This window comes from Vicinamibacterales bacterium, assembly GCA_035699745.1.
In the GTDB taxonomy this organism is placed as follows: Bacteria; Acidobacteriota; Vicinamibacteria; order Vicinamibacterales; family 2-12-FULL-66-21; genus JAICSD01.
The window spans coordinates 1-90,100 of the sequence record DASSPH010000016.1 but is presented as its reverse complement, the minus strand read 5'-3'; the positions used below and the strand labels follow the sequence as shown (position 1 = coordinate 90,100).

The 90,100-nt window shown below is 69.6% G+C and carries 86 protein-coding genes, 2 rRNA genes and 1 pseudogene; 21 read left to right on the top strand and 68 right to left on the bottom strand.

What is annotated here, in order from left to right; genetic code table 11:
* Nucleotides 1-6: 6 nt before the first annotated feature.
* Genes VFK57_02950 through VFK57_02925 form a run of 6 tightly spaced genes read right to left on the bottom strand, consistent with a single transcriptional unit; the run spans nucleotide 7 to nucleotide 4,794 of the window.
* Entirely contained in the window at nucleotides 7-1,038 is a 1,032-nt protein-coding gene (locus VFK57_02950) for a beta-ketoacyl-ACP synthase III (GenBank protein ID HET7694638.1), read from the bottom strand.
* Nucleotides 1,032-2,048 (bottom strand): Holliday junction branch migration DNA helicase RuvB, encoded by a 1,017-nt coding sequence (gene ruvB, locus VFK57_02945; GenBank protein ID HET7694637.1) that lies wholly within the window; start codon nucleotides 2,046-2,048, stop codon nucleotides 1,032-1,034. Before ruvB ends, VFK57_02950 begins: the two co-directional genes overlap by 7 nt.
* A gap of 4 nt (nucleotides 2,049-2,052) precedes the next feature.
* Nucleotides 2,053-2,646, bottom strand: a complete 594-nt coding sequence (gene ruvA, locus VFK57_02940; protein ID HET7694636.1) for a Holliday junction branch migration protein RuvA — start codon at nucleotides 2,644-2,646, stop codon at nucleotides 2,053-2,055.
* The gene (gene ruvC, locus VFK57_02935) at nucleotides 2,643-3,182 is read right to left on the bottom strand and encodes a crossover junction endodeoxyribonuclease RuvC (protein HET7694635.1); all 540 of its coding nucleotides are present in this window, start codon (nucleotides 3,180-3,182) and stop codon (nucleotides 2,643-2,645) included. The genes ruvA and ruvC overlap by 4 nt, the downstream gene beginning before the upstream one ends.
* A gap of 34 nt (nucleotides 3,183-3,216) precedes the next feature.
* Complete coding sequence (locus VFK57_02930) at nucleotides 3,217-3,966, bottom strand: YebC/PmpR family DNA-binding transcriptional regulator (GenBank protein ID HET7694634.1); 750 nt, start codon at nucleotides 3,964-3,966, stop codon at nucleotides 3,217-3,219.
* A gap of 51 nt (nucleotides 3,967-4,017) precedes the next feature.
* Nucleotides 4,018-4,794, bottom strand: a complete 777-nt coding sequence (locus VFK57_02925) for a class I SAM-dependent methyltransferase (GenBank protein ID HET7694633.1) — start codon at nucleotides 4,792-4,794, stop codon at nucleotides 4,018-4,020.
* 104 nt (nucleotides 4,795-4,898) lie between these two features.
* Between VFK57_02925 and VFK57_02920 the strand changes: the two genes are divergently transcribed.
* The 5 genes from VFK57_02920 (at nucleotide 4,899) to VFK57_02900 (ending at nucleotide 9,892) form a co-directional block, all read left to right on the top strand.
* Entirely contained in the window at nucleotides 4,899-5,369 is a 471-nt protein-coding gene (locus tag VFK57_02920; protein HET7694632.1) for a carboxypeptidase-like regulatory domain-containing protein, read from the top strand.
* A gap of 15 nt (nucleotides 5,370-5,384) precedes the next feature.
* Nucleotides 5,385-7,658, top strand: a complete 2,274-nt coding sequence (locus tag VFK57_02915) for a polysaccharide biosynthesis tyrosine autokinase (GenBank protein ID HET7694631.1) — start codon at nucleotides 5,385-5,387, stop codon at nucleotides 7,656-7,658.
* A 73-nt stretch (nucleotides 7,659-7,731) separates the two neighbouring features.
* Complete coding sequence (locus VFK57_02910) at nucleotides 7,732-9,024, top strand: O-antigen ligase family protein (GenBank protein ID HET7694630.1); 1,293 nt, start codon at nucleotides 7,732-7,734, stop codon at nucleotides 9,022-9,024.
* Nucleotides 9,021-9,740, top strand: a complete 720-nt coding sequence (locus VFK57_02905; GenBank protein ID HET7694629.1) for a hypothetical protein — start codon at nucleotides 9,021-9,023, stop codon at nucleotides 9,738-9,740. The genes VFK57_02910 and VFK57_02905 overlap by 4 nt, the downstream gene beginning before the upstream one ends.
* A 20-nt stretch (nucleotides 9,741-9,760) precedes the next feature.
* Nucleotides 9,761-9,892: a hypothetical protein gene (locus VFK57_02900; GenBank protein HET7694628.1), complete on the top strand. Its 132-nt coding sequence runs from the start codon at nucleotides 9,761-9,763 to the stop codon at nucleotides 9,890-9,892.
* Nucleotides 9,893-9,939: 47 nt separating this feature from the next.
* Here the strand turns inward: VFK57_02900 and VFK57_02895 are convergent, their stop codons facing one another.
* The 30 genes and pseudogenes from VFK57_02895 to VFK57_02750 all read right to left on the bottom strand — a co-directional run bounded on the left by VFK57_02895 (nucleotide 9,940) and on the right by VFK57_02750 (nucleotide 41,440).
* Nucleotides 9,940-10,719, bottom strand: a complete 780-nt coding sequence (locus VFK57_02895; GenBank protein HET7694627.1) for a class I SAM-dependent methyltransferase — start codon at nucleotides 10,717-10,719, stop codon at nucleotides 9,940-9,942.
* 302 nt (nucleotides 10,720-11,021) lie between these two features.
* A pseudogene (locus VFK57_02890) lies at nucleotides 11,022-11,888 on the bottom strand (geranylgeranyl reductase family protein).
* 12 nt (nucleotides 11,889-11,900) lie between these two features.
* On the bottom strand, nucleotides 11,901-12,503 hold the full coding sequence (locus VFK57_02885) for a sugar transferase (protein HET7694626.1): 603 nt from the start codon (nucleotides 12,501-12,503) through the stop codon (nucleotides 11,901-11,903).
* A complete protein-coding gene (locus VFK57_02880) occupies nucleotides 12,500-13,582 on the bottom strand; it encodes a glycosyltransferase (protein HET7694625.1) in 1,083 nt (360 codons plus the stop codon). Before VFK57_02880 ends, VFK57_02885 begins: the two co-directional genes overlap by 4 nt.
* The gene (locus VFK57_02875) at nucleotides 13,579-14,796 is read right to left on the bottom strand and encodes a glycosyltransferase family 1 protein (protein ID HET7694624.1); all 1,218 of its coding nucleotides are present in this window, start codon (nucleotides 14,794-14,796) and stop codon (nucleotides 13,579-13,581) included. The genes VFK57_02880 and VFK57_02875 overlap by 4 nt, the downstream gene beginning before the upstream one ends.
* On the bottom strand, nucleotides 14,793-15,641 hold the full coding sequence (locus VFK57_02870; protein ID HET7694623.1) for an FkbM family methyltransferase: 849 nt from the start codon (nucleotides 15,639-15,641) through the stop codon (nucleotides 14,793-14,795). The genes VFK57_02875 and VFK57_02870 overlap by 4 nt, the downstream gene beginning before the upstream one ends.
* On the bottom strand, nucleotides 15,638-16,771 hold the full coding sequence (locus tag VFK57_02865) for a glycosyltransferase family 4 protein (protein HET7694622.1): 1,134 nt from the start codon (nucleotides 16,769-16,771) through the stop codon (nucleotides 15,638-15,640). Before VFK57_02865 ends, VFK57_02870 begins: the two co-directional genes overlap by 4 nt.
* Entirely contained in the window at nucleotides 16,768-17,721 is a 954-nt protein-coding gene (locus VFK57_02860; GenBank protein HET7694621.1) for a glycosyltransferase, read from the bottom strand. Before VFK57_02860 ends, VFK57_02865 begins: the two co-directional genes overlap by 4 nt.
* Nucleotides 17,718-18,866 carry a glycosyltransferase family 4 protein gene (locus VFK57_02855; protein ID HET7694620.1) on the bottom strand — a complete coding sequence of 383 codons (1,149 nt, stop codon included), beginning with the start codon at nucleotides 18,864-18,866 and terminating at the stop codon, nucleotides 17,718-17,720. The genes VFK57_02860 and VFK57_02855 overlap by 4 nt, the downstream gene beginning before the upstream one ends.
* Nucleotides 18,863-20,008, bottom strand: a complete 1,146-nt coding sequence (locus VFK57_02850) for a glycosyltransferase family 4 protein (protein HET7694619.1) — start codon at nucleotides 20,006-20,008, stop codon at nucleotides 18,863-18,865. Before VFK57_02850 ends, VFK57_02855 begins: the two co-directional genes overlap by 4 nt.
* On the bottom strand, nucleotides 20,005-21,171 hold the full coding sequence (locus tag VFK57_02845) for a glycosyltransferase family 4 protein (protein ID HET7694618.1): 1,167 nt from the start codon (nucleotides 21,169-21,171) through the stop codon (nucleotides 20,005-20,007). Before VFK57_02845 ends, VFK57_02850 begins: the two co-directional genes overlap by 4 nt.
* Nucleotides 21,171-22,001, bottom strand: coding sequence for an FkbM family methyltransferase (locus tag VFK57_02840; GenBank protein HET7694617.1), 831 nt, complete (start codon nucleotides 21,999-22,001; stop codon nucleotides 21,171-21,173). The genes VFK57_02845 and VFK57_02840 overlap by 1 nt, the downstream gene beginning before the upstream one ends.
* Nucleotides 21,998-23,533: a hypothetical protein gene (locus tag VFK57_02835; protein HET7694616.1), complete on the bottom strand. Its 1,536-nt coding sequence runs from the start codon at nucleotides 23,531-23,533 to the stop codon at nucleotides 21,998-22,000. Before VFK57_02835 ends, VFK57_02840 begins: the two co-directional genes overlap by 4 nt.
* Entirely contained in the window at nucleotides 23,530-24,438 is a 909-nt protein-coding gene (locus tag VFK57_02830) for a glycosyltransferase (protein ID HET7694615.1), read from the bottom strand. The genes VFK57_02835 and VFK57_02830 overlap by 4 nt, the downstream gene beginning before the upstream one ends.
* The gene (locus VFK57_02825) at nucleotides 24,422-25,357 is read right to left on the bottom strand and encodes a class I SAM-dependent methyltransferase (GenBank protein HET7694614.1); all 936 of its coding nucleotides are present in this window, start codon (nucleotides 25,355-25,357) and stop codon (nucleotides 24,422-24,424) included. The genes VFK57_02830 and VFK57_02825 overlap by 17 nt, the downstream gene beginning before the upstream one ends.
* Entirely contained in the window at nucleotides 25,354-26,490 is a 1,137-nt protein-coding gene (locus VFK57_02820; GenBank protein HET7694613.1) for a glycosyltransferase family 4 protein, read from the bottom strand. Before VFK57_02820 ends, VFK57_02825 begins: the two co-directional genes overlap by 4 nt.
* On the bottom strand, nucleotides 26,487-27,854 hold the full coding sequence (locus tag VFK57_02815) for a hypothetical protein (GenBank protein HET7694612.1): 1,368 nt from the start codon (nucleotides 27,852-27,854) through the stop codon (nucleotides 26,487-26,489). Before VFK57_02815 ends, VFK57_02820 begins: the two co-directional genes overlap by 4 nt.
* A complete protein-coding gene (locus tag VFK57_02810; protein HET7694611.1) occupies nucleotides 27,851-29,071 on the bottom strand; it encodes a glycosyltransferase in 1,221 nt (406 codons plus the stop codon). The genes VFK57_02815 and VFK57_02810 overlap by 4 nt, the downstream gene beginning before the upstream one ends.
* Nucleotides 29,053-29,730 (bottom strand): class I SAM-dependent methyltransferase, encoded by a 678-nt coding sequence (locus tag VFK57_02805; protein ID HET7694610.1) that lies wholly within the window; start codon nucleotides 29,728-29,730, stop codon nucleotides 29,053-29,055. The genes VFK57_02810 and VFK57_02805 overlap by 19 nt, the downstream gene beginning before the upstream one ends.
* The gene (locus tag VFK57_02800) at nucleotides 29,727-30,818 is read right to left on the bottom strand and encodes a glycosyltransferase family 4 protein (protein HET7694609.1); all 1,092 of its coding nucleotides are present in this window, start codon (nucleotides 30,816-30,818) and stop codon (nucleotides 29,727-29,729) included. The genes VFK57_02805 and VFK57_02800 overlap by 4 nt, the downstream gene beginning before the upstream one ends.
* Nucleotides 30,818-31,648 (bottom strand): polysaccharide biosynthesis/export family protein, encoded by an 831-nt coding sequence (locus tag VFK57_02795; protein ID HET7694608.1) that lies wholly within the window; start codon nucleotides 31,646-31,648, stop codon nucleotides 30,818-30,820. Before VFK57_02795 ends, VFK57_02800 begins: the two co-directional genes overlap by 1 nt.
* Nucleotides 31,645-32,859, bottom strand: a complete 1,215-nt coding sequence (locus VFK57_02790) for an outer membrane beta-barrel protein (protein ID HET7694607.1) — start codon at nucleotides 32,857-32,859, stop codon at nucleotides 31,645-31,647. The genes VFK57_02795 and VFK57_02790 overlap by 4 nt, the downstream gene beginning before the upstream one ends.
* A gap of 7 nt (nucleotides 32,860-32,866) precedes the next feature.
* On the bottom strand, nucleotides 32,867-33,850 hold the full coding sequence (locus VFK57_02785) for a sigma 54-interacting transcriptional regulator (GenBank protein HET7694606.1): 984 nt from the start codon (nucleotides 33,848-33,850) through the stop codon (nucleotides 32,867-32,869).
* 510 nt (nucleotides 33,851-34,360) lie between these two features.
* Nucleotides 34,361-35,257: a DNA-formamidopyrimidine glycosylase family protein gene (locus VFK57_02780; GenBank protein HET7694605.1), complete on the bottom strand. Its 897-nt coding sequence runs from the start codon at nucleotides 35,255-35,257 to the stop codon at nucleotides 34,361-34,363.
* Nucleotides 35,258-35,291: 34 nt separating this feature from the next.
* Nucleotides 35,292-37,766 carry a thiamine pyrophosphate-dependent enzyme gene (locus VFK57_02775; protein HET7694604.1) on the bottom strand — a complete coding sequence of 825 codons (2,475 nt, stop codon included), beginning with the start codon at nucleotides 37,764-37,766 and terminating at the stop codon, nucleotides 35,292-35,294.
* A gap of 9 nt (nucleotides 37,767-37,775) precedes the next feature.
* The gene (trxA, locus tag VFK57_02770) at nucleotides 37,776-38,243 is read right to left on the bottom strand and encodes a thioredoxin (protein HET7694603.1); all 468 of its coding nucleotides are present in this window, start codon (nucleotides 38,241-38,243) and stop codon (nucleotides 37,776-37,778) included.
* Entirely contained in the window at nucleotides 38,236-39,399 is a 1,164-nt protein-coding gene (locus tag VFK57_02765) for a glycosyltransferase family 4 protein (GenBank protein HET7694602.1), read from the bottom strand. The genes trxA and VFK57_02765 overlap by 8 nt, the downstream gene beginning before the upstream one ends.
* A 55-nt stretch (nucleotides 39,400-39,454) precedes the next feature.
* Entirely contained in the window at nucleotides 39,455-40,210 is a 756-nt protein-coding gene (locus VFK57_02760; GenBank protein HET7694601.1) for a hypothetical protein, read from the bottom strand.
* Between the two features lie 12 nt (nucleotides 40,211-40,222).
* A complete protein-coding gene (locus tag VFK57_02755) occupies nucleotides 40,223-41,062 on the bottom strand; it encodes an FkbM family methyltransferase (protein ID HET7694600.1) in 840 nt (279 codons plus the stop codon).
* A gap of 57 nt (nucleotides 41,063-41,119) precedes the next feature.
* Entirely contained in the window at nucleotides 41,120-41,440 is a 321-nt protein-coding gene (locus tag VFK57_02750) for a hypothetical protein (protein HET7694599.1), read from the bottom strand.
* Nucleotides 41,441-41,462: 22 nt separating this feature from the next.
* On the opposite strand from VFK57_02750, the gene VFK57_02745 reads away from it, so the two are divergent.
* From VFK57_02745 to VFK57_02730, 4 genes are read left to right on the top strand one after another with little or no spacing between them, the layout of a single operon-like run.
* On the top strand, nucleotides 41,463-42,587 hold the full coding sequence (locus VFK57_02745) for a glycosyltransferase family 87 protein (GenBank protein HET7694598.1): 1,125 nt from the start codon (nucleotides 41,463-41,465) through the stop codon (nucleotides 42,585-42,587).
* Nucleotide 42,588: 1 nt separating this feature from the next.
* Nucleotides 42,589-45,156, top strand: coding sequence for a M1 family aminopeptidase (locus tag VFK57_02740; GenBank protein HET7694597.1), 2,568 nt, complete (start codon nucleotides 42,589-42,591; stop codon nucleotides 45,154-45,156).
* Nucleotides 45,153-45,641: an asparaginase domain-containing protein gene (locus VFK57_02735; GenBank protein HET7694596.1), complete on the top strand. Its 489-nt coding sequence runs from the start codon at nucleotides 45,153-45,155 to the stop codon at nucleotides 45,639-45,641. The genes VFK57_02740 and VFK57_02735 overlap by 4 nt, the downstream gene beginning before the upstream one ends.
* Entirely contained in the window at nucleotides 45,638-46,780 is a 1,143-nt protein-coding gene (locus VFK57_02730; protein HET7694595.1) for a methionine aminotransferase, read from the top strand. The genes VFK57_02735 and VFK57_02730 overlap by 4 nt, the downstream gene beginning before the upstream one ends.
* A gap of 22 nt (nucleotides 46,781-46,802) precedes the next feature.
* Here the strand turns inward: VFK57_02730 and VFK57_02725 are convergent, their stop codons facing one another.
* The 7 genes from VFK57_02725 to VFK57_02695 form a co-directional block, all read right to left on the bottom strand.
* Nucleotides 46,803-47,009, bottom strand: coding sequence for a PspC domain-containing protein (locus VFK57_02725; GenBank protein HET7694594.1), 207 nt, complete (start codon nucleotides 47,007-47,009; stop codon nucleotides 46,803-46,805).
* Nucleotides 47,006-47,929, bottom strand: a complete 924-nt coding sequence (locus tag VFK57_02720; GenBank protein HET7694593.1) for a stomatin-like protein — start codon at nucleotides 47,927-47,929, stop codon at nucleotides 47,006-47,008. Before VFK57_02720 ends, VFK57_02725 begins: the two co-directional genes overlap by 4 nt.
* Entirely contained in the window at nucleotides 47,926-48,375 is a 450-nt protein-coding gene (locus tag VFK57_02715; protein HET7694592.1) for an NfeD family protein, read from the bottom strand. The genes VFK57_02720 and VFK57_02715 overlap by 4 nt, the downstream gene beginning before the upstream one ends.
* An 18-nt stretch (nucleotides 48,376-48,393) precedes the next feature.
* Complete coding sequence (locus VFK57_02710) at nucleotides 48,394-48,837, bottom strand: DUF3592 domain-containing protein (protein HET7694591.1); 444 nt, start codon at nucleotides 48,835-48,837, stop codon at nucleotides 48,394-48,396.
* Nucleotides 48,838-48,844: 7 nt separating this feature from the next.
* Nucleotides 48,845-49,492 (bottom strand): peptide-methionine (S)-S-oxide reductase MsrA, encoded by a 648-nt coding sequence (gene msrA / locus VFK57_02705; protein ID HET7694590.1) that lies wholly within the window; start codon nucleotides 49,490-49,492, stop codon nucleotides 48,845-48,847.
* A gap of 19 nt (nucleotides 49,493-49,511) precedes the next feature.
* On the bottom strand, nucleotides 49,512-50,603 hold the full coding sequence (locus VFK57_02700) for a hypothetical protein (protein ID HET7694589.1): 1,092 nt from the start codon (nucleotides 50,601-50,603) through the stop codon (nucleotides 49,512-49,514).
* Nucleotides 50,604-50,735: 132 nt separating this feature from the next.
* On the bottom strand, nucleotides 50,736-51,776 hold the full coding sequence (locus tag VFK57_02695) for an SPFH and helix-turn-helix domain-containing protein (protein ID HET7694588.1): 1,041 nt from the start codon (nucleotides 51,774-51,776) through the stop codon (nucleotides 50,736-50,738).
* 22 nt (nucleotides 51,777-51,798) lie between these two features.
* Here VFK57_02695 and VFK57_02690 point away from each other — a divergent pair, with 22 nt between their 5' ends.
* Nucleotides 51,799-52,527 (top strand): zinc ribbon domain-containing protein, encoded by a 729-nt coding sequence (locus VFK57_02690; protein HET7694587.1) that lies wholly within the window; start codon nucleotides 51,799-51,801, stop codon nucleotides 52,525-52,527.
* 10 nt (nucleotides 52,528-52,537) lie between these two features.
* Here VFK57_02690 and msrB read toward each other — a convergent pair whose 3' ends face one another.
* The 7 genes from msrB to VFK57_02655 form a co-directional block, all read right to left on the bottom strand.
* Nucleotides 52,538-52,936 carry a peptide-methionine (R)-S-oxide reductase MsrB gene (gene msrB / locus VFK57_02685; GenBank protein HET7694586.1) on the bottom strand — a complete coding sequence of 133 codons (399 nt, stop codon included), beginning with the start codon at nucleotides 52,934-52,936 and terminating at the stop codon, nucleotides 52,538-52,540.
* A 35-nt stretch (nucleotides 52,937-52,971) separates the two neighbouring features.
* Nucleotides 52,972-54,504, bottom strand: a complete 1,533-nt coding sequence (locus VFK57_02680; GenBank protein HET7694585.1) for an AsmA-like C-terminal region-containing protein — start codon at nucleotides 54,502-54,504, stop codon at nucleotides 52,972-52,974.
* A gap of 12 nt (nucleotides 54,505-54,516) precedes the next feature.
* Nucleotides 54,517-55,821 (bottom strand): MATE family efflux transporter, encoded by a 1,305-nt coding sequence (locus VFK57_02675; GenBank protein HET7694584.1) that lies wholly within the window; start codon nucleotides 55,819-55,821, stop codon nucleotides 54,517-54,519.
* Between the two features lie 138 nt (nucleotides 55,822-55,959).
* Entirely contained in the window at nucleotides 55,960-56,838 is an 879-nt protein-coding gene (locus VFK57_02670) for a neutral zinc metallopeptidase (GenBank protein ID HET7694583.1), read from the bottom strand.
* 60 nt (nucleotides 56,839-56,898) lie between these two features.
* Entirely contained in the window at nucleotides 56,899-57,792 is an 894-nt protein-coding gene (locus tag VFK57_02665) for a VOC family protein (protein HET7694582.1), read from the bottom strand.
* A gap of 14 nt (nucleotides 57,793-57,806) precedes the next feature.
* Nucleotides 57,807-58,895: a UDP-N-acetylglucosamine 2-epimerase (non-hydrolyzing) gene (gene wecB / locus VFK57_02660; protein HET7694581.1), complete on the bottom strand. Its 1,089-nt coding sequence runs from the start codon at nucleotides 58,893-58,895 to the stop codon at nucleotides 57,807-57,809.
* Nucleotides 58,896-58,903: 8 nt separating this feature from the next.
* Nucleotides 58,904-59,536, bottom strand: a complete 633-nt coding sequence (locus tag VFK57_02655; GenBank protein HET7694580.1) for a hypothetical protein — start codon at nucleotides 59,534-59,536, stop codon at nucleotides 58,904-58,906.
* Nucleotides 59,537-59,626: 90 nt separating this feature from the next.
* Here VFK57_02655 and VFK57_02650 point away from each other — a divergent pair, with 90 nt between their 5' ends.
* Nucleotides 59,627-60,166: an outer membrane beta-barrel protein gene (locus VFK57_02650; protein ID HET7694579.1), complete on the top strand. Its 540-nt coding sequence runs from the start codon at nucleotides 59,627-59,629 to the stop codon at nucleotides 60,164-60,166.
* Here the strand turns inward: VFK57_02650 and VFK57_02645 are convergent.
* Genes VFK57_02645 through VFK57_02635 form a run of 3 tightly spaced genes read right to left on the bottom strand, consistent with a single transcriptional unit; the run spans nucleotide 60,151 to nucleotide 63,751 of the window.
* Nucleotides 60,151-61,065: a xanthine dehydrogenase family protein subunit M gene (locus VFK57_02645; protein HET7694578.1), complete on the bottom strand. Its 915-nt coding sequence runs from the start codon at nucleotides 61,063-61,065 to the stop codon at nucleotides 60,151-60,153. The two genes, VFK57_02650 and VFK57_02645, sit on opposite strands and share 16 nt — an antisense overlap.
* Entirely contained in the window at nucleotides 61,062-61,523 is a 462-nt protein-coding gene (locus tag VFK57_02640) for a (2Fe-2S)-binding protein (GenBank protein HET7694577.1), read from the bottom strand. Before VFK57_02640 ends, VFK57_02645 begins: the two co-directional genes overlap by 4 nt.
* On the bottom strand, nucleotides 61,520-63,751 hold the full coding sequence (locus tag VFK57_02635; GenBank protein ID HET7694576.1) for a xanthine dehydrogenase family protein molybdopterin-binding subunit: 2,232 nt from the start codon (nucleotides 63,749-63,751) through the stop codon (nucleotides 61,520-61,522). The genes VFK57_02640 and VFK57_02635 overlap by 4 nt, the downstream gene beginning before the upstream one ends.
* Nucleotides 63,752-63,811: 60 nt before the next feature.
* On the opposite strand from VFK57_02635, the gene VFK57_02630 reads away from it, so the two are divergent.
* Nucleotides 63,812-65,026, top strand: coding sequence for a hypothetical protein (locus tag VFK57_02630; protein ID HET7694575.1), 1,215 nt, complete (start codon nucleotides 63,812-63,814; stop codon nucleotides 65,024-65,026).
* Nucleotides 65,027-65,103: 77 nt separating this feature from the next.
* Here VFK57_02630 and VFK57_02625 read toward each other — a convergent pair whose 3' ends face one another.
* The 4 genes from VFK57_02625 to allB are packed head-to-tail and all read right to left on the bottom strand — an operon-like array spanning nucleotide 65,104 to nucleotide 69,058.
* Nucleotides 65,104-65,901: a urate hydroxylase PuuD gene (locus VFK57_02625; protein ID HET7694574.1), complete on the bottom strand. Its 798-nt coding sequence runs from the start codon at nucleotides 65,899-65,901 to the stop codon at nucleotides 65,104-65,106.
* A gap of 33 nt (nucleotides 65,902-65,934) precedes the next feature.
* A complete protein-coding gene (gene uraH, locus VFK57_02620) occupies nucleotides 65,935-66,267 on the bottom strand; it encodes a hydroxyisourate hydrolase (protein HET7694573.1) in 333 nt (110 codons plus the stop codon).
* Nucleotides 66,264-67,796, bottom strand: coding sequence for an allantoicase (gene alc, locus VFK57_02615; GenBank protein ID HET7694572.1), 1,533 nt, complete (start codon nucleotides 67,794-67,796; stop codon nucleotides 66,264-66,266). The genes uraH and alc overlap by 4 nt, the downstream gene beginning before the upstream one ends.
* Nucleotides 67,793-69,058, bottom strand: coding sequence for an allantoinase AllB (allB, locus tag VFK57_02610; GenBank protein HET7694571.1), 1,266 nt, complete (start codon nucleotides 69,056-69,058; stop codon nucleotides 67,793-67,795). Before allB ends, alc begins: the two co-directional genes overlap by 4 nt.
* A 16-nt stretch (nucleotides 69,059-69,074) precedes the next feature.
* On the opposite strand from allB, the gene VFK57_02605 reads away from it, so the two are divergent.
* Genes VFK57_02605 through VFK57_02585 form a run of 5 tightly spaced genes read left to right on the top strand, consistent with a single transcriptional unit; the run spans nucleotide 69,075 to nucleotide 75,638 of the window.
* Nucleotides 69,075-69,920: an N-acyl homoserine lactonase family protein gene (locus VFK57_02605; protein HET7694570.1), complete on the top strand. Its 846-nt coding sequence runs from the start codon at nucleotides 69,075-69,077 to the stop codon at nucleotides 69,918-69,920.
* Nucleotides 69,917-70,891 carry a Gfo/Idh/MocA family oxidoreductase gene (locus VFK57_02600; GenBank protein HET7694569.1) on the top strand — a complete coding sequence of 325 codons (975 nt, stop codon included), beginning with the start codon at nucleotides 69,917-69,919 and terminating at the stop codon, nucleotides 70,889-70,891. Before VFK57_02605 ends, VFK57_02600 begins: the two co-directional genes overlap by 4 nt.
* Before the next feature lie 47 nt (nucleotides 70,892-70,938).
* The gene (locus VFK57_02595) at nucleotides 70,939-71,487 is read left to right on the top strand and encodes a hypothetical protein (GenBank protein ID HET7694568.1); all 549 of its coding nucleotides are present in this window, start codon (nucleotides 70,939-70,941) and stop codon (nucleotides 71,485-71,487) included.
* 14 nt (nucleotides 71,488-71,501) lie between these two features.
* Nucleotides 71,502-73,379, top strand: coding sequence for an oligoendopeptidase F (gene pepF, locus VFK57_02590; protein HET7694567.1), 1,878 nt, complete (start codon nucleotides 71,502-71,504; stop codon nucleotides 73,377-73,379).
* A gap of 30 nt (nucleotides 73,380-73,409) precedes the next feature.
* Nucleotides 73,410-75,638 (top strand): penicillin acylase family protein, encoded by a 2,229-nt coding sequence (locus VFK57_02585; GenBank protein HET7694566.1) that lies wholly within the window; start codon nucleotides 73,410-73,412, stop codon nucleotides 75,636-75,638.
* 18 nt (nucleotides 75,639-75,656) lie between these two features.
* Here VFK57_02585 and VFK57_02580 read toward each other — a convergent pair whose 3' ends face one another.
* Nucleotides 75,657-76,802 carry an alpha/beta fold hydrolase gene (locus VFK57_02580; GenBank protein ID HET7694565.1) on the bottom strand — a complete coding sequence of 382 codons (1,146 nt, stop codon included), beginning with the start codon at nucleotides 76,800-76,802 and terminating at the stop codon, nucleotides 75,657-75,659.
* A gap of 179 nt (nucleotides 76,803-76,981) precedes the next feature.
* Between VFK57_02580 and VFK57_02575 the strand changes: the two genes are divergently transcribed.
* Nucleotides 76,982-77,734, top strand: coding sequence for a hypothetical protein (locus VFK57_02575; protein HET7694564.1), 753 nt, complete (start codon nucleotides 76,982-76,984; stop codon nucleotides 77,732-77,734).
* Here the strand turns inward: VFK57_02575 and VFK57_02570 are convergent.
* Nucleotides 77,712-78,737 carry a hypothetical protein gene (locus tag VFK57_02570; GenBank protein HET7694563.1) on the bottom strand — a complete coding sequence of 342 codons (1,026 nt, stop codon included), beginning with the start codon at nucleotides 78,735-78,737 and terminating at the stop codon, nucleotides 77,712-77,714. The two genes, VFK57_02575 and VFK57_02570, sit on opposite strands and share 23 nt — an antisense overlap.
* On the opposite strand from VFK57_02570, the gene VFK57_02565 reads away from it, so the two are divergent.
* Both VFK57_02565 and VFK57_02560 read left to right on the top strand, forming a co-directional pair.
* Nucleotides 78,688-79,353, top strand: coding sequence for a hypothetical protein (locus VFK57_02565; GenBank protein HET7694562.1), 666 nt, complete (start codon nucleotides 78,688-78,690; stop codon nucleotides 79,351-79,353). The genes VFK57_02570 and VFK57_02565 overlap by 50 nt on opposite strands.
* Nucleotides 79,354-79,443: 90 nt before the next feature.
* Nucleotides 79,444-80,055, top strand: a complete 612-nt coding sequence (locus tag VFK57_02560) for an SLATT domain-containing protein (protein HET7694561.1) — start codon at nucleotides 79,444-79,446, stop codon at nucleotides 80,053-80,055.
* A 329-nt stretch (nucleotides 80,056-80,384) separates the two neighbouring features.
* Here the strand turns inward: VFK57_02560 and VFK57_02555 are convergent, their stop codons facing one another.
* The 5 genes from VFK57_02555 to VFK57_02535 all read right to left on the bottom strand — a co-directional run bounded on the left by VFK57_02555 (nucleotide 80,385) and on the right by VFK57_02535 (nucleotide 84,496).
* Nucleotides 80,385-81,260, bottom strand: coding sequence for a L,D-transpeptidase (locus VFK57_02555; GenBank protein HET7694560.1), 876 nt, complete (start codon nucleotides 81,258-81,260; stop codon nucleotides 80,385-80,387).
* Nucleotides 81,257-81,967 (bottom strand): DUF72 domain-containing protein, encoded by a 711-nt coding sequence (locus VFK57_02550; GenBank protein HET7694559.1) that lies wholly within the window; start codon nucleotides 81,965-81,967, stop codon nucleotides 81,257-81,259. The genes VFK57_02555 and VFK57_02550 overlap by 4 nt, the downstream gene beginning before the upstream one ends.
* Nucleotides 81,964-82,308, bottom strand: a complete 345-nt coding sequence (locus VFK57_02545; protein ID HET7694558.1) for a polymer-forming cytoskeletal protein — start codon at nucleotides 82,306-82,308, stop codon at nucleotides 81,964-81,966. The genes VFK57_02550 and VFK57_02545 overlap by 4 nt, the downstream gene beginning before the upstream one ends.
* Nucleotides 82,309-82,491: 183 nt before the next feature.
* Nucleotides 82,492-83,838 (bottom strand): amidohydrolase family protein, encoded by a 1,347-nt coding sequence (locus VFK57_02540; protein HET7694557.1) that lies wholly within the window; start codon nucleotides 83,836-83,838, stop codon nucleotides 82,492-82,494.
* Between the two features lie 10 nt (nucleotides 83,839-83,848).
* Entirely contained in the window at nucleotides 83,849-84,496 is a 648-nt protein-coding gene (locus tag VFK57_02535) for a hypothetical protein (protein HET7694556.1), read from the bottom strand.
* A 26-nt stretch (nucleotides 84,497-84,522) separates the two neighbouring features.
* Between VFK57_02535 and VFK57_02530 the strand changes: the two genes are divergently transcribed.
* Nucleotides 84,523-86,706 (top strand): glycoside hydrolase family 36 protein, encoded by a 2,184-nt coding sequence (locus VFK57_02530; GenBank protein ID HET7694555.1) that lies wholly within the window; start codon nucleotides 84,523-84,525, stop codon nucleotides 86,704-86,706.
* On the opposite strand, the gene VFK57_02525 is transcribed toward VFK57_02530, so the two are convergent.
* The 4 genes from VFK57_02525 to VFK57_02510 form a co-directional block, all read right to left on the bottom strand.
* Complete coding sequence (locus VFK57_02525) at nucleotides 86,677-88,104, bottom strand: mannosyltransferase family protein (GenBank protein ID HET7694554.1); 1,428 nt, start codon at nucleotides 88,102-88,104, stop codon at nucleotides 86,677-86,679. The two genes, VFK57_02530 and VFK57_02525, sit on opposite strands and share 30 nt — an antisense overlap.
* A gap of 38 nt (nucleotides 88,105-88,142) precedes the next feature.
* On the bottom strand, nucleotides 88,143-88,823 hold the full coding sequence (locus VFK57_02520) for a hypothetical protein (protein HET7694553.1): 681 nt from the start codon (nucleotides 88,821-88,823) through the stop codon (nucleotides 88,143-88,145).
* A gap of 484 nt (nucleotides 88,824-89,307) precedes the next feature.
* Nucleotides 89,308-89,424, bottom strand: a 5S ribosomal RNA gene (gene rrf / locus VFK57_02515).
* Between the two features lie 182 nt (nucleotides 89,425-89,606).
* Nucleotides 89,607-90,100, bottom strand: a 23S ribosomal RNA gene (locus tag VFK57_02510); the annotation flags it as partial.

Below are 90,100 nucleotides of genomic sequence, written 5' to 3'. Positions count from 1 at the left end.
GCGCGACTACAGGCTCCAGCGCAGCAGCACCGCGCCCACGGTGAAACCGGCCCCCACCGAGCAGAGCAGGACGAGATCCCCCTTCTTGAGACGCCCCTCGGCACGCGCGTCGGCGAGCGCGAGCGGGATCGTTCCTGCGGTGGTGTTGCCGTACTTGTCGAGATTGATGATCACCTGCTCCGGGCCGAGCCCGAGACGCTCGGCGGCCGCTTCGATGATCCGCCGGTTCGCCTGGTGCGAGACGAAGAGATCGAGCTCGGTGGTGTCGATGCCGTTCCGCTCGAGGAGGCGCCGGGCGATCTCCTCGGTGTTCTTCACCGCGAACTTGAAGACCGTTCCCCCTTCCTGCTTCACGTAGTGCAGGCGCTTGTCGACGGTCTCGTGCGAGGCCGGCATCCGGCTGCCACCCGCCGGCATGCACAGCGCCGAACCGCCGCTGCCGTCCACCACGTGCGCGAAATCGATGATGTGCGGCTCGCCTTCCTCGGCCGGCGAGAGGATCACCGCGCCGGCGCCGTCCCCGAACAGCACGCAGGTCGTCCGATCGGTGTAGTCGATGATGCTCGACATCACGTCGGCGCCGACCGCCAGCGCGTGATCGCACGCGCCGGTCGCCACCTGCTGCATGGCCGTGGTCAGCGCGTAGGTGAACCCGGAACAGGCGGCGCCGAGGTCGAACCCCCACGCCTGGCTGGCGCCAATCCTGTTCTGCAGCAGGCACGCCGTGCTCGGGAAGATCATGTCCGGCGTCGTGGTGCCGACGACGATGAAGCCGATGTCGGCGGCGGTGAGACCGGCCTCCTCCATCGCCCCCTCGGCGGCGACCGCCGCCAGTTCGGAGGTGCCGACGCCCGGCTCCGCGATGTGCCGCTCGCGGATCCCGGTCCGCTGCTGGATCCACTCGTCGGTCGTCGCGACGAGCTTCTCGAGATCGGCGTTGGTCAGCACGCGAGGCGGAACGTAGGTGGCAAGGCCCGAGATCTTCACCGGGCGCATCTGTCGGGCCGGCGCGATCCGGCCGATGTCCGTCTTTACCAAAGTCTGTCCCTCTGCGGGGCGGTCAGGCCGAAGTACTCGTAGGCGCGCGCCGTCGCCACGCGGCCGCGCGGCGTGCGCTCCAGGAAGCCGGCCTGGATCAGGAACGGCTCGTGAATGTCCTCCAGCGCGTCCCGCTCTTCGCTGAGCGCCGCCGCCAGACTGGCGACGCCGACGGGACCGCCGCCGAACTTGTCGACGATCGCGCGCAGCAGCCGCCGGTCGACTTCGTCGAAGCCGTGCTCGTCGACTTCGAGCATCTGCAGCGCGCGCCGCGCCACCTCCAGCGTGACGCGTCCGTCGGCGCGGACCTGCGCGTAGTCGCGCACCCGGCGCAGCAGGCGGTTGGCGACCCGCGGCGTGCCGCGCGCGCGGCGGGCGATCTCGCGGGCCGCGTCGACCTCGATCTCGACGCCGAGGATCCGCGCCGACCGCACCACGATCTCCAGGATGTCGGCGTCGCCGTAGAAATCCAGGCGGTGGACGATGCCGAACCGGGCGCGCAGCGGCGAGGTCAGCAGCCCGGTCCGCGTCGTCGCGCCAATCAGCGTGAAGCGATGCACCGGCACCTTGACCGATCGGGCGCTCGGCCCCTGCCCGATCATGATGTCCAGCTCGTAGTCCTCCATCGCCGGATACAGGATCTCTTCGATCGCCGGCGCCATCCGGTGGATCTCGTCGATGAACAGGACTTCCTTCGCCTGCAGGTTCGACAGCATCGCCGCCAGATCGCCGGGCTTCTCGATGACCGGTCCGGCGGTCGGCCGGATCGGCACGCCGAGCTCGTGCGCGATCACGCCGGCCAGCGTCGTCTTGCCGAGGCCCGGAGGGCCGTAGAGCAGCACGTGATCGAGCGCTTCGTCGCGCTGCCGCGCCGCGGCGATCGCCACCTGCAGCTGCTCGCGCACGCGATCCTGTCCGATGTACTCGTCCAGCGATCGCGGCCGCAGCCCCGCTTCATACCGGACGTCGTCGTCGAGAGGCGACGTGCTGAGCACGCGATCGTCACTCATACCGCTACTTCATCATCCCACGCAGGACGTCGCGCAGCGCCTGCTCGAACGTCGCGTCGGGCGTCTTCTTCAGCACGGCGTCCACCGCCTTGCCGGCCGCCGCCTGCTGGTAACCGAGGTTGGCCAGGGCGGAGAGCAGATCGTCGCGAAGTCCGGTTCCGGCCTCGGGCGCCTCGGGCTGCGCGCCCGCCGCTGCATGCGGCAGCCGATCCTTCAGCTCGAGGCCGATCCGTTCGGCCGTCTTCTTCCCCACGCCGGGGATGCGCGTCAGCCGCGCGACGTCCTGCGTGCGGATCGCGCGCACCAGCTCGCCCGGATCGATCCCGGACAACACCGCGAGCGCGAGCTTCGGGCCGATGCCGCTGATGGCGATCAACCGCTCGAACAGATCCTGCTCGAGCGGCGAGGCGAATCCGTAGAGGGCGATCGCGTCCTCGCGCACGTGGGTGTGGACGCGCAGCGTCACGCCCGCGCCCGGCTCGCCGAGGCCGTAGAACGTGGACAGCGGCACCTGCACGTCGTAGCCGACGCCGGCCACGTCCACCACGACACGATTGGGATGTTTCTCGAGCACCGTGCCGCTGAGCCGCGCGATCACGGTCGGTAGTGTCTCCAGCTGCGAACGGTCGCCGGCGGCGACTGCAGGCGCGCCTGCGCCGCCGCCCCGTGGCTGCTGTGCACGTGACAGATGGCGATCGCCACGGCGTCGGCGGCGTCGTGCGGCGACGGCGGCGCGTCCAGCCCGAGGAGCAGCTTGACCATCTGCGCGACCTGCGGCTTCTCGGCGCGCCCGAAGCCGACCACCGCGCGCTTGACCTCGGCCGGCGTGTATTCGACGATGGCGATCCCGGCGGCGGACGCGGCGAGCAGCGCGACGCCGCGCGCGTGCCCGAGCTTCAGCGCGCTGCGCACGTTGCGGGCGTGGAAGATGTTCTCGATGGCGACGCAGTCGGGACGATGCGCGGCGAGCAGTTCGACGAGGCCGGAATGGATGGCGTGCAGCCGATCGGCGAAGGGGCTGCCGGCGGGGGCCGACAGCGTACCGCAGGCGACGAGGCGGTGCCGGCGGCCGTCGCTGGCAATACAGCCGTAGCCGGTGCGCTCCGAACCCGGATCGATGCCGAAGATGATCACGGCGCGGTCCGCGTACTCCGCGTCATCCGCGGTCTCACGCCAGCGAGGCCTCGATCTCCTTCTCCTCGATGTCGGCGTTCGTATAGACCTTCTTCGTGTCGTCGTGCTCCTCGAGCACTTCCATCAGCTTGATCATCGCCTGCGCCGCCTTGCCTTCGAGCTTGATGTAGTTCTTCGGCAGCAGCGCGATTTCCGCCGCGGCAGGCTCGATGCCCAGCCCCTTCACCGCGTCGAGGACCGCCTGGTAGCTCTCGGGGGACGACACCACTTCCCAGTTGTCGCCGTCGTCCTGCATGTCGTCGGCGCCGGCGTCGATCGCGGCGGCGAGCAGCTTCTCCTCGTCCGCCTTGCTCTTCTCGACGACGATGTAACCCTTCTTCTCGAACATCCAGGCGACGCTGTTGGCCTCGCCGAGGTTCCCGCCGTGCTTGGTGAGGGTGTGCCGCATTTCACCGACGGTGCGGTTCTTGTTGTCGGTGAGCGTCTCGATCATGATCGCCACGCCGCCGGGGCCGTAGGCCTCGTAGGTGATCTCTTCGTACGAGACGCCCGGCAGCTCGCCGGTGCCGCGCTGGATGGCGCGCTTGATGTTGTCGGCCGGCATGTTGACCGACTTGGCCTCCGCGATGATGGTGCGCAGGCGCGGGTTGCTGTCGGCGTCGCCGCCTCCGTTCTTGGCCGCGACCGTGAGTTCCTTGATGATGCGCGTGAAGAGTTTGCCGCGCTTCGCGTCGGCCGCACCCTTTTTATGCTTGATTGTGTGCCACTTGGAATGGCCGGACATGGCGGAAACCCCCGAAAAGTCTAAAGAAAATGACGGATGATCCTAGCACTTTCAGCGCTTGCTGGCGAGGATGACCCAGACGTCGGCGCGGGCGTCCCACGGGCCTCCCCGATAATCCCCGAGCACCGCGTCGATCGCGAAGCCCGCGCGCTCCAGCCGGCCGGTCATCTGCCGGATGGACAGGGTGCGGAACGTCAGGGTGAACCGGTGCTGCCGCCGCGCGCCGTTCCGCGACGTCAGGTAGCGCTGGTCGAAGATGGTCAGGCCGCGGGCGCGGTCCTGCGTCACCGACTCGACGAGCGACACCGTCGTCTGCCGCCCCATGCGGCCCGACAGGGTGCGGCGCGCCTGGTATTCGGACCAGCGCGGCAGATCGGGAACGAGGTCGATGCCGAAGCGGCCCCCCTTCGGCAGCACGCGCGCGACGGCGTCGAGCGTCGCGGTCAGGTCGCGTTCGCGGGTCAACGACTGGAGAATCCCGTAGGGCGCCATGACCAGCGGAAACCGCCCGCGGCGGAACGGCAGATGGCGGATGTCGGCGCGGACCAGGGCGGCGCGCCCGGCAACGCGCGCACGGCGCAGCTTGCGCGACGCGCGATCCAGCATCGGCAGCGATCGATCAACGCCCACGATCCGGACGCCGGCGCGGGCGACCGGCACGGTGATGCGGCCGGTGCCGCATCCGAGCTCGAGCACCGGGCCATCGGCCGCGGCGGCGAGCCGCTCCCAGAACTGGACGTCCCGCCGCTGCACGGTCTGCGCGTTTTCCCAGTCGTAGAATGCGGCGTAATCGTCCCAGCCGCGCCACCCTTCGCGGGCGCGCTTCACGCGTCACCTCCCTGCTTACGAATCTGTAATTGTCGCCCGCTCCGCAGACTTTCCGCCGGAGGCATACAGAAGTCGGGTATCATACGGTGTCCCAGAGTCTGTTCATGGTAAGACTTAATGCGCTGATCGCGGCGTTTGTGCTGCTGATCGCGGGTTCTGCCGCGGGTGTGGCAGGCGGCGCGCCGGCCGGCGCCCTCGGCGCCATCCAGGGGCACGCCTGGACGGCGAACAACAGCGCGATCCCGCACGCCAGGCTGCGGCTGCGCGACATCACCACCGGGAGGATCGCCGCCGTCACGCAGGCCAACGAGAACGGGCAGTTCGCGTTCGGCAACGTCGCCGCGGGCAGCTACGCGGTGGAGCTGGTGAACGCGTCCGGCTCGGTCCTGGCGATCGGGCACCTGTTCAGCGTCGCCTCCGGCGAGAGCGTCGTCACCTTCGTCCGCCTCGCCGCGCCGGGTTCCTGGTTTTCCGGATTCTTCGCCAACGCGGCGGCCGCCGTCGCCTCCAGCGCTGCCAGTCAAGGGATCACGGCGCTCGCTCCTGCGGGTCGTCCGGCATCGGCCGGTCGCTGAGCCGCACGCAATCAGATGTTCGACGCCCAGGACCTGCCGGCCAACGTCGGAACGGACGTCCCCACGCCGTCGCTGTCCTCCGGGTCGTCACAGCCGGTGCATCTGCTCGATCGCCTGAACGCCGTCTTCAAGCATCGCCGCCTCGCGGGCACCGCGTTCGTGCTCGTGATTGCGTTGATGATGCTGCAGACCTATTCGACGACGCCCGTCTTCCAGGCGCAGGCGCGCGTCCAGATCCAGGACGAGCGGACGATGTCGGTCGCCAACATCACGTCGAACGACCCGGCGTTCTGGCAGGACGCGGAACAGTATTACAAGACGCAGTACAGCATCCTGCAGAGCCGCGGGCTCGCGCGGCGGGTGGTCGAGCGGCTGCGTCTGGCGCAGCATCCCGATTTCAGCGGCAGCGCGCCGCGGCCGCGCGATCCGCTCTCGATCATGCGGCAGGCGCGCGCGTCGGCGGGTTCGTGGGTGCGCTCGCTGGTGGCGAAGCCGCCGGAGGCGGAGCAGGCCAGGCCGGCGCCGGATGAAGACGAGCGGCTCTCCGGTCTGATCAGCGCATTCCTCGGCGGCGTCCACGTCGTCCCGGAGCAGGGCACGCGGCTCGTCACCATCATCTACCGTCATCACAACCCGCGCTTCGCCGCGGAGGCGGCCAACGCGCTGGCGGACGAGTACACCAGACAGAATCTGGATCTGCGGCTGAACACGATTCAGACCAGCCTCAAGTGGATCGATGGCGAGCTCGCGCGGCAGGAAGAGATCCTGACGAAGAGCGAGGCGGCGCTGTCGCAGTATCGCGAGTCGAACAACGCGCAGTCGCTCGACGACAAACAGAACATCGTCACGGCACGGCTGACCAACGTCAACGATCAGCTGACGCGCGCGCGCGGTGCCCGCCTCACCAGGGAAACCCTCTACAACCAGATCCGGAACGCGGATCCGAAGGAGGATGCGAGCGACAACTTTCCCGCCATCGGCAACAACGCCAGCGTGGTGAGCGCGAAGAACGCGCTGCTCAAGGCGGAAGGGGAGCGGGCGGCGCTGGTCGCCCAGGGCTACGGCCCGGAGTGGCCGGCGCTGAAGGCGGCCGAGAGCGAGGTGGCGGCGGCGCGGCGGCAGCTCGTCGCGGCGCGCGGCAGCGTGATCGAGACGGCGCGCAACGAGTTCAACGCGGCGCGGCTGGAGGAGAGCAACTACGCCGGCGCGCTGGAGGAGGCGAAGTCGGCGTCCGTGGATCTCGAGCGCAAGGGCGGAGACTACAAGATTCTCCAGCGCAAGGCCGAGACGGATCGCACGCTGTACAACCAGCTGCTGACGCAGCAGAAGGAGCTCAGCGTCGTCGCCAACAGCCGCGCGAACAACGTGCAGGTGATGGAGCAGGCGGAGGTGCCCAAGGCGCCGATCTCGCCGAATCCGCGCAAGGACTGGCTGACCGCGCTGCTCGCCGGCGTGGTCGTCGCGTTCGGCCTCGCGTTCGGCATCGAGTACCTCGACGACACCGTCAAGGTGCCCGAGGACATCACGCGGCGGCTGCGGTTGCCGCTGCTCGGTCTGGTGCCGGCGATCAAGGGCGATCGCGTCCCGGTGCTCTCCGAGACCGTGCCGCACGAATTCGGCGAAGCGTTTCGATCGCTGCGGACGTCGCTGGTGTTCACCGCCGGCAGCGAGCACACGCGCGTGATCGCGGTGACGAGCAGCCAGCCGCTCGAGGGAAAGACGACCACGGCGGCAAACCTGGCGATGGCGCTGGCGCTCGGCGGGTCGCGGGTGCTGCTCATCGACGCCGACATGCGCCGGCCGGGTCTGCACAAGACGCTCGGGATGGAGAACGGTACGGGGCTGTCGCACCTGCTCACCGGCCAGGCGCGCGTGCGGGAGGCGATTCAGCGCACCGCCGAACCGAATCTCGTCGTCATCACCGCCGGGCGGACGCCGCCGAACCCCTCGGAGCTGCTCGCGTCCGAGCGGATGAACGGCTTCCTGCAGAACCTGCAGACCGGCCCCTTCGACTGGGTGGTGATCGACACGCCGCCGGTGCTCGCCGTGACTGACGCCGTGATTCTGGCGCCGCGGGTGTCCGGTGTGGTGTTCGTGATCGGATCCGAGATGACCCGCCGGGCCCACGCGGAGCGCGCCATCGAGACGTTGCGGACCAGCCGTCCGCGCAGCCTCACGGCGGTGCTGAACCGCGTCGACTTCAACCGCAACAAGTACTACTACTCGCGCTACTACGGCTACCAGTACAAGAGCTACTACGGACCGGGCACGACGCAAGGCGCAGCGTAGCGAACCGGGCTCCGGGTTCGGTCCTTCGCTCCTGGCGCTGCTGCTCGCGTTTTCCACGTTCGCGTTCGCCGGCGTGTACCTGCGAACGCTCGCCGTTCCCGCTCTCCTCTGCGCCGTTCTCCTCGTCATGTACCGGCCGCGGCCCGATCTCCGTGATCGCGGATCGGCGGACGTCTGGCTGAGTGCGGCGTTCGCGTTCGAGCTCGTTCAGCTCGTGCCGCTCCCCGAGCGCGTCGCCGGACTGCTGTCGCCCCATGCGCGCGGGGCCTGGGAGCGTCTCGCGCTGGCGGTGCCGCGCACGCTGCCGCTCTCGCTCGACGTCGCCGGCGGGATCTGGGCGGCGATCGTCGCCGGCTGCGCGCTGGCGACGTTCATCACCGCCCGGCATGTGTTCGCGAACGGCGGGGTGCGCCGCGTGGTTCGTGCGATCGCCTCGATCGGCCTGATCGTCTCGGCGATCGGGCTGGCTCAGGAGGCGACCGGCGGCGGGCTGATGTACTGGCGCTGGCGGCCGATCGAGGAGGGGGCGGATCCCTTCGGGCCGTTCGTGAACCGCAACCACTTTGGCACGTGGGTCGTGCTCGCGGTTCCGCTGGTGCTCGGCTATCTGGCCGCGCATGCGGCGGTGCACCATCGCGCGAGCGGCGGCGAACGCCGCTGGTCGCGGCTGCGTGACCTGACGGACTCGCGGACGATCTGGCTGACGGCCGCGGTGGTGTTCATGATCGTGGCGCTCGCCGTCACGCTCTCACGCTCGGCGCTGTTCGGGCTTGGCGCGGCGCTGGCGTTGGCCGCCTGGCTCCGGCCGGCCGGCGGAGGCACGACCGGCAGGCGGCCGGAGCGCTGGGTCGCCGCCGGGCTGCTCCTTGCCGCTGCCGCGGCGCTCGTCCGCGTCGACCCGTCGGCCCTCGGCGCGCGGCTGGCCGCCGCTCCCATCTCGATCGCCGGACGGATTGCCATCTGGCGGGACACGCTCCCGGTGGTCCGTGATTTCTGGTTGACGGGCACCGGCGCGGGCACGTATGAAACGGTCATGCTGCTGTACCAGCGCTCGGCGCTGGAGGTCCGGTTCAACCAGGCGCACAACCATTACCTGCAGCTCGCGGCCGAGGGAGGCCTGCTGCTCGGCATTCCGCTGTTGATGGGCTTGTCGGCCTGGCTCCGCGCGGCCGCCGCGGCCATGAGACGCGACACCTCCGCCATGTATTACGTGCGCGCGGGCGCGTGTTGCGGTCTCGCCGGCGCCGCCGCGCAGAGCGTGTGGGAAACGGGGGTGACGACCCCCGCCAACGCCCTGCTGGCGGCGGTGCTCGCCGCGATCGTGGTGCACGCGCCGATCCGCGCCGATCGGCAGGGTGGCGCGTGAGTCTGCGCGTCGGCTTCGACATGGACGGCGTGCTCGCCGACTTCCGGACGGCGTTCCGCCAGACGGCGGAGCGATGCCTGCGAAAGCGCGTCGGCGAAGACGCAGACGACGACCAATCGCGCGCGCCGCTCACCGCCGACGACATCCGCCGCGTCTGGGATCACATCGGAAGGACGCCGAACTGGTGGATGGACGTGCCGGCCTACGAGCCGGCGCAGATCGCGCGGCTCTACGGGCTGATGCGGAGCACCGGGTGGGAGATCTTCTTCATGACCAAGCGCCCGCCGAGCGCGGGGGACTCGGTGCAGTTTCAGACCCAGTGGTGGATCGAGCGCTTCGGCTACTACCTGCCTGCGGTCCTGACGGTGCCGGGCTCGCGCGGTGAAGTGGCCAACGGCCTGCGCCTCGATCTGATCGTCGACGACCAGATCATCAACTGCGCCGAAGTGATCGGCGCCGGCCCGACAAAGGCGCTGCTGATGCTCCGCGAGCCGGATCCGGCGGCGCGGACGCTCGCCTTGAACCGCGGCATCGGCGTCGTCTCCACGCTGTCAGAGGCAATCACGATCCTCGAGCAGCTGCACGACGTGGTGCCGAAGCGGCGCGGGCGCCTCTTCCGCCTGAGCGACTGGTTCAGCGCCGCGGAGGAACAGCACGAGCCGCTGCCGCACAACCCTCGCGAAGTGCGGCCCATACCGGAACGCTCGGATCCCTGATCGGCTCGCTGCAATATGGAGTGACCGGGCGGGATCCGATCACGCGGACGCTCGTGCTGGGTCTGCTCGTCGGCACGACGCTGGCCTCGACCTGGCGCCCCGCTCGTGCCGCCGCCCGGGTCGATCCCGTGACGCTGCTGCGCGACGAGTAGATCGATCAGGGATCCGGGATCAGCGATCCGGGATCAGCGATCCGGGATCAGCGATCAGGGATGAGGGATTCGCAGACGAACCAGATCTGGCTGTTCAACGCGGCACCGAGCCATGGCATCGGCGAGAACAACTGCTCGCGGATGGTGAAGCGCCCGGCGATCTCGGCGGCAAGCTCGCGATAGTCGAAGCCCTTGTGGCCGTAGTACTGGTACGGCCCGCTGCTGCTTCGCCCTTCGAACGCGATCCGGGCAACGCGCATCCCGAGCACCGACTGCAGCATCTCGATCGGCGAATAGCGCTCGCGATGACGGTAGTCGCCGAGGCGGCGCAGGCCCGCGAGGGCGCGGAACAGCTGCTTGGCGGCGACGCTCGGACCGATTTCGATCGGCACGCTGATCACCACGAGGCCGCCGGGGCGGACGAGCGCGGCAAGCACGTCGAGCACCCGCCGGCGCTCGGGTTCGAGGCAGTGCTCCAGCACTTCCATGCACGTGACGACGTCCCAGCGCGCGTCCGGAGCGGGCGCCGCAACCGCCGCCGGCGCCACCTCGAATCGCGTCCCGGGAAGGCGGCCGAGCCGCGTGCGGCACGCGGCCACCTGCCCCGGATCGACGTCCCATCCGCAAACCTCGCGGAAGTTGTCGTGAACCATGGCGACGAACGTCCCGTCGCCGCACCCGTAGTCGAGCAGCCGGCCGCCGGCACGCCGGGCAACGAGCCGGCGGGCGAGATCGAAGCGGCTGCCGTGGCTCCAGCGGACGACGCCGCTCGGGCAATAGAGCTGCTTGCGGGCGTAGTCGCCGTCACGAAGGAGGGAGTCGGTCACGGCGGCGAAAGCTAGCGCCAGAGCGACGAGAGCAGGATCTTCCGGAACTGGGCGTGGCGCAGGAGCGCCAGCGCCGACTGGCGGTGCCAGTTGAAGTCGGCGGTCTGCCGCAGCAGCGGGATGATGCCGTCCACGCGCGCGAGCTCGACGACGGCGTCGATCGCGCGGTCGCTCATGCGCGACGCCAGCGTGCGGAACGCCAGGCCGATGCGGATGTCGGCGCCGAGCCGGGCGCGCCAGTCCTGCTCGTAGCGGCGGAGCCGGATGTCGCGCAGGTCGTCGGCCTGCAGCGCCTCGTCCAGCGTCTCGGCGGCGATCTGACCGCTGATCAAGCTGTAGTAGATGCCGCCGCCGGTCGTCGGCTTGACGAGACCCGCGGCGTCACCCACGGCGACGAGCCGCGTCGCATAGGTCCGCGACACCGGGCCCAGGGGCAGGATCTTGAGGCGCGGGTCGGGCCAGCTCGACGCGTCGGCGTCGAACCGGGCCCGCATCCGCGCCGCGAACTCGCGAAAGCGGTGCAGCGCGCGCGACTCGCACATCAAGCCGACGCGGGTGTGCGAGCGCCCCGCCCGGGAGAACGGCACCAGCCAGGCGAAGCCGCCCGGCGCCACTTCCCGGCCGAGGTGCACTTCCACCGCGTCCGGCCCCTCGAGCGGGTACTCGAGCTGCGCGCTCTGGACGTACTGCCGCGGCGCTCCCAGACCGAGCTGGCGATTGAAGCGGTAGTTGGCGCCGCAGGCGAGCACACACGCGCGCGCGCTGACCGCTGCGGCGCCGTCCACGCCGATCGTGACGGCGGCGCCGCCAATCTCGATCGTGCGGACCCGCGACCCGCTGCGCAGCTCGGCCCCGGCGGCACGTGCGGCGCTGGCCAGCGCCTGATCGAAGCGCGCGCGATCGACGACCGCCGCCCGCGCGTTCTCCGCGTCGACCGCGACGTCGCTGCCGTCGGCGGCGACGAATCGGGCCAGGTGCGCGGTGCTGAGGATCGTGTCTCGGGGGATGTCGAATTCGTCGAAGGCGGCGGCGCCGAGGACGCCGGTGCAGTGCACCGGAACGCCGATCGCTTCGTGCTCTTCGAGAACGACGACGTGGTGGCCGGCGGCGGCGAGGGCGCGAGCGGCGGTGAGTCCCGCGGGACCGGCGCCGATGACCGCAACGTCATGCAGCGTCATCGATCAGAACTTGCGTCCGCGCACTTCCCATGTGCCATGCACGCTAATCCAAAACGACAGCAGAATCAATCGCACGTCGAGCGCGAACGAGCCGCGATTCACGTAGAGGCGATCGTAGCGGAACTTCTGCCGCCGCGGCAGATCGCGGCGGGCGTAGACCTGCGCGATGCCGGTGAGCCCGGGGCGGACTTTGATCCGGTGCTCGAAGCCGGGCACGTCCTCGAGCCGTGTCAAGCGGCCGCCCGAGTCCGCCTCGATCTCGCCGGGACGCAGCGCGCGCGGGCCGACGAAGCTCATGTCGCCGCGGAAGATGTTCCACAGCTGCGGCAGTTCGTCCATCGCCGTCGCCCGCATGAAGCGTCCGATGCCGGTGACCCGCGGATCGTGCGCCGTCGCCTGGACGGCGCCGGTCGCGGCCTCGGCGTCTGGCCGCATCGAGCGGAACTTCAGCGCGGTGAACGTTCGGCCGCCGAGACCGACGCGCTCCTGGGTGAAGAAGATCGGCCCGCCGTCTTCGAGCTTGATCGCCGCGGCAAACGCCGCCCACAGCGGCGCCGACAGGACGAGCCCGGCGCCGGCCAGCGCCATGTCGAACGCGCGCTTCACGCCGCCTCCGCGAAGAACGCGCGCAGCCGCTCGCGCAGGTGGCGCATCGTGAACGCCGCCTCCACCCGGGCCCGCCCCTCCCGGCCGAGCCGCGCGCGCAGCGGCGCGTCGTCCATCAGGCGGCGCATCCCGGCGCGCAGCGCGTCGGCATCCCCGGCCGGCACGATCAGTCCGGTCCGTTCGTGCTGGTTCACCCATGGCACGCCGCTCGGCAGATCCGTACTGATCACCGGCTTGCCGCTTGCCATCGCTTCCAGCTGCACGTAGCCGAACGCCTCCGCGCGCGACGTCGACGGCAGCACGAATGCCGTGCAGGCGGCGAAGAGCGCTCGCAGGTCGTCGTCAGAGACGTCGCCCGGGAAGCGTGCGTCCACGGCGAGGCTGCGCGCCAGCGCCTCCCAGGTTGCGCGCTGCGGGCCGTCGCCCGCGATCACTGCGCGGATTCCGGTCCCCTGAAGGGCTCGAAGCAGCACGTCCACCCCCTTGTAAGGGACGTGGCGCCCGGCGAACAGCACGAACGGCTCCGCGCGCGCGCCGTCAACGGCGCTCCCGGCGGTCCACCGCGACTCGTCGATGCCGAAGGGAATCACGCTGATGCGATCGCGATACGGCTCGAGCGCGGCGGCGTGCGCGGCGAGCGGCGGCGACGACACGACGAAACGCCGCGCGCGCGTGTAGGCCGGCCGCGCCACCGGCGCGTAGAACAACGCGTACTGCAGCGCCGGACGGACCACGTCGCTGTGATACCAGATGACCAGCGGGACCTTCGGCCTGGCGATGGCGTAGGACAGCAGCGCCCATGGATTGGGCTCGTGAAGGACGATCAGATCCGCCTCGGCGCGCCGCAGCTGCCGTTCGAGTCCCGGCGCGATGGGCACCGATCCGGCCCGCGCAATCACGCCCACCCGCGTCACGGGTACGCCGTTGACGACCTCGTCGACGGTGTGCGGCGCCTGGTTCAACGCCAGCACGCGGCTTTCGACGATCCCCTCGCTCGCGTCGCACAGCGTCTGAACGACGCGCTCCATGCCGCCGGAGGCTGGCGGGTAGAACTTGGCGACGTGCAGGATCCGCTTCATGTGGCGGCCCCGGATCGCGACCGCGCGCCCGATCGCGCGGCCACCGATCGATACACGTCGGCCACTGCTGAAGCGTACCGGGACCACGAGAATTGCGACGCGCGCACGACGCCTCGCGCCTTCCGCGCCTGCCACGCGTCAGGCGCTGTCTCGCGCTCCGCGATCAGCGCCAGAATCGCACCGCGCCAGGCCTCGATGTCGCCGACGGCGCAGTACTCCGCGGCATCGGCGCCGACCTCCCGCAGCGCTGGAATGTCGCTGGCGACCACCGGCGTGCCGCAGGCGAGCGCTTCGACGAGCGGCAGCCCGAAGCCCTCGCGCTCGGATGGCAGGAGCGCGACCGCGGCGCGGCGGTACACCGCGGCCAGGGTGGCGCGGTCCACGAATGGCAGAACCGTGATGGCCCCGGCGAGGCCCAGCTCGCGCACGCGCACGCGCTGCTCCGCCGTGAACGGGCCGCCGACGCGCACGAGCCGCGCCTCGGGCCGTGCCCGCCTCACCGCCGCGAAGACGTCGAGCAGCACGTCGATGCGTTTGCGCGAGATGGTGCTGCCGACGTGCAGCAGCTCGGTCGGATGCTTCGGACCGAGCAGCCGCGCCGCCTCGAAATCGGTCTGACCGTCGGCCGCGTCCCACCCCGTCGCGTCGGCGCCGTTGGGAATCACCGACAGCTGGTCGGCCGGGAATCCCGCGAGGGCGATCAGGCTCGCCCGCGTCGCTTCGCTGTCGCACGGGACGTGAGCCGCCGCCCGGAGACCCGACAGGATGCGCCGCGACATCCAGCGGAAGGTCGGCGACCGCCACTCGTCCTCGGGCTGCAGGATCGAGCGGAACGCGTCGACGTCGTGGCACGTCACGATCGTGCGGCCCGCGGGCAGGTCGTGAACGAGGTGCGCGTAGGTGTGATCGACGACGTGATACAGGTCGAAGGGGGGCAGCGCCCTGACCGCGCGGCGATAGTCCCACTGCCGCGCGACGAGGCGATCGATGATGTCGGCGCGCGCCGACGGGGGCAGCGCCAGGCGCGACAGCCGCCGCGGCATCCGCGGCCGGATCAACGCCGCCTGAATCGCCCCGCCGTGCGACTGGCTGAGGTGCGCCGCGAGCATGTCGGCGACCAGATCCATGCTCGGCCAGCCCTCTTCGAGGTAGTCGGCGACGATGGCGACACGCAGCGCCTGCCCGCCGGAGCCCTGGCGAACCGGGACGCTCATCTGGCCACCACCCGCACGATCGCCATCAGCGAGCGCCGCAGCCGCCACAGCGGCACCGCGCGGCCTCGCGTCGATTCGAACCGGTAGCCGATCGCCGCGAGGTCGTCGAGCAGCGCGCCGAGCGCGTCGCCGCGCCGCTCCAGCACGTCCAGGTGCAGCTCGAGGCAGATCGCCGGACGATGTGCCCGCAGCGTGGCGCGGGCGCCGCGCAGGACCTCCGCCTCCGCCCCTTCCACGTCAATCTTGAGAATCGCCGGCGCGAGCGCGCGCGTCCCGCAGAGATCGTCGACGGTCGTGAACGGCACCGCCTCCCCGCCGGCCTCGCCCGCCGGCTGCGCGAAGCCGAGCGGGTCGAGCACGATCCGTCGCGTGCCCGACCGTTCGCCGGCGCCCGCCACCAGCACGTCCGCTCGGCGCGATGCGTCGTTCGACGCCAGCAGTGCCGTCGCCGCCGCGGCGAGCGGCCTGGAAGGTTCGATCAGAACCGCCCGGTGCCGCGGATCGACCGCCAGGTGCACCAGCGAGAAGAGTCCTTTGTGCGCGCCGATATCGAGCAGCAGCGCATCGTGCGGAGCGCTGTGCGAAAGCCGCATGAACGCGGCCATCTCGTCGCGGCTGTCGGCGTTCTCGACGAAATGAAAGGCGAAGTCTGGCATTGCATCGGCCGGCAGCAGGAAACGCAGACGGTCGCCGATCGTGATCGCGGTCGTGCCATCGGCCTGAACGGTGCGCGTCAGATCGAACGCCGCTCCGCCGCCGGCATAGCCGAACCGCCGCCGCGCGAGCTGCGCGCGGACCGGCTGCGGCAGCCAGCCGGCCGCGAAGCGCGCCGCCTCGCGGATCACGCCAGCACCTCCTCGAACCAGGCCAGGTGCGCCCGCGCGATCGCCGGCCACGCGAACTGCTCGCGCGCGCGCGACAGACCCTTCTCCGCACGCCGACGGCACTCGAGCGGGTCGTCCAGCAGCGAGGCGATGGCCGCGGTCCACGCCTCGGCGTCCCCCTCGGGGAGCACGGTCCCGGCGTCCGCGATCACGTAGGGAATCTCTCCGCTGTCGCTGCCGACCACCGGCACGCCGCACGACATCGCTTCGACGAGCATGCGTCCGAACTGCTCCTTCCAGGAAGTCGTCGTCTGGCTCGGGGCGCACAACAACGTCATCGCGTTGAGCCACCGCGGCACGTCGCCGTGCTTCACGCCGGTGACGACCCGCACGCGCGACGGGTGCCTGTCGGCGAACGCCCGCAGCGCCGGTTCGAGCGATCCGCCGCCGACGAAGAGCGCCTGCCACGGAATGGCCAGCGCTTCCACCGCGCGGCAGAGCAGGTCGAGCCCCTTCTGCGGCTCGAACCGGCCGAGGAAGCCGACCACCCGCGCCGATTCCGGCCAGCCCAGCTCGCGCCGCGTCTGCGCGCCCGCGGCGGCGTCCGGACGAAACCTCCGGGTGTCGACACCGGGCGTGATGACGCGGGATGGCTTGCCGGCGTAACCGTCGCGCGAGCGCAGCGTCGCGTGCACCAGCTCGCCGAACGCGATCCATCCGTCAGCACGGGACATCGATTGGCGTTCGAACGACGAGAGCGGCCACGGATACGCCTTCGCGATGTTCTGGAACGTCGAGTACACGAGCCTTGCGGACGGCGGCGCCGCGGCGGCAATCTGCGCCCCGGCGGCGACGTACGGCTCTTCCCACGCGTGAACCAGATCCCACGTTCCGCCCATGGCCTCCCGCAAGGCGGCGTAGCGCATGAAATGCGCGCTTCGCCCGAACCGCACCGGCACCGTGCGCAGCTCCACCGCTTCGCCCTCGCCGGCGCGCGCCTCGATCGGACCGAGATCGCCGTGAAAGCGCCGCGGCGCGATGGCGACCACGTCCCATCCCCCTCGCGCCTGGACGGCGATCTCATGCGCGAGCCGCCGGTTCTCGGTCACGACGTAGGAATGACCGATCGTGAGCAGCCGGCGTTCCTTCATGACTGCGCGCCGCGCACGCCCGGCAGCGTCGCCGCGGGCCCGGCGTATGGCGGCGTGGAATCGCGCAGCCGCCGCCACTCTCCCAGCGTGCCCCAGCGGACCGGCCGCCGCTCGCGGCGGATGCCCGGCCATCGCGCCCACAGCTCGCGGACGATCCAGGCCAGTCCGTGCGGATCCCCGCCCGGAATGCCCGCAGCCATGCGACGGAAGTTCAGCAGGCGGATCGGGATGCTCACGATCGCGCGCGGCGCCGGCTCGTTGTAGAGCGCGTTGAGGCAGTCGTTGCGGATGACGTGGCGCACGTAGCTGCGCGGGTCGCGGTTCGCCCGGTCCGCGACATGAGCGACCGGCGCGTCCGGCAGGTACACCACACGCCAGCCGCGATCGAGCCAGCGGAGGCACAGCTCGCGCTCTTCGCCGTGGATGATGAACTCCTCGCGGAACCCTCCCGCCTCGAGCAGCCGATCCCGGCGGGCCAGGAAGGCGAACCCCACGAACGACGGCACATAACAGGCGCCCTCGCGCGGCGCGGGCTGCTGGGATGCGGGCAGGGGCGTCGCGTGCTCGTCCGCCTGCGCGAATGCAATCGCGGCGATCGAGTCGTCGGCATCCAGCAGCGCGGCGGCGCGCGCGATCGCATCCCTCTCGACCAGGAACGCGTCGTCGTCCAGGTTGAGCACGTAGGGGGTGGCGGCGCGGCGCACCACGAGGTTCCGGGCTGCGGAGACGCCGGTATGGACCGGCAGGCGGAGGACGTCGATCGGAATGCCCAGCGCGGCGGAGCGGCGATCCATCAGCTGCACGTCCACCGGCGGCTCCGATGCGTCGTCGACCACGATCACGCGGGCGATGCGGTCGGCGGCGAGCGCGAGCGATCGTATGCAGCGATCGAGTGCCGCAGCGCGATGGCGCGTGCCGATCGAGACGGTCACGTTCTGCGGCGCCGTCACGCCCCCCGTCCGTTCAGAGCCGCGCGATAGCAGGCGATCGTCCGCTCCGCGCAGGCGCGCCAGCTCAGGCCCGCAACCGCGGCACGCGCCGCGCTGCCGAGCCGACGGCGCAGCGCCGCGTCGCCGATCAACCGCTCAGCCGCCGCCGCGAGTGCCTCCGCGTCACGCGCCGGCACGACCAGCCCGTTCACGCCGTCGCGAACGACGCTGCTGCCGCATCCGACCGGCGTCGCGACCACCGCAAGACGTTGCGACATCGCTTCGATGAGCACGAGGCCGAAGCCTTCGTAGGTCGAGGGCCAGAGCAGCACGTCGTGCGTCCGCAGCGCGCGGATCACGTCCGCCTCCGGCGCGCGGTCGACGACGCGCACCAGGTGACGACTCCGGTCCGAGAACGCGCGCAACACTGCCGACGCGGGGACGCCCGGCCCGAGCACGGTCAGGCGCGGCTGCGGGAGCCGCGCGGCGATGCGATCGAAGGCCTGCACCAGATAGTGGATGCCTTTGACCTGATCCCACGAGCCGCAGAAGAGCAGCCCCTCGCCCCGCGGCGCGTCGGGCCCCGGATCGTCGTTCAGGAAGTGGTCCGACACGCCATGAGGGATCACGTCGATGCGATCGGGCTGCTGCCAACCGTGCGACAGGGCGTAGTCGCGATCGCGGTCGTTCAGGAGCAGCAGACGATCCGACAGGTGCGCGCCCGCGGCGACCTGCGACAACCGTGAGACCGGATACCACAGCCGGCGGAACCATGGTTTTCGGCTGAGGCCCTCGCGCGCATCCTCGAGCATGCGGCGGTAGTTCAGGTGCTCGAGTCCGTTCGAGCGGCAGACGTAGGCGACCTGCTTGTAGATCGCGAACTTCTTCAGGATGCCGAAGAAGAGGCCTTCGGCGCTCGCCGCGTCGACCACGTCGTAGCGTCCCGCTTCCAGGCGGCGAACGATCGCGTTGCCGGCATGCCACGGGGAAAGCACCTGGCGAACCTGGCGGAGCGACGGACCGCCGATCTCGGGCGCGAACATGATGTCGCAGTGATGGCCCAGCGCCTGGAATTCGGCCTGCAGCTTGTAGAACACCTTGGGGGATCCGAGCGTCTCGTCCGGCGGGTAGTCGCCCACGAGGAGAATCGACAACGCCCTGCTCACGCCTGCACCGTGAATGCCGCGGGGGCGCGCAGCTTCGCCACCGTCAGCTCCAGGGCGAACTGCGAGCGATACGCCTCCCCGCCGCGCCGCGCCTGCTCCGCGCGTGCCTGCCGATCGTCGAGCAGCCGCCGGATCTGCGCGATCGCAGCGTCCACGTCGCCGTTCTGTACGAGCGTCACCGCGCCCGTCTCACGCCAGACCGGCTCGGTGAGCGGTCCGGCGGTGGAGATCGTGGCAACCCCGTTCGCGAGACCCGCCATGACCGAGGTGCGCCTGGTCGTCACGCCGTCCGGATACGGCTGGAAGAGCACGTCGCACGCCGCGAGCGCAACCGCGACGTCAGCCGCAGTGAGTTCGCCGGTCGCGTGGACGCGCTCGGTGGAGGCCGGCACACGAACGGCCAGCTCGCGGGCGAACCCGTCGCTGCCGCGTCCGATCAGCATCGCGCGAACGTTGCCGTCCCGCTCGAACAGCGCCGGCAGTGCCGCCATCAGCTCGGCGCCCACGTGCTCGCCGAACGTGCCGAAGTGGCCGAGGACGCGCGCGCCGGGCGCGAAGCGGCGGCGGAACTCGTCGGCATCGGCGGCGCTGGCTCCGCAGGGAATCGTCGACGGAATCGGCAGCACCGTTGCGGTCTCGGCGGCGCCGTACGGCCCGAGATACTCGTGCCATTTCGCCGACGAGTAATACAGCTGCGTGGCGGCGCGCACCAGCACCGCCGCCATCACGCGCTGCGTGAGCGCCGCGACGTTGCGCCAGGGCCGGTTCGCGCTGAAATAGAAGTACGGCTCGTGGAACATCACGCGAATGTCGCGGCCGGCGTCCCGCTGATCGCCAAGCCAGCGGCAGAAGCCGACGTTCATGCCCCGCCGGCCGAGCGCGTTCGGCACGTACTGCAGTACGACGATTCCCGGCGACGCATCCCACGCGTCCGACAAGGTCGCGCGCGACGCGCTGCCGAACACGTCCGGCAGCGCGTGTACGCGCACCGGATCGGACGCCGGCTGCACCGGCCCGGGCACCCAGACGTCAACGCGGTCGCCCGCCTCTGCCAGCGCGCGTGCGAGTTGCGCGGTGTAATCCCCCACGCCTCCGCATGACGGCGGATACTCGCCGGTGAGCAGGTGCCAGGAAGCGCTCATGCCGCCGCTCGCTCCAGAACCGTCTCGAGGCGCGAGAGGTGCGCATCGGAACTCAGACGCGCCGCGACGGCTCGGGCGCCGTCCGCAAGGCGATCGCGCCGCGCCGGATCCCGCAGCAGCCCCGCGATGGCATTGGCCATTGCCGCAGTGTCACCCGCGTCGACCAGTCGGCCGTTGACATCGTCGGTCAGCCATTCGCGAATCCCGCCAACGTCGAAGGCGACGGCGGGAACGCCGCACGACGCCGCCTCGAGGCCGACGAGGCCGAACGGCTCGGGCCAGACACTCGGCACCGCCAGCATCTGCGAGCGGCCGAACAGCGATGTCCGCGTCGGGGTATCGATCCAGCCCGGGAGTTCTGCGTCGACGCCATCGAGGATCGCCGCGCGTTCACGGAGCGTCCGGCGAAGGGGGCCGTCCCCCGCGAGCACGACCGACACGCGCCGGCCGATCGCCTTCGCGGCGAGAGCCGCGGCGTCGAGCAGCAGCGCCGGCCCCTTGAGATCGGTCATCCGTCCGAGAAACAGCACGTCGAGGCGTGACTGCGACGGCGGCTGAGCCCGCTGCGGCGCGGCGAAGAGCGGAATCGCGTGAACGCGGTCCGGACTGACGCCGTGCCGCACGTATTCGTCCCGCATGTGGCCGCTGGCGACGACCATCGAACGGTACCGGGGGAACAGCGCACGCTGCCGCGCCGCCCAGCGATAGTTCGTCACCATCTCGCCAGGCCGCAGCCGTCCGCAGCGGCGAGGCGCGTAGTGCACCAGACATGCGGCACCGCAGAGCCGCCGGCACTGCTGCGGCGCGGGGAAGAGGAACGCCTTCTGCCCGCTGACGCAGGTGCCGAAGTATCCGTGCATCATCTTGACGAGGGGCGCGCACGTCATCAGCGCTTCGTCGACGGCGAGGTCGCGCATGTTGTGTGAGAAGCAGACGTCGGGGCGCCACACCGCCGCCGTCCGGATGGCAGCGGTGAGTCCGAGATCGGCGACACTCCATGACTCGCCGCACGCGATCGCCGTCGGGCCCACCTCGGCGGCGCTGTTCGCGAAGAGGAGGGCGACCTCATGTCCGCGCGCGCGCAGTCCGTCGGTGGCCGCCGCGAGGTAGCTCTCCACCCCGCCCGCGCCGCTCCGCGCCTCGTTGGCGATGAGGATCCGCATCAGCCTCGCCGCAGCCGGACGCAGACCCCTTCGGTGGTCCACGGGTCGAACGCCGGGTTCAGGGGTTCCACCCGAAGCCCCTGTGCGTCCAGCTCCCTTTCGATCGCCTGGCGGGTGACTCCCGCGGCGCGCCACGCGGCGGGGTGAAACTCGACGAATACGTGGAGACCGGGCAGCGCGAGCGTGTTGCGCGCGCCTCTCAGCACGTCCAGCTCCGCCCCTTCGACGTCGATCTTGATGACCGCGGGCAGCAGATCGTGCACGCGGCAGACGTGATCGACGGTCTCGGTTGCGACCTCGACGCGCGTTCCGCCGCGGACTGACGACAGCGCCAGCGAACTCGCGCCGCCGGAGGGATGAAGCGCGAACGCCGCGTGCCCGACCGTCGCCGCCACGGCGGCCCGAACGATGGTGACGCGATCGTCGAAGCCGTTGAGGGTCACGTGCGCACGCAATCCGTCGCACGCGTCGGGTGACGGCTCGAACGCGAAGACTCGTCCGGTCTCCCCCACCCAGTGCGCGAACATCAGCGTATACGCGCCGACGTTCGCGCCGACGTCGAGCACCGTGACGCCGCGGCGCACCACGCCGCGGAAGGCGTTGTACTCGTCCGGGTTCCAGCTCACGTGCCGGTAGCGCGCCGACAGCCGCACGCGCTCCCCTTCGGGCAGCACCGAGACGAGATGATCGCCGGGCAGATGGTCGAGAACGGCTTCGAACGCGCGTCTCAGCGCCGGCGGCGCGGAGGCGGCGCTGCCGCGGCGCAGGCGGCTGACGCTGCGCTCGATCCAGCTGCGCGATCGATAGCGGTCCGCGCGTCCCACGCTCACGGGTGCGCACCTCCCTGCGCGGCCCGCAGCGAGCGGGCCAGCCGTTCGTAGAGCGCGCGCACCGGACCGAACTCGATGTAGAGGGGCCGCATGTAGAAGAGCACCGCCGCGGCGAGAGCCGCGCCGGCTGCGATCGTCACCGGCAGCGGCGGCGTGCCCGCGAGCCGCTGCACCAGCAGCGCCACGATCAGCATCGGCGCGAAGCGAGCGGACCAGGGCACGAGCACGTCCGAGAGCAGCGAGATCTCGGTCGTTCCGGTCGCCTGGGCGAACGGTTTCCAGGCGAGCGCCGAGAACACCACGCCGTGGCTGATCACACCCGCGGCGACCACGCCGGCGATGCCGAACCGTGAGCCGAGCAGCCACGCGAGGCCGAGATGCAGCACGCCGCAGATCATCGAGGCGATGCCGATGGCAAGACGCCGCCCGAGCACGGACGGGATCACCGCGACGGCGTGCCCGAAGCTCATCGCCAGCGCGAGCGCCGCAATGAGGGCGTTCGCGGTCGCGCCGGCGAACATCGCCGGGCCCACCCACTCGCGCACGAACGCCGGGTTCACCGCGAGGACCACGCACGCCACCGCGCCGGCGAGCGCGAGGTAGACGCGGACCATCACGACCAGCGCGTCGCGCAGACGGCGCGCCTGCCCTTCCGCCGACAACTGCGCCAGGCCGATCAGGCCGTTGTCGCAGGGAATCCATGACAACTGCGTCATCGCCTGGCCAAGCTTGCTGGTGCAGGCCAAGGCCGCGACATCCGCGGGCCGGCCGAGCGCGGCGAGGACCAGGCTGTCGCTCGCGGCCACGAGCCGCCATCCCCAGCCCCCGATCCACGTCCCGAGCCCTTCGACGAACAGCTTGCGGATCTCGGCGAAGGACGGCCGCGGCCAGTCGCGCACGAGATCGGGCGCAATGCGGCCGACACGGATCGCCGCCGCGATGCCGGTGACGATGGGCGGCGCCGCGGCGGCAGCGGCGAGCGCGTAGAGGCCGTAGCCCGCCGCGAGCAGCGAAACAGAGATGACGAAGCCGATCACCCAGTGGGCCAGGCTGGCGAAGCCGTTGAACCGGACGTCCTGCAGCCCCGCGAGAACGGCGGTAAAGGCGCGCAACGGATGCGACAGGCACCCGCCGATCGCGACGATCAGCAGCGGCCCCTGCACGGCGAGGTGCTCGGCCTGGGCCAGCCGGACGATGCGCGGGAGCTGCGTCCAGAGAACCAGCGCCAGCGCGCCATAGAGCACCGCGCTGAGCGTTGCGGCCGCCGCGCCGGTGCTCACCAGCCGGCGCAGCCGCGCTCGATCCCCCGCACCGTCCGCCTGGGCGATCAACCACGGCAGCGTGACGAGCATCCCGAGTTCGGCGAGCCCGGCGTAGGCGAGCAGCTCTCCGGATGCGAGCCACAGTCCGTAGGCGCGCGCGCCGACGTGGTCCAGCGTGAACGGTACCAGCCACAGGCTGGCGATCACGCTGATGCCGACGTGCAGGTACGAGAACCCGGCCGCCAGCGACGCTCGGACGGTGCGGCTCACGCGGACCCTCGCAGCCGCGCCCCGGCGCGGCGGGCCATCGCGCGCGCCGTGGCGATCCAGCCGGACGGGGTCGCCTTGCGCAGCCACGTCCGCCGCGGCCGCGCATGCGCGCGCGCGATCGTGGCGTCCCACCGCTGGTGAAACAGCCGGCCGTTGCGCAGCACGGCAGCCTTGTACTTCTCGGACGGCGTGCCGATCGTGGTGCTGCCGAGATGCCGGTACGCGCCGGCGCGCTCGTAGCCGAACGTCGCCACCCGCCAGCCCGCCTCGCGAATGCGGAACGCGAGATCGGACTCGTCCCACTCGGTCGGACGGAACGCCTCGTCGAGAACGCCGACCCGTTCGACGCAGGCCCGGCGCACCACCCACGGGCGGATGACGGCGTCGATCTCCTGCAGCCGGATCCAGTTCAATGGCGCGCGTCCGATCGTGCTCTCGAGGCGCCGCGGATCGATCAGGTCCTCCCATCGCTCGAGCGGATCGCCGCATGGACGGCAGTTCAGCCCGCGGCTCAGCGCCAGCATGCCGAGGTCGGGATACGCCTCGAACACCGCGAGCAGCTCCGGAACGAACCAGTCGGCCTGCAGGAACATGTCGTCCTGCCACGCCGCGATCAGCGGCGCGCGCGCCAGCGCGATGCCGCGGTTCGTGCACCGCAGCTCGTGGGCGTCGTCTTCGTGGACCCAGCGCAGGTGGCGCGCGCCCCAGGGTGTCGCGGCGGCGCGTTCGAGAGAGGCCGCGGTACCGTCGCGGCAGCCGTCCTCGATCACGATCACCTCGACGCGATCGCCGCCGAACCGCTGCCACGACTCGAGCGCGCGGCGCAGCACCGCCTCGTTGTTGAACGTCGGCATCACGACCGACAGCGCCGGCGCGGCGATGCGCAGCTCAGTCGCGGCGGGCATAGGCCTGCAGATTGAAGGCGAGCGGTGAATGGGTGCCGCCGGGAAGCGCGGCCGCGGCGCGATAGGCGAGCGTACGTGTCAGCCGATCGAGGCGCGACGCCGGCGCCTCGCCCTCGGGCATTTCCGGCGGCGCGACGAACACGTCCGCGCCGCCGAACCCTTCGCGCGCCAGCGCCGCGCGAAGCGACGACGGCCCGAAATGATTCACATGGACCAGGTTGTCGGCCAGCGCCGGCTGGTATCCGGGCCGCAGCCAGGCGCGCGCCCGCTCTTTGAGGCGTTGTATCGGCGCGTTGGGCACCTTCACGGCGATCCATCCGCCAGGGGCGAGCAGCGCGTGCGCGCGGCGCAATGCGGAGCGGGGATCGGGAATGTGCTCGAGCACGTCGGTCATCGTGACGGCGTCGTACGAACCGTCGTGGCCCGACCAGGTGTAGAGATTCCCCTGATGCACGCGGCCGCCGGTGGCCGCCGCCGCGTATGCGGCCGTGCGCGGGTTCAGTTCGAGCCCCTCCGCGTCCCAGCCGCGGGCGCGGGCGCGGGCGATGAAGCGGCCGGCATGCGCGCCGATGTCGAGCAGGCGGCGCCTGCCGCCGGGAACACGCCGCTCGAGCTGCACCAGGACGGCGTCGAATATCCGATCCTTGTACGGCGCGCGGTGCTCCCGCTCGACCCAGTCGGCGGACCAGTGCTGGTCGTACATGCGATCGAAATACCGCGGCAGCGCGGGCAGGCTGGCCGGCTGGGCAAAGCCGCAGGCGTGACAGCGCACGATGGCGACGCGGTGGCCGGAATACGCCGCGAGCTCGGGATCCTGCTGCCGGTACGCCGAGAACTCGAGGCGCGCGTCGTGCACCCGCGCGAGCCGCGCGCCGCCGCACACCCAGCACGCGGCCACGGGCGTCAGCGCCGCCGTCACGCCGCCGCTCCTTCGACGAGCGCGGCGATCTCCCCGGCCATCGTGTCCCACGAACGCGACCGCAGCGAGGCCGCAAAGGGCTCGCTGCGCGCCCGCCAGGCATCGGCCGACGAGTGCCAGCGCCACAGCGCCTCGGCAACGGATGCCGCGTCGACGTCCCCCTCGATCAACAGATCGCGCAGCTCCGCCGGGTAGCGCTCCGCGATTCCCGCGGAGCCGGTCACGATCGCCGGCACTCCCCGGCAGATCGCTTCGTGCACGCCCAGTCCGTACGCTTCGTAGCGCGCCGGATGCACCAGCACGTCGGCGGCGGCGATGACGTCGGCCACGTCGGGGCGGAAGCCAAGGAACCGCATGCGCCCGGGGGCAAAGGTTCGAGACGCCCGGCGCTCCCAGCCGGCGCGTTCGGCGCCGATGCCGGCGACGAGCAGATCCACATCCCATCGCGGATCGGCGGCGGCCATTCGCCAGGCCTCGAACAGCGCATCGAAGCCCTTGCGGCGATCGCCGAGCGCGCCGATGAACAGCGCGATGCGGCGGTCCGGCGCGAGGCCGAGTGCCGTGCGCGCGGCGCTGCGTTCCGCCGCGGTGGCGGCGCCGAACAGCGCACCGTCGATGCCGTAATACACGACGCGCAGGCGCGACTCGGCGACCCGATAGAACCGGTGGACGTCGGCGGCGGTGCGGCGGCTGTTGCAGATCACGAGCGAGGCGCGGCTCAGGACGGCGCGCTCGCGCGACATGTAGTAGCGGCGGCCGACGGAGCTCGACATCCGGCTGCGCAGCGACGCGGTGGCGCGCGACTGGTAGGCGGCGTGGAGGTAGTGAATCCAGGTGGCGGGCCCCGGCGCATTGCCGCCGTTCACGAGCACGTGCGCCGCCGGGCCGAGCGTGCCGCGCTGCCGCTTCGCCTCGCCGGCCAGGAGCGGCGCGCCGGCAAGATGCGCCCCGAGCGGCCGCGGCACCGTGTGCACGTGCACGTTCGGCAGAGTGGCGAGATCGTCCGAGACACGATGGGCGACGAGATGGACTTCATCGCCGCGGAGCGCCAGATGACGGGCCTGCGCATGGTTGGCGCGATCCATCCCGCCCAGGGTGGTGAAGTCGCCGGACGTCATCAGCCACCGGCTCACGCGCCCTCCGTCCCGTGCGAGACCGCGACGCCGTGCAGCGCCCCGGCGAGAAACCAGTACTGAATGCCGATCTGCGTGACGAACGGCGTGAAGCTGAAGATCAGCACCGCCGTCCCGAGATTGGCGCTCAACACCGCCGCGGCGCAGGTGTTCAGGCGCGGGTAGGTCTCGATCATCGCGACCTTCCACTGCGTCATCGCGGTGACGGCCAATGCGCCGCAATACAGCGCGATCATCAGGATGCCGCCGTCGATCATCCAGCCGGTGAACTGGATCTCCGCCCAGAGCGGCTGCGACAACTGCGTGAACTCGCCGAAGTACGCCGCCGCCATCCCCCAGCGCCCCACGCCTGCGCCGAGCGGATGCTCGTAGAGCATCTCGGTGAACGTCATCGACAGCTGCACGCCGCGCGCGCTCTGGTACACCGCGAGGGGATCGCCGCCGAGGAGCGTCATGACGCGATCGCGGATCACCGGTCCGCCCAGCGCCAGCGCGGTGACGAATCCGCCGAGCACGATCGCGCCGGCAAGGATGCCGAACTGCGAGGCGCGTCCCAGGCGGCCCTGCCGAAAGGAGGTGAACGTGTAGACGCCCATCATCAGCACCGTCATGACGAGGCTGATCCGCACCTGGCTCAGATAAATGGCGGCAAGCCCGGCGAAGGCGAACGTGAACGCCGTCAGCCGCTTCCATGCGGCGATGCCGCTGACCGCGAACACCAGGCCCAGCAGCGCCGCCGACATCGCCGGCCCCGCCACCGCGCCCGGGGTGTCGAACAGACCCGGAGGACGCAGCAGCCGCTCGCCGTTGCGGCCGATGAACGTGACCGAGCCCATGGCCACTTCGTTGCCGGTGATGACGCGGGAGAACTCGGCCGGCAGGAACCGTGGATCGTAGACCTGCAGCACCCCCACGAGCGCGTTGCAGCCCGAACAGACCAACAGGATCCACAGGATGCGCGCCAGATGGTCCGGCGTGCGGATGAAGACCGGCGCCCAGAACAGCGGCGCCATGACCGAGAAATACACCGCGATCTGCGCGAAGCCGCCGCCGAGCGACGGCGTCAGCGGATGGAACAGCATGATGGCAAGCAGCGCCATCACCGCCGCGACCCAGCTCTGCGCCTTCGACGCGCGCACCTGCACTTTCGAGTCCGCCAGCCACCACACGAACGCCGCGAGACTGATCGCGAACGCGGCAGTCCGGATCGGCAGACGGAACGCCTGCGTCCCCGGCAGGAACAGCAGCGCCGGCAGCGCGGTCTGACTGATGATGAAGAACTCGGGAAAACCCCACGGAATCGCCGCCGGCGCGGAACGCTGGCGCGCAGCGGTTACCGGCACGGTCTGCGCGGGAAACGTCATGCGCCCGCCCCGGCCGGCGCAAGCGCCACCGATTCGTAGACCCGCGCGAACCCGGCGGCGAACGTCTCGGCGTCGAACCTGGCCAGCGCCGCGGCGCGCGCCGCGGCACCGAGCCGCCGCCGCAGTGCCGTGTCACTCGCGAGTGCGGCGAGCGCCCGCGCCAACTCCTCCGCATCCCCCGGCCGGTGCGCGAGGGCCGTCGCGCCGACGTCCACGATCTCCGCCGCGCCGCCGGCGTCGCTCACAATGACGGCGCAGCCGCAGGCCATCGCCTCGGCAATCGCCAGCCCGAAGGGCTCCGGTTGTGTGCTCGCATGGACGACGATGTCGAGCGCGCGCAGCACCGGCGCGGTGTGCGGCACGAATCCGGTGAACGCCACGCGATCGCCGAGGCCGGCATCCGCGGTCATCCGGCGCAGCTCCTCGAGCGAATACTGGCTGCCGGCCGTGTCGTACACCGCGCCGCCGACGATGTAGGCGCGGATCGGCAGCGACCGATCGAGCCGCGCCAGCGCCTGCAGGAAGACGTCGTGCCCCTTCCACCGCCCGAATGTCGCCACGAGGCCGACGCGCAGCGTGTCCGGCGGCGCGGCCGGCCACCCGGCGAGGCCGTCCAGGTCGGCGCGATCCGCGGGATCCGGCGACGGGGAGAACTCGCGCAGATCGATGCCGTTGTAGATCGTCTCGATGCGCAAGTCGCCGCCGATCGCTTCCGCCAGATCGCACGCGACGCTTCGCGAATTGGCGACCGCGGCGGCGACCCGCCCGGCCGACCGGCGCAGCAGCGTCCGCGACAGCGGGCGCGGCGTCACGTACTCGTGGATGTGCCAGATGAGCGGCATCCGCCGCGTATGCGCCCAGGCCGCGAGCACGTGATGCTTCAACCCGTTCGAGTGGATCACATCGGTGCCGAGGGTCTCGAGGAGACGCCGCAGCGCCCGCGCGTAGCCGGCCGCGGCGCCAACCGCCCGCGGCAGCGCCGCGCCGCGCGCGCCGAGGCCGCCCGACTCGCCGAAGCGCGCCAGCGCTGCCGGCATCGGGAGCAGCACGGCGGATGCACCTGCGTCTCGTGCCTGCACCGCCAACGGCCCCTCGCGCGGCAGCACCACGTCGAACGACCAGTGCGGCCGGAGACGGCGCAGCGCCCGCAGCAGCTCGACGAGACTGCGCTCCGAGCCGCCCATCTCCGCCGAGACGGTCAGGAACGCGATGCGCATCGGCGTCCGATCATGGCCAGATTGTCCGAGAACCAGCGCGGGGCGGCGGCCGCAATGGCGGCCGGATAGTGGAACCGCGTCAGCGGCAGCCGCCCGCGGCGCGAATAAGCGACGGCCACCTCGCCGAGCCCGCACTCGGCGGCGATGCGGCGAAGATCGATCTCCAGCAGCGCGGTGCGATGCGCGGGATAGTCACGCTCCTGGAACGCCGAGAACCGTCCCTTCACGATCAGGGTCAGCAGGCTGAGCGCGCTCAACTGGTTCGGGGTGGTCAGCGCGACCCAGCCGCCGGGTTTCGTGATTCGCGCCAGCTCGCGCACGAACGCGCGGGGATTCTCGAGATGTTCGATCACTTCCACCGCCACCGCGACGTCGACCGATGCATCGTCGAGCGGGAGCCGTTCGGCGTCCAGATCGGCTCGCACGAACGTGACGTCCGGCGGCAGGCCGTCGTAGCGAACGGCGTCGATCCCGACAATCGACTCGAAGCTTCCGCCCATTTCACGCGCGAGATCGCCCGTTCCGCAGCCGACGTCCGCCAGGACGCCGCGCGCCCCGCGCGCGCGGAGGAGCGCAGCCACCGTCGCATGGATGGCGCGATGGGCGCGGCCAAGCGATTGCCTGGCACGCGCCTCGACGTCCGCGGCGACGGCGGTCACGCCGCCGCCCATGGCCTTGCCGCCGTCAGCGCGGCCTCGAGCGAGGCGACCTGCCGCGCCGGATCGCACAACTCGCGCGCCCGCGCCGGACCCGCCGAGCCGAGCGCCGCCCGGCGTTCGCGGCTCGCGGTCAATTCCGCGAGCGCGGCGCGCAGCGCGTCGACGTCGCCCGGTGGCACCAGCACGCCGCACGCCGGCGTGACGATCTCGCGCGCACCGCCGGCATCGCTGGTGACCACGGGGAGACCGGCATGGAGCGCCTCGACGAACGCGAGGCCGAACGGTTCGGGGGCGGAGTTGGGCTGGCAGTGAATGTCTGCCGCGGCGAGCAGATTCGCGACGTCGGTGCGCTCGCCGAGAAACCGGACGCGGTCCCCCAGCCCGGGGGAGGCGCTCAGCTCGCGCAGCTCCGCTTCGTATTCCTGCTCGTGGGGCCGCTGCGGTCCGCCTGCGATCCACAGCATCCAGTTCCCCTCGAGCGCCGTGAGCGCGCGCAACAGCTCGACGTGCCCCTTCCAGCGCTCGAAGCGGCAGGTCATGACGATCACTGCGGTGTCGTCGGTCGCGCCAAGGCGCGCGCGCATCTCCCAGCGCGGAAACGTGGGGACGGGGGGAGCCACTGGCGCGTAGACGACCTCCCTGGGGCTGTCGGGAAGCCACGCGGCGAGCGCCGCGGCGGTGTAGCGGCTGTTGCAGATCACCAGCGACGGCGCGCGTTCGGCGACGCGGCGCTCGGTCCAGTGATCGCCGCGCTGTGCGTCGTGCGCCCACAGGACCGGCGGCGTGTCGAGGACCGGCGACGCGATCGCATACGGCCACGGCGAATGACACACGACGGCGTCGTATTTCGTGCCGCGCAGCAGCGCCCCCAGGCGGCGCCGCGCCAGCCAGACCGACAGCGGACGTCTGAACCGCACCTCGCCGATCGCATGTCGGCGCGCCCCGGCGGCATCCAGCTCGCGCGACAGCCGTCCCTCGAACGACACCGCGAACTCGTGGCGCGCCCCCGGCGCGGCGCGGGCGATCTCGACGAGCATCCGTTCGACGCCGCCATACAGGTTGCCGGCGGCGACGTGAAGCACCCGCATCAGATTCGCTTGCGCGGAACGGTGATGATGTCGCCGGGCTTCACCATCTCGCTCATCTTCACGTTCTTGAGCGGCTTGGCCTCGCCGGCGCGCTGGATCTCGATCCGGTTCGTCGCTCCCTGCTCGGTCGCGCCCCCCGCGATCGCGAGCGCCTGGAGCACGCTGATGTCGCCGTCCAGCTCGAACACCCCGGGGGATCGCACGTAGCCGGTGACCGTGAACTTCTCCGCTTCCGGCACGCTGATCGTGTCGCCGTCCTGCAGGACGATGGTCTGGGCGCTGCCGAGCTCGAGCTCCTTCCGGTTCACTTTGATCGTCTCGGCGTTCGGTGCGTTCGCCGCCGGGCCGCTCGCGCGCGATCCCCTGGGCCGGCGCGTGATGGTGATCACCGAGCCCGACTTGGTGCTGAAGCCCACCTCGGCGAGCACGCTCATCAGCGTCGCGTTGCCGGCGATCCTGATGGAACCGGGCCTGACCACCGCGCCGAGCACGTAGACGACCTGCGATCGAAACGCCTTCACGTCGACGTTGACGACCGGGTTCACCAGGTAACGCGGTGACAGCCGGCTCTTGATCTCCGCTTCGATCGCGCGCACGCCCTTGCCCGCCGCGCTGATCCGCCCGATGTACGGGAAGTCGAAGGTGCCGTCCTGATCGACGATCACGTCGCGCGTCAGCTCGGCGACCCCCTGCACGGACACCGCCAGCAGATCCTGCGGTCCGACGATGTACTCGGGCGGCGATGAGGGCGGCGGCGCGGTGGCGGGCGGCGCCGCCGGCTGTTGAACGTACGGCAGCGCGACGAGCAGCGCGGCGAGAAGCGTCTTCATATCTGTTTACCCCACGTCACGGACGCAAAGATGCGCCGGTTCCGATACTCGCGGTCGAGAGAAAGCTCGGAGTCGCGCCCGGACCATTCCGCGTTGATCCCGAGGCGGAGTTGATCGCGCAGACGGTAGCCGAGCCCGCCGCCGTAGGTGCTGAACGTGTCGTTGCCCGGCTGCGCGACCGCCGATGGCCCCTGCACGCCGCGGTAGTCCAGCGACTGCCATCCGCCGATCAGCCGCAGATCGAACGGACCGGCGAGCTGGCTGGTCACGGTCACGTTGCCGCCGGTGGCGAGGTAATACGGCGTCGCCCGCTCGTACGAATATCGCAGGTCGCGCGCGAAGATCATCTCCAGCCGATGCCGGCTCCACAGCGTGGTGCCGACCGTGGCGGTGGCGACGAGCCCGGCATAGTCGGCGAGGGCGCGGTTGCGCGGCGAGAACCTGCGGTAGCCGAGCGCGATCGAGCCGTTCAGGACCGCTTCGGGACTGAACGTGAACGACGGCGTGATGCGGAGCGAATCCGAATCGCGCTCGCCGGCGGCCCGGAAGCGCTGCTGCTCGTGGGAGACCGTCAGCACGAACGACGTGAAGGGCGTGAGCTGCAGCCCCGCCGACGCGTCGACGGCGTCGAGATCGCTGTCGAAGCTGGCCGCCAGATCTTCACCGCGGAACGTGCCTTCGTCGAAGCGCAGGCGCGTCGTCCGGCCCGCGGCGCCGAGCGTCAGCCGGGTGCCGACCCGGACGCCGACGCCGCCGCCGTAGACGCGTTCGCGGCGCCGGGCGCGAATGTCGACTTCCTGATTGAGCCGCTGGCGGGTGTTGGTGCCGCTGGCCATCACGTACGGGTGGAGCCACCGGAGCGCGAGATCCGCGCGGACGGCAGACGACACGTTCGTGGAGCGCTCGCTCTCGTAGGTGCGGTAGTAGACGTATTCGGTCGACGCGACGTACGAGACGCGGAGCGCGCGCGGCTTGAACAGCACCTCGGCGCGCGGCAGCAGCGTGAAGGTGAAGTCCCCTTTCGGATCGTCGCGCTCGTTGAAGACGTTCTCATCGCGTCCCAGCTCCCGCAGCATCAGTGTCGGGCTGATGCCGAACGGGCCCGCCTGGATGAGCGGCGTGTCCGGGTCGGGCGGCGGCGTGATCTGCGCGGCTGCGGGCGGCGCCGCGGCGGCGGTGAAGAGGACGGCCAGCAGCAGGCGTCGAAACATGTCGCTCCTAGCGTGAGGCGGCGGGCTGCGCCGGCATCGCGCGGGAGATCCCGAGCTGCCGGGTCTTTCGATACAGGTTCGCGCGCTCGATGCCCAGCGCCCGGGCGGCGTCGCTCATCCGCCAGTGATGCTGTTCGAGGACGGCGGCGATGTATTCGCGCTCGAACCGCAGGCGCGCTTCCCGCAGACTCGCCGAGGGCGCGCGGCGCGAGAAGGCGCCGTCGAAGGACAACTGCGCCAGCACGTCCTCCTGCTTGATCCCGTCGTCGGGCGCGGCGCGCAGGATGCGCTCGAGGAGGCCGTCGAGCTCCTCGAGGTTGCGCCGCCACGGCAGCGCGGCGAGCACGGTGAGCGCGGACTGCGTGAACGTCGGCACGGGACGATCCAGCCGGCGGCTGACGACCGCGGCGACGGCCGGCACGAGGGTGGCAAAATCGCCGGGGCGGGTGCGGAGCGGCGGCACGACGATCTCCTGGGAGGCGAGCCGCCGGTAGAGATCCGCGCGCACGCGTCCCTCGTTGACGTCGCCGTGGATGGTGGGCTGCGCGGAGGCGATCACGCGCGCCTGTACCGGCGCGGGTACGCGTCCGGATGCCTTCGCTTCGCCGTCGCGCAGCAGCCGCGCGAGCCGGCGCTGCACGACCGCCGGCAGCTCGCCGATCCCGTCGATGAACACGGTGCCGTGGCCGGCGCGGATGAACGCCGAGCCGGCACCCAGCACTTCGACGGGCTGCGCCGGGCTGCGCGAGCTGGCGCCGAACAGCGAGGCCTCGATATCCGCCGGTTCCTCGCGGGCGGGACTCACCAGGACGAACGGCTGCCCTGGACGCGACGCCTCGTGAATCCACTGCGCGATCGCCGTCGGGTCGAAGCCTTCTTCGGCAATCAGTAACAGCGGCGTTCGCTCGGCCATGGCCGCTTGGGCGGCGTGCCGCGCACGAGTGACCTCGAGGGAGCTTCCGGCCAGCGCCGGGGGGGTGTGTGTGGACATAGCTTCGCCCTCTCAGTCACAGGCCGGCGCGGAGGCGCCGGCGGGACCAAAGGGGTTATCGGAGGTTGCGGGGAGCTGCTGCGCATTGTCGCAGGAACGCGCTGCTGTGTCAATTACGACACGCAAAACGGTGCAATCCGGACACAGCCGGTGCCAGGTCTGCGGTTCGCGCGCGTGGGGTGCCAGGTCTGCAAACGGGCGCACCCGGGGGTCAGGTCTGCGAGACGGATGCGTTCGCAGGTCAGGTCTGCAGACGGACGCGCCCGGGGGTCAGGTCTGCAGACGGACGCCACCCGGGGGTCAGGTCTGCAGACGGACGCCTCACACGGCAGCGGGCGGGTGGCAGATTCCGCAATCCAGCTTTCAAAACGCGGACCTGACCCTCACATGTGACGGTTTGCAGACCTGACCCTCCGGATCTACCGTCGGCAGACCTGGCCCCAGGAGTGACACTTTGCAGACCTGACCCCCGATCTGCCCGTCTGCAGACCTGGCACCCGAGTCACCGAGTCAGCGGCGGCGGCGCTCGGCTTCTTCCAGCGTCCTCGGCCAGTCCTCCCGCAGCAGCCGGGACAGCGCGCGATCGGCGAGCAGGCGCCCTTCGGTCTGGCACGGCGCGCAGTAGTTCGCTTCGTTGCGCGCGTAGACGATCCGCTGCACCGGCGCGCCGCAGCGCGGACACGGCTGGCCGAACCGGCCGTGGACCGCCATCCCGGGACGGAACGCGGTCACCTTGTCGGGAAACGCGTCGCCGGTCTCCTCGCGCAGCCGCGCCGTCCACCGGCGCAGGACGTCGAGCGTCGCGGCATGCAGCCGCGCCACCTCGTCGTCGCTCAGCGCCCGCGTGAGCTTCACCGGCGACAGCTGCGCCGCGTGCAGGATCTCGTCGGAATAGGCGTTGCCGATGCCGCTGAACACGTGCGGATCGGTCAGCATGCGCTTCAGCGTGTGATTGCCGCTGCGCAGCGCGGCGGCAAACTCCTCGCGCGACAGCGTGTCCACGTCCACGCCGCCCGGATCCATCGCGTCGACGGCGGCTCGGCCGCGGACGACGTGCAGCGACGCCTGCTTGCGCGATCCCGCTTCGGTGAAGAGCAGCGTTGCGTCGGCGAAGTCGAACGCCGCCAGGCCAACCTTCGCCGGGACGGCGGCGCCGCGCTCGCGCCAGCGCAGCCGCCCCGCGATCATGAGGTGGACGACGACGAACAGGTCCGCGTCGAGTGCCAAGACCAGCCGCTTGCCGAGGCGCGAAAGCGATCGAATCGCATGCCCCTCGATCGCGGTGACTGGGGGATCGTAGGTGCGGACGAAGAACGGGCTCGCCACGCGCACCCGTTCGATGATGCGGTCGGTGACGCGCGGCCGCAGCGCGGCCAGGTACAGCTCGATGTCGGGCAGCTCAGGCACGGAACACCCGCGCGCCGGTCATCGCGGCCACGCGTCAGTAGGCCGCGAGAAGACGGGCGGCGCGCTCGATCGCCGCCTCGCCGGGCAGGAACGCCTCCTCGAGCGGCGGCGAGTACGGCACCGGCGTGTCGAGCGCGCCGATCACCCGCACCGGAGCGTCGAGCCACTCGAACGCCTCCTCCTGCACGATCGCCGCGACGCTCTCGCCGATGCCGCCGGTGCGCGAATCCTCGTGAACGATCAGCACGCGGCCGCAGTGCCGCGCGACGGCGAGCAGCGTCTCGCGATCGAGCGGCGACAGCGTCCGCAAATCGAGCACCGACGCCGCGATGCCGTCGTCCGCCAGCCGCTCGGCGATGGCGAGCGCCGTGTGCACGTAGGCGCCGTAGGACACGATCGCGAGATCGTCGCCGGCGCGGCGCAGCGCGGCGCGGCCGATCGCGATCGGGGCGGGCGGCTCGGCCGCGAGCCGTTGTTTGACGCGCGGATCGCGATAGAGGGCGATGTGCTCGTAATAGAGGACGGGGTCAGGATCGGCGACTGCCGCGGCCATCAGGGCGCGGGCGTCCGCCGGCGTGGACGGCACGACGATCTTCAGGCCGGGAACGCGGTAGAACCATGGCTCGGTGTTCTGGCTGTGATACGGACCGGCATGACGCAGGCCGCCCCACGGCATGCGAACGACCATCGGCACCGATCCGCCCCAGCGATAGCGGATCTTCGCCGCGTTGTTCACCAGTTGATTGAAGCCGGTGGCGACGAAGTCGTTGAACTGCATCTCGCCGATCGGCCGCTGGCCGGCGAGCGCGGCGCCGACGCACACGCCCAGCACCGCCCCTTCGGCGAGCGGGGAATTCAGGATGCGCGATCCGAACTCCTCGAGCAGCGGCCGCAGCAGCAGGAAGGCGTTGCCGTAACTGCCGCCGACGTCCTCGCCGTACACGAAGACGCGCGGATCGGCGCGCAGCGCGTCGCCGACACCGAGCATCACCGCCTCGAGGAACGTGCGCCCCCTGGGATCGCGCGGCGCGTTTTCTTCCACCGGCGGCAGCGCCGGGGCGACGGCCACGGCATTGCGGACGGCGGGATCGAGCACTTCGACCCGCGTTCGCCGCGGTTCACCCGCCAGCACGCCCTCGCCGGCGATCGCCGCCTCGGGCCACGGCGCCTCGATCACCGCCCGCGCCTGTTCCTCGACGAGCGCCTCCGCGTCGGCGCGCAGGCGATCGACGTCGCCGGACGCGATCACCCCTTCGGACTCGAGGCGCGCCGCGTACGTGGCGATCGGATCGCGCGCGCTCCAGTAGGCGTACAGCCGCGGGTTCGCGTAGCCCTGCTCGCCAAGCGCCGGATACTGCCACGACGGCTGCGGATCCTTGCCGAGATACAGCATGTCGTCATGATGCGCATGGCCGCACATCCGCATGCACACCAGCTCGATCAGCGACGGTCCCCGGCCTTCGCGCGCCCGCTCCACGGCCCAGGCGAACGCCGCGGCAATCTCGTCGGGATCGGTTCCGTCGATCGTGACCCCCGGGATCCCGTAGCCCTGCGCCTTGTCGGCGAACACGCGCACCGCCGACTGATCCGCCACCGGCGTCGACAATGCGGTCTGGTTGTTCTGCACGCAGAACACGGCAGGGAGACGCCGCGCCGCGCAGAGGTTGATGGCCTCGTGCCACTCGCCGAGCGACGAGCCTCCCTCGCCGATGAAGGAGAGCGCGACGCGTCCGTCGCCCTGCTGCGCGAACGCCATCGCCATTCCCGCGACGGTCAGCGTGCCGATCGCCAGCGGCGCGGACGCCGGCAGGATGCCGGACTCGAAATCGCCGATGTGCAGATCCTTGCCGTTCATCGGCGGCCCCGCTTTGGCCATCTGCGCGGCCAGCACCATGCGCACGGTGGATGCGTCGGGCTTCATCGCCAGCGCGACGCCGAGATCGCGAATCAGCGGCGCGACCACGTCTCCCTGCCAGCCGCGATCGGACCGGTACGCGTCACCGCGGCGCAGCCGCAGGCCGGCGGCGTAGATCGCCTCCTGTCCCAGCGACCGGAAGCCCTTCCCCTGGAACGCGGCGCCGCCGTAGCGGACGTCGCCGCCGGCAAAGAACGCTTTCAGGCGGTTGTCGGTGGCGCGGGTCAGCGCCATGCCGCGGAGCATCTCGCGGCGCTCTTCAGCGGTCAGCGAACACGCGAGCGCCGCGCGGCGGAGGAACCCGTCGCACGCTTCGATCAGCTCGTCCACGGCGGCGGACCAGCGCGCCGCGGCGGCGACCGCGGGCGTCGTCTCGGGCAGCCCGTGCGGCGGCGCCGGCAGCACGCGGCGCAGCGCTTGAGGCAGCAAGCCGCGCACGCGCTCGATCGCGGCGGCATCGGCGACATCGCCGGGGGCCAGCGACTCGAGCGCGGAGGCAACCGCCGACGCGGCGAACGGAAAGCGTTCGAGGACGAACGCCGTCAAGCGCGCGGCGACGGAGGCGCGCGCCTGCACGGCCACGGGGTCAGCCATCAGGAGAGATTATCGACGACCGAGCGTGGATTGTATAAACGCCTCGATGTCGGCCGCCGGACGCGCCCCGGCGGTCCGTCCCTGTTCCCGCCCCCCGTCGAACACCGCCATCGTCGGAATCGAGCGGATGCCGAAGCGCTCGCCGAGCTCCGGGATCGCGTCGGTGTTCACCTTGACGACGAGATAGCGCCCGGCGTTCGACGCGGCGACGCGGGCCAGTTCCGGCGCGACCATCCGGCACGGGCCGCACCACGGGGCCCAGAAGTCCACGACGACCGGCAATTGCGACGCGGTGATGGCGGCGTCGAAGGCGGCGGCGTCCGGCGCCTCGATTGGCGCGGACGGTGCCGCCAGCGGCGCATGACACTTACCGCAGCGGGTCTCGGACGTGAGCCGGCCGAAGACCAGCCGGTTGCGCTGGCCGCAGGACGGGCACGGCGCGACGACTCCCTTGTTGTCGAGCGACAGGTCAGCCATGAGAATCCGGTCCTTGCCGGATCGATGCCACCCGGGTCAGGAGCGCCACCAGCTGGCGGCGGTGTTGGTCGGGGTGAGCGTCTTCCTCGATCTTTCGACGCGCGTTCCGGCCCAGCCGATCCCGCAGCTCGGCCGAACCGATCAGCGTGTCGAGCGCTCGGGCGAGGGCGGCGCGATCGCCCGGCGCGACGAGCAGTCCGGTGTGGCCGTCGGTGATGATCTCGGGCACGGCATTGAGATCCGAGCCAATCGCCGGCAGACCGGCCGCGGCGGCCTCCTGGTACACGAGGCCGAAGGCCTCGCTGCGCGTCGGCATGACGAACAGGTCGGCCTCGCGCCAGGTGCGAATCCAGGCCGGCGTGTGCCCGCGGACGCCGCGCACCTGCCGCACGCCGGCGGGCAGCGGGCCGAGGCGCCATTCCGTGACGAGCGTGAGATCGGCACGCTGGGCGAACCCGCCCGCCTCCCAGGCCGCCAACAAGTCGTAGCCTCCCTTCCGTGGGAAATCGCCCCCCATGAACAGGCACTGCGGCCGCAGCCGCGCCCGGGCGCGCCGCTCGTCGAGCCACGAGGCCTCGAACAGGTCGAGCGGTACGGGATTCGGCATGACGTGGATCGGCGTCCGGCAGTCCGGATACATCTGCCGCAGGTCCCGCTCGGCCCACCGCGACGTCGACACGATCGCGGCGGCGCGGCGGAAGATCCGGCCGTCGCGGCGCGCGTTGAATCCGAGCGACCACCGTTCGGCTGCGGACCGCGCGTCCTGCAGCACGCATGTCTGCGTGCAGTCCATCGATACAATCGAGGGCACGCGGCGCATCAGGTCGAGCGCCGCGTACGCGGTCGCCTGGCGATGAAAGTGGAGCACGTCGAAATGCTCCAGCCCGCGGGCGAGCAGCCGCCGGCGCGCCTGCAGCCCGGAGTGCATCTCCTGTCGATAGCGCGCGAGATCGAGGTTCCGCGGCCCCAGAGCGTCCGGCCACAGCCGGGCGCAGAGCGCGCGGCGGACGACGCGCTCGGCTGGCGTCAGATCCTCGGTGAGCACGAAGTGTTCGGCGTGAATCTCGCGATCGTCGGGAAAGGCGCGCCGCAGCCAGTTGGCGTACGAGAGCAGCCCGAGGATGCCGCCGTTGACGAACGCTGCGCGCGGCGGCACTCCTGGCGCGCGGGGCGGAGGCGTCGCGCCCGCTCCCTCCGGCTCGTCCCCTGCGTCAGTCGGAAACGGCGAGTTCACCCGGCACGATCGGACGCGTCCGCGGGAGCAGCCCGCGGCGCGCGAGATTTCCCACCCAGATGAGGATCGCGAGGAAGATCGCCAGCTTGATCGCGTCGGACGGCTGCGACCGCGGCAGCACCTTCCACATCAGCCACAGCACCGGCTGCGCAATACACACCGCCCAGACGGATCCATAGAAATAGCGCCGCTCGTGTCCTTCGCCTTTCGTCGAGCGCTTCACGCGCGGCAGCAGTCCCAGGGCGCCGAGCAGCCAGATCGTGCCGGCGATCGGGAAGTACGCCGCTTCGTACATCTGGCGGAGGCGCCACTCACCCGTCGCCACCGCGACGGCGAGCCCGGCGATGTTGAGCACCGCGAAGGTGACCGCCTCGCTCCACGCCAGCGTGTAACAGATGCGGCGGTACAGCGGATTCGGCCGATCCTCCGTGAACCGGATGATGTACGGCCGCGGCTCGACGCCGGGCAGCTTCCCGAACAGACCGGCGATGCCGGTGCCGAGGAGCACGGTGCCCATCCACGCCGCCATGCGGGCGTTGAAGCCGTGCTCGAACAGCGTGAAGGTCATCGGCCCGGGCGCGATGAAGAAGACGAAGATCCAGATCGGCCAGTGATTCAGGCGGTAGCTGATCTTGTTTCGCTCGCGGATCCGGCGATCCGACGCCAGCTCGATGCGCCGGGCCTGGCCGTGGACCTGCTCGTAGGACGGCGGGAGAATCGATCGGGGAAGCACGCGCCTCGTACTCTAACAGAGCCACAGCAAATGCGGCCACGGCGACCGCCGCCAGTCGTCGAGCGGCCGCAGCAGCGATTCGACCGGCACGGCGGGATCGATCGCCGCGCGATAGGCCGCCGGAGACGGATCGATCGACCAGCCGCGGTATCCGGCTTGCTGCAGGCGCCGCAGGCAGGATTCCGGATCGACGCCGCGCTCGCGGAGCAGAGACGGATGCAGTTCCAGGAGCACGGCGCGGTAGCGGCGGGATGCGAGCCCCGCCTGCATTCCCTGCAGCACCAGATCTTCCGCCCCTTCGACGTCGATCTTCACGAGATCCACCGTGGAAGCCGTCCCGGTCACGGCATCGACGGTCGTCGCCCGGACTGCGAACTGATTGGCCGCCGCGGCGTCCGCCCTGGGCACCAGCCGCGAGACGCCGCGATTCGCCTCCCCGTCGTCGTAGCCGGCAAACATCAGCGTCCCGTCGCCTGACGCGGCGGCAGCGCGCATCGCGCGGACCTGCGTAAAGCCGTTCAGCGACAGGTTGCGCTCGAGCGCTGCGAAGTGGCGCGGGTCCGGCTCGAGCGCGATGACCCGGCCGGCGCCACCCGCGGCGGCGGCCGCAATCAGCGTGAAGTAGCCCCAATTCGCTCCGGCGTCGACCACCGTGCCGCCGCGGGGGACGTGGCGCTGGAACACACGCGCGATCGGCGGCTCGTAGATGCCGGTGAAGCACACTTCGCGCGACAGCGCGTCGCCGAGGTCCGCCTCGAACCTTGCGCCGCCGAGATCGCCGGCGAGCCTCGCGATCACCCGGCCGCGCGAGGGCGCCAGCAGGTCGAGGAGGCGGTACCGCCCGCGGGGCACCCGGCGCAGAGCCGCGCGGAGCAGACGCGCTCGCCAGGACAGTTCGCGCATCCGGCCCTACAACAACTGCTGCGCCAGCGCGCGGACGACGATCGTCTCCTGACGGAAGCGGCGCTCCAGCTCCCGGCGATAGCCGTCCCACCACGCGCGATCCAGTTCGGCCGCCATCACTTCGAACACGGCGACGTCGTCTCGCGCGACCCCGCCCTCATCCGTCTTCCACAAGCCGCGCGCCGGCGCCCGCTGATGCGCGGTCATGCCGCCGAACCGTTCGAGCAGCTCGACGCGCGTCCGCGCGAACGTCTCCTCGTCGAAACGGCTGCCGCGGTTGTCGTAGAGCGGCAGCAGGATCTGAATGAGCCAGCCGGAAGAGGCCATGAGTACAGGATAATGTGCGCTGATGCGGACACGCGTGCTGCTCGGTGTGCTGGCGCTCGTGTCGCTGGTCGCGGTCTTCACCACGCGCGTGTCGCGAAAGATGCCGGATTTCGAAGTGTATTGGACAGCCGGGGCCAGGGCCGCGGCGGCGCAGCCGCTCTACCGCGAGTCCGACGGCCATTATCAATTCAAGTACCTGCCCGCGTTCGCGCTGCTGGCCGTGCCGCTCGCGGCGATGCCGCTCGCGGCGGCGAAGGGCGCGTGGTTCGCGGCGTCGGCGGTGGCGATGGTCGTCCTGCTCGGCCTCAGCCTGCGGGCGCTGCCGAACCTGCGGCGTCCGCCGATCCTGCTTCTGGTGCTGACCTTCCTCGCGATGGCCAAGTTCTACGCCCACGAGCTGGTGCTGGGCCAGGTCAATCTGCTGTTCGCCGTCCTCGCGGCGCTCGCCGTCGTGTGGATGCGGCGCGGGCGGGAAGCCGGCGCGGGGCTGCTGCTGGCGCTCGCCGTCGTGGTCAAGCCCTACGCCGTGATTTTCGCGCCGTGGCTGGCGACACGCCGGCGCCGGGGCGCGTTGCTCGCGATGACGGCGGGACTCGTCGTCCTCCTCCTGTTGCCCGCGGCGCGCTACGGCTGGGAGGGCAATCTCCGGCTGCTCGGCGACTGGTGGCGGACGGTGACGACGACCAGCGCACCCAACGTGTTGAACCAGGACAACGTGTCGCTCGGCGCGATGTTCGCCAAGTGGATCGGCCCCGATTCGGCCGCGGCGATCCTCGCTGCCGCCGCCGGCGGCATCCTCCTGCTTCTCGCCGCGATCGTCATGGCCGGGCGGGGTCAGCTGAAGGCGCCGGACACACTGGAGGCGGGCCTGTTGCTGCTCCTGATCCCGCTGCTCTCGCCGCAGGGATGGGACTACGTGTTCCTGATCGCCACGCCGGCGGTGATGCTGCTGATCGACGAGCTGCCGGCGCTGCCGCGCGAGCTGCGCTACGCGGCGACGGCATCGATCGCCGCGATTGCCCTGAGCATTTTCGATCTGATGGGACGCGAGGCGTACGCGACCTTCATGCAGCTCTCGCTGATCACCGTCTTCGTGCTGGTCGAATACGCCGCGCTGGTGACGCTGCGATTCCGGAGGGCGGCGTAACGTGGCGTTCGTGGCGCACGCGCTGGCCGCGGTGTGGCTTCTCGGATTCGTGATGCAGGTGAGACTCGACCCGGATCTGGGAATCAGCGAAGCGCTGGCGCGCGATCGCAGCGCGCGGCTGACCAGCATCCGCTACGACCTCGCGTTCACGATTCCCGCCGCACGCAGTCAGCCCGTGGCGGGGCGCGCGCTGATCCGGTTCGTGTTGAAGGGCACGTCGGATCCGCTGGTGCTCGACTACCAGCCCGATCGCGCGGGGTTTCTCCGCAGCGTCGAAGCCAACGGGAAGGAGACGAGCGTCCGGCAGGTGAACGGCCACATCATCGTCCCGCCCGACGTCCTGCGCGAGGGAGAGAACAGCCTCGCGCTGGAGTTCAACGCCGGCGACGGCCCGCTCAACCGCAACGACGAGTTCCTCTACACGGTCTTCGTGCCGGCCCGCGCCCACCAGGCGTTTCCCTGCTTCGATCAACCCGATCTGAAGGCCCGGTGGTCGCTGGCGCTCGACGTGCCGGAAGGGTGGCAGGCGCTCGGCAACGGCGCCGAGCTCGAACGCCAGAACGCCGGCGGCCGCACCCGCGTCCGCTTCGCCGGAACGCCGCCGGTGTCGACCTACCTGTTCGCGTTCGCGGCGGGCAAGTTCGCCGTCGAGCAGGCCGAGCGCAACGGCCGCACCTTCCGCATGTTCCATCGCGAGACCGACGCCGCCAAGGTGGCGCGGAACCGCGACGCGATTTTCGACCTGCACGCCGGCGCGCTCGCCTGGCTGGAGGACTTCACCGCCATTCCCTACCCGTTCGGCAAGTTCGATTTCCTGCTGGCGCCCGCGTTCCAGTTCGGCGGCATGGAGCACCCGGGATCGATCTTCTACAACGCCAACGGGCTGCTGCTGGACGAGAGCGCGACACAGGATCAGACGCTCAACCGCGCCAGCATCATCGCGCACGAAACCGCGCACATGTGGTTCGGCGACCTGGTGACGATGCGGTGGTTTTCCGACGTGTGGATGAAGGAGGTCTTCGCCAATCACCTGGCGGCGAAGATCGTCAACCCGGCATTCCCCGCGATCAACCACGATCTGCGCTACCTCATCGATCACTTCCCGGCCGCGTACGCGGTCGATCGAACCGCCGGCACCAACGAGATCCGCCAGCCGCTGGCGAATCTGAACGAGGCGGGCACGCTCTACGGCGCCATCATCTATCAGAAGGCGCCCATCGTCATGCGGCAGCTCGAGACGCTGATCGGCAGCGAAGGGTTCCGCGACGGGCTGCGCGAGTATCTCAAGATGTACGCGTTCGGCAACGCGTCATGGCACGACCTGATCGCGCTGCTCGACGATCGCACGCCCGAGGACCTCGCCGGGTGGAGCCATGCGTGGGTGGAAGAGCGTGGACGGCCGATCGTGACCACGGAAGTGAGCCTGGAGAACGGACGGATACGCCGGCTCGCGTTCAAGCAGCACGACGGAGACGCCCGGCGCAACCTGATCTGGAACCAGCGGATGCAGGTCGCGGTCGGCGCGAAGGACACGACCCTCCTGCCGGTGCAGCTGAACGCCCCTCGGGTCGAGGTGCCTGCGGCGCGCGGGCTGCCGGCGCGGTTCGTGCTGCCCAACGGCGGCGGCATCGCCTACGGAGAGTTCCACCTGGACCGCGCCAGCCTCGCGTGGCTGATGGCCAACCTCCCGGCCATCGAGGACGAGCTGACGCGCGGCAGCGCCTGGGTCACGCTCTGGGACTCGATGCTGGCCGGCCAGGTGAAGCCCGCGGCATTCCTCGATCTCGCGATCGCGGCGCTCGGCGTCGAGACGAACGAGCTGAACATCACCCGCGTCCTCGCGTACGTACGCGAGGCGTACTGGCGCCACACCGAGCCGCCGGCGCGCCGGCCGCTGGCCCGGCGGCTCGAGCCCGTGCTGCGCGCCGGGCTCGCGGCGGCCCCGACCACGACGCTCAAATCGGTCTGGTTCTCGGCGCTGCGCGACGTCGCGGATACGCCGGCGACCGTCATGTGGCTGACGCGGGTCTGGAAGCAGGAGGAGAAAGTTCCGGGGCTCACCCTCGCCGAGCTCGATTACATCCGGCTCGCGCAGGACCTGGCGGTTCGCAACGCGGCCGGCGCGAAGAGCATCCTCGACGAGCAATACGCGAAGATCAAGAACCCGGATCGCAAGGCACAGTTCGAGTTCGTGCGGCCGGCGATCTCCCCCAGCGGGAAGGAGCGCGACGCGTGGTTTGCCGCGCTCGCCGACGTGTCGAACCGGCGGCGCGAGCCGTGGGTGCTCGAAGGGCTGCGCTACCTGCACCATCCGCTCCGGGCCGATGCCTCCGAGAAGTACCTCGAGCCCAGCCTGCTGCTGGTCCGTGAAATCCAGCGCACCGGAGACATCTTCTTTCCGAAGCGGTGGATGGATGCGACCTTGAGCGGGTACCAATCGGCGAGCGCCGCCGCCACCATCCGCGAGTTCCTGGACCGTCTGCCGGCCGACTATCCCGAGCGGCTCCGCCGCATCATCCTGTCGTCCGCCGACGATCTCTTCCGCGCGACGCGGATCCGGGGCCGATGAGCGCGATCCGCATTCTCGTCACCGGGGGGACGTTCGACAAGGAATACGACGAGCTGACCGGCCGCCTCTTCTTCCGCGACACGCATGTGGACGAGATGCTGCGCCGCGGCCGCGCCCGGCTCGATCTCGCCGTCGAGACGGTGATGATGATCGACAGCCTCGAGCTCGACGACGCCGGGCGGTCGCGGATCGTGGAACGCTGCCGCGCCGCCGGCGAACGCGCCATCGTCGTCACCCACGGCACCGACACCATGGTCGAGACGGCCGGCGCGCTCGCGGCCGCCGCGCTCGACAAGACGGTGGTGCTCACCGGCGCGATGGTGCCGTACGCCTTCGGCAGCTCGGACGGCCTGTTCAATCTCGGCAGCGCGCTGTCGTTCGTCCAGGTGCTGCCGCCGGGGGTCTACGTGGCGATGAACGGCCGCCACTTCCGCTGGGACGCGGTGCACAAGAACCGCACGACCGGCACCTTCGAGCCGCTGTGATTCACCAGTCGAAGCTCCCCAACGTCGGAACCACGATCTTCACCGTGATGTCGAAGCTCGCGGCGGATCTCGGCGCCATCAACCTGTCCCAGGGCTTCCCGGATTTCGACTGCGATCCGGCGCTGGTCGACGCCGTCGCCCGGCACATGAAGGCAGGGCGGAACCAGTACGCGCCGATGCAGGGCGTGCCCGTCCTGCGCCAGGCGATCGCCGCAAAGTTCCGCGAGCTCTACGGCGCCGCCTACGACCCGGACAGCGAGGTCACCGTCACGTCCGGCGGGACGGAAGCGATCTTCGACGCCGTCGCCGCGGTGGTGCATCCGGGCGACGAGGCGATCGTGTTCGAGCCGTGCTACGACTCGTACGTCCCGGCGATCGAGGTCAACGGCGGCAAGGCGATGGTGATTTCGCTGCGCTATCCGGACTACCGGGTGCCCTGGGACGAGGTCCGCGCCGCGATCTCGCCGCGCACCCGCGTGATCATGCTCAATTCGCCGCACAATCCGACGGCCACGATCCTCTCCGCCGGCGACATGGCGCAGCTCGTCGAAACGGTGAAGGGCACCGGGATCGCCATCGTCAGCGACGAGGTCTACGAGCACATCATCTTCGACGGCGCGCGGCACGAGAGCATGGCGTCATACGACGAGCTCCGCGCCCGCAGCTTCATCGTCGGCTCGTTCGGCAAGACCTATCACGTGACCGGCTGGAAGGTCGGCTACGTCGTGGCCCCGGCGGCGCTGACCGGCGAGTTCAGAAAGGTGCATCAGTTCGTCACCTTCTCCACCAATACGCCGACGCAGCACGCCCTCGCGGAATTCCTCGCGGCGAAACGCGGCTACCCCGAGCTGGCGGCGTTCTACCAGCGGAAGCGGGACCTGTTCCTCGATTTGATCGGCGGATCGCGATGGAAGCCGCTCCCGTCGCGCGGAACCTACTTCCAGCTGCTCGATTATTCGGCGATCACCGGCGAAGCGGACATGGACTTCGCGCTGCGCCTCACTCGCGAGCACGGCGTCGCGTCGATCCCCACGTCCGCGTTTCTCTACAAGCAGGCGCCGCCCCTGGCGCTGCGCTTCTGTTTCGCCAAGAAGGACGAGACGCTGCGCGCGGCGGCGGAACGGCTGAAGTCGTTGTGAGCGGCTGTCACGGACGTGACGGCTATACCGGGGCCTCCGGGCGCGGCATCACCACCCAGAGCAGCAGGTAGACCAGGATGCCCGGGAAGGCGGCGGAGATGATCGACACGATCACGTAAACGACGCGAAAGAGCGTCACGTCCCAGCCGAAGTATTCCGCGATGCCGGCGCAGACGCCGGCGATCATCTTGTCGGTCGACCGGGTGAGACGGCGGCGGCCGCTGGTCACGATGAACGTCCTGCCTGGATGGACTTCATGGCCAGCGCGATCATCGACCCGACGTCCGACGCGTTGGCCGGCAGGATGAGCGTGTTGGACTCTTTCGCCAGGCGGCCGAACTGTTCCACGTACTGCTCGGCGACGCGCAGCTGGACCGCTTCGAAGCCGCCGGGCTGCTTGATCGCCTCCGCCACGCGGCGAATGCCTTCCGCGGTCGCGCTCGAGACCGAGAGAATCGCCGCGGCCTGGCCGTCCGCCTCGTTGATCTGCTGCTGCTTGCGGGCTTCCGACGCCTTGATCACCTGCTGCTTCTCGCCTTCGGCGGTGTTCACCGCCGCGTCGCGCTGCCCTTCGGAGGTCAGGATGACGGCGCGCTTCTCCCGCTCGGCGCGCATCTGCTTCTCCATCGCGGCGAGCACGTCGTGCGGCGGCGTGATGTTCTTGATTTCGTAGCGCAGCACCTTGACGCCCCACGCCTCCGACGCCTTGTCCAGTTCGGTCACGACCTGCAGGTTGATGTTGGTGCGCTCCTCGAAGGTGCGGTCGAGATCGATCTTGCCGACCTCGCTGCGCAGCGTCGTCTGCGCCAGCTGCGAGATGGCGAAGATGAAGTCGGAGATGCCGTAGGAGGCGCGCTCGGGGTTCAGCACCTTGAGGTAGAGAATGCCGTCGACGCCGACCTGCACGTTGTCGCGCGTGATGCAGACCTGCGCCGGAATGTCGATCGCCGTCTCCTTCAGCGAGTGGCGGTAGCGGATCGCGTCGACGAACGGCAGCAGCACGTGGAACCCCGCCGACAGCGTCGCGTGATAGCGGCCCAGCCGCTCGACCACGTAGGCGCTCTGCTGCGGGACCACCACCGCCGTCTTGGCGATGATGACGATCACCAGCAGGGCGAGGATGCCGAACACGACGATGCCGCCGGTCATGAAGGGGCTCCTTCCGCCTCGACGATCAGCATGAGGCGATCAACGCGGACCACGGTGACGCGGCGCCCGGCCGGCAGCAGCGTCGCGGTATTGTTGCGGGCGCGCCACGAGCTGCCGCGCAGCTCGACGCGGCCGATGTCGTGCGGCGCAATGTCCTGCTGCACCACGCCGGTCTCGCCGACCAGCGAATCCACGTCGGCGCCGGCGCCGTCGACGTTCAACCAGCGCATCAGCGGCCCGCGGAAGAGCAGCAGCGATCCCACCGACATCACCGAGAACAGCGCGAGCTCGGCCCACACCGGCGTCTCGGCCCCGAGCGCCGCCATCAGGCTGATGACGACCGCCGCAATCCCGAAGAAGATGATGTAGAAGCCGCCGGACGCGGCGAGCTCGAGCGCGATCAGGAGCAGGCCCAGGACCAGCCAGTGCCACCAGACAATCGCCATGAGATTGATGCGGCCATTCTACTTGAAACCGTCCGGCGCGCCGCGGCGGGACGCGTAGCGTGCGACGTAGCCGCCGAGCGCCATCAGGACCAGCGCCGCGCCGAGCGCGATCGCGGTGCGCGTCCGGCGGAACGATCGGGGGTCGATGCGCGCCTGGCCGGGCAGGCCGAACGGATAGATCACCGGAATGGAATCGCCGACCTTCAGCGCGCGCCAGGGGCTCGGCCCGATCGGCGTGAAGCGGATGCGCTCCCCTTCAGGCGTATCGAACGAGACCACGGGCCGCGGCGATCCGTTCGCCGGCGCCGGCAACACGTCGACGACGGTGCCGTTCGCCTTGATCCAGGCCTCGCGCGCTTCCCGGTCGCGCAGCTCGGCGATCACCGTGCTGCCGGCGATCGCCAGGCCGATCACGAACAGCAGCACGCCGGCGAGCGTGGCTCTGACCGGGTATTCGGCCACGCGCCTGTCAGGCCTTGACGTTCACGCCGACCTGACACGCCACGCCGGTGCCGCCGATGCCGCAGTAGCCGTCCGGGTTCTTCGACAGGTACTGCTGGTGGTAGTCCTCGGCGAAGTAGAACTCCGGCGCCGGGAGAATCTCCGTCGTGATCGCACCGAAACCAGCCCTGGTGAGCGCGCGCTGATACTCGTCGCGCGATCGCTCTGCCGCGGTCCGCTGCGCCTCGTCGAAGTAGTAGACGCCGGACCGGTACTGCGTACCGACGTCGTTCCCCTGCCGCATCCCCTGCGTCGGGTCGTGATTCTCCCAGAACACCTTCAGCAGCTCGTCGTAGGAGACGTTCCTCGGATCGAAGACGACCTGCACGACCTCGTTGTGGCCCGTCATGCCGGTGCAGACTTCGCGGTACGTCGGATTCCGGGTGAAGCCGGCCGCGTAGCCCACCGCGGTCGAGTAGACCCCGGGGAGCTGCCAGAACTTCTTCTCCGCGCCCCAGAAGCACCCGAGGCCGAACAGGGCTTTCTCCGTCCCTTCGGGGTAGGGCCCTTCGATCGTCGCGTTCAGCACGTGGTGCCTGGGCGGCACCGGCATCTTCTCCGCCCGTCCCTCGATGGCGTCCGCGGCGGTGGGCATCTTCGTCTTGTTGAACAGCATGGGATCTCTTTCGGCAGGTCTACTGGTCGCCTTGCGCCAGCAACACAATGATCAGAACAATGATAATCCCCACGACGAGGAAGAACACCTTCCAGAAGCTCTTCGGGTACTCGCCGGTCATCCGGCCGGTGGCGCCATTCACGAGCACGTGAAACGTGCGCGCGCCGTAGGTGTAGGTGAGCAGCCACACCGGCACCAGAATGTGCTTGAAGGTCTGCGCCGAGAACGTCGGGTGGATCACCAGGTTGCGGCAGGTATCGCCGGGGACCTGCGCGGCGCAGAGCTCCTCGAGCTTCTCGCGCATCGACTCTTCCGACGCCTTGGCCGCATCGAGCAGCACCACCTGGTAGTGCTCGACGACGAATCCCGAGAGATAGGCGGTGTCGTACGGCACCAGCTCGTTGGTCGGAAACGGTTCGACGCCGGCCAGCAGAGATCGGGCGATCCCGTGCGTCCCGGGAATCGGCTCGTCGTCGAAAAAGTGATTGACGACGCCGGATGCCGGCTCCCAGCGGACGTGGCGCACCTGCCGCGTCTGCATCTGCCCCTTGTTGTCGCGATACGTTTCGGTCGTGTAGTAGTAGTGCCCCGCGTCCGCTTCCCAGGGACACACGACCTGGGCGTCGAACGTCCAGTAGGGGATGTAGACACCCTTGACCGTATCGACCAGCGCGCGTGACTTGAGACTGCCGGGCGCCAGCCACTTGCTCTTGTACCAGCGCCGGATCTGCTCCCGGACCGCAGTGTCGGCGACCCGGAAGGGCAGCAGGCTCTGCGGACGGATCGGCGACTTGATCTCCTTGTAGTCCACCAGCGCCGGCGAGCCGCAGAACTCGCAGCGCTGCCCCACGCGCTCGGGATCGAAGACCGACACCGCCTTGCAGCTCTGACACTGCACGGTGCGCTTCTCCGCCTGCCACCCGCGGGCATCCTCCGGAATCTCGCGCAGCGCGCGCACGAGATCCAGCTCCTGAATCTCGCCCGCCGGCGTGATGGTGTAGGGAGATTCGGTGCCGCAGAAGGGACAGACGAGCTTCTGCTTGCCTGGATTCCACTCGGCCTGCGCGCCGCAGGCCGGGCAGGGATGTTTCTCGAGGGCTGAAACAGGCATCGGGGATTTGGAAATTTGGGAATCTGGAAATTTGGGAATCTAAGCGGCCGCTTCCTCAGATTTCCCGATCACCCGATCACCCGATCACCCGATGACCCGATCGCCCGATGATCCGATCGCCCGATGATCCGATTACTTTGCAAGGTAGTCGTCGATCGCGGACCGTTTGATCCGCCAGGTCGATCCGATCTTCTTGCCCACCAGCTCGCCGGATTCGAGGACGTGCTGGACGTCCGTCTCGCTCACGCCGAGCAGCTGCGCCGCTTCGGCGGTGGAGAGCAGGTCCACCGTTCCGGCGCCCGCGGCAGACTTCGCGGCCGTCGGAGCCGTGAGCCCCTGCTGGATCATCTGTTGCGCCATCGCCAGGCCGACCGCCATCTCGGTCGCCGCGCCGCCCGCGCTGCCGCCCTTCTCCATGCCCTGGGCCATCTGAAACTTCACGTAGTCGTTCAGATTGCCGACCGCCGCCATGCTGGAGCGCTTGTCGACCGCCTGCTCCACCTCCGGCGGCACCGACACGTTCTCGACGATGAAGCTCGGCATCTCGATGCCGTACTTGGCCTGGATGACCGGATTGATCAGCGGCAGCAGCGCCTCGCCCAGCTCGGTGTAGCGGCTCGCCACGTCGAACACCGGAATCTTCGCCGTCGCCAGCGCGTCGGCGAACACGCTCACGATCCGGGAGCGCATGGTGTCGGCGAACTCGTCGAGGCGGAAGTTCTGGTCCGATCCGGCGACGTCCTTGAGAAACCGCCTGGCGTCGACGATCCGGAAGTCGAACGTCCCGAAGGCGCGCACGCGGACGATGCCGAGATCCTCGTCGCGCATCATCACCGGGTTGGAGGTCCCCCACTTGTTGCCGGTGAAGAGGCGGGTGTTGAGATAGTAGACATCCGCCTTGAACGGCGAGTTGAAGCCGTACTTCCACGACTTCAGCCTGGTGAGGACCGGGATGTTGTCGGTGGTGAGCGTGTGCTTGCCGGGTCCGAAGGTGTCGCCGAACTCGCCGAGGTAGACGAACTGCACCTGCTGCGACTCGCGGACGATCAGCTGGGCGCCGTTCTTGATCGCCTTGTCATCGTCCGGAAAGCGGAACGAGAGCGTGTCGCGCGAGTCGTCCGTCCATTCGATGACGTCGATCAGCTCGCCTTTGATGAAGTCCATCAATCCCATAATGGCGCTATTCTAGCCGACCATGGCACCTGACGCCCGAGCGTTGCATTGCCCGAACTGCGGCGGACCGGCAGGCCCCGGGGACGCGGCCTGCCGCTACTGCAAGGCGGCTCTCGCGACGGTCAGCTGTCCGAGCTGCTTCGCTCTGATGTTCGACGGGGCGGTCTACTGCCCGTCGTGCGGCGCGCGCCGCGCGAGGACGTCGGCGTCGGAGCGGCACGCGCCGTGCCCGGCGTGCAAGGGGGTCATGCGCGAGCTGGAGATTGGCGACACCGTGCTGCTCGAATGCGAGCGGTGCCATGCCGCCTGGGTGGACGCGAAGACGTTCGAACACATCTGCGCCAGCAACGAGGCGCAGGCGGCGGTGCTGCACCGATGGACCGAGGGCGAGCGTTCACCGGGTGCGGCGGCAAAGCCAGGGACAGAGGCCGGCGTCCGCTACCGGAAATGTGTGGCCTGCGGGACGATGATGAACCGCCTCAATTTCGGGCGTCTGTCGGGAACGATCGTCGACGTCTGCCGCGGGCACGGCACGTTCCTGGACGCCGGCGAGCTGCACCGCATCGTGCGCTTCATCCAGGGCGGCGGCCTCGATCGCGCGCGCCAGCGGCAGATCGACGATCTGAAGGAGCAGGAGGACCGCCTGCGCCGGGCGCAGATGGCACGCCCCGCGCCGGCGGGAGACTTCGACTACGACGCGTGGACGCGCGCCGACATCCAGAGATTGTTCGATCAGCTGCGTCGAAGCTGAGAGCGAACGCCTACCTGGGCGTGAAGTTCAGCACCGCACCGTTGATGCAGTACCGCTGGCCCGTCGGGGGAGGGCCGTCGGGAAAGACGTGGCCGAGATGGCCGCCGCACTGCGAGCAGTGGACCTCGGTGCGCGTCATCCCGTAGCTGCGATCCACGGTGGTGCCGATGGCGCCGGGATTGGGGGCGACGAAACTGGGCCAGCCGGTCCCCGACTCGAACTTGGTGTCGTTGGTGAACAGCTCCTGGCCGCAGCCGGCGCACGAGAACGTCCCCGCCCGCTTCTCGGTGAGCAGCGCACAGCTCCCCGGCCGCTCCGTCGCATGCCCGCGCAGAATCTGGTACTGCTCGGGCGTCAGGATTCGCCGCCATTCCTCGTCGGTCTTCTCGACCGGATATCGTTCGCTCATGGTTCTCCCAGGATAAGCCGGCTGCGCACTGCGTCCTACTTAAACACCTTCCCCCAGTCCATGCCGAACTTCGGCTGCTCGCGGGGGCCCTTGATGGTGATGGGGATCACCGCCCCTTTGCCGTTCTTGCGGAAGATCGGGTCGAACGGCTTGAGGAAGAATCCCTTGATGCCGCCGCCGGCCGCCTTCGAGATCGGCGCGTCCATGTTGAGCGTGCCGGTGAAATCGAGATACTCGCTGCGCAGCCCGTAGACGCCGCGGACCTCGACGTCGGCGCCGGGAACGTCGAAGCCGAACGGATGGAAGCGCATCATGCCGTCGCGCAGCGTGAAGCGGCCGCGCATGTCGGAGTCGATGCGGCCGATCGGGTCGGTCGGCGTCTTGCCCTGCGCGCGGCGGCTCAGCATCTTGATCTGCTCCTGCACGTCGCGGTCCGTGAAGTGGGCATTCTCGAGCGCGAACCGGCCGTTGAGGCTCAAGCGGTCCGCGACCGGCGACTCGCCGGGCGGCAGCACCAGCCTGGCTTCCATCGCGAGCCGTCCGAGCATCACCGGCGTCTTCGCCTTGACGGCGAGCCGCAACACGTCCTGGATGCGCCCGTCCGCGATCCTGACGTCGAGATTGATGTGCCGTCCCTTGACGCCGGGCTGGGACTCGATCGCGCCGGCGGCGGCAATCGGCGTCTTGTCGAGCATCGCGTCGACCTGCTTCAGATACGTGTTGCCGTTGGTGCCGTCCACCACGGTCTGGAACGTCGTCACGAGCGGCACCGGGACCCCGCCCACGTCGAGCGTGAAATCAGGCGTGTCGGTCGTGCCCTTCACCTGGATCTCTTCCAGGTAGCCGGCGAACTCGCCGGTGGACGTCAGCGTGCCGCCGATGCCTTTGATCGTGTTCAGATCGGCGCGTTCGAACTTGTAGGTGCCGCTGAGCGGCGTCAGTCCCGGCTCGCGCTTCCGCCACGGCCCGAACGTGCCCTGGGTCGCGATGTCCCCTTTCGGGATCGGATTGGTCAGCGTGGCCAGGAAGGGCATCGCCCGGTTGAACCCGACGGACTGCAGGTCGAGATGATGAATCGTCCAGACCTTCGGCTCCTTGCGCGGATCTCTCGGCACGATGACGAGCTGCGCATCACGCGCGATGACGTGATCGATGAGGACCGGCCCTTCGTCCACGGTTGCGGCCGCCCGGCTGCCGGCCTCCTTGTCGTCCGGCGTGCGCGGCGGGATCGTGATCCGCAGGCCGACCAGTTCCACGAACGTGAAGCGCCGCTGCTTCCGCAGCAGACCGAGAATGCCGCCGGCGACCTCGAAGTGCCGGATTTCGATGAACGGCGCCGCCTGCTGCTGATCCTTCAGCCGCAGCCTCAGATTGTCGCCATAGATGCGGAGCGTCGGGAACGAGTCGACGGTGAAGCTCTCGAGCTCCACCTGCGCATCGAGCTGATCGTTCAACGTCTCGATCAGCTTCTTCTGCAGAACCGGCGCGCGCGACACCGCCGTCAGCGCGATCCACAGGCCGACGAGGACGCCCCCGACGATGCCGATGAACCAGCGGGCCGGCTTCATATGGCAGTCAGCTCACACCCCCACGGCGATGGTCTTCCACCGGCCCTGGTGAAAACGCGCGGTGGAGAGCACGCAGCGGGTGAAATGGCCGAGCAGGATGGCCAGCCAGATCCACGAGGCCTGCAGCTGGCCGGTGGCCTGGAGATAGAAGCACAACCCCAGCGGCACGACGACCTGCGCGATCAAGGTGATGAACAGCGGGCTCCGCGTATCGCCGGTCCCCTGCAGGCCGCCGGTGTAGGTCAGCGCGACGGTGATGAAGAGTCCGGAGACGCTCAAGTAGCGAAGCAGCTCGCGGCCGATCCGGACGACGGTCGGATCGCTGAGACCGAAGGCGGCGAGCAGGTGATCGGCGCCGACCAGGAAGATCAACCCGATGGTTCCGGCGATCGCCAGCCCGAATCGCGCCGCGACCTGCACCCCTTCGACGCTGCGATGCGGGTGACCCGCCCCGAGGTTCTGCCCCGCGATCGTCGCCGCCGCGCTCATCAATCCGACCGACGTCCACGTGATGAACGCGAACAGCTCGGTGTAGCACACCGCAAACGCCGCCTGCACTTCGGCGCTGTGCTCGAGCGACCCCATGAAGCGCAGCAGCAGCACCCCGGCGACGTTCATCGCCACCCCCTGCACCCCGGCCGGGAGCCCGAACTTGAACAACGACCGGATGATCTGCCAGTCGGGCGCGCGCGGCACGCCCCGCAGGCTGACCACCACGCGGCCGCTCGCCATCAGCCACAGCGCGTAGCCGGACGCGACCGCCGAGGCGATCGACGTCCCCAGCGCCGCCCCCTGCGCGCCGAATCCCGGGATCGGTCCGAGACCGCGGATCAGAATCATGTTGAGCCCGACGTTCAGCCCGACGATCCACATGCCGATGCGCAGCCCGGTGCGCGGATCCCCGGCGGCGCGCAGCGCGCCGGCGATCATGAAGTACAGCAGCTGCCCGATGCTGCACACGAACATCGTCCGCAGATAGGGCAGCGCCCCGGCGCGGACCTCGGGCGACGCGTGCACCAGCTCCAGCAGCGACGGCGACAGCACGTACCCGATGGGCGCGAGCACGCCGAGCGCGAGCACCACGGCGGTGAGGAACGCCTGGTAGACGACCCGGTTCACCTTGTCGTGGTCGTTCGCGCCGGCGAAGCGCGCGACGAGCACCCCCATGCCGGTGAACAGCGACGAGATGAACACCACCACGACGAGGAAGATCTGCCACCCGACGCCGATCGCGGCGTTGCCGGTGAACCCGACGTAGTGACCGACCATGACGTGATCGACGATCCCCTGGAGACCGCCGATCATGTTCTGGATCACCGTGGGCCACGCCAGCCGCCACACGGCGCGCGAGATGGGACCTTCGACGATCGACCGATCGAATCGCTTGGCGTTCTGAATCCTGCGATCTTAACTGATCCGAGGTGCGCATCCCCGGACTCCCTCGCCCGCGATCCGCTATCTGAACGTGTCGCAGGCTCCCGGGTCGCCGGAGTCGAAGCCGCGCTTGAACCAGGTCATGCGCTGTTCGGACGATCCGTGCGTGAACTTCTCCGGCATCACGCGCCCGGTGCCGAGCTTCTGCAGGCGGTCGTCCCCGATCGCGGCCGCCGCGCCGAGCGCTTCCTCGAGATCCCCCGGATCCAGCTCGACGCTCCCGGCGGCGGCGCGCCCCGGCTTCGCCGCGTCGTGCCCCCACACCCCGGCGTAGCAGTCCGCCTGCAGCTCGAGCCGCACCGACAGCGCGTTCGCGCTGCCCGGGTCGGAACGCTGCATCTGGCGGACCTGCCCTTCGGCGCCGGTGATCGCCTGGACGTGATGGCCGATCTCGTGCGCCAGCACGTACGCCTGCGCGAAGTCACCCGGGGCGCCGAACCGCCGCTGCAGCTCCTCGAAGAATCCGAGATCGAGATAGACCTTGCGATCGCCGGGACAATAGAACGGTCCGGTCGCCGCGCCGGCATAGCCGCACGCCGACTGAATCGCGTCGCGGAAGAGCACCACGCGCGTCGGTTGATAGCGGGACCCGAGCTTCTCCGTCCAGGTCTGCTGCGCGTCGCGCGCGATCGCATCCACCATGTCGACCATCCGCTCCTCGGCCGGCGTGGTCCTCACCGGCGCGCCGCCGGAAGTGCCCACCGCGCTGGAGTCGGGCGGTGACGAGCCCCCGCCCCCCAGCATGGAAAAGAAGTCCACCCCGGTGAACATGCTGAGCAGCAGGATGACGATGAAACCGCCGATGCCGAGGCCGCCGACGCCGAGCGGGATCATCCCGCGTCCACCCGAGCGGCCCCGCAAATCCTCGATGTTGCTGCGATCCCCGGCGCTCCAGCGCATCAGCACCTCCGCCGCGGTAGGTTAGCACTCGGCGTGCCAGCGCCTCAGTCGCGCCGCACCTCAGCCGTTGAACTGCTTGAGCAGCTTCTTGACGTCCCCGTGCGCCAGCACGACGGCGGGCTGCCGCTGGATGGCCTCGAAGTAGCGCCGCGCGAACGGTTCGCCGCTCTCGGACGGAATCAGCAGGCGATCGATCTGCTCGATGGCGGCGCGCGCTTCCTGCGCCGTGGCCTTGGCGTCCGGCGCCGTCATCTCGTCGATGCGGACGATCAGCTCGGAAATCTGATGCAGCCAGGCGAACCACGGATCGTGGATCACCAGCTGCAGCAGCGCGCCGGTCGATCCGATCCGGCCGCGATCCATCTCGTAGGCGCTCTTGGCGTCGTCCAGCAGCGCCTTGTGCAGCGCCAGCAGGCGGGTGCGCAGCTCCGCCAGCTGCGTTCGCGCCGGCGGCGGCAGGGCATGGCTTCCCTGCGCCTCGGCGAGCAGCGCATCCACGTCGAGCCGCTCCGTCGTCATGCGCAGCGATCCATCCGCCGCGCGCGGCCACTCCGAGCGCGGGCGATCGCGATAGAGCTCGAGGCCGTTGCCGTCGGGATCGCGCAGATACAGCGCTTCACTGACGCCGTGATCGGATGCCCCTTCGAGCGGGATGCGCGCGTCGACCAGACGGCGCAGCGCCTGGGCCAGGGCGGCGCGATCCGGGTAGCGGATCGCCACGTGGTACAGGCCGGTCGCTCCCGGCGGCGGAGGAGACCCGTTCCGGCTCTCCCAGGTATTCAGTCCGATGTGATGGTGATAGCCGCCGGCACTGAGGAACGCGGCCTGCTGACCCATCCGTGTCGTGAGCTCGAAGCCGAGCACGCCTGAATAGAACGCCAGCGCGCGGTCGAGATCAGCGACCTTGAGGTGGACGTGCCCGATGTCTACCCGGGGATCGATGGGATCGGCCATGCCCTAATCATCGCTCACATCGTCGTCAGGACATCCGCGATCCGCTCGCCGGCGCGGCCGTCCCACAGCTCCGGCACGCGTCCCTGCTTGCCGTTCCCCTCGAGCACGCGCTGCACTTCGCGCTGCAGCTTCACCGTGTCGCTGCCGAGCAGTTGATTGGTGCCGACCGTGACCGTGATCGGCCGCTCGGTGTTCGCCCGCATCGTCAGACAGGGAATGCCGAGATAGGTGGTCTCTTCCTGAATTCCGCCCGAGTCGGTGACGACCACCGCCGCGTGCCGCTGCAGGCCGAGAAACGGCAGGTAGGTCAGCGGCTCGGAGAGAACCGTGCGTTCGTGCGGAATGGAGAACCGCGCGATCCGCTCGCGCGTGCGCGGGTGCACCGGGAAGATCACCGGCGCCTGCTTCGCGATGTTCTCGAGCGCGGCCATCAGCCGCGCGAGCACCTGCGGGTCGTCGACGTTGGAAGGGCGATGGAGGGTGACCAGCACGAACGGCCGCGCGCCGCTGCCGCGCAGCAGATCGAACTGCCGGAGCTGCGCCTCGCCGTCCGCAACCGGCAGGAGCCGGATCAAGGTGTCGATCATCACGTTGCCGACGCGGTGGATCGACGCCGGATCCACGCCTTCGGCGATCAGGTTCGCGTCGCCGTCGGAGGACGGGGTCAGCAGCCACCGCGACAGCCGGTCGGTCACCAGCCGATTGATCTCCTCGGGCATCGATCGATCGCCGGACCGGAGCCCGGCTTCGACGTGGCCGACCGGCACCCCGAGCTTTGCCGCGACGAGGGTGGCCGCCATCGTCGAATTGACGTCGCCGTACACCAGGAGCACGTCCGGACGATGTTCCGTCATGTGCGCCTCCATGGCGATCATGACCTGCCCGGTCTGCTGCGCGTGCGTGCCGGACCCGACGCCGAGATTGACGTCGGGCTCGGGCTGTCCGAGCTCGCGCAGGATGTTGTCGGACATCACCGCGTCGTAGTGCTGGCCGGTGTGGACGACGCTCTGGGGCACGCCCCGTGCCGCGAGCGCCCGGAACACGGGCGCGACCTTCATGAAATTCGGACGTGCTCCGACGACGTGCAGAATCTTGGCTGACAATGTCCCTCTCAACGGACGATGACCCGCTTGCGGAACGATCCGGATGGATCGGGGTCGGACTCGATCGACACCAGCGCGCCGCCGGCGCCGTATGTGAGCCGGCGATCGGGGCGGCCGTCGGCGTTCTCGTCGCGCGCGACCGTCTTGACGACGCCGCTTTCGTAGGTTTCCCATTGATCGACGCGGCCGTCGGCGTTGGTGTCCGCCTCGGATCGCGTGATGGCGCCGCGCGCGTAGAACTCGCGGCGATCGATCTTCGCCTCGTCGCCGGTCGACGAGCTCTCGACCCGCTCGACCTCGCCGTCCGGCCCTGAGAAGGCCCACGCGTCAGGCGCGCCGCTCTGACGGCGCGAGAATCCGACCTTCGCGAGGGCGCCGGACGCGTCGTAATACTCCCAGCGGTCGATCCGTCCGTCTTCGTCGCGATCGATCCGCGATCGCACGGGACGGGCGCCGTCCATCTCCGTCCACGTGTCGATCGTGCCGTTCCGGTTGGCGTCGTAGGTGAGCTCTTTCAGCCTGCCTGTCGCCTTGTCGTAGGTGGGGCGGGTGGTCTCCCTGGCGCGGGCGTGCCCCGAATCGGAGCACGCGGGGCAGGCGAGTGCCGCGCAAAGCAGGACGGGGACTGACAGGCTCCTCAACGGTGTTCGGATTATACCGACACAAATGTGACGAAACGCCAAACCGTGCTCGTGGCGTATCCGTCGTAGACAACAGAGGAGGCGTATCGAATGCGCATCAGCCGGATTCTTCCATCAATGATGTTGTGCAGCGGACTCGCGGTGGCCGCGGCGAGCGCGCAGGAGCGCGGGGACGTTGGCATCACCATGGGTTTCCCGGCGTCGATCGGCGTGCTGTGGCACGCGACCGACACCGTCGCGATCCGTCCGGATCTGAGTTTCAGCGGGTCGTCCACCGATCCAGGGGATTCGAGCTCGTGGACGCTGGGCACCGGGGTGAGCGCGCTGATCTACATGGGCGAGGCGGAGAACGTCCGGACCTACTTCAGTCCCCGCCTCACCTATCAGCGCAGCAGCTTCTCCGTCGAGACGGCGATCGGCGGGGATACCACCCGGACGGCGAACGCGTGGGGCGTCTCCGGATCGTTCGGCGCCCAGTACACGCCCAACCGGCGCTTCGGCGTGTTCGGAGAGGTCGGATTCAGCTACTCGCGGTTGAAGACGGACACGGTGGCGTTCTCGACCGAAGGCACCGCGCACGGCTGGGGGACGCGCGCCGGGATCGGCGTCGTCTTCTATCCCGGCTCCTGACCCGCGGCGCGGCCGAGGAACTCTCGGAGGAGGTTCGCGGCGACGCGCGCGCGGTAGCGCGCGGTCGATCGCAGGTCGTCGATCGGCGCGATCTCCGAGAGAAGCGTGCGCTCGGCCGCGGCAACGGCGTCCATGTCGAGCGGCTGACCGCGGAGCTCGTCTTCGGTCCGAACGGCGCGGATCGCCGTCGGCGCGACGCTGCCGAGGGCGATCCGCACCTCCTGCACGGCGCCCGCTTCGACTCGAATCGTGCCGGCGAAACAGACCTTGGAGATCGCCTGCGCCCGGCGCGTGCCGACCTTGCGGTAGTAGCTGACGCTTCCCTCGCCAGCGCCGGAGAACAATCCCGAGGCCGCGTGCGTCCCGATCCGCGGCGGCAGATGGATGCGCGCGATCAGCTCGCCGGGTGCGAGGTCCATCTGCTTGTAGCCGCGGTGGAACCCGGCGTAGGGAACGCGGCGCGAGCCCGAGGCCGACGCGATCTCCAGCTCCGCGTCGTAGACGAGCAGCACGGGCGGCGTATCGGCGGCGGGCGAGGCGTTGGCGATGTTGCCGCCGATCGTGCCGCGGTTCTGCGTCGCGATCCCGCCGGTCTCTCTCGCCGCGGCGCCGAGCAGCGGGTAGTCGCGGGCGAGCCGGACGGAGTCGCGGATCTGCGTGTAGGTGGTGAGCGCGCCGATCGCGACGCCGCCGTTGGATCCGTCGGCGATGCCCTGGAGCTCGCGGCAGTGCTGCAGACTGACGTAGCGTCCCGGCGGCAGGTGGCCTGCTTCGAGCACGACCATCAGATCGGTGCCGCCGGCGAACGGACGCGCGTCCGGGTGCCGCGCGAGATCGTCGAGCGCCTCGCCCAGCGACGCCGGCACCGTCAGCGCGTAGTCCTCGAGCCGCGGGATCATTGCCGGCGTGACGCTTCGAGCACCGCCTCGAAGATGCGCAGGTAGCCGGTGCACCGGCACAGGTTTCCGGCCAGCGCGGCATGGATCTCGTCCTCGGTCGGCTCGGGGTTGCGCGACAGCAGTTCGTGCGCGGCCAGCACCATGCCGGGCGTGCAGATGCCGCACTGCGCGCCGCCGTGCTCGAGAAACGCCTCCTGCACTTCGTGCAGCGTGTCGCCGGAGGCGAGCCCTTCGATCGTGGTGATCGACGCGCCGGCCGCATGCGCGGCCGGCGTCAGACAGCTGTTCACCAGCATGCCGTCGAGCAGCACGCCGCAGGCGCCGCACTCCCCTTCGCCGCAGCCTTCCTTCGTGCCGGTGAGCCCGAGCCCGCGGATCACGTCGAGCAGCCGGGTCATCGGGTGCGCCTGGAGGTCGTACGGCGTCCCGTTGATGGTGCATCTGAGGCGCGAGGTCATACGCGCGCGTCCGCCGGTTCCGCCGCCATCATGAGACGCTCCGGCGTCAGCGGCAGCCGCCGCACGTCGACGCCCGTCGCATGCGCCACGGCGTTGAAGATCGCCGGCGCCGGACCGTCCATCGGCAGCTCGCCGATCCCCTTGGCGCCGCCGGGGCCGTGCCGGTACGGCACCTCGTCGAAGTAGACGCGGATCTCCGGCAGGTCGAGCGACGTCGGGATGATGTAGTTCGTCATCTGCGCATTCGCCATCCGGCCGTCGCGCCACACGACGTCCTCGTAGAGGGCCCAGCCGATGCCCTGCGCCACGCCGCCTTCGATCTGCCCCGCGGCCAGCGTCGGATTGATGACGCGTCCGACTTCCTGCACGGCGACGAAGTCGTCGACGCGCGTCTCCCAGGTCGTCATGTCCACGGACACCTCGGCGACGTACACCGCCCAGCCGTACGTGCCGTACGCGTCACCGAGGTACCGCTCGTCGTCCCACCTGAGTCCCGCGGGCGGCTTGTAGTGGCTGGTGTGGCGGAGGTTGCCGAACGCGGCGACGTAGCGGCGGCAGGCGGCGTGGAACTCGGCGCGCGTGTAGGTCGCCGGCAGCAGCCCGGCATCCACCAGCGAATGCTTCAGCGCGGTGGCGGCCGATTCCACCAGCTTGCCGACGACCATGCAGGTGCGGGACGCGACGGTGGGGCCGCTGTCGGGAACGACGGAGGTGTCAGGCTGCACGACCTCGACGTCGTCGCAGTCGATGCCCAGCGCCTCGGCGGCGATCTGGGAGAAGATCGTGTTCGTTCCCTGCCCGATCTCGGTGCTGGCCGCCAGCACGCGGATTCCTCCTTCGTGCGTCGCTTCGACCGACGCGGCCGACTGCAGGTGCACTTCACCGGAGCCGGTGAAGCCGGCGCCGTGCATGAAGCTCGCGAGGCCGATCCCCTTCTTGACGGTGCGGCCGTCGTTCTCGCGCGCGAACCGCTCGCGCTTCTTGCGGTAGCCGGACACCGCCATCGCCCGATCGAGCAGGCCGGACAGGTTCACCGGCTCCGCGATCGTCTGACCGACGGCGAGGGTATCGCCGCTGCGGATGAAGTTGCGGCGGCGGAACTCGTCGGGCGACAGGCCGGCGGCGGCGGCGACGCGATCCATGTGGCGCTCGAGCGCGAACAGGCTCTGCGGCGCGCCGAAGCCGCGGAACGCGCCGTGCGGCGGCACGTTGGTGGCGACGGCGCGTCCCTGGACGCGCACGTTGGGACAGGCGTACGGGCCGGCGGCGTGGATCGTGCCGCGCGACAGCACGACCGGCGACAGCGTGCAATACGCGCCGCCGTCGATCGTGAAGTCGATGTCCATGGCGAGGAGCGTTCCGTCGGGCGACACGGCGGTGCGGTGTCTCGTCCTCGACGGATGCCGCTTCGTCGTCGCCGCCATGTCTTCGCTGCGGCCGTAGATCATCTTGACCGGCCGTCCGGACTTCCAGGCGAGCAGCGCCGCATGCCCGGCGATCATGGACGGATACTCTTCCTTGCCGCCGAACCCGCCCCCGGTCTCCATCTGCACCACGCGGATGCGGTTTTCGGGCAGCCCGAACAGCGCCGCGAGCGCGTGGTGGATGTAGTACGGACACTGCATCGATCCCCAGACGGTGACGCGGCCGCGATCGGCGATCGCCAGCATCCCGTTCGGCTCGATGTAGAGCTGCTCCTGCGATCCGGTTTCGTACTCCCCCTCGACGATGAGCGCGCCGGATGCGAACGCCGCGTCGACGTCCCCTTTGACGACGGCGTAGCGCTTGAACACGTTGTCGGTGCCCCAGATGACCTCGCGCGCGGCGAGGGCGTCGTCGATCGTCAACACCGCCGGGAGCGGCTCGATCTCGACGGTGACGTGACGTCGCGCGTCGTCGGCGCGGGCGCGGTCGGGATGCGCGATGAGCGCGATCGGCTCTTCCGGATGATTGACGGCGTCGGACGCGAGATACGGCTGATCGTCGGTGATCAGCGTCACGCGGTTGCGGCCGGGGATGTCTGCCGCGGTCACGACGACGAACTCGTCCCAGGGCACGCGCGGATCGAAGCGGAGGCCGGCGATGCGGCCGCGAGCGGCCGGGCTGCGGACGGTGACGCCGTGCAGCACGCCGGCCGGCGACAGGTCGTCGACGTAGACGGCCTCGCCGGTGACTTTCGCGCGCCCTTCCTTGCGGCGGACGGGGCGGCCGATCTGGGGAGGCTCCACGATGGTGATTCTACCGTCACGCCGGCCTAAAGGCCGGGCTTGCTGGTGTACGTTGATACGGTGGACCACTCAGCCCATCGGCGGCAGCCGATTCACACGGTGTATGGCGGCGCGCATCTGTTCAAGGCGGACACGGCCTCGCGGCTGGGCGCGACGGCGCTGCGCGCGCTGGACGAGCATGCGCCTGACGCAGCGGCGCTCGCGCGCGCTCTCGGCATTGCGCCGTCGGCGGCCGAACGGGTCCATGTCCGGGTCCGCGAGAAGCTGCAGCGCGAGCCGGTCGAGGATTTCCGTCTCGACTTCGAGGACGGCTACGGCAACCGGCCCGATTCGGAGGAAGACGGCCACGCCCGGTCGGCGGCCTGCGAAGTCGCCGCGGCGGTGACGCGCGGCACCTCGCCGCCGTTCATCGGCATCCGGATCAAGAATCTCGGCGACGAGCTGCGCGAGCGGGCGCTGAGGACGGCGCACCTGTTCCTCGAGCGGCTGCTCGCCGAATCGGGCGGCGCCCTCCCGCCGAATTTCGTCGTGACGCTGCCGAAGATCACCGCGCGCGGTCAGGTGGCGCGCCTCGCGTCGGCGTTCGCCGCGTTCGAGCAGCGGCACGGGCTGTCCGAGCGCGCGCTGCGCATGGAGCTGATGGTCGAGACGCCGTTCTCGATCGTCGACGACCGGGGCGCCGTGAGCCTCCCGTCCCTGATCGGCGAAGGGGACGGCCGCGTGACGGCGGCGCACTTCGGCACCTACGACTACACCGCGTCGCTCGGCATCACCGCGGCGCACCAGCACATGCGCCATCCGGTGTGCGACTTCGCGCGCGGCGTCATGCAGGTCGCGCTCGCCGGCACCGGCGTCTGGCTGTCGGACGGGGCGACGAATGTGCTGCCGGTCGGCAAGGATCGGGACGCCATCCATCGCGCGTGGCGGCGGCATCACGACGACATCCGGCACTCGCTGACCAACGGGTTCTATCAGGGCTGGGATCTGCATCCGGCGCAGCTGGTCTCGCGCTACGCGACGGTCTACGCCTTCTTCGTCGAGGGCCTCGACGCCGCCTCGGAGCGGCTGCGCAACTTCATCGCCAGGGCGGCGCAGGCCACGCTCGTCGGCGACGTGTTCGACGATGCGGCGACCGGGCAGGGGCTGCTGAACTTCTTCCTGCGCGCGCTGAACTGCGGCGCGGTGGGTGAGGACGAGATCGGCGGGCTCACCGGCCTGACGCTGGACGAACTGCGCTCCGGCTCCTTCGTGACCATCGTCCGCGGCCGCCGCTGAAACGGGGACAGCCCCCTTTTTCAAAACCCCGCAAATATGCCAGGAAAATTGCGCGGAAAAAGGGGGCTGTCCCCATTTCAGCGGCGCAGCCAGGCCGCGGCGGCCCAGCCGACGAGGATCAGCGCGGCGAGAATCGGAATCGCGTAGCGATTCCCATACGTCGCCGTCGGATAGTGGTTGCTGATCATCACCAGCACGGTCGGGATCGCGAGAAACGTGTTGTGCATCGAACGGCGCTTCGCCCCGGCCGCGGCCGCCGGATCGAACGGCTCGCCGCGGACGCCGGCGGCGATCATCCGCCGCTGCGGCGGCAGGATGCGCATCCACACGTTGTTCACCATGATGACCCCGAACAACCCCCCGATGTGGATGTAGGTCGCGCGCGTGCTGAGCACCGCCGACAGCCCGGCGGCGATCGCGACGATGACGGCCAATCCGATCGCCCCGAACACCGCGGTGTGCTTCGCCAGCGGCGAACGCGCCAGCAGGTCATACACCGGCCAGCCGAAGAACAGCGTGCCGACGCCGATCGCCGAGGCCACCACCGGCGACACCGCCGGCTCGATCGGATCGACCATCAGCCCGCCGTGATAGTAGACGACGGTCATCAGCGCGAAGCCGCTGAGGAACGTGACCATCGCCTCCCAGCGGAACCAGTGCACCTGATCCGGCGCGACACCCAGCGACGTCTGCTTGACGACGGTGTAGAACCCGCCGCTGTGCACCATCCAGACGCCGGATCGCTCCTGCCCCGCCTCGAGCCGCCGCATCCGGCCGTCGAGCCAGGTGAAGTAGAAGGTCGAGCCGACCCACAGAATCGCGGCGACGACGTGGATCCAGCGGAAGATCAAGTTGAGCCATTCGGTGATGTTCATGGTCGGGCTCGAGGTTCGAGGATCGAGGTTCGATCAACTGCCGCGATACGTCGAATAGCCGAACGGACTGATCAAGAGCGGCACGTGATAGTGCGCGTCCGGCGACCGGACGACGAAGTCGATGGCGATGACCGTGTAGAAGGACTCGACGCCGCGGCGCGCGAAGTAGGCGCCGGCGTCGAACGTGAGACGCCACGACCCCGTCGCCGTCGCGACGTCGCGCAGCGGCGGAACGCGGCCGTCGGCGTCGGTCGCGCCGGTGAACACCTCGATCCACACCGCCCCCTGCTGCTTCATCAGCGCGACTGCCACACCACCGGCGGGGCGCCCGAGCGACGTGTCGAGGACGTGCGTGGAAATCGTCACCCCAGCACCCGTTCGAGACGAAGACGCGTGATGGCGCGCTGCTCCGCTGCCGCGATCGCCAGCTCCGCCGCGGGATCGTTCGGCATCCGCTGACGGATCAGCGCGAGAATCTCACCGGCGCTCCGGCCCGCCGCCGACACGATGAACACGTGGCCGAAGCGTTGCTCGTACTGCAGGTTCGCCTCGGCCAGCGCGGCGCGCTCGGGCGCCTCGGCGGCCGCGGCAGCCTGCTGCTCCTCGGAGGACATCGCCCGCGCCGCGTCCGATTGACGCTTCTCCGCCCCACGCTCGCCGATGCGCGGATGGTGCCGGAAGGCCTCGCGCCAGTCGTCCATCGAAATCCCCTCCCCCGCCGCATCCGCCGCCGCGAACACCGCATCGGCCGACGCGAACGGGCGCGCCAGCGCGACACGCTCGATCCACGCCGGGGCGGCGCAGAAGTCGGCGAGCAGCGCACGCAGCTCGGGGGCGTCCATCGCGTTCAACTGCCGCAGCACCGCCGCCCGCCGCGCCTCCGCAACAGGGACGCCGTGGACGCGAAACCGGCTGACGCCGCCATCGGGAAAGATGTTGAGCCGCACGTGCGAGGCGACGACGTTCGGCGCCACGTCCGGACCGAACACGTGCCGGTGATCCGCCCGCAGCCTGGTTGGCGCCAGCAGCATCGCCCAGTGCGCGATGGCGCGTGCCGCCACGTCCGCCGAGACCCCTTTGCCTTCGTCGCGGATCAGAGCCGCCTCGATCGAGGCGCTGTCGGGATAGTTTCCCTTGAAATGGGCGGTGTCGACCTCCGCGCCGGCGACCGCCGCCTCGAGCCCCAGCCGGACGATCGCCCAGTCGTGCCCCGGACCGCGCCGCCGCTTCGTCTCCCACCCGTCCCCCATGTTGGCGGCGCGGTACGGCATCAGCATGTTGCGCGGCTCCCCGTAGAACCGGTCGCTGGTGTCCACCACGTAGCCGCCGTGGATCGCCGCCGCGAGATCGATGGCCTTGCCGCCGGCAAGCACGCGCGACCAGTCCGGCAGCGATTCACCCATGACGCGCAGCCGCGCCACGCCGCCGTCGGGAAAGATGTTGAGGCGCAGGTGCGTGAAGCGCCGCTCGTTGCGCGGATTCAGCCGAAGCGTGAAAGTGTTCTGCGTGTCGCCGCCCAACTCGCTGCGCGCGAGCACCGGATGCCATTCGACATCGGGCGCCGCCGCATCCGCCCCTTCGGGCAGGCCGCACCCGTCGATCCAGCAGTGCGTCGGATAATTGCCGGTGAAGAACGCCGTGTCGACGATGAAGGCGTGAACCACACCGGGCACCCCGAGCTTCACGATGCACCAGTCGTGTCCGGGCGTGCGGCGGCGGCGAGACTCCCAACCGTCCATCCACTTGCCGCGATCCGTGTACTTGCCCGGAATGAAGACCGGCGGCTCCGGCTTGATCAGGTTCTCCTTCTCGGCGAAGAAGTCGTCATTGGCGGCGATCGCCTGCCCGCCCAGCCGCGCGGACGCCAGATCGATGAGGTGCGTGAACTCGCTCATCCCGCATCACCATACACGACCCGGCCGCCGACCCAGGTGCGCCGCACGCGGCCGCGCAACCGCAGCCCGTGATACGGCGTCCGCTTGTGGCGCTGCCGCAGCGCCTCCTGGTCGACGACGAACGCCGCGTCCGGATCCCACTCGACGAGGTCCGCGCGCATCCCCTCCGCGATGACGCCGCGGTCGGCCAGACCGGCGAGACGCGCCGGCGCGGCGCAGAGCCAGCCGGCGAGCCGCTCGAGCGGACAGCCCCGCGCCGCGGCGGCCGTCCACACCGCGGCGAGCGACAGCTCGAGCGACGCGATGCCGCCCCAGGCCTTGACGAAATCCCCATCCCCTTTCATCGACGGCGGACACGGCGAATGATCCGTGGCCACGAGATCCAGCACCCCTTCGTCGAGCGCGCGCCACAGCGAGTCGCGATGCGCGCGGCCGCGAATCGGCGGAGCGCATTTCAGCAGCGTGTCGCCGTCCGCGATCTGCTCCGCGCAGAACGTGAGGTAGTGCGGACAGGTTTCCGCCGTCAGCGGCAGCCGTTCCTTCCTGGCGGCCGCAATCAGATCGAGCCCATCCGCCGCCGCCACGTGGACCACGTGGATGCGCGCGCGGTACTCGCGGCAGAGCGTCACCAGCAAGTGGATGGCGTCCACTTCGGCCTGCGCGGGGCGCGAGGCGAGCCAGGTCGCGTACCGCCGGGGATCCGCGGCAGGTTCCACCGCCACGAGCGCGGCCGGCGACTCCGCATGCACCAGCAGCGGCAGGCCGCGGCGCGCGAGAACCGGCAGCGCCAGGCGCAGGTCCCGCTCGGTGACGTGCTCGAATTCGTCGACCCCCGACGGCGACAGAAAACACTTGAAGCCGCGGACCCCGGCGTCCGCCAGCGCATCGAGCGCTTCGCCGTTCCCCGGGACCACGCCGCCCCAGAACTCCACGTTGACCGGCGCGCCACGTGCCGCGCGGCGTTTCAACTCGAGCGCGCGCACGTCCGTCGTCGCCGGCACGCTGTTGAGCGGCATGTCGACGATCGTGGTAATCCCGCCGGCGGCCGCAGCCGCACTCGCGGTCGCGAAACCTTCCCAGTCGGTGCGTCCGGGTTCGTTGACGTGAACGTGGGGATCGATCAGGCCAGGGAAGAGCACGGTGCCGCCCGCGGTGCCTGCCGTCCCCAGGGTGCGCACGCGGACGATGCGGCCCCCGTCCACGTGAATCTCGGCGGCGGCGATGCCCGCCGGGAGCAGGACGCGTTCGGCGCGGATGATCACGACGTATACTCCGGCGATGATCCGGACATCGATCGTCCTCTGCTGTCTGCTGTTCGCGCACGCCGCGCGGCCGACGCAGACGCCGGGCGCGGTGACCTACGAGGCGTTCGCCGTTCGCTTCGGCATACTACCTGCGTTTCCGGTGTCCAGCCTGGTTGCCGGCGCCGACCCGGCGCGCCGGCTGGACATCCCCGTCATGGTCTGGCTCCTCAAGGGATCGAACGGGCGGCAGGTGTTGATCGACGCCGGGTTCTACCGCCAGAAGTTCCTCGACCAGTGGAAGCCGCGCGACCATCGGTCGCCGGCCGCGGCGGTTGCCGCCGCGGGCGTTCCCGCGGAGGCGATCACCGACATCATCATCTCTCACGCGCACTGGGATCACGTCGACGGCGCGGACCTGTTCCCCAAGGCAACCGTCTGGATCCAGCGCGAGGAGTATCGCTATTACACCGGCGACGCGTGGCACGCCCGCAACACGCACGGCGGCGTCGACGCCGAAGACATGGCGGCGCTGCTGAAGATCAACACCGACGGGCGGCTGCGATTCGTCGAGGGCGACGATCGGGAGATCCTGCCCGGGATTCGCGCCTACACGGGAGGCCGGCACACGTTCGCGTCACAGTACGTCAGCGCCGCGACGCCGGCGGGAACGGCGGTGTTCACCTCCGACAACGTGTATCTCTACGAGAATCTCGACAAGCGCGCCGCCATCGCGCAGACCCTCGACGCCGGCAGCAACGTCAAGGCGCAGGATCGCGTGCGCACGCTCGCATCCAGTCCGCGGCTGATCGTCCCGGGACACGATCCCGCCGTCTTCGAGCGGTTCGAGCGCGTGGGCGACGGTATCGTGCGAATCAGATGACGCTGCGCTGGGCTCTGCTGAGCACCGCACGAATCAACCGGTTGATCATCCCCGCCGTGCGCGCCTCGGCGCGCAGCCGGCTCACCACTGTCGCCTCACGCTCGATCGACAGGGGACGCGCCTACGCCGCCGAATGGAAGATTCCTCGCGTGGCGCGATCGTACGAGGCGCTGCTCGACGATCCGGAGATCGACGTCGTCTACATCCCGCTGCCCAACAGCCTGCACGTCGAATGGACGATCCGGGCGCTCGAGGCAGGCAAGCACGTGCTCTGTGAGAAGCCGCTGGCGCTCAGCGTCGAGGAGGTCGATCGCGTCGCCGGCGCGGCCGCCCGCACCGGACGAGTGGCGACGGAAGGGTTCATGTACCGTCATCAGCCGCTCACGCACGCCGTGGAGACCGTCGTCGGCAGCGGCCGGCTGGGGGAAGTCCGCAGCTTCAAGGGCGCGTTCACGTTTCCGCTCACCCGCGAAGGGGACGTGCGGTTCGATCCCGCGCTCGGCGGAGGCTCGCTGTGGGACGTCGGCTGCTATCCCGTGAGTTACAGCTGCATGCTGGCAGCAGCGCCCCCGCAGGAGGTGTTCGGCTGGCAGCAGACGTCGGCGACGGGCATCGATCTCGAGTTCTCGGGCATGATGCGCTTCGCCGGCGGCGGCGTGGCGCAGTTCGACTGCGGCTTCGTCGGCCCGTTCCGCGCCGAAATGGAGGTCGTCGGCCGCGACGCCTCGCTTCGCGTCGAGCGTCCGTTCCGCACGGACGACCTCAGCCGGTTGATCCTCACCAGCGGGGACGAGCGCGAGATTCTTCCGTTTCCCTCCGCCCCGCCATTCTCCGGTGAGATTGCCGACATGGAAGCGGCGGTGCTCGACGGCGCCGCGCCGCGCGTATCGCTCGCCGAATCCCGCCGAACCGTCGCGACGCTGTCGGCGTTGTACGAATCGGCGCGCAGCGCGCGGCCGGTGAAGCTCTAGCATTCCGGCTGGTCGATCTCTTGCAATCCGCGCGGACGGAGGTCGTGTTGGCTGAAGTACTGCTGGAATTCGCGGAGGCAATCACGTCGGAGGACGGGAAGAACTACACGGCGCGTGCGTGCGGTTCCGAGATGCCCGACGGCCGCTGGCAAGGCTGGATCGAATTCCTCCCGCTCGGGAACGGCGAACCCGTGCGGTCGTCGCGCGAGACGACACAGCCCAATCGCCGCGATCTGGAATACTGGGCGACAGGTCTCACGTACGTGTATCTCGAAGGGGCGCTGCATCGCGCGCTCAAACCGCTGGTCCGTCCGGTCGCGCCGGAGGTCCTCCCGCCGTTGTTCGACGGTCCCGCTCCTTCACCGGGGACGAGCCCGACGACCGAGAGCGTCTTGGACCCGTTCTCCGTCTACCGGAAGGGGGAGGCGCTGCTGCGGCGGCAGCTCTCCGCGCTGGCGGGCTGGCACCTCGTGAACATCATCCGCCGGTACGAGCTGAGTGACGAAGATCCGGCGATCCTGAACGCGATGGAGCCGGCGCGCCTGGTCGAGCTCATCATCGACGCGGTGCGCCAGCCGCGGGCGTCGGCTACCTGAGCTATCCTGCGGGAATGCGCAACATCCGCATTCCCGCCCTTGCATCCGCCGCCGTTCTCTCGCTCACGCTCGTCGCCTCCGGGCAGGAACGCGACCGCGCGAAGATTCCCGATAAGTACAAGTGGAACGTCGCCGACCTCTATGCGAGTGAAGAGGCCTGGCGGGCCGCCAAGGAAAAGCTCACCGCCGGCATTCCGAAGATCGCCGCATTCCAGGGCACCCTGGGATCGTCACCGGCGCGGCTGGCCGATGCGCTCGATGCCGCGAACGCGATCAGCAAGGATCTGCAGCGCGTCTATCTCTACGCCAGCCTGCTTGCCGATCAGGACACCCGGGTCAGCAAGTACCAAGGCATGCAGCAGGAGATGCAGCAGGTCGCGGCGGGCTTCGGCCAGCAGGTCGCGTTCATCGAGCCCGAGATCCTGAAGATCGACAAGGCGACGCTCGACGGCTGGACGGCGAAGGAACCGCGCCTCAAGACCTACACGCACTATCTCAACGACATCCAGCGCCGGCGGCCGCACACCTTGTCCGACGCGGAGGAGAAGCTGCTCGCCGCCTCCTCGCTCGTCGCCAACGCCTCGTCGTCCACCTACAACATCCTGTCGAACGCGGATTTCCCGTATCCCACGGTGACGCTGAGCGACGGGAAATCGGTGAAGCTCGACTCCTCGGCCTTCAGCCTCTATCGCGGCGTGCCCAACCGCGAGGATCGCAAGAAGGTGATGGACGCGTTCTTCAACGCGCTCGGCCGCTACAAGGGCACCTTCGGCACCACGCTGAACGGTCAGGTGCAGGCGAACCTGTTCTACGCCAACGCCCGCAAGTACGAGACCGCGCTCGATTCGGCGCTCGACGGGCCGAACGTGCCGGCGCCGGTCTACAAGAGCCTGGTCGACGGCGTGAACCAGGGGCTGCCGACGTTCCATCGCTACCTGCAGCTGCGCAAGCGGATGATGGGACTGCCCGACCTGCAGTACTACGATCTCTACGCGCCGCTGGTGGCGTCCGCCGATCTGACCTACACGCCCGAAGAGGCGGAGAAGCACATCCTCGCGGCGCTGGCGCCGCTCGGCGCCGACTACGTCGCCGCGGTCCGCCGCGCGTTCAACGACCGGTGGATCGACCTGCTGCCGAACGACGGCAAGCGCTCCGGCGCGTACTCGAACGGCGCCGCCTACGACGTCCACCCCTACATGCTGATCAACTTCAACGGCAAGTACAACGACGTCAGCACGGTGGCGCACGAGCTCGGCCACACGATGCAGAGCTACCTGTCGAACAAGACGCAGCCGTTCCATCTGGCCAACTACCCGATCTTCGTCGCCGAGGTCGCCTCGACGTTCAACGAGGCGCTGCTCAACGACTACATGCTGAAGACGATCAAAGACAACGACACGCGGCTGTCGCTGCTCGGCAGCTATCTCGAGAACATCAAGGGGACCGTGTTCCGCCAGACCCAGTTCGCCGAGTTCGAGCTGCGGATGCACGAGATGGCGGAAAAAGGGGCGCCGATCACCGGCGAGGCGCTGGACAAGCTCTATCTCGAGATCACGCGCAAGTACTACGGGCACGACAAGAACGTCTGCGGCGTCCCCGACTACATCGCCCACGAGTGGGCGTTCATCCCGCACTTCTATTACAACTTCTACGTCTTCCAGTACGCCACGTCGTTCACCGCGTCCGAAGCGCTGGCCTCCAGGGTCCTCGCCGGCGATGCCGCCGCCACCAGGCGTTACCTGACGTTTCTCTCGGCCGGCGGATCGAAATACCCGATCGACCTGCTGAAGGACGCAGGGGTCGACATGACGACGGGCGAGCCGCTGCAGTTGACGCTGAAGAAGATGAACGCGGTGATGGACGAGATGGAGAAGCTGCTCGCTAAGAAGTGAAGGCTCGAGGTTCGAGGAGCGAGGTTCGGTATGAGGTGGCTTGCAGCGGCGGTTGCGCTGTCAGCGGCGGCACTCGCCGCGCAGAACTCGAGCGATCTCCGAACGCTTGCCGCGGCCAGGCTGGCGCAGATCGAGGGCGAGCTGAAGGTCACGGGCCTGAAGGCGCCGGTGCAGGTCGTGCGCGACAGGTGGGGCGTGCCGCACATCTCGGCGCAGTCCGCCGACGATCTGTTCTTCGCGCAGGGCTACGTCATGGCGCAGGACCGTCTGTGGCAGATGGAGATGTGGCGCCGCGCCGCGGAGGGGCGGCTGGCGGAAGTCGTCGGTCCGGCCGCCCTGCCCCGCGATCGCGTGACGCGGCTGCTCAAGTACCGCGGTCCGATGGACGACTCGGAGTGGACCAGCTATCACCCGGACGCACGCCGGATCTTCACGGCCTACGTCAACGGCGTGAATGCGTTCATCGCGGCACACCGGGACCGGCTGCCGATCGAATTCGTCGTCACCGGGATCGTCCCCGAGCCGTGGACGATCGAACAGCTCGTGCTGCGGCCGCCGTCGTTCGGCGACGCCGCGGCGGAGCTGCAGCTGGCGCGAAACGTGGCGCGGCTGGGCGCGGCCGAAGCGAACCGCCTCCGCAACCCCGATCCGCCGGACACCCTGGTCGTTCCGGATGGCTTCGACCCCGCGGCGATCTCGGAGGAGGTCATCGCCGCCGCACGCGTGCCGGCAAACCCGCCGCTGGAGCCGCTGCCGCAATACCGGCCCTCCGCGACCGACCGCCGCGACGACACGGCCGTGAGCGAGCCGGGCAGCAACAACTGGGTGGTCGGCAAGTCACGTTCGGCCACCGGCCATCCCGTCGTGGCCAACGATCCGCATCGTGACGTGACGAACCCGTCCCTGCGCTACATCGTCCACCTGCGGGCGCCGGGCTGGAACGTCGCCGGGGCGGGAGAGCCGCCGTTCGTGGGCGTGGCGATCGGCCACAACGAGCGGGTGGCGTGGGGGCTCACGATCGTCGGCACCGATCAGGAAGACGTCTATGTGGAGTCGGTGAATCCCGCGAATCGGAACGAGGTTCGCTTCGACGGCCGGTGGGAGCCGCTGAGGATCGTGAAGGACACCATCCGCGTCAAAGGCGGCGATCCGATTGCCGTCGAACTGAAATACAGCCGCCACGGTCCGATCTTCCATGAGGACTCGACGCGCGGTCTCGCCTACGCCGTGCGGCGCGCCGCCGCCGAACCAGGCACGGCGCCGTATCTCGCCGGCCTGCGCCTCTCCCAGGCGAAGGACTGCCGCGAGTTCCTCGACGCCGCGATGCACTGGAAGGCGCCGACCGAGAATCTGATCTGCGGCGACGTGGACGACAACATCTCGTGGCGCCCGGCTGCCCTGTCGCCGGCACGCAAGGGCTGGAACGGCCGGCTGCCCGTGCCCGGCGCCGGGCGGTACGAATGGCAAGGGTTCAGGAAAGATCTGCCATCGGAGTTGAATCCCCAGCGCGGTTACATCGCGACCGCCAATCACAACATCAATCCGCCCGGGTACTCGCCGCCGCTCATGTTCAAGACGGCGAACACGCGGTTCGAGCGCATTACCCGCCTGCGGCAGATGCTCGACGGGCCTCCGGCAAAGCTGACGCTGGAGGATCACCAACGGATGCAGCACGACGCCTTGTCGCTGCGCGCGATCGCGGATCTGCCGCTGTTCCGCGGATGGACGTCACAGGACCCCGCAGTCGAACGCCTGCGCGCGGAGATTGCCGCATGGGACGGCGTGTACGCCGGCGGCAGCCGTGCGGCAGCGCTGTACGAGACGTGGCGCGGCGGCGGCGATGGCGGCGGCCGGGGTCGCGGCACGGCAGGCGCGCCCGCGCCGTCGACGCGTGAAGAGGCCGAGAAGCGGCTCCAGGCGATGGCGCAGGCGAGCAGCAGCCCGGACCGCACCTGGGGCCGGATGCACACGCGCGCGTTCAGGCACCCGCTGCTGCGCGTGTTCGATCTCGGCCCGGTGGAGCGCGGCGGCGGCGCCGGCACCGTCGCCGCCGACGGCGCGTCGTACCGGGAGATCTTCGACGTCGCGGACTGGGATCGATCGCTCGTGATCAACGTCCCCGGCCAGTCCGGCCAGCCGGGCAGCCCGTTCTACGACAACCTGTTGAGGATGTGGGCGGACAACCAGTACTTCCCGCTCGCGTTCACGGCGAAGGCGATTGAGAGCGCGGCGAAGTACAAGCTGACGTTGAAACCGTGAGTCCGGCCTCGCCGGTGTCTATCTCACCCGCACCGGCGGCGCCGGCTTCGAGCGGTCTTCGTAGGGCCGCAGATGCCACTCGAAGAACACCCACGTCCGGTTCCACGAATCGATCTGTTCCGGTGAGTCGACCCGCTCCAGCGTCTGGGGATCGACCCGGCGGCTGAAGGCGTGGCCGACGCTCGGGCCCCACGGCGCCGGATCGACGTAGGTCTTCGTCTCCGCCAGTTCCGGCTTGCGCGATCGGAGGGCGTCGACGATCTGCTGATCCTCGACGTAGTTCACGTCTTCGTCGTTGGTCGCGACGTGCACGAGCAGCGGCGTCTTCAGTTTATCGACGTGATACAGCGGCGAGCGCTTGATGTACTCGTCCTGCTTCTCGAACGGCAGCCCCCGAATCCGCTCCTGCGTAGAAAAGCTCGACTGATAGCCAGGTCCCTTGTAGGACAGCCGGAATATCAGGTTCGTCACCGGCACGATTGCCGCCGCCGCCTTGATCGGGGTGGTCTCGCGGAACACCGAGAACAGCGTGATGTAGCCGCCGTGACTCCATCCCATCATCCCGAGCCGGTCCTGATCGACGTGCGGCACCGTCTTCAGGAAATCCACCGCGCTCATCACGTCGTCCACCTCGTAGCCGCCGTAGTCGATCTTCATGTAGTGCTCGCGGCCGTAGCCGGTGCTGCCGCGGTACTCGGGGCAGATGACGACGTAGCCGCGGGCGACGGCGTCCTTGACGAACGGCCACATGGCGATCGACCAGTCGCCGTGCACGCCGCCGTGGACCCAGATCAGAGCCGCATGCCCTTTCGGACCGCGCTTCTGCAGCGGCTGGAACAGGTACGCCGGGATGTCGAGATCGCCGACGCTGCTGCGGTAGGTGACCTTCGCGAAGTCCACCACTCCTTTGGCGACCTCGGCGTAGCGGCGATCGGTCTCAGCCTTGGCCTGCATCTGCCGATCGAAGTTCACGCCGGCGCCGTGGTCCGCCGGATCGTTGCTGACGTAGAGCCGGCGCGCCCGCTCGGGATCCATCCTGGGCTGCGGGCGCTGGGCGGCCGCGGCTGCGGGCGGAGCCTGTGGTTGTTGCGGCTGCTGGGCGGATACGGGGAGAACGCTTGCCGCCAGAGCGGCGGAGAGCACGATGAACGTGGGCTGCTTCATGGCTGTGCGCGCCAGTCTACGTCAGCTTGCCGCGCCGGGTTTCTGCGGACGCAAGGACGCCGTCCTCGGTTCTCCGTCCTCTGGCCAGAGCACGCCGCCGTCGCATCGCGAATTGCATCAGCAAAATCAAGCGCGACCATTGGCACAGCCGTTGCGGACGAGGCTGGCAGGAGACCCCCATGGCACTCAGAGTGTTGACCATCCTCGCCTTGACCGCGGCCGTCGCGTCCCCGGCCCTGGCCCAGGAGCGGGCCGGACGGCGGCGTCCGGACGCCAACGGCAACCAGGAACAAGGCGCCCGCGCGCCGGAGCGGGCCGGACGCGATCGCGCGGTGCCGCGCGGCCAGGGGCCGCGCGCCGAGGCGCCGCGCGACGCGCAACCCGAAGCCCGTCCCGTGCGGCCGGCGCCAATTCAGCCGTCGCCGCAGGCTCGCCGGGATGACGGGCGCTACGATCGCGACTCCCGCACCTACCGCGGCCCCGGCAACGGACGCTACGACGGCCGCTACGATACGCGGCGCTACGGCTACGGCCGCGCGGTGCCTCGCCGCTACACGCCGCGGATCATTCGTCCCACGGTCGTGCGCGTGATTCCGTATCGCCCGTACGTCTATCGTCCGAGCTATCGCATCGGCGTGATCTACGGCGCCGACGGCTACTATCCGTACGGCTACACGCCGCGCGCGTACTACGATCCGATCCCCGGGCGTCCGTATGGCGGACTGCGGATCACCGATGCGCCGCGCTGGGCGCGCGTGTTCGCCGACGGGTACTACGTGGGCCTGGTCAACGATTTCGACGGCATCTTCCAGCATCTGAACCTGGAAGCGGGTCCGCATCGTATTGAGGTAGAAGACGACAACTACGGAGCGATTGCGTTCGACGTGTTCATCCGCCCCGGACAGACGATTACTTACCGAGCGGGGTTCTGACCGACGCGATCGCGATCACGCGATACGAGTATTCATAAAAGCGCTCGGTGCGGTGAAGCCGGCCGGAGACTTCCATCACCGCACCGGGCGCGACGTTGAACCGCCGCGCCAGACCCGCTTCCGCGTAGTCACGCGTTCCGCCATAGCGGTGGCCGTCCCGCCGCAGCGACCCGTAGTTCGCGTCCCCTTCGTCCTTGATGAAGTCGCGGCCGCGCCAGACCAGCGCGTGCGCCCGCCAGCCTTGCCTTTCCACCGCGGCCCGCGCCAGCCACGCGCGCCCGTTGCGATCGTCGCTCGGGCGCTCGCGATCCGGCACTGACTTTCCGGCCAGACCGTACCACTCGAGCTCGACGATCCCGCGCGTGAACGCGATGCCGAGCGCCCCGGCTGCCGAGTCCGTCACCGGACCGGACGCGAACTGCTGTCCCCCCTCGTGCACGACGTGCAGCTGAAAGGGGACCGCGATCTGTCGTGAGAACGAGACGCGTCCCTCGACGCCGCCGTCGAAGCGCTCGCGGTGTGCGGCGGTGTTGAGCCGCTGCCACTCGAGCCAGAGCGTGTGCGACAGGCGATCGCCGGCGTACCGCCACGCGAGACCCGGCTCGTAGGCGCGCTCGAAGGCAAGCGTCTCGCGCTGCAGCGCGGGCAGCAGTCCGTGAGGTCCGCCGCGATCGGGTCCCATCGGGCGCGCCGGATCGGCGGCCGGCAGCGTCCCGAAGACGAAGCGCGATCGACCTCCGCCCACCGTCAGCGCGATCACGGGACGCACCTGCTCGAGCGCGCGCTCGTCGCCGAATCGCTGCTTGCCGAAGACGCCGAGCGAGATCGCGGCCGCCGGTCCAAGCCGCAGGTCCGCGAACACGCGCGCGGCGGCGCCGAAGATCGTCTCCCCTTCGCGAAAGGGGTTGCGGAACTCCGTGTTGTCGCCGTACAACAGGATGTCGGATCGCAGCGTGACGCTTCCCTGCGCGCAGACGGCGCGCCCGCCCCACGGCACTCCCATCCACAGCAGCGCGGCGAGCGCGACGACGCGCGCGGCAGAATGCATTCGGCTTACGATACTCCACGCCCTGCTGCTGCTCGCCTGCGCCGCGCGTGTCGGGGCGCAGGGGCCCGAGCCCGCTTCGCTCGATCCCTTCGCCCGCGGCGCGTGGCATTTCGAGACCGCGGCGATCGCCGCGCTCGAAGCGTGGAACTACAACATCTCGCACGAAGAGCTGTACGGCCTCGATCAGGGAGTGGTCTACGGGCTGCGCGACGGGCTCGCCCTGCGCATGCAGCAGCGCTTCATTTACGTCTCGCAGCGATCGCAGGACGCCGTCGTCCTCGGCCTGACCATCGGCGTGCGGGCGCGCCTCGTGACGCGCGGACGATGGTCCGCGTTTCTGCAGGGGGATCTCGGGGTCTCTCACACCGCGCTGGCCACGCCGCCGCGCGGCACGCGGTTCAACTACGTCGCGATCGGCGGCGGCGGCGCGATGGTCCGCGTCCATCCGCGCGTCCATCTCGTGTCCGCGCTGCAGCTGGTCCACATCTCGAACAACGGCATCAAGGGCTCTTCACGCAACCCGGACATCGAGGCGATCGGCCCGTCGATCGGGCTCCTGATCCGCTTCTGAACCACCCCAAATTTTCACGGGGCTGTCGGATCGAATACGCGCTGGACGCGCGAAAATCGTCGGAACACACGGAAACACTTGAATTTACGCATGCTCGAGCTGGCGCGGACCTTGCCTCGTCGCCTCCGCATGTTCCAGATCTCGATCGTGGATCACGTCCGTCTCAGCTTCGCCAGCGTGCTTGCGGCGTACGAAGGGCACGCGGAAGCCGCGGCCCGTCTCGCGCGCTGGAACTCATACGGCAAGATCGTGCTCCTGACGCTGTCCGGCCTGGCGGCGACGACCGGCACGATCGCGCTGCAAGGCGGCAGCGGCTGGCAGAAGGCGACGGCGATCCTGACCGCCGTCCTGTTCGGGTGCTGCGCGGCATACGTCGCGCTGAGTCAGCAGCCGCTGATGTACGGCCACCGGATCAGCGCGGCGAAGCTATGGGTGGTGTGCGAGAAGTACCGCGCGCTGCTCGCCGAGATGCAGGAGGACGCGATCGACCTGCCGACGCTGCAGGAACGCCGGACCGCGCTGCTCAACGAAGCGGCAACCGTGCTGGAGCAGGCAGCGCCCGACGATCGCTACACCTACGAGATCGCGCGGGACGCGCTGTCCGGACCGAAGGGCAAGGGCTATCCGGACTGGCTGATCGATCGCTACCTGCCCGAGTCGCTCCGCAAGGAGCCGCCGACGACCGCCGCCTCCCCCTCCTGACCACCGGGTGCCAGGTGCCGGGTGCCAGGTCTGCCAACGGGCAGACCGGGGTGCCAGGTCTGCCAACGGGCAGATCGGGGTGCCAGGTCTGCCAACGGGCGAACCGGGGTGCCTGGTCTGCAAACTGGCAGACCGGGGTGCCAGGTCTGCAAACGGGCAAGCCCGGGACAACCACAGGACCTGACACTTCGAAGCCTGTCTCAGACCTGGCACCGTCAAGGCCGTTGTGCAGACCTGGCACCTTCCGACGCCGATCCACAGACCTGGCACCATCAAGGCCGATCCGCAGACCCGGCACCTTCCGACGCCGATCCGGAGACCTGGCACCGTCAAGGCCGTTGTGCAGACCTGGCACCGGAAGCGTCGATCTGCAGACCTGGCACCCCGGAGCGCCGGTTTACAGACCTGGCCCCGGGGATAGACAGCGCAGGGAGACCGAGGGGGACGGTGAGGGTGTCGAGCGACAGCCACGGCGCCGGGCTGCCGTACCCATAGCTGCCGTGGATCACGACCGGCGTGCCGGTGGTCGTCACGGTGCGCTTCGACTCATCCAGCGTCCACTGCTCTCCCCACCCGTACAGCCACTGCGCATCGCGCAGCAGCAGCCGCACGCACGCATGGCTCGCCGGATAGCCGGGCAGGTCGAACAGATGGAACGACACGCCGCGCGCGTTCACGAAGTTGAAGTACCACTCGAGCAGCCAGTTCTCGTTGTCCGTCGATCGGCGGCTGCGGGCCCGCCACGTCAGGTGGAACGCTCCCTCCGGCGTCGGCGTCTCCTTGCGGCCGGTGCTGACCGGTCCCCAGCGAATCAGACGCCCGTACTCGTAGGCGGCGAACGCCTGCACCGGCTGATGGACGAGGAGTACCTTCGGATGCGCCTCCGCCGCCGGCCACGTCGCCGGGAACGGGCTGTAGGCGAGCGGATCGGGACTCCACGCCTCGGGCACGATCAGCCCCGGCACCGGCGGATCGGCGCGAACGAGATGCTCGCGATCGCGCCGATTGAGCATCTCGAGCAGTTCGATCTGCGCCGGCGTGAACCGTTTGTCGAGCTCCGCCGCCGTCTTCGGCAGCGGTTCGATGCGGTAGGTGAGGACGGCGGCGGCCGGCGCGGCCGGCGCTTGCGCCTGCGCCCGCACCGCGGCGGACGGCATGGCAACGGCAACGACGACGGCGCACGGGATCGCGAACCGGCGCCTCACGCAACCAGGCGGCGCAGGTCGAGCGCGTTGCCTGCGGCGGATCCCGAGCCCGTATTGTCGAAGACGCACCAGGCGTCGCACGCGCATCCGGACAATTTGACCGCGAGGGCGCGCAATTGTTCCAGCGAGTAGGGAGAGAAGTACGGGCGCGGCGATCCATGCCAGCGGTAATAGACGATCCCCGTCCACCCGCCCGGCGTCTCCAGTCCCGCGGCGCGCGGCGGGTCCGCCGCCACGCGCGCCACGCGAAACCTCTTCAACAGCGCCTCCGCCGTCTTCGTCGTCCAGGTGACATGCCGCGGCTCGCAGACCACTGCGCCATCGTGACGCGATCGCAGCAGCTCGAGGAAGCGCCCCACCCGCCGCGACTCGAACGCATGCGACGGCGGCAGCTGCACGAGCAGCGGGCCGAGATGCCGGCCGAGGCCGGCGATTTCGTCGAGGAACCGCACCAGCGGATCGCGGGCGCGCGTCAGCCCGCGCTCGTGCGTGATCGCCTTGGGGACTTTCACGGAAAAGCGGAATCCCGCCGGTACCGCAGCCGACCAGCGCTCGTAGATGGCGGCGGCGTGCGGGCGATAGAACGACGTATTGATCTCGGCGGCGTTCAGGCGGGCGGCGTACCGCTGCAGCTGAGATCCCGCTTCGGGAAAGCGCCCCCGGTGGGCGCGCGGGATGTTCCACCCCGCGGTGCCGACATGGATCACGCCACCATTGTGGCGCGTTCCTGTCCTTCGACGAGCACCTTCCCCTGGACGACGGCACCGTCTTCGACGGCGAGCCGCGGCGCGTTCAGACTGCCCTGAACCTCGGCGCCCGACTGGAGGTGAATCCGGGTAGCCGCCGCCAACGTGCCCTGCACCCTGCCGCACACCACGATGGCCGCCGCGGAAATGTCGGCTGCGACGACCGCCCCTTCCTCGACGGTCACGATGTGCCCGGCGACGTCGATGGTGCCGTCGACCTGGCCGGCAATCGTGAGCGCTTCCTGCGCCGTAATCTCTCCGCGGATGACGAGGGTTGATCCCTTACGCGCTGCGTTCTGCATGCCGCGCGACATTGGCAAGCGGTGTACCGCGGTCGATCGCGCGAATGCCCGTTGTTCGCGGCGTTTCCCGCCGGCGCGCGATCACGGTTTTGTCACCCGAAGTACCTTTCCTGTCGAACTCGGACGGCACAATCCGTCAGCACAGAATGCCGCCCGACGCGGACTCGGGCTCTCGGCCGCCGCCTACTTGTAGCGTACGCCGCGCTTGACGACGACGTCGACGCGCTGCAGGAGCGAGATGTAGCGCAGCACGTCCCCGCGGACGGCAATGACGTCGGCGTCCTTGCCCGGACTGACCGTGCCGACCCTCGCGTCCACGTTCATCGCCACCGACGGCCAGTAGGTCGCCGCGCGGATCGCTGTCATCGGGTCGACGCCGAGCACCGTGACCCACGCGTCGAGCTCGCGCCAGGTGGAGTGCGTATGGAAGTTCATCGGGATGCCGCTGTCCGTGCCTATCAGCTGCACCACCCCCGCCTCGCGGAGCTGCTTGAACTTGTGCGCCAGCGTCGGGCGCCGCGCCGCCGTCAGCTGGAAGTACGGCAGCCGGTCGACGTGCTCGAGTGACTTCTTGATGTCCGCCACGATCGCCGCCGGCAGATCCGCCTGCCACGCCGGGTCGTCCAGCGCCTCGGGATTGTCGCGCAGGTATTCGTAGTTGAGCAGCCCCTCGATCGTCGGCGTCCAGAACAAAGGGCCGAGACTCATCTTCCCCGTCCGCTCGCGGATCATCCCCAGGATGTCGTCGGGATAGGCCGGAGCGGTAGCGAGGCCGGTGTGCTCGAAGCCGTCGACACCGGCGCGCAGGCCGACGCGGATCTCCTCCGGGCGATGCGAGTGCGCGATCACCGGCTTGCCGTGGCGGTGCGCTTCCTCCACCACCGCCCGCACCTCGTCCATCGTCATCTGATCCTGGTCGATCAGTTTCACGACGTCGACGCCGGCGGCGGCGATCTGCTTGACCTTGGCGCGGCCGTCGTCGGGCCCCTTGACGCCCCAACGATACGCTTCGGTGTTCGGGTAGGGCTCGTGCTGGATGAAGGGGCCGGACACGTAGAGCGTGGCTCCGCGGATCCTGCCGCTGTTGATCCGATCGCGGACGCTGATGCTCTGTTCGAGCGGACCGCCGAGGTCGCGCGCGCTGGTCACGCCGGCGGAGAGAAGCTGCTTCGCCGCGGCCGGCATGATCACCGACTCGAACTGGTTGAAGTACGCCTTGTCCCAGTGGCCGTAGTCGGCGTGCCCGACGATCATCGTGTGCACGTGCATGTCCCACAGGCCGGGGAGCACCGTCATGCCTTCGGTCGAGATCACCTCCGCCGCTTGCGGAACGGCGAGCTGGCCGACGCGGCCGACGGCGGCGATCTTCTCGCCGGCAATGAGGACGACGCTGTTCTGGATCGGCGGGCCGCCGAAACCGTCGATCAGCGTCCCGCCGACGAGCGCCGTCGTTCTGCCTGCCGGGACCGGCGCCTGCGCGCCCGATCCGACCGCAAGAGCCGCCGCCAATGCCGCAGCCGTCAACCGCATGGGAAATGCTTCAGAACGCCCACCTGATCCCGACGCGGGGCCGAACCAGAAGCCCGCTCTCGTCGGCGAAGCGGAAGACGCAGGCGTGAATGCCGGGAATCACGGACAGGTGCTCCGTCACCGCGATGCGCGCGTCGATGCCGACGGTCGGGGCGGCGCTGTAGTCGACGCGTTCGTCGGGGCGCGGGATCAACCCTGCGGGCGTGCCGTCAGGCGCATCGGTATGGAACCGGCGGTGGAGCCGCACGAAACTGAGTCCGCCGAGGTAGCCGAGGCGGAGGCGCCCGTGGGCCGCCGAGCGGAAACGCAGCAGCGTCGCCACCGACAGCACCTGATTCTCCGCGACCGACGTCAGCGTGATCGTTTCGCGCTGAAACGTGACGTTGCGCGGACGCTGCGTGCGGCTGAATCCGGTCACGTCCAGCCCAAGCTGCAGGTCCCACCGGGAGCCAATCGACGTCCCGACGGCGACGGTGGCGCCGGTGGCGGTGCCGTCGAGCCTGCTCTCCGTCGGGTCGCCGGAGAATCGCTTCACGTCCACGAACGTGCCTCCCGTGACGTAGGCACTCTCGCTGATCGGCGTCTGCGCCTCGACAGCCTGCGCGAAACTCGTCAATATCGCCGCCAGCAACCAGACACCGGCCTGTCGAGTTCTCATGGCTGGCCGCTATACTGATGGCGGCTGTGCCGTCTGTCAACGATGCAACCCGATCCCGCGCGCGCTCAACCATCGGGCTGCTGGCCGCGCTCGTCATCGCGGCGGTGTCCTCCCACGATCGCGTCTCGACCGAAGAAACCTGGACCATTGGCAACAGCCGCATCCAGGCCACGCTCCGCCTGTCGGCCGACGGGCTGCTCGTCAGCGGCATCGTCAATCCTCAAACAGGCGCGACGCTGACCGTCGGCGAGACGGCGACCAGCGGCGCCACGGTGAACGGAACGACCGCCGCGCTTGGGGCAAGCGCCGCCGGCTGGATTCTCGAGGGGGTCGACCACCAGGCCAGCGACACCGCGAGCCGCCTGGTTTTCACCTTCCGCTCGACGCGGGCTCCGGTCATCGCGGAACGTACGTTCGCCTGCTACGAGCCGTCGCCGACCATCGAAGCCTGGACAACGTACCGCGCCACCGGCTCGTCGTCCGTGACCATCGGGAACATGAAGATCTGGGAGATCACGGTCCCGGCGACGCTGGTGCACTACAGCCACGGCCTGCGCGGCGACGCCGCGGGGGCGCCCGTCGAGGACGCGTTTTCGCTGAGGACGCAGCGCGTCGACTCGGTGTCGCCGCTCACGCTGATTGAACGGAATCGGTCGACGGAGCAATACCTGCCGATGATTGCCGCCGACCTCCGCGAGGAGGAGTTCTTCGGCGGGCTGGCCTGGTCCGGGTCGTGGCAGATCCAGGCGCAGGCAGTCGGTGCAGGCGTGACGCGGTTCTCGGCCACCCTGCCTAACGTCACGGTCGCGGTGGACGGCGGACGGCCCCTGGAGACGCCGCACGGCTTTTTTGGATTCACGCCGGGCGATCGCAGTGACGTCGGCACGGCGTTGCGCGGCTTCGTCATGCAGGGCGTGCGCGGCGGACGTCCGTTCCAGCCGCTGGTGACGAGCAATACCTGGTTCGCCTACGGCACCGAGATAGACGAGGACTCGATGCGCGAGGAGATGGCGAACGCGGCGGCCAACGGCGTCGAGCTCTTCGTCGTGGACGCCGGATGGTATGCCGGCGCCGGACGAGGCAGTGATTTCGATGCCGGTCTGGGAACGTGGCGCGTCGATCCGGTGAAGTTTCCGGAGGGGCTGCGCCCGCTGAGCGACTACGCCCACGACCTGGGACTCCGCTTCGGCATCTGGGTCGAGCCCGAGCGCGTCGATCAGAGCACCGTCGGACGACCCGGCCTGGCGCAGCAGTCCTGGCTCGCCACCAACAACGGCAACCCCGGCTCGTCGAGGAACCCGCAGATCTGCCTCGCCAGCGCCGCGGCCCGCGAGTGGGTGTTCGAACGCGTCTCGGAGCTGATCGATCAGTCGAACGCCGACTATCTGAAGTGGGACAACAACTCCTGGGTGAATTGCACGCGGAGCGGTCACGGCCACGCGGCGAGCGACGGCAACTTCTGGCACGTGAAGGGGCTCTACGAAGTGCTGGCGGCGCTGCGCGATCGATATCCCAACCTGCTCATCGAGAACTGCTCGCAGGGCGGGAATCGCGCCGATTTCGGGCTGCTGCGCTACAGCGACGTCGGGTGGATGGACGATCGCACCGGCCCGTCGGTCCACGTCCGGCACAACCTCCACGGATTGACGACGTTCTTTCCGCCGGCGTACCTGCTCTCGTTCGCGATCAGCCACGCGGGAGAGCCGCTGTCGGGGGCGCCCGATCTCGGGTTGTACCTGCGCAGCCGGATGCCCGGCATCCTCGGCCTGACGTATCGCGCGGCGGAGCTCAGCGAGGGCGATCAGTTCGATATGGCGCGTGAGATCGGCATCTACAAGTCGATCCGCGACATCCAGCGCGAGGCGAGCGCGATCCTGCTCAGCGCGCAGGCCGAGCCGGAGGGCGGTCCGGCGTGGGACGTCCTCGAGGAACTGTCGGCGTCGACCGGGGAGGCGGTGCTCTTCGCGTTTCAACAGGACCGCGCGATTCCCGCGGTGGCGGTCCAGCCGCGCGGCCTCACTGCCGAGGCGATCTACACGATCAGCCGGGCCAACGGTCTGGTTCTCGGATCCGCCCGGGGCGGCGACCTGATGCGCGACGGCATCACCATCGAAGAGTCGGCCGAGTCGGCCGGCCACGTGCTCGTGCTTCGTCCCGATCGTCCGCCGGCGGCGGCACGATCAATAGATCGGTCGAAGGGTCACGAATAGAATCACGAACAGCGAGCGCAGCAGCGCCGCGACGATCAACAGCGCCTCGTGCAGCCGCTGCGAGTGCAGTCCGCCGAGCATCATGAACACCGGAAAGAGCACCGCCGCATAGCGTCCGACTCCCTCGAGCGCATTGCCGCTGAGCGGCACGAGCAGGCTCACGAGCACGTACGCGCCCATCGCCGGCCCCAGCCGCTTGAACACCGCCGGCGTGAGCGCCAGGAAGAGCAGCGCGGCGACGCCGTGGAACAGCCGGAACGGCGCCATCGGCGACAGGAAGAAGTAATCGTAGGCGCCGTGCTTGAGGATGCGTCCGAGCAGCGACAGCAGCAGCTGCCACGGCGGATGCCCGAGCGTGTATCCCCACTGCGACTGCGCGTGGAGCCAGGCGAGCGGATCGCCGGAGAGCGAGTACGCGAACAGGCAGAATCCGCCGAGCGCGGCGGGCAGGAGCGCGAGGGGAACGGATCGGCGCGCCAGCGCCGGCACGCCCGGACGATCGCGCAGCGCGAGCAGGACCAGCGGGACGGCGATCAGAATGCCGTTCGGCCGGGCGAGCGTCGCCAGCGCGCCCCACGCGCCGGCGCGCCACCAGCGGCCGTCCCACGCCCGGCTCACCGCCATGACGCTCGTCAGCAGAAAGATCGACTCGGCGTAGACGCGCGTGAAGAACAGCGCAAAGGGAAAGATGGAGAGGTAGAGAACGGTGCGCCGGGCGACCTCGCGATCGCCGGACCAGCGCTCGGTGAGGCGGTGCAGCGCCACGAGGGCGAGGAAGTAGGCGATCGCCGAGATGCTGATCGCGCTGATCCACAGCGCATGGTCGCTCCCCCCGAAGGGCCACGCGCCGGCGCGGATCAGCATCGGATACAGCGGGAAGAAGGCGATGCTGCTCTGCCCGTCGGCGTTCCAGTAGTAGCCGCGCCTCGCGATGTCGAAGTACCAGCCCGAGTCCCACGCGGCGAAGATCTCGAAGAACTTCGACTGGCGGAAGGGCATCTCGATGGCGCGCAGCCGCCACGGGGGGAACACCACGTTGGCGACGAAACCGACGAAGATCGATCCGACGCGGATGACGGCCAGCGCGAACAGCGGGTCGAGGACGGCCGGCGGCACCCGATCGATGGTGGCGGCGCGCAGCGCGGCAGGGTCGCGGAGCATCCCGCGGCCGCGCTCCAGCAGCCAGGACGATCCCCCCAGCGTGACTCGCAAGGGAATCGCGATCAGCAGGATCAGCAGCGGCTTCTCGCCGCGGCTGATCGTCGCGAAGCCGAGGTCCTCGACACCCGCCAGAAAGAGGAGCAGCGCCGCGGCGTAGACGACGATGAGGATTTCGAGGCCGAGCGCGAGACGCCTCCGCCAGGTGCCGGCGGCGGGGGCGCGCGTCGTGGGCGGCATGAGCGCCACAGATTACTCGATCTGCCGCGCGCGCGGCGCTACCGCTCGCCCGCAGCCGCCCAGCGATAGACGCGCGGAACCCCGCGCTCGAGCGTCGTCTCGAAGGGCGAGACCGGAGCGTCCGGCTGCAGCGATCCGTCGAGGCCGTATTCGGCGATCGTGCCGGCGCCGCGCAGCGTGACGCGGACCCGTTGATCCGCGGTCTGGTTCCAGACGAAGGACAGGCGCGTGCCGTCGGCGCGGACGAACGTCCGGTGATGCAGCTCGCCCGCGTCCACGATCGGCTGCACCGCGGCGGCGTTCCCGGCGATCAGCACGCCTCCGGATCCGACGAGCTCCACGAGGCGCCTCACGGTGCGGTAGGCGAGCTTGGGTGAGCGATCGACGCGCGTGATCCCGAGGTGGTAGTTCGGCGCGTCGCCGATGACCGCCGGGAGCCAGATCCTTTCGGGATAGGCGTGCACGGGAACGATGTCGAAGGCGGCGCGGGCGGGGGGCTGTGCGCAGACGTCCTCCATCCACTCGACGTCGGGAAACACGAGACCGCCGTGGCGGATCTGGAAGCGGCGCTGCGCCCGCGCGGTGCGGCTCGCGGCGATCAGCGTGCGGGTGTAGTCGTCGCGCGATCCGTCCCACCACTGCGCGACGTTTTCCTCGTTGTAGATCTCGAGCGAGGGCACGTTGGGATGGTGCCGCAGCTCGCGCGCGAGCGCGGACACGAAGGCGCGCCAGGCGCGCTGATCCGCGGGCGGCTGGTTCCAGGCCTGGCCGTCCTGGCCGGTCCCGGCGGCGGCCCATGCCGGCGTGTAGCCGGATGTAGGGACGCAGCGTGATGCCGCGCGCGGCGGCGAGGGCGACGAACCGGTGCAGCCAGTCGAAGTCGTAGCGTCCGCGTTCGGGCTCGAAGTCGTCCCAGCCGAAGCTGCCGCGCCAGGTGCGCACCCCGATGTCGCGCATCAGCGCGAAGTCACGCGCGACGTCTGCGAGGTCGTCTCCCTTGTCGTAGTCCTCGAGGATGCTGAAGGCCAGCGGCTTGAGCGCCGGGGCGGGGCGGTCGGGGTCAGCGGCGGTGAGGAGCAGGAGGGCGATCGCCGCCAGGGCGGGCTTCCACATTCAGATCGCCCGATTTCCAGATTTCCAGATTTCCAGATTTCCAAATAAAAAAGGCCGTCGCACGCGCGACGGCCTTTTTTGGTGCATAAATCCCGGCAGTGACCTACTCTCCCACGCAGTTTCCCACGCAGTACCATCGGCGGTAGAGAGCTTAACTTCCGTGTTCGGAATGGGAACGGGTGTGACCTCTCTCCTATGACCACCGGGAAAGTGTGTGCCTGGGGTTCCCCGGTAGACGCGCAAGATACCGGCGCGTGATCGAGGATCGTCCCAGACGATGTCAAAGAGCCTGTGCCGCCGACGCCCGACGGCGACGGCGGAGCCAATTGAATATCCTGCAAACGGTAGTTTTGCCCGACCGCTCCGCACATTGAATGCAGAGAAAAATAATGGTCAAGCCTCACGGGTGATTAGTACTGGTTAGCTCCACGTATCGCTACGCTTCCACACCCAGCCTATTGCCTGGTCATCTTCCAGGACCCTTTAGAGGCCTTATGGCCTGGGAAATCTCATCTTGGGGAGTGTTTCACGCTTAGATGCATTCAGCGTTTCTCACTTCCGAACGTAACTACCCGGCGCTACCCTTGGCAGGATAACCGGTACATTAGAGGTTCGTTCAACCCGGTCCTCTCGTACTAAGGTCAAGACCCCTCAAATTTCCTCCGCCCATGTCAGATAGAGACCGAACTGTCTCGCGACGTTCTAAACCCAGCTCACGTACCGCTTTAACCGGCGAACAGCCGGACCCTTGGAACCTGCTACAGCTCCAGGATGCGATGAGCCGACATCGAGGTGCCAAACCTGAGCGTCGATGTGAACTCTTGGCTCAGATCAGCCTGTTATCCCCGGCGTACCTTTTATCCGTTGAGCGATGGCCCTTCCA

Excerpts from the sequence above, each read along its gene's own strand:
- ruvB (HET7694637.1), bottom strand. The coding sequence starts at position 2,048 with ATGAGTGACGATCGCGTGCTCAGCACGTCGCCTCTCGACGACGACGTC.
- VFK57_02930 (HET7694634.1), bottom strand. The coding sequence starts at position 3,966 with ATGTCCGGCCATTCCAAGTGGCACACAATCAAGCATAAAAAGGGTGCG.
- VFK57_02920 (HET7694632.1), top strand. The coding sequence starts at position 4,899 with ATGGTAAGACTTAATGCGCTGATCGCGGCGTTTGTGCTGCTGATCGCG.
- VFK57_02915 (HET7694631.1), top strand. The coding sequence starts at position 5,385 with ATGTTCGACGCCCAGGACCTGCCGGCCAACGTCGGAACGGACGTCCCC.
- VFK57_02880 (HET7694625.1), bottom strand. The coding sequence starts at position 13,582 with ATGAAGCGGATCCTGCACGTCGCCAAGTTCTACCCGCCAGCCTCCGGC.
- VFK57_02875 (HET7694624.1), bottom strand. The coding sequence starts at position 14,796 with ATGAGCGTCCCGGTTCGCCAGGGCTCCGGCGGGCAGGCGCTGCGTGTC.
- VFK57_02865 (HET7694622.1), bottom strand. The coding sequence starts at position 16,771 with ATGAAGGAACGCCGGCTGCTCACGATCGGTCATTCCTACGTCGTGACC.
- VFK57_02850 (HET7694619.1), bottom strand. The coding sequence starts at position 20,008 with ATGAGCGCTTCCTGGCACCTGCTCACCGGCGAGTATCCGCCGTCATGC.
- VFK57_02845 (HET7694618.1), bottom strand. The coding sequence starts at position 21,171 with ATGCGGATCCTCATCGCCAACGAGGCGCGGAGCGGCGCGGGCGGGGTG.
- VFK57_02830 (HET7694615.1), bottom strand. The coding sequence starts at position 24,438 with ATGCCCGCCGCGACTGAGCTGCGCATCGCCGCGCCGGCGCTGTCGGTC.
- VFK57_02815 (HET7694612.1), bottom strand. The coding sequence starts at position 27,854 with ATGACGTTTCCCGCGCAGACCGTGCCGGTAACCGCTGCGCGCCAGCGT.
- VFK57_02810 (HET7694611.1), bottom strand. The coding sequence starts at position 29,071 with ATGCGCATCGCGTTCCTGACCGTCTCGGCGGAGATGGGCGGCTCGGAG.
- VFK57_02800 (HET7694609.1), bottom strand. The coding sequence starts at position 30,818 with ATGCGGGTGCTTCACGTCGCCGCCGGCAACCTGTATGGCGGCGTCGAA.
- VFK57_02795 (HET7694608.1), bottom strand. The coding sequence starts at position 31,648 with ATGAAGACGCTTCTCGCCGCGCTGCTCGTCGCGCTGCCGTACGTTCAA.
- VFK57_02790 (HET7694607.1), bottom strand. The coding sequence starts at position 32,859 with ATGTTTCGACGCCTGCTGCTGGCCGTCCTCTTCACCGCCGCCGCGGCG.
- VFK57_02785 (HET7694606.1), bottom strand. The coding sequence starts at position 33,850 with ATGTCCACACACACCCCCCCGGCGCTGGCCGGAAGCTCCCTCGAGGTC.
- VFK57_02775 (HET7694604.1), bottom strand. The coding sequence starts at position 37,766 with ATGGCTGACCCCGTGGCCGTGCAGGCGCGCGCCTCCGTCGCCGCGCGC.
- trxA (HET7694603.1), bottom strand. The coding sequence starts at position 38,243 with ATGGCTGACCTGTCGCTCGACAACAAGGGAGTCGTCGCGCCGTGCCCG.
- VFK57_02750 (HET7694599.1), bottom strand. The coding sequence starts at position 41,440 with ATGGCCTCTTCCGGCTGGCTCATTCAGATCCTGCTGCCGCTCTACGAC.
- VFK57_02745 (HET7694598.1), top strand. The coding sequence starts at position 41,463 with ATGCGGACACGCGTGCTGCTCGGTGTGCTGGCGCTCGTGTCGCTGGTC.
- VFK57_02735 (HET7694596.1), top strand. The coding sequence starts at position 45,153 with ATGAGCGCGATCCGCATTCTCGTCACCGGGGGGACGTTCGACAAGGAA.
- VFK57_02720 (HET7694593.1), bottom strand. The coding sequence starts at position 47,929 with ATGACCGGCGGCATCGTCGTGTTCGGCATCCTCGCCCTGCTGGTGATC.
- VFK57_02715 (HET7694592.1), bottom strand. The coding sequence starts at position 48,375 with ATGGCGATTGTCTGGTGGCACTGGCTGGTCCTGGGCCTGCTCCTGATC.
- msrA (HET7694590.1), bottom strand. The coding sequence starts at position 49,492 with ATGCTGTTCAACAAGACGAAGATGCCCACCGCCGCGGACGCCATCGAG.
- VFK57_02700 (HET7694589.1), bottom strand. The coding sequence starts at position 50,603 with ATGCCTGTTTCAGCCCTCGAGAAACATCCCTGCCCGGCCTGCGGCGCG.
- VFK57_02695 (HET7694588.1), bottom strand. The coding sequence starts at position 51,776 with ATGGGATTGATGGACTTCATCAAAGGCGAGCTGATCGACGTCATCGAA.
- VFK57_02690 (HET7694587.1), top strand. The coding sequence starts at position 51,799 with ATGGCACCTGACGCCCGAGCGTTGCATTGCCCGAACTGCGGCGGACCG.
- msrB (HET7694586.1), bottom strand. The coding sequence starts at position 52,936 with ATGAGCGAACGATATCCGGTCGAGAAGACCGACGAGGAATGGCGGCGA.
- VFK57_02680 (HET7694585.1), bottom strand. The coding sequence starts at position 54,504 with ATGAAGCCGGCCCGCTGGTTCATCGGCATCGTCGGGGGCGTCCTCGTC.
- VFK57_02670 (HET7694583.1), bottom strand. The coding sequence starts at position 56,838 with ATGCGCTGGAGCGCCGGGGATCGCAGCAACATCGAGGATTTGCGGGGC.
- VFK57_02665 (HET7694582.1), bottom strand. The coding sequence starts at position 57,792 with ATGGCCGATCCCATCGATCCCCGGGTAGACATCGGGCACGTCCACCTC.
- VFK57_02650 (HET7694579.1), top strand. The coding sequence starts at position 59,627 with ATGCGCATCAGCCGGATTCTTCCATCAATGATGTTGTGCAGCGGACTC.
- VFK57_02645 (HET7694578.1), bottom strand. The coding sequence starts at position 61,065 with ATGATCCCGCGGCTCGAGGACTACGCGCTGACGGTGCCGGCGTCGCTG.
- VFK57_02640 (HET7694577.1), bottom strand. The coding sequence starts at position 61,523 with ATGACCTCGCGCCTCAGATGCACCATCAACGGGACGCCGTACGACCTC.
- VFK57_02625 (HET7694574.1), bottom strand. The coding sequence starts at position 65,901 with ATGAACATCACCGAATGGCTCAACTTGATCTTCCGCTGGATCCACGTC.
- alc (HET7694572.1), bottom strand. The coding sequence starts at position 67,796 with ATGAGCGAGTTCACGCACCTCATCGATCTGGCGTCCGCGCGGCTGGGC.
- VFK57_02605 (HET7694570.1), top strand. The coding sequence starts at position 69,075 with ATGATCCGGACATCGATCGTCCTCTGCTGTCTGCTGTTCGCGCACGCC.
- VFK57_02600 (HET7694569.1), top strand. The coding sequence starts at position 69,917 with ATGACGCTGCGCTGGGCTCTGCTGAGCACCGCACGAATCAACCGGTTG.
- pepF (HET7694567.1), top strand. The coding sequence starts at position 71,502 with ATGCGCAACATCCGCATTCCCGCCCTTGCATCCGCCGCCGTTCTCTCG.
- VFK57_02585 (HET7694566.1), top strand. The coding sequence starts at position 73,410 with ATGAGGTGGCTTGCAGCGGCGGTTGCGCTGTCAGCGGCGGCACTCGCC.
- VFK57_02580 (HET7694565.1), bottom strand. The coding sequence starts at position 76,802 with ATGAAGCAGCCCACGTTCATCGTGCTCTCCGCCGCTCTGGCGGCAAGC.
- VFK57_02575 (HET7694564.1), top strand. The coding sequence starts at position 76,982 with ATGGCACTCAGAGTGTTGACCATCCTCGCCTTGACCGCGGCCGTCGCG.
- VFK57_02570 (HET7694563.1), bottom strand. The coding sequence starts at position 78,737 with ATGGGAGTGCCGTGGGGCGGGCGCGCCGTCTGCGCGCAGGGAAGCGTC.
- VFK57_02560 (HET7694561.1), top strand. The coding sequence starts at position 79,444 with ATGCTCGAGCTGGCGCGGACCTTGCCTCGTCGCCTCCGCATGTTCCAG.
- VFK57_02545 (HET7694558.1), bottom strand. The coding sequence starts at position 82,308 with ATGCAGAACGCAGCGCGTAAGGGATCAACCCTCGTCATCCGCGGAGAG.
- VFK57_02540 (HET7694557.1), bottom strand. The coding sequence starts at position 83,838 with ATGCGGTTGACGGCTGCGGCATTGGCGGCGGCTCTTGCGGTCGGATCG.
- VFK57_02535 (HET7694556.1), bottom strand. The coding sequence starts at position 84,496 with ATGAGAACTCGACAGGCCGGTGTCTGGTTGCTGGCGGCGATATTGACG.
- VFK57_02525 (HET7694554.1), bottom strand. The coding sequence starts at position 88,104 with ATGCCGCCCACGACGCGCGCCCCCGCCGCCGGCACCTGGCGGAGGCGT.